Origin of the sequence: Petralouisia muris (assembly GCF_004793545.1) — a bacterium.
In the GTDB taxonomy this organism is placed as follows: domain Bacteria; phylum Bacillota; class Clostridia; order Lachnospirales; family Lachnospiraceae; genus Petralouisia; species Petralouisia muris.
This window is the reverse complement of record NZ_SRYA01000024.1, coordinates 1-81672: the sequence shown is the minus strand read 5'-3', so window position 1 is coordinate 81672 and position 81672 is coordinate 1. Positions and strand designations below refer to the sequence as shown.

The 81672-nt window shown below is 44.5% G+C and carries 62 protein-coding genes; 4 read left to right on the top strand and 58 right to left on the bottom strand.

Going from position 1 to position 81672, the window contains the following annotated elements; all coding sequences use genetic code 11:
- Positions 1-621: 621 nt before the first annotated feature.
- The 9 genes from E5329_RS13285 to E5329_RS13245 all read right to left on the bottom strand — a co-directional run bounded on the left by E5329_RS13285 (position 622) and on the right by E5329_RS13245 (position 12509).
- Positions 622-930: a hypothetical protein gene (locus E5329_RS13285; protein ID WP_330572159.1), complete on the bottom strand. Its 309-nt coding sequence runs from the start codon at positions 928-930 to the stop codon at positions 622-624.
- Between the two features lie 238 nt (positions 931-1168).
- A complete protein-coding gene (locus E5329_RS13280) occupies positions 1169-3022 on the bottom strand; it encodes a polysaccharide biosynthesis protein (protein WP_135990008.1) in 1854 nt (617 codons plus the stop codon).
- A 15-nt stretch (positions 3023-3037) separates the two neighbouring features.
- Entirely contained in the window at positions 3038-4222 is a 1185-nt protein-coding gene (locus E5329_RS13275; RefSeq protein ID WP_135990007.1) for a nucleotide sugar dehydrogenase, read from the bottom strand.
- A gap of 205 nt (positions 4223-4427) precedes the next feature.
- Positions 4428-6713: a polysaccharide pyruvyl transferase family protein gene (locus E5329_RS13270; RefSeq protein WP_168356619.1), complete on the bottom strand. Its 2286-nt coding sequence runs from the start codon at positions 6711-6713 to the stop codon at positions 4428-4430.
- A gap of 39 nt (positions 6714-6752) precedes the next feature.
- Positions 6753-7157, bottom strand: coding sequence for a type II toxin-antitoxin system VapC family toxin (locus tag E5329_RS13265; protein WP_135990005.1), 405 nt, complete (start codon positions 7155-7157; stop codon positions 6753-6755).
- Positions 7157-7411: a hypothetical protein gene (locus E5329_RS13260; protein WP_135990004.1), complete on the bottom strand. Its 255-nt coding sequence runs from the start codon at positions 7409-7411 to the stop codon at positions 7157-7159. The genes E5329_RS13265 and E5329_RS13260 overlap by 1 nt, the downstream gene beginning before the upstream one ends.
- 30 nt (positions 7412-7441) lie before the next feature.
- Positions 7442-8362: a hypothetical protein gene (locus E5329_RS13255; protein ID WP_135990003.1), complete on the bottom strand. Its 921-nt coding sequence runs from the start codon at positions 8360-8362 to the stop codon at positions 7442-7444.
- Positions 8350-10503: a hypothetical protein gene (locus E5329_RS13250; protein ID WP_168356618.1), complete on the bottom strand. Its 2154-nt coding sequence runs from the start codon at positions 10501-10503 to the stop codon at positions 8350-8352. The genes E5329_RS13255 and E5329_RS13250 overlap by 13 nt, the downstream gene beginning before the upstream one ends.
- Complete coding sequence (locus E5329_RS13245; protein WP_135990001.1) at positions 10443-12509, bottom strand: hypothetical protein; 2067 nt, start codon at positions 12507-12509, stop codon at positions 10443-10445. Before E5329_RS13245 ends, E5329_RS13250 begins: the two co-directional genes overlap by 61 nt.
- Positions 12510-12677: 168 nt before the next feature.
- Here E5329_RS13245 and E5329_RS13240 point away from each other — a divergent pair, with 168 nt between their 5' ends.
- A complete protein-coding gene (locus E5329_RS13240) occupies positions 12678-12932 on the top strand; it encodes a type II toxin-antitoxin system Phd/YefM family antitoxin (protein WP_135990000.1) in 255 nt (84 codons plus the stop codon).
- A 242-nt stretch (positions 12933-13174) separates the two neighbouring features.
- Here the strand turns inward: E5329_RS13240 and E5329_RS13235 are convergent, their stop codons facing one another.
- The 17 genes from E5329_RS13235 to E5329_RS13155 all read right to left on the bottom strand — a co-directional run bounded on the left by E5329_RS13235 (position 13175) and on the right by E5329_RS13155 (position 40309).
- Positions 13175-16234: a right-handed parallel beta-helix repeat-containing protein gene (locus tag E5329_RS13235; protein ID WP_135989999.1), complete on the bottom strand. Its 3060-nt coding sequence runs from the start codon at positions 16232-16234 to the stop codon at positions 13175-13177.
- Positions 16235-16272: 38 nt separating this feature from the next.
- Positions 16273-18138, bottom strand: a complete 1866-nt coding sequence (locus tag E5329_RS13230; protein ID WP_135989998.1) for a hypothetical protein — start codon at positions 18136-18138, stop codon at positions 16273-16275.
- Positions 18139-18159: 21 nt separating this feature from the next.
- Complete coding sequence (locus E5329_RS13225; protein ID WP_135989997.1) at positions 18160-19926, bottom strand: CDP-glycerol glycerophosphotransferase family protein; 1767 nt, start codon at positions 19924-19926, stop codon at positions 18160-18162.
- Positions 19927-19956: 30 nt separating this feature from the next.
- Positions 19957-24264, bottom strand: coding sequence for a CDP-glycerol glycerophosphotransferase family protein (locus E5329_RS13220; RefSeq protein ID WP_168356617.1), 4308 nt, complete (start codon positions 24262-24264; stop codon positions 19957-19959).
- A 94-nt stretch (positions 24265-24358) separates the two neighbouring features.
- Complete coding sequence (locus E5329_RS13215; RefSeq protein WP_135989995.1) at positions 24359-25489, bottom strand: CDP-glycerol glycerophosphotransferase family protein; 1131 nt, start codon at positions 25487-25489, stop codon at positions 24359-24361.
- A complete protein-coding gene (locus E5329_RS13210; RefSeq protein ID WP_168356616.1) occupies positions 25479-26612 on the bottom strand; it encodes a CDP-glycerol glycerophosphotransferase family protein in 1134 nt (377 codons plus the stop codon). Before E5329_RS13210 ends, E5329_RS13215 begins: the two co-directional genes overlap by 11 nt.
- Positions 26613-26726: 114 nt before the next feature.
- Entirely contained in the window at positions 26727-27746 is a 1020-nt protein-coding gene (locus tag E5329_RS13205; protein WP_135989993.1) for a ribitol-5-phosphate dehydrogenase, read from the bottom strand.
- Positions 27746-28456 carry an IspD/TarI family cytidylyltransferase gene (locus E5329_RS13200; RefSeq protein WP_135989992.1) on the bottom strand — a complete coding sequence of 237 codons (711 nt, stop codon included), beginning with the start codon at positions 28454-28456 and terminating at the stop codon, positions 27746-27748. The genes E5329_RS13205 and E5329_RS13200 overlap by 1 nt, the downstream gene beginning before the upstream one ends.
- A gap of 49 nt (positions 28457-28505) precedes the next feature.
- Positions 28506-29516: a glycosyltransferase family 2 protein gene (locus tag E5329_RS13195; RefSeq protein WP_135989991.1), complete on the bottom strand. Its 1011-nt coding sequence runs from the start codon at positions 29514-29516 to the stop codon at positions 28506-28508.
- A 142-nt stretch (positions 29517-29658) separates the two neighbouring features.
- The gene (locus tag E5329_RS13190; RefSeq protein WP_135989990.1) at positions 29659-30396 is read right to left on the bottom strand and encodes an ABC transporter ATP-binding protein; all 738 of its coding nucleotides are present in this window, start codon (positions 30394-30396) and stop codon (positions 29659-29661) included.
- Positions 30397-30414: 18 nt separating this feature from the next.
- Positions 30415-31191: an ABC transporter permease gene (locus E5329_RS13185; RefSeq protein WP_135989989.1), complete on the bottom strand. Its 777-nt coding sequence runs from the start codon at positions 31189-31191 to the stop codon at positions 30415-30417.
- Between the two features lie 65 nt (positions 31192-31256).
- A complete protein-coding gene (locus tag E5329_RS13180; protein ID WP_135989988.1) occupies positions 31257-32003 on the bottom strand; it encodes a glycosyltransferase family 2 protein in 747 nt (248 codons plus the stop codon).
- Between the two features lie 11 nt (positions 32004-32014).
- Entirely contained in the window at positions 32015-33373 is a 1359-nt protein-coding gene (locus E5329_RS13175; protein ID WP_135989987.1) for a sugar transferase, read from the bottom strand.
- Between the two features lie 33 nt (positions 33374-33406).
- Complete coding sequence (locus tag E5329_RS13170) at positions 33407-35635, bottom strand: SAM-dependent methyltransferase (protein WP_135989986.1); 2229 nt, start codon at positions 35633-35635, stop codon at positions 33407-33409.
- A 90-nt stretch (positions 35636-35725) separates the two neighbouring features.
- Entirely contained in the window at positions 35726-38185 is a 2460-nt protein-coding gene (locus E5329_RS13165) for a glycosyltransferase family 2 protein (protein ID WP_135989985.1), read from the bottom strand.
- An 11-nt stretch (positions 38186-38196) separates the two neighbouring features.
- Complete coding sequence (locus tag E5329_RS13160; protein ID WP_135989984.1) at positions 38197-39459, bottom strand: ABC transporter ATP-binding protein; 1263 nt, start codon at positions 39457-39459, stop codon at positions 38197-38199.
- A 22-nt stretch (positions 39460-39481) separates the two neighbouring features.
- Complete coding sequence (locus E5329_RS13155) at positions 39482-40309, bottom strand: ABC transporter permease (RefSeq protein ID WP_135989983.1); 828 nt, start codon at positions 40307-40309, stop codon at positions 39482-39484.
- Between the two features lie 377 nt (positions 40310-40686).
- Here E5329_RS13155 and E5329_RS13150 point away from each other — a divergent pair, with 377 nt between their 5' ends.
- Entirely contained in the window at positions 40687-41397 is a 711-nt protein-coding gene (locus E5329_RS13150) for a hypothetical protein (RefSeq protein WP_135989982.1), read from the top strand.
- 75 nt (positions 41398-41472) lie between these two features.
- Here the strand turns inward: E5329_RS13150 and E5329_RS13145 are convergent, their stop codons facing one another.
- The 4 genes from E5329_RS13145 to E5329_RS13130 form a co-directional block, all read right to left on the bottom strand.
- Positions 41473-43767, bottom strand: coding sequence for an InlB B-repeat-containing protein (locus E5329_RS13145; RefSeq protein ID WP_135989981.1), 2295 nt, complete (start codon positions 43765-43767; stop codon positions 41473-41475).
- 10 nt (positions 43768-43777) lie between these two features.
- The gene (rfbC, locus tag E5329_RS13140) at positions 43778-44359 is read right to left on the bottom strand and encodes a dTDP-4-dehydrorhamnose 3,5-epimerase (protein WP_135989980.1); all 582 of its coding nucleotides are present in this window, start codon (positions 44357-44359) and stop codon (positions 43778-43780) included.
- Positions 44360-44459: 100 nt separating this feature from the next.
- The gene (gene rfbA / locus E5329_RS13135) at positions 44460-45338 is read right to left on the bottom strand and encodes a glucose-1-phosphate thymidylyltransferase RfbA (protein WP_135989979.1); all 879 of its coding nucleotides are present in this window, start codon (positions 45336-45338) and stop codon (positions 44460-44462) included.
- A gap of 204 nt (positions 45339-45542) precedes the next feature.
- Positions 45543-48686, bottom strand: a complete 3144-nt coding sequence (locus E5329_RS13130; protein ID WP_135989978.1) for a DUF5722 domain-containing protein — start codon at positions 48684-48686, stop codon at positions 45543-45545.
- Positions 48687-48856: 170 nt separating this feature from the next.
- On the opposite strand from E5329_RS13130, the gene E5329_RS13125 reads away from it, so the two are divergent.
- Positions 48857-49789: a glycosyltransferase gene (locus E5329_RS13125; protein WP_168356615.1), complete on the top strand. Its 933-nt coding sequence runs from the start codon at positions 48857-48859 to the stop codon at positions 49787-49789.
- Positions 49790-49811: 22 nt separating this feature from the next.
- Here E5329_RS13125 and E5329_RS13120 read toward each other — a convergent pair whose 3' ends face one another.
- Positions 49812-51236 carry an MATE family efflux transporter gene (locus E5329_RS13120; RefSeq protein ID WP_135989976.1) on the bottom strand — a complete coding sequence of 475 codons (1425 nt, stop codon included), beginning with the start codon at positions 51234-51236 and terminating at the stop codon, positions 49812-49814.
- A 162-nt stretch (positions 51237-51398) separates the two neighbouring features.
- Between E5329_RS13120 and E5329_RS13115 the strand changes: the two genes are divergently transcribed.
- Positions 51399-52370: a glycosyltransferase family 2 protein gene (locus tag E5329_RS13115; protein WP_135989975.1), complete on the top strand. Its 972-nt coding sequence runs from the start codon at positions 51399-51401 to the stop codon at positions 52368-52370.
- On the opposite strand, the gene E5329_RS13110 is transcribed toward E5329_RS13115, so the two are convergent.
- From E5329_RS13110 to uvrB, 27 genes are all read right to left on the bottom strand, one after another.
- Entirely contained in the window at positions 52328-54385 is a 2058-nt protein-coding gene (locus E5329_RS13110) for a hypothetical protein (RefSeq protein ID WP_135989974.1), read from the bottom strand. The two genes, E5329_RS13115 and E5329_RS13110, sit on opposite strands and share 43 nt — an antisense overlap.
- 15 nt (positions 54386-54400) lie before the next feature.
- Positions 54401-55555 carry a glycosyltransferase family 2 protein gene (locus E5329_RS13105; protein WP_135989973.1) on the bottom strand — a complete coding sequence of 385 codons (1155 nt, stop codon included), beginning with the start codon at positions 55553-55555 and terminating at the stop codon, positions 54401-54403.
- An 11-nt stretch (positions 55556-55566) separates the two neighbouring features.
- Entirely contained in the window at positions 55567-56373 is an 807-nt protein-coding gene (locus E5329_RS13100; protein ID WP_135989972.1) for a glycosyltransferase family 2 protein, read from the bottom strand.
- Between the two features lie 14 nt (positions 56374-56387).
- The gene (gene rfbB, locus E5329_RS13095; RefSeq protein WP_135989971.1) at positions 56388-57467 is read right to left on the bottom strand and encodes a dTDP-glucose 4,6-dehydratase; all 1080 of its coding nucleotides are present in this window, start codon (positions 57465-57467) and stop codon (positions 56388-56390) included.
- Between the two features lie 54 nt (positions 57468-57521).
- Positions 57522-58394, bottom strand: coding sequence for a dTDP-4-dehydrorhamnose reductase (rfbD, locus tag E5329_RS13090; RefSeq protein ID WP_135989970.1), 873 nt, complete (start codon positions 58392-58394; stop codon positions 57522-57524).
- 13 nt (positions 58395-58407) lie between these two features.
- Positions 58408-59304 (bottom strand): glycosyltransferase family 2 protein, encoded by an 897-nt coding sequence (locus E5329_RS13085; protein WP_135989969.1) that lies wholly within the window; start codon positions 59302-59304, stop codon positions 58408-58410.
- Between the two features lie 7 nt (positions 59305-59311).
- Positions 59312-59575, bottom strand: a complete 264-nt coding sequence (locus E5329_RS13080; protein WP_135989968.1) for an HPr family phosphocarrier protein — start codon at positions 59573-59575, stop codon at positions 59312-59314.
- Between the two features lie 29 nt (positions 59576-59604).
- Positions 59605-59736, bottom strand: a complete 132-nt coding sequence (locus E5329_RS30690) for a hypothetical protein (RefSeq protein WP_275443243.1) — start codon at positions 59734-59736, stop codon at positions 59605-59607.
- Between the two features lie 6 nt (positions 59737-59742).
- A complete protein-coding gene (locus E5329_RS30685) occupies positions 59743-59868 on the bottom strand; it encodes a hypothetical protein (RefSeq protein ID WP_275443242.1) in 126 nt (41 codons plus the stop codon).
- A gap of 29 nt (positions 59869-59897) precedes the next feature.
- Positions 59898-61247, bottom strand: coding sequence for a phosphoglucosamine mutase (gene glmM, locus E5329_RS13075; RefSeq protein WP_135989967.1), 1350 nt, complete (start codon positions 61245-61247; stop codon positions 59898-59900).
- Between the two features lie 51 nt (positions 61248-61298).
- Entirely contained in the window at positions 61299-62696 is a 1398-nt protein-coding gene (locus E5329_RS13070; protein WP_135989966.1) for a CdaR family protein, read from the bottom strand.
- The gene (gene cdaA / locus E5329_RS13065; protein ID WP_135989965.1) at positions 62662-63567 is read right to left on the bottom strand and encodes a diadenylate cyclase CdaA; all 906 of its coding nucleotides are present in this window, start codon (positions 63565-63567) and stop codon (positions 62662-62664) included. Before cdaA ends, E5329_RS13070 begins: the two co-directional genes overlap by 35 nt.
- A gap of 105 nt (positions 63568-63672) precedes the next feature.
- Complete coding sequence (locus E5329_RS13060) at positions 63673-64665, bottom strand: hypothetical protein (protein WP_135989964.1); 993 nt, start codon at positions 64663-64665, stop codon at positions 63673-63675.
- A complete protein-coding gene (locus E5329_RS13055) occupies positions 64662-65081 on the bottom strand; it encodes a hypothetical protein (RefSeq protein WP_135989963.1) in 420 nt (139 codons plus the stop codon). The genes E5329_RS13060 and E5329_RS13055 overlap by 4 nt, the downstream gene beginning before the upstream one ends.
- A 162-nt stretch (positions 65082-65243) precedes the next feature.
- The gene (locus E5329_RS13050) at positions 65244-65651 is read right to left on the bottom strand and encodes a flagellar protein (protein ID WP_135989962.1); all 408 of its coding nucleotides are present in this window, start codon (positions 65649-65651) and stop codon (positions 65244-65246) included.
- A 12-nt stretch (positions 65652-65663) separates the two neighbouring features.
- Positions 65664-66371, bottom strand: a complete 708-nt coding sequence (locus E5329_RS13045) for a ComF family protein (protein ID WP_135989961.1) — start codon at positions 66369-66371, stop codon at positions 65664-65666.
- Positions 66372-66679: 308 nt separating this feature from the next.
- Positions 66680-67378, bottom strand: a complete 699-nt coding sequence (locus E5329_RS13040) for a LytR/AlgR family response regulator transcription factor (protein WP_135989960.1) — start codon at positions 67376-67378, stop codon at positions 66680-66682.
- A 199-nt stretch (positions 67379-67577) separates the two neighbouring features.
- On the bottom strand, positions 67578-68372 hold the full coding sequence (locus tag E5329_RS13035; RefSeq protein WP_135989959.1) for an ABC transporter ATP-binding protein: 795 nt from the start codon (positions 68370-68372) through the stop codon (positions 67578-67580).
- Entirely contained in the window at positions 68365-69267 is a 903-nt protein-coding gene (locus E5329_RS13030) for an ABC transporter permease (protein ID WP_135989958.1), read from the bottom strand. Before E5329_RS13030 ends, E5329_RS13035 begins: the two co-directional genes overlap by 8 nt.
- A 1-nt stretch (position 69268) precedes the next feature.
- Positions 69269-70369 carry an ABC transporter substrate-binding protein gene (locus E5329_RS13025; protein WP_135989957.1) on the bottom strand — a complete coding sequence of 367 codons (1101 nt, stop codon included), beginning with the start codon at positions 70367-70369 and terminating at the stop codon, positions 69269-69271.
- A gap of 139 nt (positions 70370-70508) precedes the next feature.
- A complete protein-coding gene (recD2, locus tag E5329_RS13020) occupies positions 70509-72716 on the bottom strand; it encodes an SF1B family DNA helicase RecD2 (RefSeq protein WP_135989956.1) in 2208 nt (735 codons plus the stop codon).
- A gap of 4 nt (positions 72717-72720) precedes the next feature.
- Positions 72721-73080 (bottom strand): rod-binding protein, encoded by a 360-nt coding sequence (locus E5329_RS13015; protein ID WP_135989955.1) that lies wholly within the window; start codon positions 73078-73080, stop codon positions 72721-72723.
- A gap of 94 nt (positions 73081-73174) precedes the next feature.
- Positions 73175-73990 (bottom strand): flagellar hook-basal body protein, encoded by an 816-nt coding sequence (locus tag E5329_RS13010; protein WP_135989954.1) that lies wholly within the window; start codon positions 73988-73990, stop codon positions 73175-73177.
- An 18-nt stretch (positions 73991-74008) separates the two neighbouring features.
- Positions 74009-74809, bottom strand: a complete 801-nt coding sequence (locus tag E5329_RS13005) for a flagellar hook-basal body protein (RefSeq protein ID WP_135989953.1) — start codon at positions 74807-74809, stop codon at positions 74009-74011.
- Positions 74810-74937: 128 nt separating this feature from the next.
- A complete protein-coding gene (mreB, locus tag E5329_RS13000; protein ID WP_135989952.1) occupies positions 74938-75930 on the bottom strand; it encodes a rod shape-determining protein in 993 nt (330 codons plus the stop codon).
- Between the two features lie 409 nt (positions 75931-76339).
- Positions 76340-79177, bottom strand: coding sequence for an excinuclease ABC subunit UvrA (gene uvrA / locus E5329_RS12995; protein ID WP_135989951.1), 2838 nt, complete (start codon positions 79175-79177; stop codon positions 76340-76342).
- 120 nt (positions 79178-79297) lie between these two features.
- Entirely contained in the window at positions 79298-81292 is a 1995-nt protein-coding gene (uvrB, locus tag E5329_RS12990) for an excinuclease ABC subunit UvrB (RefSeq protein WP_275443241.1), read from the bottom strand.
- Positions 81293-81672 lie beyond the last annotated feature (380 nt).

The following is an 81672-nucleotide window of genomic DNA, read 5'->3' as shown; positions in this document are numbered from 1 at the left end:
TACCTAAAGGTTTCGCCTAAAGGCGAGGGTTTTAACCCCATTATACAGACAATAAAAACCGTTCATTGGCAACCAGGGAAAAATGTATTGTCAAGCAGAATGGAAAAAGTTATTCACAATGGATGCCTGAAATGGAAACTGAATTCAAAATAACGCAGCAAACGTTTGCTTTACTTTGGAAAAGGTTCTCAGGGAACAGAAAAAATTTCAGCACTTTCACAACAATTTTTTATTTAGTTCAGCCAGAAGGTTAAACTGTTACCTTACCCCCTGTACAAAATGGAAATCGGAACTTCATTTGCAAATTCCTCAAAATAGAACAGAACAAACTCATAATAACTTTTTCGGAAAGGTGGAACAATGTCCCAATTATAAGCCAACGTATCTGACAGCAGTTCGTCATAGATTGATTCAACTCGCATATTAACTGGTGCAGCGCATTCTCAACTTTCTTCTGCGTGTGGTGAGCCTTAAAATGTTCCCTCTCCCCAACAGCTTCTTCATAAATCTGTTCTTCACATTGCCCCAATGCATGACGTAACCTTCCCTTCACTGTTCCCCAAGCCTCTGAATTTAAAGCAAAGCACAGATGAAAGATCTCATGCACAAAAGCATACGTTATCATCTCCACCCCAACAAAACCATATTCTCCCTCCTATTATTCCCCATTTCTAATTTCCCTCCATTTTTACAACACACTCTTTCTTGTAAAAACACAATCCATATCCCACAATATCTCATAGCCTTCCTGCCGCAGTTCCTCCCGATACCTTTTTCTTCCATCTGCCACATGGCTTCCTGGCAGCCCTTTTCCATGTCCTGGAACCTTTTTACAGCTTTCAGTTCCAGTATTATTGCCCGCCCTTTACGGATTCTGGGCATTTTCAGAATCAGAACAGCCCGGCCCAATCCGTCCTCCCGATTCGACAGGATACGGTATTTCCCATTCTTCTACAGTAATCCTGCCAGAAATCCATGATAATAGTTCTCCCCATGCAAACTAACGCTTTCCTTTTGATGCGTCTGATACAAACATTTAGACAGGAATGCGAGGCTTGGTCAGATAAGTTCTTCATGCCTGGCATATTCCCCTGCCAATGCTTTCCTCAGGCAGGCAATGGCTTCATACGCCGCTTTGCCTCCGTTTCTTTTCTTCCAATATTCCATACTACTCCTTCGGATGATACGTAGGCACAATCTCCTGCACCCATTTCCGGATATCATCCGGCTCCTGCACCACATAATCTTTCAGATTCTCCAGCTGCATCAGGAAATTGTCTTCATCCATTTTAATGGGCTTCCCGATATGAATCAGTTTATTTGCCGTCTCCTGCAGCCCCTCCTCATGCATCAGCATTTCCTCGTAGAGTTTCTCGCCTGGCCGCAGGCCGGTATAGACAATCTGAATATCCTCCCCTGGCTTATGACCGGACAAAAGAATTAGATTCCGAGCTAAATCTGCAATCTTCACAGGTTCTCCCATATCCAGTACGAAAATCTCTCCCCCCTGGGCATATGCCCCTGCCTGAAGCACCAGAGAAACTGCCTCAGGAATTGTCATAAAATACCGGATAATATCCGGATGCGTCACCGTTACAGGCCCTCCCTGTTCAATCTGCTTTTTGAACAGGGGAATCACGCTGCCGTTGCTTCCCAACACATTTCCAAAGCGCACTGCCACAAATTCTGTATGGGAACGGTTATTATAGGTCTGGATAATCATTTCGCAGATCCGCTTGGTAGCTCCCATAATATTGGTGGGATTTACCGCTTTATCTGTGGAAATCATTACAAACCGTTTTACCTTCCATTTGTCAGCGGCCTGCACTACCTTCCAGGTGCCAAGAACATTATTTTTCACCGCCTCATTAGGGCTGTCTTCCATCAGCGGCACATGCTTATGGGCAGCTGCATGATATACAATATCTGGCCGGTAAGTTTCAAAAATCATGTCCATCCGCTTCGTGTTGCGGACAGAGGCAATTAGGACTACCAGATTTAATTCCGGATACCTATTCTTCAATTCATTCTGGATATCGTAAGTGGTATTCTCATAAATATCCACCAACACCAGCATTTTTGGATGATGTTCCGCAACCTGACGGCAAATTTCGCTTCCGATGGAACCGCCGCCACCGGTTACCAATACCACCTTGCCGGACACATAATCCATAATCGTGGACAGATTGACCTTCACAGGCTCCCGTCCCAGCAAATCGTTCACATCTACTTCTTTTAATTTGCTAATACCTACCTCGCCGTTGACCAGCTGATAAACTCCGGGCAGACGTTTCAGCTCACATCCTGTCTCTTTACAGACATCCAGCACCGTCTTAATGGCTTTGGCAGGAGCAGAAGGCATGGCAATGATAATCTCATCGATTCGAAACCGTTTTACCAGCTCTGGAATATTCTGCCGGTTTCCCATAACTTTCACGCCGTGAAGATAACTGCCCTCCTTGGACTTATCATCATCTACAATACAAATGACCCGTTTGCTTACATGATTGCTGTTGTGTATCTCCTTCACCAGCAGATTGCCCGCTGCTCCAGCGCCTACAATCATCACTCTGGAAGTTGTCGCTCCGCTCGCCTGCCGCTTAATTAGGGTTCGAATTCCACGATAGGAAAAACGGCTCAGAAATACCAGAATCCACAGGGACACTCCATAAAGGAAATAATAGCTTCTGGGCATATTCACAGAAAAAAGCACAACTACCGTCATCTGAGCCATTGCAGATAATCCGCAGGCAAAGGTAATATTAATCAGCTCCGGCGCTCCTGCAAAGGTCCACAAGCTGCTGTACAGACGGAAACAGTAAAAAATAATCAGAGTTGCCGCAATCACCACCGGAACGTATTTCAGACATTGTGTAATATAACCTCTTGGAATCGAAGCATAATTTCCTTCAAAACGAATAAACAGCGCCATCAGGCTGGCGGCAACAACCGCTATAATATCGTAAAGAATCAGAAATATCCTTTTTATCAGAATCTGATTAGTATCTAATATTGTTTTCACGCTTTTGTCCTCTTTCTAATCCCTTCCCCACAAATCCCGGGTGTATACTTTTTCTTTCACATCTTCCAGCTTATCGTCCCAGCGGTTTACAATAATCACGTCACTTTTCTCTTTAAATTCCTGTAAATCCCGGTACACCTTGCTGCGGAAAAATTCTTCTTCTTTCATAGTAGGTTCATAGACGATTACCTCCACACCTTTTGCTTTCAGCCGCTTCATTACGCCCTGAATGGAGGACTGGCGAAAATTATCGGAGTCCGATTTCATAGTCAGGCGGTATACTCCCACGGTTCTGGGATTGCGCTCCATAATACGTTCCGCAATAAAATCTTTCCTGGTTCGGTTAGCATCTACAATTGCGCCGATAATGTTATTAGGCACATGATCGTAATTTGCCAGAAGCTGCTTCGTGTCTTTGGGCAGGCAGTAACCGCCGTATCCAAAAGATGGATTATTATAGTGATTTCCGATTCTCGGATCCAGGCCCACGCCTTCAATAATCTGTTTGGAATCAAGGCCCCTGATTTCTGCATAGGTGTCCAGTTCGTTAAAATATGCGACACGCAGCGCCAGATAGGTATTGGCAAACAGTTTAATGGCCTCCGCCTCGGTCAGATTGGTAAAAAGGGTGGGAATGTCTTCTTTAATCGCTCCTTCCTTTAAAAGCCCTGCAAAAGTTCTGGCTTTCTCTGCCATAGTTTCATTGCCTGCCGGAGAACCTACAATAATCCTGGATGGATACAGATTGTCATACAAAGCCCTTCCTTCCCGCAGAAATTCCGGGGAAAACAAGATATTTTTGGTCTGATGCCTGTCCTGCATGGATTTTGTAAATCCTACGGGAACGGTGGATTTTACCACCATGGTGCAGTCAGGGTTTACTTTCCACACCAGTTCTATCACCTTTTCCACGGAAGAGGTGTCAAAATAATTTTTCCTGGGGTCATAATTGGTAGGAGTGGAAATAATCACATATTCTGCCTTGCGATAGGCTTCCTCTCCTTCCAATGTTGCTGTCAGGTTCAGTTCTTTCTCTGACAGATATTTTTCTATCTCTTTGTCCACGATGGGAGATTTTTTATGATTCAGCATATCTACCTTTTCCGGCACTATATCCACAGCATACACTTCATGATGCTGTGACAGCAGAACAGCCATAGACAGACCCACGTAACCGGTTCCTGCTACTGCAATTTTCATAATCTTTCCTCCAAATTGTATTTTGTTCCTATTTTTAACTGTGCTTCTTGTATACCCGTGAGCGAAATGATTTGCCAACAAGTTTTCGCTATTTCAAGAAAACAAGCAAACCATTTGGCAAATAAGTATGCTCTTGCGTATAATATCACATTCAGATACTTTCCATATTATAGCCCAAATAATAAGGATTCGCAAGCAATCCCACCTAAAAACTCAGCAGCACCCGGATAAAGCACATATAATAATAAATGAACCAGGACGGTATTTTCTCCAGCTTCTTTGGCCTCTCCATAGAAAATTTCCGGTTCTTTTCCGCAAGGAAATAGGCTAACTTATGGTTCCATTTCCGCTTTCCTGACGTATCTGCGCAGCGGTATTTAAAGACAAGCGCGCGTTTCTGGCTTCTGACCATATCTTTTCCGCTGATATGGGAAGCCTCAAGTACGCCATCCGCTACGGACTGGTTAAAATAGTCCAATGCTTTCTGATTGCGGATCACGCAGCTGGTATGCTTAATGCTCACCTTTTTCATTTCTTTCAGCCAGATATCGCCGAAGCTGATATCCGCACTTCCTGCAAAATGGTCATGGCAGCCCATACAGCTTGCTTTTTCAAAGAAATAGGCGTTTTTATAGGCACAGACTAATTTCGTATAAGAAAATGTCTTTTCTTCTCCGGTATGATATAATACGGAGGACATCCCCCGCCAGTGGCCTCTCCGGTAATACAATCGTTTCGCGCCTTTCGGGCTGATTCCAGCTTTTTCCATAGAAAGGGTAGTAGCCCTTGGATCGTGTCCGCCGCTGCAGTACAGTCCCAGTTTTAAAACCACCTTTTCCTTTAATTCTGGCCGTTTCTCCAGAATCCTTTCCAGTCCGTGCATCATGCAGGGCGTCATCACAACTGCAGCTTTTCCCGGAAATTGCTCCAGCAAATCGATATGCTTTAACAGAGGAATAGACATGTATACACTGGAAGACGCCTCCCGGATTTCCTGTTCTGTTGTGGCAATGTACGTCTTATAGGTCAGCTCATCATTGACAAAATCTGTTCTGGTAACCCAGGCGCCGTCGATATCTCCATGCTTTAGCATATTGCACAATAATGCAGTCACCATTCCGCCGGAGGCTGCATAATCCCGAATTCTCTGATCTTTGGCATATCCCTTGCGCAGGGCAATATACTCTCCCACATAATACTCTGGATTGTTATAATCTAACAGCTTTGGCGTTCGGCAGGGCTGTTTTAAAATCTCATCGATCACTTCTCCGATATACTGAATATTCCGGCGGGAGCTTTCCATCACCTGTAGGTGATTTTTCTCCAGCTTTTTCCGAATAATGTCCTCGTCTTGCTCAAATTTCTCAAAGCTTTCTTTCAGGCTGTCCATATTCAGATTGGAAAAATCTGCCGCATACTGGCCAAGTTCAAACATGTCCAGCACTTCCTGATATTTATGGCTCCATCCAATCAAAAGCACCGGCACTTTTTTCTCCAGGGCCCCAATCATGGCATGAAACCGGGAAGCTACCAGATATTTACAGCGGCTGATATATTCCCGAATTTCCTCGGCGTCCATCTCTTCATGATACCACCGGACCTTTGTCTGATCGGAAAGGCTTCCAAAAATAGCGTCCCCAATCATCAAATCATTATTTCTGGGCTTTTCGCTGTGGATTCTTGCTGCATTGGCAATCATCAGGACGCCATAGCCCTTCTGATTCAGATACCCAATAAAATCCGCCATGATTTTCTGGTAATCAATGCCCATTTTGGTGCATTTTTTCAGCACAACGGAACTGATGGACAGACCCACCACATCTTTCTGGAAAAATGAGTCATTTTCACATCTCTCTCTGACTTTTTCCTGCCATGCCTGGTCGTCTTTCATGGTAAACGCTCCGTCTGCGCACAATGTTACATTTTCTGTAATGCCGATTTCTTTCAGGTTGTCATATGTGCCTTGGCCACGGGCGCAAATCAACTTTAACTTGGGAAGAATCCGCTTTGCCAGAAATCGGTTCCATGGATTATGGAACGTTCCCATAGCTTGGGAATATTTTACCACCGGAGTTCCCACCAGAAGCGGCACAGCCGCGCAGATAAATGCATAGGTATTCATAACAAATCCCCGGCTGTCCACAAAGGAAATCCCTGCCTCATCAATAACCAGATCCGTGTTTCGGTAGGCTTTGATGATTTTATTTTTTTCCAGCAGCTTCCGGACAGGGCCGCACCAGCGAAACATCCGATGCAGAATTGCCATAGGAAATGCAAAAAATACAAGCTGCTCCGGCTTTGCCGGGATAATTTTTACAAAATCATACGGTACCTGTTTTTTGTCCTCTCCTGGATACACTGACATTAAATGAACATTCAGCCGTTCGCCATACCTTTCCTGCAACTGGCTGATGGAGCTTTGCAGCATGGCCGCCGCTCCTTTATTTCCGCTGTAACTGGCTGCCGTTATGGCAACTACAAGATCTCTCATACGTTCCTCCATTCTTTGCGCTACGGCATATCATCTCTATTAAACGCTGATAACAAAGGATTCGTTATAATATGGAATTAAGCTATCATGTGTCATAAATTTCATCCCCTCTGATTTCGCCTGTGCAAGCAAAATTCTATCAAAAGGATCTTTATGCGGCGGAGCCTCTTTTGGACGTACCAAAGTTTCTAATTCAATTGAGTGTTTGTTAAATATTGGCAACGACACAAAACCATTCGCTTCGCACCCTTTCTCAAGATGTTTGCCACTGTATAAGAATGTTTCTGGATGAGCCATATGTTTAATCGTGATCTCCCATACAGAAGCTACACTATAATAAATTTCATTGCTCTCATCAAGTATCATTGCCCTTGCCGCATCAGATAATTCCTCCGAATCCAACACCGACCATATTGCAATATGTGTGTCTAATAAAATCTTCATCAGTCATCCACCCCAAACCATCTGGCAATTTCGTCATTGCACTCATCGATGTTGTGACCATCCGCAATAAATTTCTGCCCTTTCATGCTTCCAATCCTACGTTTCTTCTCTCCTATAACATCGTCATAATTTATGCTCATACTCTTTGACTCTGCCGGCATCACAAATCTCTGTATCATATCAAGAATAAATCTCAAACTGTCGTCTGAAAGCCCCTCCAGAGACTGCGTGATTTGATTCTGTAATGTTGACATAACAGCTCCTCCTTCCTATGATGTCAAACCCTAAACTTTTCTTATTATAAGCATAACCAAATATGCCAGAAAATCTCCTAGTATCGTTATTAATCGGTGGATGACAGATAATGTCAGAACGGTCTCCGCTCCCACTACGCTGCCCAAAAGAACCGTGATCACAAGCTCCCGGACGCCAATTCCGCCAGAGGCCCCTGGAATCACAAATCCCAGCACCCAGGCAATCACATAACCGGATACTATCAAAGAACCGTTGTTCCAGGTGATTTCACCGCCCATATAGGCATAGAGAGCTACCATAATCAGTCCCAGGGCAATCAGCACTATTCCATACAGCACCATGGTCTCTGCCAGGGTTTTTCCAAATTCCTTCAGGCTGTATTCCCGAAGCTGGGTCGTAATTTTTTTCCTCAAAAAGAAAACTGCCGCCAAAACTGTCACAATTCCAGCTGCAATGATGGCGAGAATAATCCGAACATAGGATTCTCCAAAAATCAGACGGATAGATTCTGCAAGCTGGCCTGCGGACACGCTGGCAGCCAGCAGAAATGCAACTCCCACCAGACCTATCACTTCGCATATAGTACTGACAGCCAGTTTTTTCTGACTAATGCCCAGATTTGTGGCAAAAAGATTCCGCTCCACATAATGCATCACATTTCCAGGAAGATATTTGCCGATATTTGCCTTTGCATAGACACAGACAGCCTCTCGCCTGTCAATGTTTCTGCCGGCAAAAAAGCGCAGCCAAAGAGCCCATGCCATGCCGGAACCATATACTGTTGCGCATTTTACAATCACGCAGACCAGCGATACCCCAAGAAACAAATACCAGTTATGAATGGATTGAAAGTCAAATCCCAGTTTCCATATGGCATAGATAATAAATACAATTGACAAAATTGAAATAATTTTTCCAATGATTTTTCCAGCTTTTTTTATTCGTTCCATTGATTGCTTCTGCATATCTGCTTCCCTTTCACTCTTCCTGAATCCTTCTGTCCATAATTGTGAAACCAATATCCTACGCCTGCGTAATAACAAAACCACAGAGGATGTCCGGCAGGCACATCTGCATCTGTCACAAAACAAAAGCAGAGAAAGACAGCTCCAATCATAAACACCCACATATCTTCCCTGGTTCCCTTTTTGAGCTGCTTTATTCCATTCCAGATCAAGCTGATCTGCAAAAGCAGAAAAGGAATCAGGATAAAAATGCCAGATCGGTACATCATCTGGATATAGGTATTATCAGAAGGAATACTTTCCCGGCGCAGCCGAATCTCCTGATTGCTCCCGGTAAGCCCGAACCGCCGGATATAATTTTTCCAGTACATACTATAATCTGTATCTTTCACAGATTGAACATCTTTCATCAGCCCCGGCTGCAATGCATCAAATTCTGCCATCTGTTCCGGCTGCAGGTTGCTGACAAGATGTTCCTGCTCAAAATTCCATTCTGTTCCCAATGTCTCCGGCAAATATTTTGTGGAAACATGCACCACACACACGCAAAGAAAAGCTATGATTCCTGCTTTCAAACCACTGACTGCCAAAATTTTCCATTCCCAAAGCCAGTTTTTCCGATTGTAAAAATTCCAAACCGCAAAAATCCCCAACAAAACTGCCGCCGCTGCAAAACCGCTCCTGCTGCCTGCCCGCTGTAAAAAAAACAGTGAGAGGGCTGCTCCCGTTATCGGCCAAACGCTTTTTTTGAAAAGCTTCTTTTCGCCTGTCAGGCCGCTGATTTCCACCAGAAAAACTGCCAGCATCAATGCTGCATACATAGAAAACTGCTGGGAGTCCGGAAAGATTCCGTTATAACAAACGGCCAGTTTCTTCGTGCGGTATATCATGCAAAACAGCACAGCAATCCCGAAATCCACTTCCAGAGCCCACGATATCTCGGCAATCATCTTCCTGGGATATTTCATATTATTCCACACAAAAATTAAAATTCCACAGGCCAGCAGCATGGGAATTCCATGCCATTTATAATCGGAAACCACAAATACATCGGAAAGCAGCGTTCCAATCCACAGCCACAGCCAGGCCAGGCACAAGGGATTTTTCCAGTTCAGATAGCAAAGAGGACGCTCCCAGGCCAATACCGCTATCATCAGAAAAATCATACTAAGGGACAACATATAATACCGGTGCGCCTGTCCGTCAGTACACCATCCCAGGAGGTTTGCTGCAATCATCCAAAGAAACAGGAAGCACCACAGCAATTTACGGCTGACCTCACGGCCTTTAGGTACCGTTCTATGGTGCACCCATTTGCAGACATCTTCGATTAAGATCTGATAGATTTCCTGCAGCGCCTCTAAGCAATTTCCCCTATTATTCTTCTCCGCTTGATAATCTGAGATTGCTCCGCCTTGCAGCTCCTCTAAACAAATTCCCTTATAATGCTGTTTCTGCGCCACAGTTCTGTCAATATTTCTGGGTATGTCCAAATATCGCTTCCGAATCAGCCAAAATACTGCTAAAACCACTAAAAATCCCAGATAGGAAACTGCCATCAGCTTTCCAAATCTCCGCATGGAAAACCCCAGTGCATTCTCCCGGAGCTGCATGGACTGTATGGAGAGGAACTGATCCTTCCCCCCGTAAATCCGAATGCCCATCCGGTACAACTCTTCACCGGGATACTGGAGAATGATAATATTCTCCCCTTTTGTAAGGGTATGAGGCTGTTCGATCACCTTTCCCCCCGTTTTATTATAATAAATAATGCGGATATCCATGGCCTCCTGGGACATTTCCTTTACTGTTACATAGAGAAAGCACCAGCCTGTAGCTTTCTTCTCAATTTTCCATTTCTTTAACGCGGAATTTTTCTGAATCCAATAGCCCTGTTCTTCCTCACTGTACTGCCAGTTCCGGCTGGAAGACTGCAGTTCTTCTCTGGAGAAATCATACACCCTGCCGGAGGACAGAAGTTCCCGGATATTGACAGAGCCGCCGATATGCATCATTACTGCTGCATAACAGAGCAGAAAACCTGTCAGCAAAATGGTGAAAATCTTTATTTTTTTGTATCTGGTATTTCTGCGTTTTTCTTCCTGCATTTTGTTTCCTCTGTCCATTGCTGCCCCATCATAAACACTCCCGGCAGCAGATAAAAAGCCAGGCAGCTTACCGAATAAAAAGGGCGCTCCACGTTTTCTACCAGCAGAATACACAACATCCCTACTGCAATTCCTATGGGATAAAACCGGTAAATTTGTTCTGTTCCTTTATACCGGAGATATTTCCAGGCATACCATATCGTCAAACCTATATATAATAGATACGGTACGATTGTAAATACTCCATATCGGTAAGCAATAATAATAAATCCGCTGTGTTCCAATCTTCCTTTTCCCCAAATTTCTAATTGATACGGATGTCCCCATAAATTCATATTTCGAAGATAAGCATTCCAATACAGACTTCTTCCAGATGTAAACATATCTATATCATTGTTGGGTAAGATTTTCTGCACTGTCAGGTGATCTTTCATATTCTTCAAAAGTCCGGCAGCTTCTGCATTTAATGTCAATGAAGGTAATCCCACTTCTATCCTGTATTCATCTCTTGGAAAAATCACCTGCGTTCCCAGCTTCTGCGGGATTGTCTGAATACACCAACCGCACACAAAAGAAACAGGAACCGCCAAAACGGTACATGTCACAATCGCCTTCCAACATTTTTTCCTATATTTTTTCTGTCCTGCTAATAGCAGGAATGCCCCAACAAAGAGCAGCAATATCATCGCCAGAGCCAGCAAACCTGTGCGGGATTGGGATATCCAATTCATATAAAAAACTACGATTATCATAATAAGATGAAAAATCCAGCCTTTTCCCCTTTTTTCTTTCTCAATCCACTCAAGAAGCTCTGCCAACGATGCCACACACATGGGCATCAGATATTGTATATAAATATTAGGATTCCAGGTAATCCCACAATAGCCATACCATTCCAGTTTTGGTCTGGCAATCAGGCAAAAAATGAGGTTAAACAATGAATAGTATTCAATGGATTTTATCAAATCCCGAAACAGATCCCCAGGTTCTCTCATATTCTGCCAGATAAACAATAACAATCCAACCACGAAAAGCATCAGCCATCCCCAGCCAGTAAAACGTTTTTTAACAATAAAATCTGAAATGCAGATTCCCATCCAGAGAATTGCCCAGATTCCCATATAGGGCAGCCGCCAGTTTTGTTTCTTTAGCTCTCCTTCCTTCGCCAAAGCAGCAATCCCAAAAAGAAACAGCCCAAATATAAGAATATGTCTGGGATAATAAGCCGTAACAAAATAGGTATCTTTATTATTTATCACCAACATGTAATACAGCATCCCCAGAAATAATAATCTTCGTCCTGCAGAAAGATATTTTCCAGGAACCTGACCCACGTTCGGCATTACCTTTCCGATTCGAAGATAAATATCCTGCAATTTTGATAAGAAAATATAAAAATCCCGTGCTTTTTTCTTTCGAAACTTACTATATAATTTTCCTGCTATTAGAACTATTATGAGATAAAGAAAAAAGAAAAACAGCACTGCTTGTCCATACTGACTGGCTTTCGTTAACCGTGTCCCTTCCAAAAATTGCATTTTTTGAATGGAAAATGTATTTCCTGTACTATTAAATATTAAGTATTTCATTTGGCTAAACGCCTGTCCGCTAAGTTCTACTATATTTTCTCCTGGAAGCAAAACAACCTGCTGTGTCCCAACCAAAACCCCTGTATTATCATAAAATTCCAATTGCCATTCCATACTTTCCAGGTTCATATCACCCAGTTCCAGGACAAGCGTTCTCCACTGCTGCATTGTTCCTTGTATTACAAAAGTTTTACAGGCTACATCTCCCGTAATGCTCATTTTTCGGCCTTCGCCCAGATAAGCCATCCCAAAATCTGCAGTAACCCAAGACATATATTCTATATCATATACTTTCCCGATATCATAAAAACAATCCAGGTTAAAGGATTTGCTGACCCACATCGCGCCGCAGGATAAAGAAAATACAATCCCACATAACAGAACGGTGATAACTTTCAAAGAAAACTGTTTTTTTATTATTTTTATCCAATTCATGGTATTTTCCTCACAAACATATTTTGGATTATAGCACGAAATAATATACTTGGCAACCAGTGGAAATTATGTAAAGATGAATTGGAGAAATTAAAATTGTATCTGATTGAAAGGAATGTTATAATAATTGTACAGAATAAAAGTGAATATACAAAAGGAGCTGATACCATGACGGCAATAACTGTGGCAAAGGCAAAAGAAAATATATATCAAATGCTGTCCGATGTTAACAACAGCGGACACCCCATTACGATTACAAACAATCGCGGAAAAAATGGCGTTCTCATATCGGAAGATGATTGGAATGCTATTCAGGAAACATTATTCTTAAATTCTATACCAGGTATGGCAGAAAGCATTATTGAAGCAGGAAACGAGCTGTTGGAAGAATGTTCTGTATATGATCCGGATGAGGAATGGTAAATGTATATCATCAGAATGAACCAGTAACCATTAATAAAACAGACTATGAAGGCACAATCAAGATTGTCCGCATGTGGTCACATTATGATGCTGTGAGATAAAAGCAGACAACATCTTTTGTTGAAAGCATAGTGTTGGTACAACTTAAACCACTACCTGATATAGTGATTCTTCATTCTCAAACCCAAAGCGCTTGAGAATGAAAGAATCACCGTACCAGAATAATTTTTATATTTCTAATTCTACTTCACCTTCACCTCTTTCTCCATTTGATTCTTCTGCTTATCCATCATAATCACTGTCACAACCGTACCCTTTTTCTGCTTTTTAATCTTAATACTGTAAGTTTCATCATTCTCCACGGTTCCTTTGCCAATGGTCTTACCCTTAGCTTTTACCGTAATCTTCAGATTCTTTGTTCCTTTTCCCTCTATTTGCGTTTCCTTGGAGGTAAGGCTTCCTGCCGTCAACTGCCCCATATCTTTAACCGGAGCCTTACTGCCTGCTTCAATCTGAATATTAATGTCTTTATTGTCTGCAACTATATTTTTCTTCAGAGCACTGGCTTTGGATTTACCAGAGATAAAAATACCGTTTTTCCCATTCTTCCGAACCGTATTCTCCATAATTTTAGCTTTCACGGATTTATCATACAAATCAATTCCATGCTCTTTATTGACGGAGACAATATTTCTACTGATTTCCGATTGATTCGACTTACCAGTAATAAGGATTCCATGTCCCTGATTATGACTGACCGCAACATTATCTGTAATTTTTGCTTTGCTGGAAGAACTCACCGTAATTCCATTTCCCACATTATATTTCACTGTATTTTTCTCAACCTTATTTCCACTGCATTTTCCTGCAATCAGAATCCCGCCTTTTTTGTTCTTATTCACTGTATTGCCATTCATCTGGCAGTTCACGCTCTTTTCACTGATGCTAATGCCATAGTTCTTATTACTGCCGATAACATTTCCAATGATCTGCGCTGTGGATTCCCCGCTCACGGTAAGCCCGTGGATGCCGCTGGAAGAGATTTTATTTCCTGAAATCGAAATATTTTTAGTGCTTTTTCCTGTCACGGAAATTCCTGTCCGCTTATTGCTTTTTATTTTTGCATTACTGCTGACCTGGATATCAGAGCTTTTGCTTATGGTTATCCCATTTTCTTTATTACTGCTGATATTTGCATTGGACGCCACCTTGCCTCCCATTACTCCAGTCAGGATAATCCCGCTTTCTTTATTGCTGCTGACAGAAGAATTAGACTCCACTCTTCCTCCTGTTACGCCTGACATGACAATTCCGCTTTTCTTATTGGATGTTACTTTATTTCTCACTGCTTCTACGTTAGAGCATTTGGAAAAATAGATTCCATGTTTGCCATTTTCAGAAACCTTGCTGTTATCAGCAACAGAATACCCGCTTCCTGTTCCAATGGAAATTCCGTACTTACTGTTTTTCTCCACTTTGTTTTTGCTGATTGCCATCGCCTTAGAGCTTCCGCTGGCTGAAATCCCGCTTCCTTTATTTGCACTGACCCGATTTCCACTGATATTGCATCCATTGCTTTTTGAAACGGAAATCCCGGCTCCCTGATTGCTGCCGCTCTGATTTCCGCTGACATTACACTCATTACTATCTGTAACGGTAATTCCAGCCTTTTTATTTCCGCTGCTCTGATTTCCGCTGATATTACACCCGCCACTCCCTGTAACGGTAATTCCGCTTCCTTGATTTCCGCTGCTCTGATTTCCACTGATATTGCATCCTTTACTATTCTCCGTAACGATAATGCCGCTTCCTTGATTACCCGAAACAATATTTTTCTGTATCGGGCAGTTTTGACTTTTATCAGTAACCGTTATTCCGTGATCCGACATATTTTTTACAGTGTTGCCGCTGATTGGGACATTTACGGAATCTGTAAGACGGATTCCCTTATAGGCCTTAGACAGAGCCCTCCCTCCGGTCACTGTATTGCCGCTTATCGTACAGTCCCTGATATAATTTCCAAGTATCCCGTGGCCGCCTGTAGCTGCATTGACAGTATTGCCAGATATCGTCAGGTTCCGAATGATATAATCTCCCTCATCTCCCTCTGCACGGATTCCGCATCTGTTTACCGTCTGATTCACGGCTTTCAGGGTAATGGCGTTTTTCTCTATTCTGGACTGGCAATCCGTATTAAATTTCAGCGCCGGCGTTGGCGTTACCATCCGTCCTAATGTCTGGATATTGCAAAAATAAATTCCCGCTCCTACATTTACCATAGTATTTCCTGCTATGGAGCTGTTACGGTAATTTGTAGCCAACACAGCATAATCTGCAATATTCTCAAACCGATTGTCCTGTATTTTTATATTCTCAAAATAGCTGCCCCGCACCAGGGAATGGGTTCCCACGCCCCGAAAAAGATTTTTGAACACATTGTTGGATACGGTAACATTTTTCATAGTCGTATAATCATATTTCTCATATCCCGGGAAATATTTTTCTCCGCCCAGAATATCAATCTCCAGCGCTTCCATCAACAGTTCATCGCTTTCAATGGTCTTCACGTAACCGCTGAAAGTACAGCCTGTCACAGTCAATCCATCAATTCCTGCCACCTCGATATGATGTTCATTTTTTACATCCTGAAATACTGCATTTTTAATCACCACATTCCTGGCATGGGCCATACGAATCAGAGAAGAACCATCCCGGTATTCCGCAGTCCAAGTACCGCCCTCAATGGTAATGTTCATAAATCCGCTGGCGCCGGAATATATTTCACCATTTCTTCCCAACCGAAGCAGAGAAGTGCCAACTCCTGTATTTTTCATCACTGCGCCAGAAGCAAGGGCCAGATAAGTATTACTGTAAAGATACAACGGGGAATCAATATTGTATGTACCAGCGGGAACTTCTACCGTATAAATCGTCTTGTTCCCTTTTTTATTCTGCTCCTGAATAAAATCAAACGCCTTCTGAAAGCCCTCTCTGTTCGCTTCATAGCCATCGGCGCCAATGGTAATTCTGTTTCCGGACGCACCTTTTACATTCACTTCCTCAGACTCTAAGGTATCCGAATCTTCTGTATCCGGCGCCACAACTTCTATGACGTCTGTTTCTGCACTTTCTAATATTTCCTCCGTATCATTCCTATCAGAACGTTTCTGTTCCTGTACCTCCTCTCTTTCTGATATCATCCCCTCCTCCTGCATTTCGGCCCCAACTGTGGCTAGGGATGGCTCCATGGCGCCAGTTCCCATAATAACTGCAAGTAAAAGCAGTGCCACTTTCCTTTTCATAACTTCTTCTCCTTTCGTAACTCATCGATTGCTTTTTATCAGTCAGCCTCTATTTTAAGGAGCTTATGCCCCATATTTTCAAGTTCTTCCCGCAAAGCTTCTCCCTTCACATAGATCACATAATATTCCGCATTTTCATAATCAAAATCCGCCAAACGGTAGCAGTCAGTTCTGTCGATTTTTTCATTAAAATTATCCGGCATAGAAATGATGAAATAATTGCCTGCGCTTTCTTCCGGAATATGGCTGCGCACATACACCTGGAATTCTTTAAAAATCAACTGCAGCGGCTTTAACCTTTTTGCGCTTTTATCCACATAAATATAGCGGTATTCCTCCGATACTTCCCGGATCTGCGGCGCATAATCCTGCAAATCCTGAACCTTCGCCTTTACGTTGATATCACACTCCAGACGCATTTTTTTATAATTCACCCCCAGATTCAGGGCAAACACTGCGCACATTCCCAGCAGCGCCCACTCCCGCCAGGCCAGATAGGCTGCAGACAAAAAGAGAATCAGCACAACTGCTGCAAACAGGCCTCCATAAAACAGCCCCCCTGACATATTGTCATATTTAGAAGCATCATTCCCTGCAAACCCATTGTCCACAAAAAGATTTGAGGCGATACTGTTGCGGATGGAAAATTCCTTATGATCCAGATAAATGCTGATATATTTTTTAAAGAAAAACAAAATAAACAGAGCGGCTGCAGCCAGAACAATCCGGCTCACCTTCTGAAAAATATCTTTCCGGTAAACGAAGAAATAAATTCCCATCAAAACTGCAACCCCAATGCTACCGGCCAGATATCTGTCATAAACCAGCCGATCCACCCTGGATGCAGAGCCTCCATAATAATTCTGAAAGACATGGGGAAAGAAAAAGAGCATGCCCAGCGCCATGGAACCTGCAAAAATCAGAAATCCATAGCCGCACAGAATTGCCTCTTCCGGCTTTATGTCCATTTTCCTGCGTACAAACAATAAAATAATCACAAGAGAAGCAAAAATTCCTGCCACCGCCAGGCCCATGGAACTGGTCATGAAATTAAAAATCCATCCCATTCCAAGCTTCAACATGGTCTTAATGCCATCTGCTGTGAAAATTCCTCCCAGCTTCTCAAAATCAAAGCTTTCAGCTGTGGCATGCCTTACATTGTCTCCCCAGATGTTTGATTTGAAAAACCTGGTTAATATCCGGTCAATTCCCATCAAAGCAATCAAAGAACCGCCGTATACCCAGTAATTTACCATCTTTTCTCTGGTAAAAAAATGCATTACCAGAACTACCATCGTCACAGCAATCACCCATACAATGCCTCTGCTGTGACACATGGAAATATACACCGTACACAAAACTGCCAGAAACGTAAAGACCGCCTGTCTCTTCTTATCGCCCCTGCTGTTCCAGGTTTCCATCAAAAAATACAGCACGTACACAGAAAAGGCCGCCAACGCCACATCTGCCCGGGCAAAAAGGCTGTACAGCACCGCAGCAGGAGTAATAGCGGTAATCACTGATATCAGCAGACACTGAATCCTGCTCTCCACCTTCAGATGTTTCCGAAGAATCTGATAAACGCACACTCCTTCCAAACTTAGAAAAACTGCATGTTCCGCCATAATCAGTTTATATATAAGAAAGGAATCCTTCACCAGCGCAAAAATGGGATACCAGAATATTGCCTGTCCGTATTTGTAATAATATCCTCCTGTGTGGTCAATAAACGCTGACCAGTTCATGCCTGCCAGAAAAGCAGCGTTGGCCATCGTCCCCGTCTCATCTGTAATGTATGTCACTGTCAGGGGAAGTCCCAGGATCAGAAATCCCAGCAGCAACGCCACAAACAAAATAATCCTGTTATTTTTATCGGAAGAAAAGATTTCTCTTACACGTTCCATAGTTACACATCCTCCATCGGCCTAAGACTGAATCAAGCCATAAATCAATTTTACTACTCTTTCCGTGGATTTTCCGTCTAAATCATCGAAAAACCTTGTCCGAAACTGCGCCAGCTTCTCCTCTTCAAAGTCTTCCTTACATACTGCTTCTACAAGCTCTGGAAAACTCTCCACAATCTTGCCTGGCACAAAAAATTCATAATCATAATAAAAATCCCTGCCTGCAATGTACTGCCTTAAGTCAAAGGCGTACATCAGCATGGGAATATTGAGAAGAGCCGCCTCAAATACTACAGAAGAATAATCGGTGATCAGCAGATCCGTAATGAACAGCAGATCGTTGATTTCCGATTCCCCGGACAAATCCAGAATCCTGTCCTTCCACTGTTCTCCAATTTCATATTCCATAGTCACAAAGGGATGATGCTTGATAATCAACATATACTCTTCTGGAATCTGCCCCATAAATTCTATAGGATCAAACTGGCTTCTGGGATAATCCGCACTTTGCTTTCCATACCCCCGGAAGGTAGGCGCAAATAAAATTACTTTTTTGCCTTTTATGACAGGATACTGCTGCCGCAGCTTTTCCACAATATTCGTTTTGTAAGCTTCATCAAAAAACACATCGGTACGAGGAACCCCAGTGGCTGCCACCTTTTCCATCGCAATCCCAAATCCTTCTGCGTAGAACTGCCGGATCTCGGAAGAGCTTACAATGGCGTAATCGTAATCTCTGTGATCCAGGCTGTTCTGTTTGGGGCCGCCCCGCTTGCCGGTACGGGAGAAGCCAAAGGTCTTAAAAGCGCCGCAGGCGTGCCAGAGCTGGATCAGTTTCGTATTCCTGCGCAATTTGAGCCTGGAAATCGCAGGAGTATAGTCGTCAACCAGAATCACCCTGGAAGTGGCTGCATAATAACCGATTTTTGCCATACTGCTTAAAGGCATTGCCGCAATTTCTCTGGATTCCAACACCCATTTCATATCCGCCACCGGCTCCTGCTTCATCTTTTCATATAGAAAAGAAAAATTTCCTGTCATATCATTCCGCCGGCTGGACAAAAAGAACACCCGGTTTTTCCTTATGGGCGAAAGAAGCCCCAGCAGGAAAAAGAATTTCGCAAATCCCATCTTAATCCCGGTCAGTCCGAATTCATATTTACAAAATCTGGAATGATACCAGCTGATATGAGCAAAAAAACGGCGCAGCTGGCTTCCCGTATTTCTGGGATAAGTTTTACTGATATCAAACAAAATTGAGGCTATGGCATCCACAAAAAACCAGGGCAGCAGCAGGACTGCGATGACATGGGTAAATAGCTGATGGATCGGCGCAAGGACTGCCCGGCAGCCATTCCATACTTTCATCCAAATTTCATGTCCACTCCCTTTTCCCTTCAGAACCAGTTCAGAAGTCTCTTTCCGAAATGACAATCCCTGAGCTTCCAAAGCTTCCGGCGCACGGGACAGTTCCAGAGGAATATTGCGAATATGCGTATCACCATAGATAAAATCAAAGGATATCACAATATCTTCTCTGCTTCCTCCCACAAAAATACTCTCAATATTCACAGGATATTCTGCATATACCATACAGGCGTCCATATCCTCCAGCGGAAAATAGGAATTTACACTGATGGGAAACCTGCGGTTGTCCCTTGAGTTCCTGAGCACTGCCACAACTTTGGGCGAACGGACCTTTACATCATAGGGGCCCTCCGCCGCTACGCCCAGAAACAGCATATAATCTTCTATTCTTGCTTCCTCTAACCTAAATTTCCATTCCATATCCTCTTCCTCTGTCTTATTCACTCTCTGTTAAATTTCATTCTTGTATTCCAGCACCCGTTCTGCCGCATGGCCGTCACATGCGCCTAAATATTTTTCACAGAATTGCTCCAGATATCTGTAATCATACGCTTCTATGCGCTGAAGCTGCCAGATTAATTCCTCCGCATCCCCAAGCACAGGAGCCGAAAGGATATCTTCATAGGCAAAATTATAGTCCCGCTCCTTTGTATATTCCTGATAGTCATCCGCTGTAAGGAATACCGGCTTCCTTCTTAAAAATGATTCAAAAAAGGTATTCCGATAATCTCCCACAAATACATCTCCCGCTGCAATCAGCCTGCGGATACTGATTTTATTTGTAACGTCGCAGAAAAAGTCCTGCAGATCATCCGCCATCAAATAGCTGTCCATTCCCGCCGGAACCCGGTAATCGGTCACCATCACATATTCATTCTCCAATGCTTTTTTCAATTTCCGGATATCCAGAAATTCCAGCACACGGTTTCCCTTCACCCGATGTCTGTACTGAGGCAGATATACAATAATTTTCTTACCTCTGGCTGCCGGAAACAGTTCCTCAAGACTTCTTCTGGCTTCCTTTCGGAATGTTTCGGAAAAATAAATATCCGTACAGCAGCTTCCCACCGCCTGGACCCTTCCCTTTCCCTTCAGGGAAAAAGAAGACTCATAAATCTTTTTCATTGTTTCAGAGGCAGCGCAGATCAGATCATAATCATTTCTCATTAGCCTGTTATTCCAATTTCTGGAATCTTTGAGATATCCTGGAAAATACATTCCTTTCCCAAAGCAATTTAAAGACAACGCAAATTCTCCCAACTGAACCACATAGGTTCCTTTTCGGAATTTCAAAAGGCTCATCAGTTCAATATGGCGGTTAATGAAAATATACTCTGCCGTAGCCATCTCTTTTATCACTTTTCCATAAAACGTATTTTTGGAATACCTGAGAATCTTCATATTTCCCATTTTCTTTAATTGCTGTTCCAGGCTCCAGTACTCATCCCGATCCGTGGGAGAATTATTGGTAAAAAGAATCACCTTGCCTTTTTCTACAGGATGCATGGCATGTTTTTGGTAAGTCGCCTGAAAATACAGAGATTTGTATTTATGACGCTTAATATTATAAGGCGCCAGAAGGTTTTCTTCTTTTTTAGCCAAGATTTTTGACGTTTTTTTATCTCCCTCTTTCCGAAGCTCCGGCACATCCTCTACAATATATCTCACTTTATCTGCCAGCCTCTTTTCAGTTCTTGCAAGACTCATTTTCAGGGAGCTGGTGTAATCTGACTTGGGATTTTCTCGAATTAGCCCATCTGCCATCTCAGCTGTAAAGGCTGGAGCATACTCTCTTTTGGCGTCATACATCGTATAAGAATCTATCAACGGGGCAAGGCATTCAGTATACGTCTCGTCCTCCTGATGTTCCTCGAAATATTCAACGGAGACTTTCTGCAGCATTTTCTCCAAGGCCTCCGTATCTTCCAGCCCAAGGCTATAAAAATCATCTACAAACTGAATCAGTCTATGCTCCATGGCGTGAAACAGCTCCATATCGCAGTCCGCAGGTTCTAGCACTGGCAGAATTGCGCCATTCGCATCCCGTTGATACTGCTCTATGCTTTTATAAGGAATATTGGCAAAAATTGCTTCCACAAAAATCAGAGAATTTGACGCCGTAGTAAAATTATAGCGAATCCGGTTTTCTTCATTGCTGTAAATACTTCTCATATAATAAAAGGGAACCGGGCATTGATACCCGCACGCCGCTTCCAGCAGACGAGCCATACAGTCCTGTGTATACCCTCTTCCCCAATATTCCACAAACGAATATGTCTCTTCAAAATCAATTTCCTGCCGTAAATATTTCAGCACAATTTCCCGATCACGGGCTGACTTATCCAGAATATATTGCCGATAGGGCTCTGAGTTGGAAAAAGTAATAATCAGTGACGCCCGGATTTCTTTTGTGATTTCACCAACTTCTTTCAAATAGGCCAAATCAGGGAAAATCCGCTGAAAATCTTTTTCTTCCATATTCAGGGCGTTCAGCATCTTATCATAAGATTTTATATTTACAAAATTGCCGAATTTGGAGAAAAATTCTTTATCCAGTTCTGTAATCAGCGAAGGAATCCGCCAGACTCTTCTGGAGCCATAGATATATTTTGTCCGGACCGGCAGTTTCTTCTTCTCTATGATTCTGTCTGCAATCCGCTTTAACTGATAGCCGTCCCGGGAAATAAAATAAAGGCATTCTGTTCCATGTTCTATGGCATGCTGCAATACCCAGCTAATATAGGGAACGAAGTACATGGAAATATGCCCATATGCATAATAATCTTTCCTTTTCCCGTTATTTTTCCGAAACCGTGCCAAAAGCGCTGCGGCTTTAAAAGCATCACCAGTTCCGATCTCTGTTGCAATCTTCCATTCATATTCATTAAATTCCGGACGTTCCCGCAGCACTGTGGTGATATTTAATTTCTTTGCAATGGCTCCATCCGCTTTCCGGTTATCTCCATGATGAATCCATGCACCAAACATATAGGTCTCAAAACTACGGTATACCTCCAGATACAATAGCCCTGTGCTTTTCTGCACTCCATACTCACTGGATAAAAACAATGGAAGCTCTCCCAGAACTGGTTCTGCCTTCACTAGAAGCTTCTGTACAAATTCCCGGCTCAGATACATATCGCTAATCAGGCAGACCGTTTCCCCTTTCTGCACCAAATCTTTCACATAAGAAACAGCCCCCGGAATGGGAATACTGCTATCATATTCTGCTTCCAGTTCCCACTGCATCAGGGCATTTCTCTGTTCGTCTGTCAAATGGTAAACACTTGCCATCCGTTCAAAAATTTCTTCAAAATGGATTTCTCTTCTGGCGTCCGGGCGAAGTTCCAGCGTTTTGCGATACCACTCACGAGCATTTTCTTCCGCCTCCTGCCTTTTCTGCGGATAATTCCTCATGAAAAAAGATGGAAATTCCAGTTCAGACGCTTCCATTCTCTCTTTTACCTGATAGAAAATTCCTTCCGGCTCCAATACGCTCCGGGATATTAAAGTATCAAAAATGTCAAAAGTATACAAGGTGGGCAAAGGTTCCGGCTTTGGCTCAAATTCCAGTGTATGATTGATGATTTCATCCATAGAGCCTTTATGGTCATACTCCCAGAATAATTTTTCAATCCTTTCCCGATCCTTTTTATCATCCTCTTCATAAGAATTCAGCGCTTCTAACAGGGAATCAAAATTCCTGCACATTTTTCCGCAGGTCATTTCCTCCAAATCATATACCATATCCCGAGAGGATTCTGCAAAAAAGTACCGGATAAAATATTTGGTTCCTCCAGCCAGCATATCATAAAAAATAGAGGAATAATCGATAATTCCCACTTCAATATCATCAAATATCTCATAGAAATCTTCCTGATTATTCCAAAACAGAAGCCTTGGATGATCCTGATATTTTTCTTTCAGTTTCAAATATTCATAATCTTCCTCAATCAGGGGATGCATCTTGAAAATCATCAACATATTTCGTTCTTCAAGCTTCTGTATCAAACGTTCCATATCTGGAATGGCAAGGCTCATAAATCCCTGAGGAACATCGTCTCGATACGTTGGAGCATATGCCGCGATCTTTGTATCCGCCCCCAACCCTTTCCTTGCACGTATATCATGATTAAAGGTGGTTAACTTTTCAAAATATTTCTGATACATACACCTGGGATATCCCCCGCGGATTACCTGGCTCTTACGAAGTCCGCACTGATAAATAAAATGTTTTTCCATCAAAGGAGATGTTACAAGAAATAACTGTCTGTCATAATAAAACTGATTATAGCGGATATACTTTCCTGCAACACGCTCCGTTAAAAATCCAGTGTGCGCCCTCCGCTCTATCGACTTGCATCCCACCCCATGATAAAGATTCAGATATTTTACCTCAGCCATCCGCTCCGGAATATTTTCCTTCACCTGTTCTACAACATAGACGCCGGTCTGAGCCTCTAAGCGATGCGCCTCCCCATCCACAAAGGTATAGGCTTTATAGCCCAGCTTCCGGATATATTCCACCGTTTCCTCATTGTCGCACAGCCAATAGGCGTCAATATCTTTCCGGTATTTATTGATGTAGATAAACAGATATTTGGGATTTCCCGCAAAAGTTCTCCCTGCGTTAAACGCCCACCTGTTGTTTTTCGGAAATGACTCCAGATCCTCCGCCTCTAAAGTACCCGTCCCCATTTTTTTAAGCACGGAAAGAGTTGGAATCCGGCTCAGTTTCTTCTTTACATCCTTTGACATTTTCTCCTCCTGCATTACATGCCGGCGCTGCGCGTATCAAGATGCGATGCTGCCAGGCAGCTGTTATCTTCTCCTGCATATCCTGCCGCCATCCTCATTCTTTCCGAATGCTCTCAATATAATCTGCAATCCGGCTGGTGGCGTGTCCGTCACACATCTGTAACTGATTTTTCATAAATTCCCCATATTTCTCAGATGTTGTTTTATATTCCCCCCGTTCAATCACTGCTGCCAGTTCCTCCCCGTTTGTAACCACCTTAGCCGGAAGTTCCTCCAGCTTCAGGTAAAATCCCCGTTCCTTTTCGTATTGCTCCCGGTCAGGCGCATAAACCAGAATCGGTTTTCCGGTCAGAGTAAAATCAAAAATCACGGACGAGTAATCGGTAATCAGCAAATCTGCCGCTGCGTACAACTGCTCTGTGGGAATTCTGCAGTTAGAAGCCGCCATTCTTTTCTCCAAATGAGGATGAACCTTCCGGATGACAAACCACTCCGGAGAAAGCCTCTCTTCCAGCCGGTCAATGGCTTCTGCGCCAAATAAAATTCCTTCCCCTGCATTTTGGCGGAACGTAGGGGCCCAGAGAATAATTTTCTTTCCGGCCGCCTCAGGATATTCCTTGAAAAAGCGGCTGCAGCAGTCTGCCATAAACTTTTCTGAAAAATACCGATCCGTCCTGCTAACTCCCAACGCCTGCACTTTGTCCAAAGGAAGATGAAAGGCATCAGCATATACTTTTCTGCAATGTTCGGAACTTACGGCAACCAAATCAAAATTGCGGAACATATTCTGATCCTTTACAGATATCAGATCATCCCTGGCGTCATAGCCGAATTTCTTGTATGCGCCGCAGGCGTGCCAGAGCTGAACGACCTTTGTCACTTTCCGCTTCTTCACAGAAATTACAGGAAGATAATAATCGCAAATTACGACTAAGCCTGCCTGTGCATAATATTTTAGAAAGGAAAGCATTGACTTTACGCTTGTTCCAAAACTAATTTCCGAAAAATCATGCACCAGCTCCAGAGTCCGGTATCCCCGCCGCTGCATTTCTTCTTTCAAAAGCTGCATATCTTCTGGAAATTTCTGGTGATGGGCGTCGGCAAATACTATAAGCCGTTGATCTGGACCTGAATACCGAATACAGTAAATATGGTATGCCGCAGGCAATATAAATTTTCTCAGACATTCCTTCAACGCCTGCCTGATTTTCAGTTTACCGCTCATATTTCAATATCTCCTGCCAGATTCTCTCCGTGGTGTGTCCGTCACAGGAAGACATAAATTTCTGCCGAAATTCAGTAATCTTCTCTCTGGCTTCTTCTGGATGCTGTTCTATGGTTCGGACTGCTGCCGCAAGCTCTGGGGTATCCTTTACCACAGGTCCCGGCACAAATTCCTGATACTCATAATAAAATCCCCGGTGAGCAAAATATTCTTCCAAATCATAGGCAAGAAATATCATAGGGCGTTCCATCAGCGCATATTCAAACGCCACAGAGGAATAATCTGTCACGCAGATATCTGCAATACAGAGCAATTCTGCAATTTCCAGACCGCAGTCCCCAAACACAAAATCCTTCAGTGATTCTTCTGGCTTCAGTGTCTCTTTTACAAAGGGATGGCGTTTCTCAAGGATGATATAATCCTGTCCCAGCCTTTGCTTCAGGAAAGCATAATCCAGAATCTCTGGACTGTCCGCCCTCCCGCCGGTTCCCCGGAACGTGGGCACATACAGGATGCATTTCTTCCCTTTCCCCTGGGGAACCTGCTTCAAATAGTTTTTCTTTGCCGCCCGGTGAAAGGATTCCAGGAAATAGAGATCCGTCCGGCTGACTCCCAGCGGCTGAATTGTCTCCGCCGGAACCTGAAAGGCTTCCCTGTAAGCCCAGATCACCTCCGGGCTGCTGACGGTAACCAGGGTATAATTCCTGTGGTAAGGATATTTCATAAGCTCCTTGCGGCTCTCGCCATACTCCTGATCGGCTGCGCTGAATCCCCATTTTTTAAAGGCTCCGCAGGCATGCCAGGTCTGAATCATCTGGCTTCCTCTGCGCATGTGAAAAGCTCCAAGTACATTGCAGGAATCATTGAGAAAGATATACGAAGCGTCCGACGCTTCCCACAAAAGCCCTAAGCACCTGCGGTAATAGGAAAGAGAATCCTTCCTGAAATCCAGATAATATTCCTGAATTTGAAAGCCATATTTTTGCTCCGCTTCTTCTTTTAACAGCCTGAAATTATCGCTTAACGCCCTGCCATGAAGCTCTGCGAACAGCGTCTTTCCCTTCTTAATCTTCCGAAGGGCGCCAATGTGGTACGTTCCCGGAAAAAGGATTTTGTATACCAAAAACTTAAAGATCCTCCGAATTATATTTTTGCCTGCTGTTTTACCCATATTTTCCATGCCGTTTTCTCATTCTTCCTGCTATGACATTCCTGCCATACGATTACAGGTTTTACACTAATTTTTCCAAACCATCACTGTTTTTCCAAAGGCCCGGCGGATATCCGTTTCAAAGGCTTCTTTCATATCAGCAATGGAGCCCACCTCAATGACGCTGCCAATCAGGTTCTGCAGATTGCCCACCAGTTCCCGGTTTTCTGCAAACAGCGACACCGTCCGCACAAAGTCTTCTCTGCCGCTTCGGCTGCTTCCAAACAGGCGCAGTCCCTTTTCCAACACCATTCTGGTATTGATGGGCACATGATTCTCAGACACGCCCAAAAGGGCCATAGTCCCCTCTGGCGCAATATGGTCAATCATCTGATCAATAGCCATCTGAGCTCCGTTTCCGCCTACGCATTCAAACGCATGGTCCACCACCAGATCTTTTGGAATGTCTTTGACCAGATATGTTTCCTCTGCAAAGGCAAAATCTGCCAGCTTATTCTCATCTACGCCAAAAATAGACAGCTCCACTCCCGGAAACATGGTATGAAACAAAAGAGCCGTGATATAACCCAGGTTGCCGTCTCCCCAGATTCCCACCCGCTCCCGTCTGGAATGGGCAATTCTGTCAAATCTGCTGATAGCGTGTACGCTTACCGTAATCAGCTCTGTAAAAGCCGCTACCCTCAGATCAATATCGGGCGGAAGGCATACCAGCCTGTCCCGTCCCATCTCCACATAATCCTGCATAAAACCGTCAAAACCACTGGCCCGAAACCGGCTGCTGCGCAGATAATTTTCCGCAATCACCGTATCCGGCTCCGTAGGCGTATTGGGGATCATCACCACCCGCTGGCCCGGCTGGAATTCCCCGGCTTCATCATAGACCACCTGACCGATTCCCTCATGGATTAACGCCATGGGAAGCTTCTTTGCCAGAACTTCCGCCGGACGTGTTCCCTGATAATACCTCTGATCTGCCCGGCAAATGGACAGATGCGTAGGCCGAACAATCACATTATGCAATTCTATTTCCGTAAATTCCACTTCAAATCTTCTTGGCGCCACTAAACGATACACTGCATTTAACATTATTTTCTGTCCTCTTTAATCAATGCTTCCGCCACCCGCAAATCATACGGATAGGTAATTTTAATATTGGAAACTTCCCCCTGTACCAGATAAACCTTTTCCCCCTTAATGGCAAAAATTTTGGCTGCGTCTGTTAAAATTTGCTTTTCCTCTTCTGTGAGGCTTTCGTACAGATTTTTCAATTTAACCGCGCAAAAACTCTGAGGCGTCTGTCCCTGATACATCTTCGAACGCTCCGGAATCTCGCTGATAATTTCCCCGTCATGGCTCTCCACAATGGTATCTGTGGCGGCAATCACCGTATCGCAAGCGCCATATTTTTGGGCGTACCGCACATTTTCCGAAATGATCCGGTGGGTGATAAAAGGCCTGACCGAATCATGTGTTACAATAATTGTATCCTCTGTCAAATCTCCCTGCTCTTCAATATAGGAAATAGCGTTCATGATGGTTCCGTTTCTGGTAGAGCCTCCTTTTAACACTGCAATCTCCGATGCGGGAAGCCTGTATTTGTTCAACAGAGTTTTTGTATAGGATACCCACTGTTCCGGACATAATACCAGAACTTTTTCAATCTCCGGATGAACATACATTTTTTCTACCGTATGGATGATAATCGGCTTTTCACCGATTTGGAGATACTGCTTGGGCTTTTCTGCATTTCCCATGCGGCTGCCCACGCCGCCTGCTAAAATTACGCCGTATACCATGTTCCAGCCCTCCTGACTGATTTCTGTCTGATTCTATTTATCGCTTTCTTTACATCTCTTTGCCTGATTCCGGTTTCCCCTCTTTTTCCATGTCTTTCATTTCGTTCTTTTTTTCCACATCTTTGTCAAAATCCAATTTCCGTACATGATACTGGACATCCTCTAATATCTTTCGGTTTGCCGAGATAATATCTGCCAAAAGCCCTACAATAAAGGTCTGGAAGCCCAGCAGCATCAGCGTGCTTGCCAGAATCAAAGACTGCATATGGCCTGCGCCGCTTCCGCCGATGAAATAAACCAGAAACCGTATGCCAATGGCAAGCCCCAGGGCAAAAATAATACTTCCGATAATGGAAAATACCATCAGGGGGCGGTACATCATAAACGCCCTTAAAATCGTAAGCATGGATTTCTTCACATACCCGAACATACTGCTGAACAGCCGGGAGGGCCTAAGCTCCGCATTGGTGCGGATAGGCACGGATTCCATGGCAATCTTGCTTCTTCCTGCCTGAACAATGGTCTCTAAGGTATAAGTATATTCGTTGACTACATTCAGGCGCATGGCTGCTTCCCGGCTATAGGCCCGAAAACCGCTGGGAGCGTCGGGAATATCGCTGCGGGAGGCCTTGCGCACCACCCAGCTTCCGAAATGCTGAAGCTTTTTCTTTAACGGAGACCAGTGCTCCGTGTCATCCACCGGCCTTGCACCGATGACAATATCTGTTTTCCCTTCCAGAATCGGACGGACAATTTTCTCAATATCATCTGCACAATACTGGTTGTCGGCGTCTGTGTTAACGATAATATCCGCCCCGTTCCTCAGACAGGCGTCCAGCCCTGCCATAAATCCTTTGGCAAGCCCTTTGTTCCGTTTCAAATCCACCACATAGTTGACGCCCCAGTTTCGGGCAACCTCCACCGTATTGTCTTTACTGCCGTCATTGATAATCAGATATTCAATTTCATCAATTCCTTCTATCTGCTTCGGCAGGTCATTCAATGCGATTTCCAGCGTCTCTGCTTCGTTATAGCATGGAATCTGTATGATCAGCTTCAATTTTTCTTCCTCCGTAATTGTCAATTCATAATTTTTACCAATATATCACAATTTATGCTCCATTGCAACTTTGCCAAAACCGGCAGCCCCCTTCCGTCGGCCCTGCGCCTCTGCAAAAGGGCTTCTGCACTCTGCCGCTTCTTTACTCCAGCATCTTCCGGTACACCTCCGCCACCTCTTCAATGCCGCCGAAGGCTTTGATTGTCCCATGATCCAGAATAACCGCTTTATTGCACAGCCGACAGACCTGTTCTAAGGAGTGAGACACAAACAACACCGTCACGCCCTTATCAAACATACTCATAATCTTGCCTTCGCTTTTCTTTCTGAACTTTGCGTCCCCCACAGACAGCACCTCATCCAGAATCAGAATCTCTGGCGCCACCACGGTGGCAATGGAAAATCCCAGTCTGGATTTCATCCCGGAGGAATAATTTTTCAGGGGAACGTCGATAAATTTATCCAATTCCGAAAAAGCTACGATATCATCAAATTTTTCTTCTATAAATTTCTTGCTGTATCCCAACACCGCTCCATAGAGATAAATATTTTCCGCTCCGGTGTACTGCATATCAAACCCGGCCCCAAGCTCCAGCAGCGGAGCAATCTTCCCTTTTTTGTAAACCTTGCCCTCTGTGGGCTTGAACACTCCTGCAATTACTTTCAGCAAGGTGCTTTTTCCTGCCCCGTTCAGGCCCAGAATCCCCAGACGGTCTCCCTTTTCCAATGTGAAATTAATATCTTTCAGGGCCCAGAACTCGTTGTATTCCAACTGACGTTTTAAAGATTTAATCACATATTCTTTCAGGCTGTCCACCTTTTCCTTGCTGAGATTGAATTTCATGCCTACATGTTCTACCCGAATTATTTCTTTTGCCATTTCCCTCTCCCTTTCCCGTTATATCTGCAAGATAAATTCATCCTGTTTCCTGTAAAAGACAACCAGCCCCAGGATTAAGGAAGCCACACTGAAAGCAGCGGCATACAGAAACATTTTAAAATGCATCGGTTCCCCGAATACAGCATGCCTGAAATTGGCGATAATGCAGTACAATGGATTCCATTTTAGAATCCAGCCGTAACCGCTTTTTAACAATCGATCCGGAGAATAGAAAATCGCACAGGTGTACATAACCAGCATTAGCAATACATTCCAAAGATATTCCATATCCCGAAAAAACACTCCGATGGTAGCTAAAATCATCCCCACCCCGTAAGAAAGCAGCAGCAAAAGCAGCAGGCAGGGAATCGCCCACAGGATATATAAAGTCGGAAATACCCGAAAAACCATTGCCAGGACAATCAATACCGCCAGAGAAATCAAAAATATAATATAATTAAAGAGCACGCTGGACAAAGGATAAAGGTATTTCGGCACATACACCTTCTTAATCATAGAGGCATTGGCCCGAATGGATTTCAGCGCCCCTGTTGTCCCCTGGGAAAAGAAGGAATATAGGAGACGCCCGCTTAAAATATACACCGGAAACGTAGGATCGTCGTTGCCGAACAGCGTCCCAAACACAATGGTCAGCACGCATGTGGTTAACAGCGGCTCTAACATAGACCATATGATTCCCAGATACGACCTTCTGTATTTCAGCTTAATTCCCTTTTTTACCAGTTCTCCCAACAGAAAACGGTAACGGAAAAAGTTCTTGATTCTTTCTCTCATAACTAACTGCTCCTCACCTTTCCATTTGCATATCATCTGCATACAATAATGTGAAACATATTCGTTTACAAATATTTACGGACGCCATGAAACATGTACATCAGAAAATAGTAACAGGACGCAAGCCGTCCAATTCCCATCAGACGGTATACGCCGAAATGCATTCGGGCTGATTTCAGCTTATTCCTGGATTTTCCCCCCTGGCTCATTCTGGATTTCAGCATGGGTTCATTGATTCCGCAGGCATTGCCGTACTTTTTCAGAACCTTCAGCCATAAAATATAATCCTCATGAAGCTCGTCATGGCTCATATAAAATTCTCTTGCTGCCTCTGTTTTCATCACCACAGAAGAGCAGGCAATACTGTTGGTCCGAAGCAGCATGGCATAAGTAATTATTTCTGGAGCCCCAATGCTTTTTCCTCTGGACGAACCGTCGGCGTTCATCAGTTCCCGGCCTGTGCAGCATAAAACCATGCCTGTCTCCTGCAGCTTTGTACACTGAAGCTTTAATTTGCCCTGCTGCCACCAGTCGTCCGCATCCAGAAACGCCAGATATTTTCCTCTGGCGCGGCGGATTCCTGTATTCCGGCTTTCCGCAGCCCCCTGATTCTGCTCATTGCAGATTAATGCCACTCTTTCATCCCTGGTATACTGTTTGACAACAGCAACGGTATTGTCAGAGGAACAGTCGTCAATTACCAGCAGCTCCAGCGGAACCTCCTGGCACAAAACAGACTCAATGGCCTGTCCAATATAGTTTCCGGCGTTATAAGCCGGCATAATCACGGATACGGATATTTGCTCTTCCATTCTGCTTCTCCTTATTTTACCGCCGTCCTCTGTTTCTTGTCGATTCCTTCCGTATTTTCCTTCTGAAAAATAATCTTAAAGGTCATCAGCATCAGCTTCAGATCCATCCAGAAAGAATAGTTCTCAATGTAGGTTAAATCTAATTTCAGTTTATCATAGGGTGTGGTGTTATATTTTCCATAAATCTGCGCATACCCGGTCAATCCCGCCTTGACTTTCAGGCGAAAGCTGAATTCAGGGATAACAGCCTCATATTCTCTGGCAATGCTTTCCCGTTCCGGCCTTGGCCCCACAAAAGACATTTCTCCCTTCAGGATATTAAAAATCTGGGGCAGCTCATCGAAATGGGTCTGGCGGATAATTCTCCCCACCGGCGTAATTCTGTCGTCATCTTTTCGGGCAAGCTGGGCGCCGTCCCGCTCAGAATCCATCCGCATACTGCGGAACTTAATGATCTGAAACACTTCCCCACCTCTGGTTAGACGTTCCTGGGTGTAAAATACCGGCCCTTTATCGTACAGCTTAATGCACAGTCCGATCAACAGCAGCACAGGCGACGATATTACTATCGCAACCAAAGACAGCACAATGTCCATGGCCCGCTTTATAAACCGCTGTTCTATGGTGAGCCCATGATTCCTGGACAGCATCAGCGGGGAATCAAACAGATGGATCGCCTCTGTTCCTGTCAAAATGATGTCTGAAATCTTCGGCGTAATGTATGTCCGTTTATTCTGGTCAAAACAGAATTTTAAAATGGGATTGCGCATGCTGGTGGGAAGATCGCAGAGGACAACCGCCTCATATTCCAATATTCTGGTGTACAGTTCTTCATAGCCCAGATAAACGCTGGCCGTAGCGCAGACGTTATACTTGTCCTTTCGGGAATTAATCTTCTGAATCAGGTCATCTGGGGAATGCTCCCCGTATATCACTATCATTTTCTTGGGCGGATACAGCCTGGTATAGACAAATCTTACCAGATATACACCAGGCAGTATCACCAGATATTCTGTAAATGTCAGCATAATCATGGGATGCACCGGCATGTAGTCATTTGCCACCAGGCACACTTGCAGATATCCTACCACATTTGCGCAGAAAATAGACAGAATCTGCGAAAGACATACATCGGTAATCCGCAGATACCCGATCCTGTAACCGCCGAAGGTTCTGGTGAAAAAATACATAATCAGCGCATAAATGCCAATCACCGCCCAGTTTCCTCTGTGCCAGGGACGGTTTGCTTTAGCCAGCGTCGGATAATAAATGATATACCAGGTATAGGCAAACATTGCCGCTTCCATTGCCAGCATCATAAAATTTGCAGTCAGATTCAATAAATGCTTATACTGTTCTCGTTTTCTCATATTTTATCCCTTTATCCGGTTCCGGCCTTTCCCTTACCCTTCCAGCAGCCCCCGGACCTTCTTTTTCATCCGTCCTTTGGTATTTACCCTATCCATCAGCAAGACGGCAGTTTCTTCCTCCAGAATGCTGATTCGGTAGGAAATGTCAATCTGACGTTTCCCTTCAGGGATTTCTTCTATTATAATCTTTGGATCAGAATTGTCAAATACATAACAGTTTTTTTTCATTTCATAGCCTGTGGTGGCGTAGGTTACGGGAATGGGTTCCCTTTGTCCTTCCCCGCTCCAGCGCAATGACAGATCCTTTAAAATGCAGGGAGCTAATGCAGGATCAATCCATACGGCCCTGGCCTGTTCCGGAATGGAGACAGTACATTGTATCACAGAATCATACCCATGATCCACAAACCGGGAATGCTCCTCACAAAATCCTTCCCCGAAGTCCACATACACCTGCATTCTTCTTCTGTCTTTTTCCTTTAAAACTTCTCCAAGGGGCAGAGCTTTCTTACCCATCCTGTGATAAAGTTCTCCCACAGGAACATAATTTCCCCGGATATACTGCTGAAAATTGCGTTCCATTTCTTCATATTTCAGAATCTTATCCGCTGTAATTCCAAATTCTTCATATAAATTTAAATCTTCTTTTAATATTTTACGTTTCGAAGCGGCATCCAGATAATAATGAAGGGCCCGATATGCCAAATATCCCGCGGGAACCGGAAAATCAAAGGTCCACTCATAATCCAGCACATGCCGCTTCCCGTCCTCAGTCAGCAGAATATTAGAAAAAATCAGGTCGATATCCGCCGGTTCCACCGCCGTCTCCTCCTGGGAAAAGGTTACATTTCCAAAAACCTTCTGAAATTCCGGCGTCATGGAAAATGTTCCGGTTGGCGCAGCCTCCAGAATATTCCTTACTTCCACCCTTAGAAGCTCTTTTACGCTGTTCTGTTTCCCTTCCTCTAAAAGCTGATCCAGCTTCTCCTCCAGCGTAACCCCTTTCAGATATTCAAAGAAAATCTTTTCTCCTTCCAGCCAGCACTGGTTCACCTGATACAATTTTTTCTCTTCCCAAAGCTTCTCCAGCTTTTCTTTGGCCCCTGCAATGGACTGGATATGCAAAGCTCCGGCCGGGTATTCCGGCGTTTTATACAGGAGAAACTCTTCGTTCTCTCTGGCAATACAGGTGCGGATAGCAAATTTCGGAGAACGGCCGCTGGAATATTTTGTATATACGATCCTTTTTTGGTCCGCTATCTTCTTGAATTCTTCTGTTATTTCCCCTCTCGGCTCCTTTCTGATTTCCAATTTCCCTTCGCTTTCCAGCCCTTTTCCCTCCTCCGGGTCTTTGGTAATCTCCAAAAAGAAAGAATTGGCGTACAGCGGAAACAAGCCGTCCTTTAAAATCTGGTCAAAAACCTTCCCTTCATCCATCAGCACCAGCCGATCCCTGTCAAAATTACAGATATTTTTATCCAGTTCTCCTGGTCTGGGAAGATATTCGTCCGAATAAATCACCGTGGGAAATTTGTAATCGGGATAGGGATAATAAAAGCGGTAATTTCTGTATCCGCATTCCTCTAACATCTCAACCAACTCCGGCCGGGTAAAGGTCCGGACTCCTTCCGTATTCTGATATCCCTCCAGACCTTCAAAGAAAGTTCCCACGTGATCTTCCCTGCAGCCTGCCCAATACTTTAATCCAAATTTATTTTCTATAGCAATCAGCAATCTTCCGCCTGGTTTCAAATGATTCATAATTGTCCGCAGGAATCCATGGTAAGGCTTCTCTCCACCGATATACCCCCTGCCATACTCAAACACTCCGATTAAGGTGGCATAATCAAAGTCATGTTCCAATCCTTTTTCAATATCCTGAAAATTGCCTACGCAGATCCGGACAGAATCCCGGCACTGATTCCGCAGGCCATTAATTGTACTGCGCTTCAGGGACAAATCAATGCAGGTGACAGAATCTGCTCCAGCCGCTGCTGCGCCTGTCACTGCCCCGCATCCGGAACCTATCTCCAGAACCTTTGCTCCCGTTTCAAAGGGATACCAGCTCAAAATATTCTCTCTTTCATGGGCCAGATGATACATCACCGCCCAATCCTGCTCCTGTGCAATGACCCGATTGTATTCTTCTGGCGGATAGTTCTCTGCCAGTTCTAAAATCCTGTCCTCGATCCATCCGTCACTGTACAAATCCTTTCCTGAATAGCAGGATGTGTCTAAGGTGACATTTCCGATTTTTTTCATTATGACCTCTTTCCCTACTACAATTTCTTCTATAGTGAAATGTATCTCTTTTTCCTGCAGACAATCTTTGTCTTTCGTCCTGCCAAAGCCTTACACCTGTCTCAGGGAAAAATCCGCCTTGGACAATGTCAGGTTCGGATTATAATAAGGATCTCCCTGATCCATAAAAGACTGCCATCTTGTCACAAAATACTTCATTTCTTTATAATAACGTTCCTGCTTCTGGGGAGAATCCTCCAGTCCCCGGGATTTTGACTCGTAATGATATAATTCTGCATAAGGATTATATACTATCAGCTTTCCAAATTTCTTCACTTTCATACAATAATCAATATCATTAAATGCAACCACCAGCTCTTCGGTCAGCCCGCCTACTTGCTCAAACACTGATTTTTTCGTCATCATACAGGCCGCTGTCACCGCACTGTAATTCTGGGCGCAGATAATTCTGGAAAAATATCCGTTTGCCTTGCCGTCAAATCCAATAAAGGCGTGCCCTGCAATTCCGCCAAACCCAATCACCACACCGGCATGCTGTATGGTGCCGTCCTCATAATACAGTCTGGCTCCTGTAATCCCCACATCTTCCCGCATGCAGGGACCCAGCAGCTCCCAGAGACAGTCTTTTCCAATCATCTCCGTATCATTATTCAGTAACAGCAAATACTCACCTCTGGCAAATTCTGCCCCAAAATTATTGATGGCAGCAAAATTAAATTCTTTTTCCCAATACACCACCCGGACTTTCTCATTTTCCGCTTCCAGCTTCTTATAATAATCAAAGGTTTCCGGCAGCTCGCTGTTATTCTCTATGACAATATACTCATAATTCCGATAAGAAGACTGTTCTTCCACGGAACGGATACATTTGTCCAAATCCTCCGTGTGATCTTTATTTGGAATTAAAATGGACACCAGAGGCTGTTCCTTCCATTGATAATGCACCCGGTAAAGGCCGGGATATTCTCCCATTTCCACTTTGGCAGGAATCTGCAGCCTGTCCAGATGAGCCTGCACGGCCCGTTTCCCCGCCTCAAATGCATATTTCTTGCTTTCTGGATTCTCGGAGGTGGAATTCTCATGGGCGCGCCAATGATACAGCACCCTGGGTATATGGTAAATCTCATTGGTCTGCTCACAGCAGCGCAGAACGAAATCATAATCCTGGGCGCCGTCAAATTCCCCATTTAACCACCCTGCCCGCTCCAGCAAATCCTTTTTCACCACCACCAGATGACAGAAATAATTCATACTGCAGAGCAAATCCGGATTATAATCCGATTTGAAATGCGGCTGAAAATAATGCTTTCCATTTATGGAAATCTTGTCCTCATCGGTATAAATCAATTCTGTTTCCGGCCTTTCCTGCAATACCTTTACGCACTCATACAGTGCATCCTCCGCCAGCAAATCATCATGATCCGCAAAGGCGACATAGTCCCCTTTTGCAGCTGCAAGAGCCGCATTGGTATTCTCCGAGATCCGAAGAGGCGCAGAATTGCGGATTACCTTTACCCTCTTCTCCTGTTTTTCTAACTTTTTCAGATATTTTTCCAGAGGAGAAGATTCGCCGCTGCCGTCGGACAGGCACAGTTCCCAATTGGCATAGGTCTGCTTCTGCACCGATTCCACCAGTTTTTCCAGGTATTTGATCGGAGTCTTATATAAAGGCACCACAACAGACACCAGCGGGGCATATGCAAATTGCTCATTCCGCTGCCGTTTCAGTTCCTCTTCTGTGGGCGCCACTGCCTGACGGTACTTCTCATAATCCCCCTGAGGGGTGGATTTCTGGGCAATCACCTGCATGGTACGGGCGCAGAACTGCTTCCATCCATGATGCTGAAGAAATCTTGCCCCTTTTCCAAGATAGCTGTTTCCCAGCATATTTTCAAAGAAAAAGGTAGAAACTATGGGCACTTTCACCCGGCTTGTACAAATTCCATTGGTGATTTCCAAAGTTACGGCTGACATGCCTCTGTGGGGCAGCGCCACCTCAAATCCGCTGTCAGGCATCTGTTCTGTTTCCCGGTAAATCTGGCTGACGTCCCTGCGCTCATGAAAGGACGCCTTGGCCTCTATTTCTTTTCCGCCGCCCCCTTTTACCTTGATGGTAATCGGAATGGCTGAAGCCGCCCAGCCCTTGAGATAACACTGTTCTTTTTTGAGGGTTACCTGTTCTAGGAAAAAGTCTATTTCTCCCTGAAGCTTCTTCAGGCTGGCAGCCTTTTCCTGATAAACGGAATGCTTCTTTTGTTCCACGCGGGAATTTGTAATCACCCACAGAGCCAGTTCTTTTTTCCGGTCAAAATCTTCCGGCAAGGTTACATAAAGATAATATTCTTCCTCTATTCCCAGATCGTAAATCATATAACGCTGCCGCACTTCCATGCCGTCATACGTTTCCATGACCCAGGGAAGCTTTTCCCCGTCCAAAGTTACTTCCAGTTCATCTTCTGGTTTCATGTCATGCTTCCATCCCTGAATCACCAGAATCTGTTTGTCTTCTATATGAAATCTGACTCTCACCACATTAAATTTCTCAATCATATTCTGTCCCTTTACTCTATCTCCACTGTGGATTCCATGTCAAAATATCCCACGGTGTTTTTTTGCGAAACCACAGCAATGCTGCACACGTCATACAGCCGGTGATGCACCCTGAAATCCTCCTGTTCATATCCGGTGCATCCCAAAGACAGCAGGTATTCTCCGCCCTGCAGCGTCATTTTCTGGGTAAAACTGATGATTTGCTCATCCCCTGGCTGTTTCGGCTCCACAGGCTGCTGCTCTAACATGGTATTGGTTCCCGTAAGCTCAATTCCCATCAGATTTTTCAGGGTAAAAGCAAAAATCGGCTCCGCCACAGTCTCCCGGAAAGCAACCTTCATCTTAATGGTAAACAAATCTCCTTTCTGGATGACATTTGTGATTTTTCCTGTTTTATCTGCCACTGCAAAATCTGCGATTTCCGCCTTTTTATCCCCATATTCCAGTGTTTCAGGATTTACAGACAATGCATTCTGCCATTTGTCCCCTGACATTCCTGGCTTCCACAGGGAAGAATTCTCCCTGCGCTGCTCTTCCTCCTGAGCCACCAGAGCCATTTTAAACCGATCCACGGCCTCCTTGGGCGTTCCCTCCATCACCTTTCTGCCTTTATTTAAGAGAATTGCCCGGTCGCAGTATTTGGTAATGCTGCTTAAATCATGGCTGACAAAGAGAATCGTCTTGCCCATTTCCTTGAATTCTTCAAACTTCCGGTAGCATTTTGATTGAAAAAACACATCCCCTACAGACAACGCCTCATCTACAATTAAAATCTCCGGCTCTATATTGATTGCCACCGCAAAGGCCAGGCGGACAAACATACCGCTGGAGTAGGTTTTCACCGGCTGACGGACAAAATCTCCGATATCGGCAAATTCCAGAATGGCATCCATTTTCCCATCAATTTCTTCTCTGGTAAAACCCATCATGGTTCCCTGAAGATAAACATTTTCAATTCCTGTATATTCCTGATTAAATCCAGCGCCCAGCTCTAACAAAGCAGAAATTCTTCCGTCTACTTCCACTTCTCCCCGGCTCTGGCTGATAACCCCGGTAATAATTTTAAGAAGGGTGGACTTTCCGGAACCATTCGTTCCGATAATTCCCACAGTTTCTCCTTTTTTGATTTCCAAAGTGATATCATGCAGCGCCGCATGCTCCCGATATTCCTGTTTTCGGGACAGCCCCAGCGCATCCTTCAGCCGGGCGGCAGGGGTATCGAATAACTTATAGATTTTACTGACATCTGTGACTTTAATCGCTGTTTCAGACATAACCTCTCCTTTATTCCAGGCCTTAGAGCACATCTGCAAAATGCACCTTCAGCCGTTTGAATACTTTTACTCCCAGCAGGCAGGCGATCAGGGTAAAACCCCAGAAATATGCTGTCATCCCCGGATGCTCCCAGAACCACGCCTTATCAATAAACGCCTCCCGATAGCCCAAAACAATATAATACATGGGATTGCATTTCAGCAGAATAAGAACAAAACCCGGAATTTTTTCCTTCATATCATTAATATCCCACATAATAGGCGTAGCCCAGACTCCAACTTGCAGTGCAATATTTACAATCTGGCGGACATCCGGAAAAAATACCGATACCGCACTGGTAAAATAACTCAAACCTAATGCCAGAAGCAGCGCTCCTGCGCTGTAATACAGAACCTGCAGCACATACAGATCCGGTAGGTAACCGTAAAGCAGAAACAACAGAACCGCAACAGACACAAAAAATGCATGTACAAAAATAGATGAAAATATTTTTACCACCGGCAGGATATCTATGTGAAATACCACCTTTTTTACCAGATAATTATATTCTGTCAGCACTGAGGTTCCCGCACTGAGGCAGTCGGAGAAAAAAAACCAGGGCACGATTCCCGCTACCAGCCATAGTACATAGGGCAACGGCAGTTCTCCTCTGATTTGGGCTCGTGCGCCGATTGCCATGTCAAAAACAAACCAGTAGATAAAAACGGTAATTACCGGCTGCACAAAAGCCCAAATAGTTCCCAGATACGAGCCGGAAAATTTGGTTTTAAAATCATTTTTTGCCAGAGTTTGGATGAGCCGGCGGTTTTGTATAATTTCTGAAATAATGTTTTCTGATTTCTGATTCATAGATGATTGATTTCCTTTTTTATATAGTGAATAAGGGTTTTGGTAGGAAAGACCGCCAGAGGATTCTTCAGTTTATTCTGAATGTTCTGCGGACCATCAGGGTCCCTCCTCTCTGCGAACCATCAGGGCTCCTCCCGGCATACTGCTCTGTGGGAATGGTTGGCGTTAGAGCCGGGTCCCTCCTCATGGTAAGTCTCATGGTAAATTATATCACCTTTCCCCGTAATAAGCAAATTTTGGAATATTTAGAAAAAATTATAAATTTCTTAACAATTTCATGTGAAATCTTCCATTGTTTTTTTTCTTCGATTATGGTAAGTTTATTATTAGCTTTTATTATCATTTTCAGTCAAATTAAATCATGGGAGGTCTAAGTATTGAAAAAGTCAATGAAAAAAATTTCTTCGCTGGTACTCACACTTGCCGTGCTGCTGACGGGAATTCTCTTTGTTCCCCAGGCCGGAAGCTCTGCAGAAGCTGCGTCTTACTTTTATCTGCCCAGCTCCTACAGAAATATGGTCTTTTACTGTGCACCGGATGATCTGCCGGCTACTTTTGTGACATTGAAGGTCTGCCGGAAAGGTTCTCTCAAGAAACCCCGGCCATCCTCCATTCAGTCCCTGGCCAGCAGTGATTCTTCCATTGCAAGGCCTTATATCAACAAGGACGGCGATATCCGTGTTTATTTTTTCAAAAAAGCTGGAACTGCTGATATTACCTTCCAAATTGGAAGCCAGACACTGAAATCCACGATTACAGTCAAAAATTACAGCAACCCATTGAAGAGCTTTAAGGTAGGAAAGAAAAACTTTACTTCCTGCTACCAGTCCTCCACCGAGTATAATTATTTTCATTCCTCTATTTTGAAAAACCAGACGGTTTCTGCCAAAGCTGCTAAGGGCTGGAAAATTACTTCCCTGAAAATGCAGTATGGCTCCGGCTCATACCAAATCAGCTCCTGCAGAAAAACTTCTTTTTCAAAAAAAGTGACTTTTGACGGGGATCTGGATTACATTACATTTACCATGCGAAACACAAAGACAAAGGCATATGTTACTTTAACCTGGAACTGTATTAAAGAAGACTAACAGTACACCAGCCTAAAACAGGCCAAATTATTTTGAAAACGGCATAGCTTACAGGCTATGCCGTTTTTGAATTTTCTATTTCTTTATCTTAACGCTCTTCTTCACACTCCAGGAGCCATAAATCTTTTTCCCTTTTGAATCTGTTTTATAAGCCCGAACCTGAACATAGTAGGTTTTGCCCTTTTTCAGGCTTCCTATGGTCTTGCTGGTGGATTTCCCTGTGACGCGCTTTGCCGATTTCATCTTGGAATTGGTGGCATAGCGGAACTCATATCCTGCGGCGCCAGTGATTTTCTTTAAGGTGACCTTCATTTTCTTTCCGGAAACATTTGTCACCTTCTTAATGGACGCCTTTTCTGTGGTAACCTTCTCCCACTTGGCGTACAGCGTCATATTCTTCGTAACTACTTTTGAAGAAAAAGTCCACTTTGTCTTATATTTTGTGTCAGTATACCAGCCTTGGAAGGAATAATTGCTCCGCTTAGGATTGGCTGGTTTCTTTAATTTATTGCCATAAAGAATCTTCTGGGAGGATATTGTATTGCCGCCTTTGGTATTAAATTTTACCGTGTAAGAGGATTTGGTAATCTTTGCTGATGCAGCTTTGCTGTCCCACATGGTATCACGCACCGCAATCGCCTTTACCGTGGCATTGTGAGCCACCTCAAAAGATTCTCCAGTGTAATAATAGCTTCTTGTAGCCGATGAAGACGGCTCACTGCCATCTGTAGTATAATAAATGTCTGCTCCTGAGGTAGATGTGCTTATGCTGGCCAGAAGTTTTCCACCTGACTGAACTTTCTTAATCTGCGGCGCCGCCACTGTCTTTGTGGGAGTCCCTATGGTTCCTATAGACGTAGGCGTGGCTCCGGAATCCTGGGTTGCCGGAGGCACCATCCCGGTATAGCAGCTTTCCATCTTATGATAATTATTCTGATCCAGCCTTCCGAGAAGCACTGCCGTGCTGCGGTTAAAGTACCCATACATCACTTCCAGCCCCTGCTGTCCATCCAAATCGTCCCAGGTAAGATCCATATTATACCAGGAATCATTCAGGCAAATCATATTCCAGGCATGCTCATTACTAGTCACGCTGAGGGTATCTACCCCGGCTCCATTCATCAACATGGTAAACGCCTTGGTATATCCGGCGCATACAGTATAATTATCACAAAATACGCTGTAAGCAGACTGATGATAGGGGGTCTTGGACACAGGTTTCATATAATCATGATCATACATAATTTTCCTGCAAATCAAATCATGAGCGATCCTGGCCTTCTCCACCTCTGTCTTTCCCTCTGCAATCTGGGCTTCCATGGCGTCAATTTGGGCTTTCACTTTAGCCGTCTCCGCTGCCCTTGTGGTTCCATTGGCAAATCCCTCATAAATGATAGGAAACATGGCTCCGCTGCCGGTCAAATATCCGTTTCCCACAAAATAGTACTGAGGGTTAGAGTAGGAAAACATGGTAAATAACTCTCCTATTCTTTGAGAAGACAGTCCCATATAAGCATAGCGAATCCCGCTTTGTGTTGCATAATAATATTGCCCCTGCACCGGAATTCTGGCTGCATTCTCGGTTCCATGCAGATATTCTCTTGCAATCTGATCCAATGCATCCCAGAATAACCTCTCATTTTCTGTTAAACGGTTATAAATATAATTGGTGGAATACACATCCCAGGAGGAATCATACTGCTTAGATCCCAGCACAGAAGAACGGTATTCCATTGTCCCGTCTGCAGCTTCTTCGGGATTTACAATATCCAGAGATTCTGCTGTCTCTTCCGCTATCCCTATCACCTGGGGCTGTTCCATACCGCCCATAGGAGGCGTCCAATTCTTCAGGATATCCTCATCCTGCACAGGCTGCTCTTGGGGCTGTTCCTCCTGTACCGGCTCTTCCTGAGAAAGAGTCTCCAGCGATTCCTGTTCTTCCGCTGTCATCCTGGCGCGTTGACTGTTTTCGGCAGCGCTCTGGCTGCTGTCCGCTGAATCCTTAACATTCTCTGTGTTCTGAGACTGGCTGTCCGCTGAATCCTTGACATCCTCTGTGTTCTGAGACTGGCTGTCCGCTGAATCCTTGACATCCTCTGTATTCTGAGACTGGCTGTTCTCCGGCGCCTCATTCTCTGGGCTGGAACCACTGCCTGCCTCCGTTTCTATTCCGTCCTGCTGCAAATCAGGGGATTCTTCTGTTCCATTCTGCTGCAAATCAGGAGATTCTTCTTCTGTCCCGTTCTCCTGCAGATCCACAGATACTTCCGTTCCGCTCTGCTGCATGTCAGCTGCTGCAAACGCTTCCGTGGGAGCCATGGAAAACGTCATTATTCCCGCCAGAAAAAATGCCAAAATTCTCTTCTTCATGCTGCAACTCCTACCTTTCTTTTCTGCTGCTTACATACTCCCTGATTCCTCCCCAAATCTTATCCTTATCTGACAAAATCAAATCTTCCTCTGCCATTCCCTCCGGCATAGGCCACTGAATGCCGATTTCAGGGTCCTTCCACAACAATCCGCCCTCATCGTTGGGATGATAAAAATCTGTCACTTTATAACAGAACTCCGCATATTCAGACAATACCACAAACCCATGGGCAAATCCCTTGGGAATAAAAAACTGCTTCTTATTCTCTGCTGAGAGAATGACGCCGAACCATTTTCCAAAAGTTTCAGAGCCTTCCCGCAAATCCACCGCAGCATCAAATACTTCTCCATTTACCACCCGGACCAGCTTGTCCTGGGGATAATTAATCTGAAAATGCAGGCCCCGAAGAACGCCTTTCTTGGAAGCTGACTGATTGTCCTGTACAAAAATACAGTCTATCCCTGCTTCTGCAAAATCCTGATAATTATAAGTCTCCATAAAATAGCCTCGTTCATCTCCGAACACTGCAGGCTCTATCACCTTCAAGCCCTGAATTCCATTGCAATTATCTGTTACCTGAATCTTTCCCATATTTTCCTCCATGCTGTAATTCTTCTGAATCTGTCATGCCAATTCCGCGAAGTTCTATCGCATCCGCCTGCCAATCATACACAGTTTTGCCGCATCAAGCCTACAATCCTGCTGCCACATCTATCAAATACTGTCCATACTCTGTCTTTAACAAGGGTTCTGCCAGCTTCTTAAGCTGCTCCACATCAATAAATCCCCGTTTATAGGCAATCTCTTCAATGCAGGAAATATAGAGTCCCTGACGCTTCTGAAAAGCAGACACAAAATCCGCCGCTGCCAGCAGCATATCATGATTGCCGGTATCCAGCCATGCAAATCCCCGGCCCAAAGTTTCCACTTTAAGATTTCCCCGTTTCAGATATTCATTGTTCACGCTGGTAATCTCTATTTCTCCCCGGGCAGAGGGCTTCACGTTTCTGGCAATCTCCACCACATCATTGTCATAAAAATACAATCCCGGCACTGCATAATTGGATCTGGGATGCTCCGGCTTCTCTTCAATGGAAATGGCCGTACCGTCCTCATCAAACTCCACCACGCCGTACTCTCTGGGATTCTTCACATAATATCCAAAAATCGTAGCCCCCGGCTGGCTCTCCGTCCGTTCGGCCGCTTCCTGCAATACCCTGGAAAAACTCTGTCCATAAAAAATATTATCGCCCAGCACCAGTGCAGCTGCATCTTTCCCAATAAACTCCGCTCCAATAATAAACGCATCTGCAAGTCCTCTGGGTTCTTCCTGCACTGCATAGGCAAACCTCATTCCCAACTGGCTGCCGTCTCCCAGAAGATTCTCAAACACCGGAAGATCCCTGGGGGTGGAGATAATCAATATTTCACGGATTCCTGCAAGCATCAGGGTGGACAGGGGATAATAAATCATCGGTTTGTCGTATACCGGCATAATCTGCTTTGAAATCGCTTTTGTCAATGGGTACAATCTGGTTCCGGAACCTCCGGCTAAAATAATTCCTTTCATGGCCTCCTCCAACATATACTTTTATTTATTGGATATTATTCCAATATTTTCACTTTTTCATCCTTTACAATACTTTTTCTATTCTACCATTTTTCTTTCCAGGATACAAGTCCAGGGCATCAGGATTTTAGCACATTCCCTGATGCCCCGGACATTTTCAAATATAAAGGTATTTCGCGTGAACTATATTGAAAGATTTCCCTGTCAAGTTTTCCGGTACATTCCCTTTATTCTGGAAGCCTTGTATCCTGCCACAATCTTTTTCCAGGACTTCACGCCCAGCATTCCCATATATTTCTTCGTATACTTGCTGGCCTGGGAAGTATCCATATACTTGAATGCATTGAACGCCTCTTTTCCGGCAATTCCCATCCGAAGTCCCTGCGCCGTCTCATTGGCGTTATCTGAGAAACTTCTGATTATAAATGCATCAATCATAGGATTGCAGGCTGCAATGTAATAACTGTAGACAATTGCCGCCGCTTGGTTCGCCTCTCCCCAATTGCTGGAGGTATAGCCCTGCTCAGACAGAATAATCCGCACGGAAGAGCCATAATTTTTCTTGATATAATTCGTTAACACCTTAATATTCTTCATGGTAATATAAGGCGTGCTCACATCATTGGTAATTCCGAATCCTTCCCAGAAGTTGGTATAAGTCAGCGGGAACGAATAGGCATGGTAGGCCAGATTCCATTTCAGTCCTTTCTCAATCTTATTCAGCTGCTTCAGAAACGCTGAAATTACATATTTTGCACTGTAGCCTCCGCTTTGGGTGGCATTCCAGAAATTATCAGTGCAGATGAAAATGTGCGCATTGGAATACTGGGTTCTGACTGCATAGTACAGTGCCCGGAATGCATAAGCGTAAGATTTGAAATACGCTGTCGTGGACATTCCTCCTTTGTAATGCCATCCTGCCGGATTGTTTACCTCATTTCCCAAAATCCAGTTGGATACATAGCAGCTCTTCTTCCCAAACAACCCGCCCAGATAACAGAAAATCGCCTCCATCTTCTCTCTGGAGCTGTTGGTGGTAACATTCCAGCTGTAATAGGGGGCTGCCCCTTTCACTCTGGCCTTAGCGGAAATCAAATCCGTATTTCCGGCTGTCCAGTCCAGCATCACCTGCATAGTCACATTAATATTTCTTTTGTTGCATTCCGTTACCACCTGCTGATAGTAGGTCATAGGATTAAAATAATAAGTTTTGCCATTGTAATTATACGGAACTGTCCCGTCAGTGCACACCATAGACACCGTAACATTTAAAAAATTCTGCCTTGCCCCGCAATCGATAATCTCTTCCATACTCTTGTCAAACTGCATGCCTTTTTTGGTAGAACCCGGCTTATAGCTTGACTTGTTCGAAGCCGCCTTCTCCGCATTTTTTACAAAAGACGTGGTACTGATTAGCTGATACTTGCTGCCGTTTTTAATGGCGATACCGAACATGGAAGTGGCATATCCCCGATTTTCTGCTGTTTTCAGGGTGAATGAAATATTTTTCTTCTTATAAACTTTCGCCGCCTCTTTATACATTTTTTGATTCAGCGGATTAATATACATCAGATAATAGTAATCATCTGAACTTGCCACCCTAGTCTTAATGGTAGCTTTCACACTAACCTTTCCGGTTCCTGTGGCCTTGCAGGCAGTAAGTTTTGCAGAATCTGATTTGGGCTTCTGGGTGCATTTCACCCATTTAGCGTAAAGGGTAAGATTGCCGGTATTACCCTCTGCGATTTCACCCACCCGCTTCTTGAAATTAGAGGTTTTATACCATCCGTCAAAGTCATAGCCCTTTTTGGTTGGCCGGGGCAGCACAAATGGTTTGTCTGCCGTGTAGGTTTTTTTTGCTGAAGCGGCTAGTTTTCCGCCGTTGGTATGATATGTAATTTTGTATTTGATGGCTGTCCACTTGGCGTACAATGTCGCCGTACCATTCGCTGTAGCAGTTAAATTGCTTACCTGTGCGCCGTCTTTGTAAGTGGTTCCTGTGCCGTCTGCCTTGGTGTTCCAGCCTGCAAAAGTAAAACCTTTCCTCTTGAATGTATTTTTCCGCAGGGTAAAAGGCGTTCCGTAAATCTGGCTGCTGCCGGTCATGCTTCCGCTGGTTGCTTTATTCCCGTCATATTTCACGGTATAGGAATTTCCTTGCCACATGGCATAGAGAATCACAATTTCCCCATACCCTCCCAGAGATTTTACTTTATCTTTATTCTTATAAGAAGTTCCCTTACCGTCTGAACGGGTATTCCATCCAATAAAGGTATAACCGGTGCGCTTAAATTTATTGGTAAGAAGCGTCCTGGTTTTGTTATAGGTACAGGGCATGTCATTCATTGTTCCAGTTCCGCCGTTAGCATGATACTGAATGGTATACAGCCCTACTTCCCATTTCGCCTTAAATACAAGAACCGTGCCTTCTGTGTTTGCCAGATTACTGCTGATCTCCGCTTCATCCTGAAAAGTATGTTCCACGCCTGCTATGGTAACCGTCCATCCCACAAAAGCATACCCGGTTCTCACAAAAGCATTTTCCGGAAGCTTCTGCACTTTATCGTACTCCATGGTCAGTTCCGCCATCGTTCCAGTTCCGCCATTGGGCTTAAACTGAATGCGGTATGTAATGGGCGACCAGAATGCTTTCAGGGTAAGATTTCCCTGCACTGGCTGCTCTGTAAGCTTATATTCCGTCCCGTTTTCATCGGTCCAGTACAATAACTTATATCCCTCTTTCACCGGAACTGGAATGCTTTCCGGTGCAATCAGCTCTCCTGCTTTCACCGGAACCTGTCTGATTGGCTCTCCGGTATCCGGCAGTATTCCTCCATTAAAATCAAATACCACCGTATATTCTTCTATCGGCGCCCAAAAGGCTTTCAGGGTGAGATTTCCCTGTACCGGCTGTTCCTCAAGCTTATACTCATCACCGCTTTCATCCGTCCAGTACTGTAACGTATATCCCTCTCTGACCGGAGCAGGAATATTTTCCGCTGAAATCAGTTCCCCTTTCTTCACTTTGACCTGCATATCTGTCTCTTCCGTGTCAGGCAGTTTTCCTCCGTTAAAGTCAAATACTACTGTATATTCTTCTGTTCCTTCCGGAAAATCTGAACCATCGCCGCCTGTTTCATCGCCGGAACCGTCCCCGGCGTTCCCCGAACCATCCGGCTGGCTGCCTGGATCTGTGGCCCCTGTATTATCATTATCTCCCGTCAATGCTTCTGCCTCTGTCTTAGCCGTTGACGCCCTGGGCGCAATCTCTGCGGCATAAAGTGTTTCCGCTTCCGTCTGAAACAGAAGCAGCACTGCCAGAAGCAGTGTCATTATACGTTTTCTCATCGCATGTCCCTCTTTCTGTCTTCCTTGCTTTTCGTAAAATTGGCACTTTTCAATTCCTTATGTTCCGTATATAATAATAATAAAACTATTTAATATTTTCAAGGTTCAGCTTTATTAATTTAACAAAACAATGTGATATAAATATGATAGTTTTGGAAAGGAGAATCCCCTTGCACACAACACCATCCGTTCACATCCTGCTGGCTGCTTACAACGGCAGTAAATATATCCGGGAACAGTTAGACAGCCTTTTGGCTCAGACTTATCCCAATATTTCCATTTATATCCGGGACGATGGTTCTACCGATAACACAGTTTCCATTATCCAGGATTATATTGCCTGCAATCCTTCATCCAAAAAAATTGTACTGCTGGAAAACGGCGGCGTCAACCTGGGCTGCCCTGCCTCTTTTTACCAAATTTTGAAAGAGTGCCCTCCTGCAGACTATTATGCGTTCTGCGATCAGGACGATATATGGTATCCAGACAAAATCAAATGGGCCGTGCAGACATTAGAATCCCAGGGACAGCCGGACAAACCCTGCGTCTATTTCTCCGGCTATGAATATTATACAGATAACGGAGAATTTCTGCGGCACTCCCCTGCCCAGAAAGCCCCCGTCACTCTGACGGATGTGCTTTACTATACCCCTGCCTCCGGTTTCGTTATCGTGTTTAATGAAACTGCCAGGCAGGAGCTGATTTTAAAGGTAAATCCCGGTAAGGAGCTTCACGACCGCTGGCTGCTTCGGGGAGCCGCCTGTTTTGGGCTTATCCTTTCCGATCCCCGGCGCTCAGCCACCCATATCCGCCATTTTGACGCTGTAACTGCAGAAGATTCCAGCGACTCCAATCTGCTTCGGAGTTTTCTGAAAAATGAAATCGGCGGAACCGCCATGACAGACAGTAAGAAATACCTGTCCTATTTCCAACAGGTTTTCAAAAATAAGCTTTCTCCTTCCCAGCAAAAAACACTGTCACTGTTTACCGCACCCAACAGCCTGATCCGCCAGTTTCGGAAACTGTTTTATCCCAGACGACTCCGGGCGCGGCTTGCCGGAGAAATTGCCATCCGGTTCCTGTTTCTGATTGGCAAAATCTAATACTCCATAATTCATGGGAGATTTATGCCGCTTTGCCTCTTACAATCCCAAGCAGCTTTCTGAGCTGCCGCCAAAAACACAGAAGGGAAATGCCAAAGATGGCTGCAAAATACAGGAAAAATCCCGGAATCGGATCTGCGTCCGCCAACAAATAAAATACCAGCAGGCCCGCCAGAATATACCCATACCTGCGCAGGCAGCCCGTGAGAGGAATCTGCATATGCCGGATAAATATCCTCTCCGTCACCAGATACCATATCACAAAGGACAAAAGGCTTGCCCCCGCAATATACCGGTAATCATGAAACAGCAGATAGGCTGCCCCATTCAGCAAAAATGAAATCACAATGGCAAAAATATTGTTCCAGGTATATTCTTTAATCAATTTCAACACTTTAAAATAATTGCCGCACACCAGGGTAATAATTGCACGGAACGCCACTGTGCCGAATAAAATTGCCACAATGGACAGACTGGGGATAAATTTCCCCAGCCACCGGAAAATAATAAATTCCGCTGCATAAAAAGCAAGCATGGAAAACATGGAAACAATTGCCAGCACATCACTCATCAGCCCGTAATATTCCGCATATTTTTCTTCTTCTACCCGCACAAGATAGGGATACACCAGATTAGACACAGCGCTGATGGCAGTGAAAATGACTGAAATCACTGACACCGCAAAGGAATACATGGCAAATTCCGTCTGAGAAAAAAGATTATCCACAAACATACTGTCAATTCCCAGAATTATAATTCCCACAAATTCACTGAGCATCAGAAAAAATCCGTTCTTTATCAATTCAGGAATTTCAATATCTGAGAGCTTCTCCTTATCGCCCCACAATATCATTTTATTCTGCCCCATGGTTATCACCATGCAGATCAAATTGCAGATGGTTATAATGACAAGAATCCATTGAAAATCATACCATTTCAGCAGAATCACAATAAATACCATCACCAGGTTCAAAATATTCTGCAGATAAGTCACATAGCTGTCAATGACAAACCTTTTCGTAAACTGATTGATGGAAGAGTAGAACCATTTGATATTAATCAGCGGAATATTGATGATAACAAAAGCAAAGGCGATTACCTTATCCAGTTCCATTGCAGCTCTGCCTGCAAACAGAATCAGGGACAACGCCGCCACAACTGCAGCCTGGGACAATAGCATAAAATAACTGTATGCCCGAAATACTTTCCTTGGGATCTGATCCAGGTCCATATTTCCATATTTTAGATAAATTCCGTTTACAATGCCAAAATGAAAAAAACCAGCATAGGAAATATACAGCAAATACACTCTGTAATAGGCATAATCCGGAATGCTCAATTCTTTCGGCAGGATAAAGCCGGAAAACAATGCAACCAGTATTGCAAAAATATTGCTGCTTACCACCATAATAACATTGATTAAATTTTCTTTCTTTGTTTTTTCCATTTTACTTCCCTGCTTTTCTCTGAAATTTCTGCCATTTGCTCCCAGGCATGCATTCAACTAGAAAATTAGTTGTACTTTGCGTCCTGTTGTTGTATGCTAATATAGTCTGAGCAGATGGAATGCACAGGACTAATTCTATTTTAATCAAAAGGAACAACTGATATGAAACAGACCATAGCAATTTTACTTGCTGCCTATAACGGCGAAAAATATTTAAAAGAACAACTGGACTCCATTATAAACCAGACTTTTGAGGAGTGGACCCTCTTTGTCAACGACGACGGTTCTTCCGACCGCACGCCTGACATCCTCAGGCGGTATCAGGCACAGTATCCGGATCGGATTTTCCTGTCAGAAAACACCTCAGCCCGCCACGGCGCCACTGGCAATTTTGCCGATCTGTTTGCCAAGGTATCCGGCTATGACTACTATGCCTTCTGCGACCAGGACGATCGGTGGGAACCTGAAAAATTAGCTGAAATGGTTCATTTTCTGAAAGAATGCCAAACAACATATGACGGCCCTCTTCTGACTTACTGCACGATGCGGATAACCGACCAGAATATGGAGCCTCTCTGCGCTTCTTTGGAAGAATACACCCATGCCGCTCTGGGCCGCAGACATCATTACCTGAAGCTGCTGCTGGCCAATTATGTGCCAGGCTGCGCGATGGTATTCAATGCAAAGTTAAAAGATTTGCTCTCTGCTTACCCGGAGGAAATTGCTCTTCATGACTGGTGGGTTATGCTGTTATGCGCCGCTTTCGGCCGTATCGTCCACAAAGATGATACGCCTCTCTCCAACTACCGGCAGCATTCCAGCAACACTCTGGGAGTAACCAACACCCGTTCCACGTTATTTCGGATTCTGGATAACCTGAGACCTTCCGTGTTTCAAAAACACCTGGCTTCCCTGACCAATTGCCGGAGACAGGCTGCCACGCAGGTGCAGACGCTGCTTTGCCTGTACGGAAGCCGTCTTTCTGCGGAACAAAAGGAACAGGCCCAGAAGATTCTGGATCTTCTTACTTCCAGAAATCCTCTGAAAAGTGTCATCTGCGGCTTAAAGTACCCTTATTTGGGCAATACATTTTATGAACGGTTTACCTTCTGGTGGTTTACAATCCCGCGCTGACCCAGAACAGATTTCCTCCTTCTGTTCCAAAGCCCGGTGACGCTTGCCGCACATCCCGTCAGGGACAGCATCCCAGCAAGATTGAATAATGGATAGGCTGCGCTTAAGTACATATAGCTGATAGCCGGGCATTTCTCCAGATGGGTTACTGCCACACCGGCAAATAAAATAAGCAGACTTAATCCGATACCTGTGATAATCAGCCAAAGATTCACCGAATCATACTGACGGTTTTTCCATTCCAAAACAGCTAAAACAGTAAAGACCAGATAGGCAGCTATCCCTGCCCAGGCCAGTATATTGCCAAAGAAGTGATAGATATTGTATACCAGATTACATCTGTCTGACGCTTTTTTCGCCTCCCGGCGGATAGCCTGCTGGTCTCCCTGCAGAAAGAAGCCGTCTACGGAACCGACGCATTCTTCTTCGCTGACATCTGCCAGCCCTGTTTGGGTAATTCTGGCTTTTACCACCTGCTGCTCCTTGTCATATGCTGCAAGAAAGAAGTCCGATACTTTCTTTCCGTTTCCATTCCATTCTGCAATATAACGGCATTTTTCCGCCCCTTCTGCATTAGGGTATTTCTCCTTTACATCCCGGCTTTCTTTAAATTTCAGCTGTGTAAACTGATTGCCCTCGGCGTCTTCAATATAAACTTCCAGCTGATTCAAGTCATATTGAGGAAAAGCCACCCAGCCCACACAGTAATAATCTGTATCAAACATGCCGTAATAGGCGTTATTGCGGGTCAGAATCTCAAATCTCTGGCTTCCTGCAATGTTGTCTCCCATCAGGGAACAGATATTGGAAAACAGATACTGATGACTGGCCACATACTGCCAACACTGCCCAATGGCAGACAGCAGTTCTTTTCGCTCTTTCCCGTCAGCCACATGGTAAGAATCAGCAAAAGACTGCTCCACCAGCCTAAGCTTTCCCTGCTCCACCGCTTCATTTAATTCCTCGTATACTTTTTTATAAAATTCATTCGCTGTCTTGCAGTCCTTATAACATCCAGCTCCATCAAATCCCCGAAGCAGCGCCCAGCCAATCCATCCATCTTCCACATTGCCGTCCTTTGGATGGGTGTCCGCTTTATCATACCGGTTCATGGCGTCTTCAATCTCTTCCTTTGCCGAAGCTAAGGTTGGAGAAAGTTCATACATCCTGTGAAGGGTCTCTCTGGGCAGGCTTACATTTTCAATGGGATTTTCTGATTCTATACCAGTCAAAATCCCCATGGCCGGTCCATAATAAGGAATGCCGGTATCGCCGTATGTTATCGTATTCAGTAAATCTATGGTTTTTGAAAAAAACAGAATTCCCAAAAAAGGCATACACAAAAGAATCAGTTTGGGAAATACCCTGGTTTCTTTTCTGTTTTTGACTAAAATCCCGGCTGCAACTGCCATAATGACCACCGTAAAAGGCAGAATCCAGATGGTATCGCTTTTGGTTTCCCATAAACATCCAAGGCTTACCGCTGCAAACAGGGCCCAGATGCAGTTTCTGCCAAAAGATTTTTCCCGGATTTCAAAATACAGATTTAAAAGGCTGCCAAAAAGCCAGAGCAGCAATACCACGGCAAAACTGTTCCGATATACTCGCTGTCCCGTTTCTACCGCCGTCATAATGGGATGAAACAGCGTAACGGCATAAATCACGCATAACAGCCATTTTTTCTGGACTACATGGCTGATTCCATAAAGTAAAATCATACATCCTGCGATATACAGCAGACTGGTTCCCGTAATATAAGACAGATGCAGTCGGTGAATAACCGCCAGATAAATGGCAAACCCCACTTCCTTCATAAAAATATAGTTATTAAATGGACCTGTCCATTTTCCGCCTGCAATATTCAGCGCCCAGTCTGTCATCAAAGCGTCATCGCAGGCTGCCGCCGGTATCGGATAAATCACTAATCCCTGCACCATACATATTTTTATCAAAGACAACACTGCAATCACTGCCAGAAACCAGTTTATCCTCTTTATCCCCTGTCTCGCATTCATCTGTCAATTTCCTCTCTATTTGTGCCTGATATGCAGAATGCCAATAAAAAAGCTTCCGAAAATAACTTCAATTCCTACCACAATCAACAGCATGGCTGGAATGGTAATCCGCATCATATTCTCTGGTGACAGTCCCCCAAATCCTGTGTTTCCCCAAATGCAAAAGGCAATAATTGTAATAATAATTCCTGCCAAAAACAGCAGCAGGCCGATCACCACTCCTTTTTCTGTTGATATATCCTCCAGCCACCGATCCAATTTGCTTTCCGTTGGAATAAATCCTGTCACACTTGCATAAGAACGGACAAACAGGGAGAACATCACAAGATTAAAACCCACCATCATGGCAGCGGCAGAATACATCAGGGTATGGACCCCAAGTCCCACAGAACCAATCCGGATATTTCCAAGGCTCAGAATTACAGTCAGAACCAATCCTAAAAAAAACAGGATCAATCCCGGATACATAAACAGCCAGTTGGGGCTGTGCATCAGAAGAAATTTCAAATGCCGCCATCCGTCGGACCAGCTTCTCAAATGAGGAGCATGGGAACGGCCGTCCTTCTTCAATGTAGTAGGCACTTCCGCAATTTTCAGATGATTCAGCGTAGATTTCACCACCATCTCACTGGCATATTCCATCCCGGTTGTTACCAATCCCAGCTTCAAAATAGATTCCCGGTTATATCCCCGCAGCCCGCAGTGGTAATCTCCGATTTTGCAGGGGAAAAACAGCCTTGCGATAAAAGAAAGCACCGGATTGCCCAAATATCTGTGGAGCGGCGGCATGGCTCCCGGCTCAATGCCTCCTTTGAAACGGTTCCCCATTACCAAATCATAGCCCTCCCGAAGCTTTTCTACAAAAGGCCCCAGATGCAGAAAATCATAACTGTCATCGGCGTCGCCCATAATCACATATTTTCCAAGAGCTCCGTTGCATCCGCCAATCAAGGCTGCGCCGTATCCCTTCTCCGGTACATTTACAACTCTTGCGCCGTTGTCCTCGGCAATCTGCTGAGAACCGTCGGTACTGCCGTTATCCGCAATCAGGATTTCTCCATTGACGCCGCTTTCTTCCAGATATTTCCTGGCTTTTCCAATACAGACAGCCAGCGTTTCCGCCTCGTTGAGACAGGGCATCAATATTGTAAGTTCGTACTGTTCATTCATTTTATTTCTCCTTATCGTTCCATGGTATTGGATTCTTCCCCTTTGATGTAAAAGCGCATAATAAACCTGGCCATCCATTTGGGCCAGAATTTCAGAAACATGGCATAGTCTTCCTGTGCCCGGATGTTTCCATTGTTAATGCTCACTGAGGTTTCCGATTCCAGATGAATCCTATGCCAGGTCAAAGGCCGCTTCTCATAGACAAACTCTCCCTTGTTCCTAGACAGCATCTCCCATGCCTGCCAGTCAATGTTGCTTTTAAATCCCGGAATAAATACTGTAGCCGGCAAATGTTCTCTTATGTAAGTCACAGATGGACAGGAAATGGGATTTCCCATAGACAGGATTCTCCTGCGCACAAAAATACTCCCATGAAACGCCCGGATTCTTAAAGGCAGCAGCATGAGACGTTTGATTTTTAATAATTGATTCCCGGAAACTTCCTGTCCTTCCCGCAATTCATTGTAATCTGTAAAATAAATCAAGGGATGCTTTGCCCGGTTTAGGTCATGTAACATATATTTCACGTAATCAGGGTGATACATATCATCCTGATGGGCCAGAGTAATCAGCCTAGTCCTGCAGTGATGATATGCAAAATTCCAGTCATTGGCAATTCCCGCTGCTCCGTGATTGACAAACAGCGGTATGCCATATTCCTCCGCCAGGCTGCGGATATGGCTATTCTCCGTGGAGGTAGTCATAATCAGCCTGGTGGGCACGGTCTGTTTTTTTAATGATTCGATGCATTCCCGCAAAAATGGGCTTTCTTTGTAAGCGCAAATTGCAAAGGTATGATCCTTCGGTCCATATTTCATTTTCTGTTTTCCTGCTAATTCTGATACATTTCTTCGTAATATTTCTGATAATCACCGCTGGTCACATTTTTCATCCATTCTTCATGTTCAAAGAACCAGGCAATTGTTTTTCGGATTCCCTCTTTGAACATAGTCTCCGGCTCCCAGCCGATTTCCGCCTTAATCTTGTCCGGAGCGATGGCGTATCTTCTGTCATGTCCTTTTCGATCTTCCACATAGGTAATCAAATCTGTGGTGACCAGTTCTCTCCTTGGATCGTTTTCCGGCAGCATTTCCTGCAAAGTTTCAAGAATAATATGGATAATCTCAATATTCTGTTTCTCATTATGGCCGCCGATGTTGTAAGTCTCTCCCAGTTTTCCATGTTCCTGCACCATATCAATTCCTTTTGCATGGTCATCCACATACAGCCAGTCCCTGACATTTTTGCCATCTCCATATACCGGCAGCTTCTTCCCCTGCAGCGCATTGTTGATAATCAAAGGAATCAGCTTTTCCGGGAACTGGTAGGGGCCGTAATTGTTGGAACAGTTGGTAATGTTCGCCGGGAAATGATAAGTATCAATATATGATTTTACCAAAAAGTCTGAACTTGCTTTGCTTGCAGAATAGGGGCTGTGGGGATCATAGGGGGTTGTCTCATAGAAATAAGCGCCGTCCTCCTCCAGGGAGCCATACACTTCATCCGTAGAAACATGGAGAAATTTCTTCCCTTCCTGAAAAGTTCCGTCCTCTTTCTCCCAAGCTTCCTTGGCACAGTTTAACATCACTGCCGTTCCAAGCACATTAGTCTGGATAAACACCTCCGGATTGCGGATGCTTCGGTCCACATGGCTCTCCGCCGCAAAATGCACTACCCGGTCAATGTCATTTTCCTTAAAAATCTTACGGATGGCTTCTTTGTCGCAGATATCCGCTTTCACAAAGGTATAATTATCCCTAGATTCCACATCCTTTAAATTCTCCAGATTGCCGGCATAGGTAAGCTTATCCACATTGATAATTCTGATTTCATTGTCATATTTTCGGAACATGTATTGAATATAATTTGAGCCAATAAAGCCCGCCCCGCCTGTTACCAGATAAGTTCTCATAATGATTTCTCCTCTTTCATCATATTTGCATCACATTTGCTTCTTATAATTTTCTTATCTTAAGGAATCCATATAAGTCTTTAACGCATCTTTCCAGTCTGCCATTAAATAGTCGCTGGTTAATTTTATCATATAATTTTCTAAAATAGAATAAGCAGGACGGGGCGCCTGATTGGGATTGCGGCGGCAGTATTCTTCTGTGGTTACCCGTTCCACTTTGGTGGATTTTCCTGCCAGCCGGAAGGTCTCTTCTGCCAGATCCGCCCAGCTGCAGCTTCCCTCACAGGTAGCATGGAATAATCCGTAATTTTCCGTAGGCTCCAGAAAATGAATCATCTTGGCCAATTCCACTGCACTGGTAGGACAGCCCACCTGATCCATTACCACACTGACCTGATCATGGCTCTCTGACAGCCGCAGCATCGTTTTGATAAAATTCTTTCCGTCGCCGTAAAGCCATGCCGTCCGCAGGATAAAGTAATGATTTGCAAAATCTTTTACAAAATTCTCACCCTCCAGCTTGGTTTTTCCATATGCGCTGGCAGGCCCCACCGGATCAAACTCCGTATAAGGTCTGGTTCCGTTACCATCAAACACATAATCCGTAGATACATGCACCATTTTTGCCTTTACCTCAGAAGCTGCAATGCTTAAGTTCCTGGGCCCAATGGCATTAATTCGGTAAGCGCTGTCCCACTGCTGTTCACACAAATCTACTGCAGTATGAGCAGCGCAATTGATAATCACATCCGGCCTGGTTTCCCGTACCAGTTCCATCACCTGGGAAATACTTGTGATATCCAGAGCAGTGATTCCCTCTCCTGACTGTACATCTGTATTGATAAATTCCACATCATCCTTTTCGTATTCTTTGTTGATTGCTCTTCCAAGCTGTCCGTTACAGCCTGTCACCAATATTTTCTTCATGGTTTCCTCCATTTTATAACATTCTGTTTATCAGAAATAATATTCTCATAATGATTTCATCTAATGCACTCTGCCGGTACATTTTACGGTTACAAATGATCTGAAGTCTGCCAGGAAAATGTTCCGCCGCCAATATCTGCCGCACCAGCCTGTCCTTTTTTCTGTCTCCCTGATACAGCCTGGCAAACTCACTGAGCTGTCTCTTTAATTTGCCCCGGCTTTTTTTCAGATAGGCTGCCTTGGACTGTACCTCTCCCCAGAATCCGCCTTTGGCTCCCACCACATTTCCCTCATGCTGCCGATAGAGGATATAGGGATTGGGGTCAAATATCACCTTCCCGGTATAAGAAGCTGCTAAATATGTCCACCAGTCATGGAGAATGGCGTATTCCGGCAGCCGCGCCGCCAGAATATCTGCCAATTCTCTGTTCATCACCGCCGTACAGCCGGTACAAATACACTCCACCACTGCATTTCCGAATCCAGGCTTCAGACTGGGCCGGCTCTGTTTTTTCATAGGACTAAGGCTGCGATCCACCAGAATCTTATTCCCACAGTACAAAGCAGGCCCTGTCTCCTTTGTCAGCTTCCGGACTGCCGCTTCCACCTTACGTTCCAGCCATATGTCATCCTGATCGCAAAATGCCACGTACGCTGCATCTGACTTTTTCAGCAGTTCAAAAAAACTTTGTGTTACACCAATATTTTCCCCTGGAAAATATTTTATATGTTCATATTTTGCACTGTAATCTTCCAATATTTTCCTGGTGCCATCTGTAGATCCGTCGTCGCGGATAAGTATTTCCAGATTCTTCCAGCTCTGTTTTAACAGGCTGTCCAGCTGTTCTTCCAAAAACTGCTCTCCCTGATAGGAGGACAACAGAATCTGTACCTTTTCCTTTCCCGTCATGTTCCTGTTATTCTCCCAAACCGCTTTCCACCGCTGTTACTATGGCAGAAAGAGCCTCTTCCTCATCCTCGCCTTCACAGACAAATTCAATGGAATCTCCGGACTTGATACATGCGCCCAGTACGCTTAATACGCTTTTCGCATTGGCTGTTCCGCCTTTAAAGTTAAAGGTGATCAATGATTTGAATTTTACTGCCTCTTTACACAAAATTCCTGCCGGTCTTAAATGCAGGCCCGTAGGGTTTTTAATTATCACTTTCTGACTAACCATCTTCGTTCCTCCAATACATTTTTCTCCGTTTATTGCTTACCTACTGCATTAAGTTTTCTTCCTTCGGTTGCTCCATGGATCATCAGGGTTTCTCCCTGCTTTTGAGACGCTCCATAAACCATCAGGGCTCCTCCCTGCTTTCTGCTTTGCGGCTGCTTCACGAACCATCAGGGCTCCTCCCTGCTTTCTGCTTTTTTGGAATATTCAATGATAAGCGCTGGGTCCCTCCTCATGGTAAATGCTAGGTCCCTCCTCATGGTAAATGCTGGGTCCCTCCTCATGGTAAAGCTCATGGTAAATACTGGGTCCTCCTCATGATAAATTAAAGCATATTCCTCATGATCAGGTCGGCCAGTTCCTTTGCGTCCTGATTGATCTCGCTTTGATTCTTTCCCTCAATCATAACACGAACCAAAGGCTCTGTTCCAGACGGACGGATCAGGACTCTGCCCTCTCCTGCAAATTTCTGCTCCAGCTTCTGAACTGCCTGTGCGATCTCCGGATAATCCATAAAATGTTCTTTCTTATGGTTCGGCACCTTTGCATTTACCAATGCCTGCGGAAGCACTTCCATAATCTGTGCCAGCTGGGAAAGAGGCTCTTTAGTCTCTACCATAACTTCCAGCAAATGCAATGCACTGAGCAGTCCGTCTCCCGTAGTATTTTCATCCAGGAAAATAATATGGCCTGACTGCTCCCCTCCAATATTATATCCATTTTCTCTCATATTTTCCAAAACATAGCGATCCCCCACCTTGGTCTGTTCAATATGGATTCCCCGTTCTTTTCCCATCAGGGTAAAGCCCAGATTACTCATCACAGTTCCTACAATAGTATCCTTTTTCAGCTTGCCATGCTCCTTCATGTAGTTGCCGATAATTGCCATAATCTGATCGCCGTCTACCACCTCGCCGGTTTCATCCACTGCCAGCATACGGTCCGCATCGCCGTCAAAAGCAAGGCCGATATTTGCTTTCTCATAAACCACCCTGGCCCGCAGTTCATCCATATGGGTGGACCCGCAGTTGGCATTGATATTGGTGCCGTCGGGATTGGTATGAATCGCTACCAGATTAGCCCCCAGCCCTTTTAATGTCTCTACTGCAGTATAGTGGGAAGCTCCTTCTGCACAGTCCACTACAATCTTTAAACCGCTTAAATCCAGGGGCATAGTTTTTTTCATGAAAAATACATACTCTTCCCTGGCGTCAAACCGATAGCTGATATTTCCAATCCCTGAGCCAATAGGCATGGCAACATCCCGCATGCCGTTCTTTATCAGGGCTTCAATTTCATCTTCCAGTTCATCGGAAAGCTTATACCCGTCTCCATTAAAAAATTTAATTCCGTTAAATTCCATCGGATTATGAGAAGCGGAAATCACTACCCCTGCTTCTACTTTATGCTTCCGAACCAGATATGCAATGGCCGGTGTGGGCATTACTCCCATGTACACCGCATTCGCCCCTACGGAGCAGATTCCTGCCATCAGTGCATTTGCCAGCATTCCGCCGGAAATACGGGTATCGCATCCCACAATAATTGTGGGCTGATAAGCTCTCTCCTTTGTCAGCACATAAGCTCCCGCCTGCCCCAGCTTCATAGCCAGTTCAATGGTAAGCTCTGTGCCTGCCACGCCTCTTACTCCATCTGTTCCAAACATTCTTGCCATAATTTCCTCCATTCTGCGTCTGCTTTCCTTCTATCTGCAGGCGCACCTTTTTTAATTACTGTCTCTGGTGCTCCTGTCTGCACTGTCACTATTATTTCCATTTCTGTCATTTCCATTACCATTATCTTCCTCGTCCTCAGAACCCCCGGCATTTTCCTGGGTTTCATCCTGTTCTGTTTCTGGTTCTGCATTCTTATCTTCAATGGTAATCTGAACCCTGACCGTCTCAGTCTGTTCAAACTGCTCCCCAGGCAGCGTGATCGTCAATTCTATGGTATGGCTTCCCGGTTCCAGGTCTGTTACATCCAAAGCCGCGCTGATACTGCCGATTTCCAGAGTATCCATATACTCCTTCAGCGCCCTGACAGAAACCGGCACAGAACTTCCGCTGTAGCTAAGCTCATAATCCCGGTTTAACCCGGTCACCTGAATCTTCTCCACAGGAATATTAAAAACCTTGGTTTCTTTCTGCTCAATCAATACCCGCACTGCAATCTGATTAGCGGTATCATCCACCAGGGATACGCCTGCTTCTGCCAGATAGGGCTTAATATCAATGGAAACCTCACTTTCTTCCTTTGCGCCGTCTATATTGATCACATCCTCCGGTATATTGATAGCGCCGATACTATTCAAAACCTCCGCTTCTCCCTTAATCAGCACGGAGTCCGGCGCATATTCCAGTCCCCGGTATTCATAACCCTCTGCCGGAGTTCCGCTGACCTGACACCGGATGGGCACACTCTTCGTTCCGAGTATATTGGCCCGGATTGTCACTGCGCTCTGATTCATTTCCAGAAGGTCTGATGTTATGGGTTTATTGTCTTCATCATACAGCACCGGAACTACATTATCTGAAACGTCATCGGATACACCGTCCACATTAATTGTAGCAGACACACGGCTGATTCTGGACACAACGGATTCAGGCCCCGAAATATTCAATAAATTCGGCGTCACTTCTACATCTCCAATGGCGCAGCCTTCTGCCGGAGTTCCCGTTGTCTCCGCAGTAATTACAAACTTCTGTTCAGACAAATCCTCCAGGGTAATCTGCAGATTTACTGTTCTCTGATTAATGGTAATATATCTGTCATATTTTCGGGCGCTGATTTCTATAGGAACCAACTTGGTATCCCCATCCTGCCTTAAATCCAGCTGACTTAAATCCGCAGTCACATTGAAATCATCACCATTCATTTTCTCCACATAACTTCTCGGGCCGGTGATATAGAACACTGCAATATCTGTCTCTCCCACCACATCCGGCACTTTTCCCATTTCAGCAACCACATCTTTATTGAGAATATCCACAGAAACAGAAAAAGTCTTTGTCATATCCGGATCTGCCAGCTTTACCACAACCATCCACAAAACCACGGACAAAAGAATGGACAGAACCTTCAGTCCGGCATTATTCACCAGATGTTTTATCATTTTCCTGAACATTCTTCATCCTCCTTTTCCACAGTTTGAATCTTGCCACATCCATTGCGCCTTTCCGGATGAAATTCAATTTCCCTTTCAAATATTCTGCATCCACATTCCGATACAGTTCTCCACCGATGGCAATGGAAACATTCCCGGTTTCCTCCGATACCACAATGGTCAAAGCGTCACAAACTTCACTGATTCCCACCGCCGCCCGATGCCTGGTCCCAAGCTCCTTGCTCAGTCCCATATTGTCAGAAAGGGGCAGATAGCAGGTGGCAGACACAATTCTGTCTCCCCGTACAATAATCGCTCCGTCATGCAAGGGAGTATTATGCTCAAATATATTAATCAGAAGCTGACTGGAAACCAGGGAATCCAGCGCGATTCCTGTTCTCTCGAATTCCCCAAGAACCACATCCTGTTCCACAACAATCAAAGCTCCTGTCTTAACCTTCGCCATCTCATACGTTGCTTTCACAATCTCATTGGTTACCCGTTCGCTGAACCGCTCTTGATTTTTCTGCGAATCAAAGGAAAACAGCGAGGTAATAAAATTTTTCTGTCCAAGCTGCTCCAGGGCTCTGCGCAATTCCGGCTGAAATACAATAATAATTGCAATTGCAATTACATTGATGGTCTTTCCTGCAATCCATAGAATATTGTTCATCTGGAAGATAGCGCAGACCAGCACAAAAACCAATACCACAATAATTCCTTTCAGCAGATTCCAGGCCCTTGTCTGCTTAAACCACACCAAAATATTATATATCAGGAATGAAATTATGATAATTTCTGCAATATCCGTCCTGGTAATATTATGGCTGTCTACCCAGAACAGATACTTTGATGCAAAAGAACTTAACGCTGCAAATAAATCCTGTACCATAGTTTCATCCCCTTTCTGTCTTCAAATATTCTGTCATATTTTCTTCATCTACTTTTTATTAATATTCTTATTACAATCAGCTATTTTATTTCATTTCTCTGGCTCTTACTCCAGCAAATCCTGATCAATATCCAGTTCCTCTGCAAGTTCTCTGCGTCCTACGGTCGTCCGTTTCTTCGGGGTAATCCGCTTGACCCTTTTCTCCTTTTTTGCAACAAACACTTTCGGAACTGCTTTCACAAAATAGTAATACTCATCATCTTCAAATTGTACCCGTTCTACTCTGGAATAATCCAGATTATAGAGAAAGAATTCCAAAACCAGGCAAACTCCCATGGAAATCAGAATCCCCACTGAAGCCCACAGAATCTTTTCCGTCAAATCCAGCAGAATATATCCTAACAGAAGAATAATAAGCTCCAATACGTTTCCCACAATCATGGCAGCTCTCCAGGCATGGCTGATGGCCTGCCGGCGGATCAAATATACCACCAGGGACGTAACCAGAAACGCTGCCAACGTCAGGTACATTTCTTTATTTCCGGTAAATATCTTCAAGGCTGCCGTAAATTTGGCAAGGCCCTCTGTCTCTTCTGTGGAAGTGAAATTCACCAGATTATCCTTCACCCCCCTGATATAGTAGTAAGTCACAGTCCCACACAATACAGAAAGATATGCAGAAGGTCCCCGTAACATTCCTACAGCCACAGGCATTACCTGAGGCACCTGAAAAAAACAGAGCACCGAGGTTAAAATTGTACTGTAACCGTTCTTTGGCGCAAACTTTCCATACAAAAACAGCAGCAGCAGAAACAGGCACAGCCCAATCGCGCACGCTTCCAATGATACCGCGAATAAATGCAGCAATATCAGACCGCAGGCCAGAACTGCCATGGCATTAATTGGAAAAAATGCACACACCAGGGACAGAAGCAGCGCCACCGCTGGCTGATTCATCCGTTCCATATAGCCAATGTTACCATTAATAATGGAAAAAACCACCAAGCCAAGAATAAATTTGATCCCTGCCGTTACATACAGTTCATACTTCCCATAAAAAGTTCGCAGTCTCTCCCTAAACTCCAACAAACCTGTCATTTCCAATCCTCCAAAGGCTGTAATCTTTCTTCCTTCTCCTGAAGCCTCTCTACTTTCTTCAAGGCAGCATAATATTTTCTCATGCTGGCGGTAGCCTTTTTATAACGTCTGGTATACACTATATAGGCGATCACCTGATAGGCACAGATAAATACAGCATATTTTATCAGAATGGAAATTCCCAATTCCGGCAAATCCCTGCCTTTCAGAAAGTCTGTCATTTCATCCATTTTGTATACAATCCAGCATAAAAACAAAATACCAAAAGATATTGTGGAAGTAATAAATGTCTTAATCATCTCATAGCTTACATAATCCTTCCGGTAAAACTGTCTGATGGGCATATACTCTTTGCCCTCGCCCGCCTCATAAGAAGCCATTTTCGTCATAAGGCGGATTCTTTCTTCATTTAACATATGTGCACCGTCCATTTTCCGAAATTAATCAGCCTTATTATAGCACACATTTACCGTCAAGGAAAGTCTTTCCCACCATTAATAACAAGGCAGAATACCTGCCCTGAGCAAAGATACTTTCTGATGCTTCCTGCCCGGGAACAGCATATTCTGCCCGCCGTTTTAATTATCCAAAAATCTCATTCTGTCTTTCGTGCTTGTATTTTTCTTAGTAGCAACGCTTCCAGTGGGACGCTTAATGGCGCCAGAAAACTCATTTTGAAGATTTGCCCTGCATTTATCACAGAATCTTCCAGTTAATACCTTTCCTCCGCACGCTTCGCATTCCAGGGTAATCTGGGATTCCTCCGTGAAAGTGAGACGTTCTTCTCTGACCCACTGCTTAATCTGTTTCACGGAAACTTCATTTGTCTCAGCGATTACATTCAGCGGCGCTTTTGGGTTTTCTCTTAAAAATTCTTTTACCTGCTGAAACTTATCTTCCAGCTCCGCCATACATCCCGGACACAAATGTGGTCCCTGCAGATAATTAAAAAGTCTTCCACAGCCTTTACAATTCCTTACTTCCATATCCTTTTCCTCCTAATATCCTCTGCCGATGCTGATGCTCAGGCAGTAAACCTTTTCTGCCCCGGCCCGCTTTAACTCCTTTGCCGCCTCGTTCATCGTACTTCCGGTCGTATAAATATCATCTATGAGTAAGATATGGTCTAATTGTACCTTATTTGTTCTGGTTTTAAAAGCCTTTTTCAGATTATTTTTTCGTTCTTCGTCATTTAATTCTTTCTGAGCCCTGGTATCTCTGACCCGAAGCAGCAAATTACAGAAGACAGGAATTCCCAACTCTTTTCCCACTTGCCTTGCAACCAGCTCTGCCTGATTAAAGCCTCGCTGTCTCTGCCTTCTGCTGGAAAGGGGAATCGGAATAATTGCCTGAATCTTGCAGCGGCTGATCCAGCCGCCGTATACACGTACCAGTTCCTTACTGTAATACCCTGCATATTCCCGGCGGTTATGATATTTAAACCGGTACAGAGAATTCCTCACTGCGCCCTTATAGACCCATAGGGCTTTTCCCTGAACATACTCACACTGCTTACGGCTGCAGTCATAGCAATATTCTTCCCGTTCGTTCTCCAGGGGCTTGCCGCATTTTTGACACACCGGCTCTCTGGCATACTCCTGCCTGCCCAGGCATTCACTGCATACCGGCTCGGAAGGAAGGAACACAGAATAAAACAATATCCCGTCACAAAAAGGGCATCTTGGTGGAAATAACAGATGTAACAAACTTTCTTTTTCTATTTTCAATTTTTATGTGCGAAAAAATTCTCTCAGCAGGTCTTATACTATCACACTTCCTGGCTGGTTTCCATAAATTTTTTCTTAAGAATTCCTAAAATGTATTATTTTTCCGGAAAATATTTCTTACTTCGGCAGTTAAATATAGACTTTTTATTTGCATAAATTTCGTTGGCATTTAACCGCCGGAGTGAGCGCTGCTTTTAAAATTAAAAAAACCGCATTATGTAATTTTCTCATAATACAGCTTTAATATGAGATCTAATATACTCCTCAAAAACATCCTCTTTCCCCCATTATCTATAATTTATACGATACTCCATATATGCCTTCTCAAACTCCTTCTTTTTCCGAACAGAGACTTTTATTTCACAGTCCCTCAATAAGATCTTTCCGCTTTTATAGGCTATAATTTTTTCCATATTTACAATACATTGTTTGCTGACACGGTAAAACAGCCTGCGATCCAGAACATTCTCCAGTTCTGCCAGAGAAGTTTCTTTACGGAACACCCCTTCTTCCAGCATAAATTCAGCGGCGCTGTTTACCGCTATAATATACTGAATTTTTTTCTGAGGAAAAAAATAAAGGCTTCTGCCACTGTATAATTCAATTCCCTCTGTTCCGATTCTGGTTTTCAGAACCGCCTCCAAAGCCTCTTTTATTTCTCTTTTTTGAAAAGGCTTGGAAATGAAACGTAAGGCTTCAATCTGAAATGCTTCTTTAAACCGTGCTTCCACGCCGGTTGCCATAATGATTTTACAGTCGTATCCTCTCTTTCGAATGTTCCGTCCTGTCTCAATTCCATCCATTCCAGGCATATCTATATCTAAAAAAACCGCTTCTTCGCCAGAATAACCTGTAAGCAGTTCCTGACCGGAATAAAATTCTGTGATTTTTCCCTGGATTCCTTCTTCCTCCATACATTCCTCCAGAATTTCTTTTAATGCCTTTACAATCATTTTCTTGTCATCACAGATACCAATTTTCAGCATATTTATCCTCCGTTTCCCCTATATGATATCACCTGCTTCCATTATATTCTATGTTGAAAATTCTGTCTATCAAAGAAAAAAAAGCCTGTCGGGAAATAAACTTTATTCACAAAATATAGTTTGAACTCAAAAAATTCGTACGATATATTGTGCAAGACAGTCATTTCCCGACAGCCCTTTTTCCTATTCTTTTCACTTATTAAGAAAGCATCATGCGATCATTGGAAAATTCTCCTCCGCTGGCTTCTTCAAACTTCGCCAGCAGATCCGGTACCTTCAGCCCTTTCTTTTCCTCTCCTGACACATCATAGATAATCTGCCCCTCATGCATCATAATCAGGCGGTTGCCCAGACGGATGGCGTCTTTCATGTTGTGGGTAATCATCAATGTGGTCAAATGATCTTTATTTACAATTTCCTCTGTCAAATCCAAGACTTTTTTAGCTGTTTTGGGATCCAGGGCCGCTGTATGTTCATCTAACAGCAGCAACTTTGGTTTTTCCAGAGACGCCATCAATAAGGTTAAGGCCTGTCTCTGTCCGCCGGACAAAAGTCCAACTTTGGATGACATTCTGGTTTCCAGTCCAAGCTCCAACGCTTTTAACTGCTCCTGGTAAACCTCTCTTTCTTTCCCGGTAATGCCCCATCCAAGAAAACGTTTCCTGCCCCTGCGGGCGGCAATGGCCAGATTTTCTTCAATGTTCATGTCGGCCGCTGTGCCTGTCATAGGGTCCTGGAATACCCTGCCCAGATATTTTGCCCGCTTGTGCTCTGGAAGATTTGTTACATCTATGTCATCGATAAGGATTTTCCCCTGATCCACCGGATATACTCCGGCAATCATATTCAGAATTGTGGATTTCCCTGCGCCGTTTCCTCCGATCACTGTAACAAAATCCCCTTCATTTAAGATTAGATCAATGCCGTTTAAAGCTCTTTTCTCATTGATAGTTCCCGGGTTGAAGGTTTTATATACTTTTTCAACTTTAAGCATCTGCCTTTCCTCCCTTCCTGCCTGTCTGAGCAAAATATTTGCTCTTTAAATGAGGAATTGCAAGGAACAGCGCCACGATCAAAGCGGAAAACAGTTTCAGATCATTGGTGGACAAGCCAAGCTGCAGCACAATGGCAATCACAATATAATAAGCGATAGCCCCCAGGACTGCCGCCAGCATACGGAGAGCAAAATTGTGAAAAATCTTCCCAAATACGACCTCTCCGATAATCACTGCTGCCAGGCCGATTACGATTGCTCCACGGCCCATATTGACGTCTGCGCTTCCCTGATACTGGGCATACAGCGCACCGGAAATGCCCGCCAGACCGTTGGAAATTACCAGTCCCAGTACTTTCTGAGTGCTGGTGTTGATCCCCTGGGCCCGGGCCATATTCTGGTTACAGCCTGTGGCCCTGACTGCCGCGCCAAGCTCTGTACCGAAAAACCAATACAGAATCATTGTAATAGCCAGACAGCAGATTCCTGCGGTAATGCACGCCTCCTGAATGTAACGAAGGCTTACCAAGAGTTCAAACTGATCTACGCTGACTGCCTGATTGGATTTCCCAAGAATCCGCATATTTACGGAATAAAGCCCTAACTGTGTCAAAATCCCGGACAGAATGGGGGGAATGCCGAATATGGTATGAAACAAACCAGTGGCAAGTCCCGCCAGCATTCCGGCGCCGAACGCCATTGCCATTGCCAGATAAGGATTCATTCCTCCCACAATGCACATAATCGCTACCGCCCCGCCGGTGGCAAGACTGCCGTCTACCGTCAGATCTGCATAATCCAATACTTTATAAGTGATATATACGCCAATTGCAAGAATTCCCCAAATCAACCCCTGTGCCACAGAGCCTGGGAGTGCATTTAACAGTGCTTCCATTTTATTCTTCTCCGATTACTGCCATGTCGGAAGGCATTTCCATCTTAAGGGCTTCTGCCACTTCCGCATTGTATTTTTCCACTACCTCATCTGCATACTGAATGGGCATTTCTGCAGGATTTTTACCTTCTGTCAGGATTTCATACGCCATAATTCCTGCATTATAGCCAATGTTATAGTAAGAAATACTTAAGGTTGCAAGTCCGCCTCCGGCACACATATTTTCTTCGCCGCAGATTATTGGAATTCCCGCCGGAACTGCAACATTTTTCACGCCTTCCATATTGTTTGCAATCGTGTTATCTGTGGGAATATAAATCACATCACATTCCCCTACTGCCTTGGTAATCACCTGCTGAATATCGTTGGAATCTGCCACCGTATATCTCTCATGGGAAATTCCCTTAGCATCCAGCGCCTCTTCGGCTTTTTCTGCCTGGAACACAGAATTGGCTTCTGCGGAACAATACATAATTCCTACCTTATCCGCCTCTGGAATAAGCTTTACCAAGAGTTCAATCTGCTGGTCAATCGGAGCCAGATCAGAGGTTCCTGTCACATTTCTTCCCGGAGCGTCATTGCTGTCTACCACGCCTGCTTCCACAAAATCCGTAACGGACGTCCCAACAACAGGAATGTCTGCTGTGGCTGCCGCACATGCCTGAAGGGCCGTGGTAGCGTTTGCCATAATCAAATCCACATTGTCGTTTACAAATTTTGTTGCGATGGTTGCGCAGTTGGGCTGTTCTCCCTGGGCATTCTGATAATCAAATTCCACATTTCCTTCCCCCAGTTTTTCCACCAGCGCTGCCTTGAACCCTTCTGTCGCAGCATCTAACGCCTGATGCTCCAACTGCTGGCAAATACCAATCTTGTATACTTTGCCATCTGCACTTTCGGTTCCGGCTGCATCTTCTTTTTCCTCCGAGTTATCCTCTGACTCTGCATCTTCTTTCTCTGTGTTATCTTCTTCCTGTGTGTTGTCTGCAGCTTCCTGGCTCTCCGACTTCTTGGCGGAATCGCCGCCTACGGTGCCGCAGCCTGCCAGAACGGAAGCTGTCATTGCCATGGATAATACAAGTGCCATTATTTTTCTTTTCATGAATCTTTCCTCCCTGTACTTTAGCGCATAAATGCGTTGATACCCTACAGTATAACATTGAATCAAAAAAAAGGCAAGAACTGTTTTTCGTTCCCGCCTTTTCATATTGCAAATCATTCTGTCATGTCCTGTGATGCTCTTATGCTTCTTTCCATTCCAGCCTGTCTCTTAAGCCGGTATAGCGTTTCTGTTCACTGACATTTGCTATCATTTCCTGAAAAGTCAGGTCATTTCCCACAATTGTGACACATTTCTTCGCCCGCGTCACTGCAGTGTACAAAAGATTGCGGTTCATCAGCATTCTGGGCCCTGTCAGCAGAGGAATCACAACAGCTGGATATTCACTGCCCTGAGCTTTATGTATGGTAATGGCATAGGCAAGCTCCAGCTCATCCAACTGCTTAAAGGAATATTCTACCATCCTTCCTTCATCAAATTCCACGGTAACAATTTCCTGATAAGCGCTGATGCTGCGGATAATGCCTGTATCGCCATTAAAAATTCCTGTCCCCTTGTCAATTGCCAGTCCGTATTTGCTGCGTATCTCCCATTCCAACTGGTAATTATTCTTAATCTGCATCACTTTATCGCCTTCACGGAAGGTAACGCCGCCGTGCTCTCTTTCCTCTTTGCCGCTTTCCGGCGGATTTAGGTACTGCTGTAAAATCTCATTCAGCCGTTCCACTCCTAAAAGCCCTTTACGCATAGGCGTCAGTACCTGGATTTCAAAAGGCTCTGCGTCTACAAATTTCGGAAGTTTCTGCTGAATCAACTGAATCACCACGCTGATAATCACATTTGCGTCAAACCGCTTCAGGAAAAAGAAGTCCATGCTCTTGTTATCCAGAATCACTTCCTCCCCGCGGTTTATTTTATGGGCGTTTACAATAATGTCACTCTGTGCCGCCTGACGAAAAATCTTATTCAGCCGCACCACATGAAATTGACCGGATTCAATCATATCCTTCAAAACGCTTCCCGGGCCTACGCTTGGAAGCTGATTCACATCCCCCACCAAAATCAGCCTTGTGCCTGCCGCCACTGCCTTTAACAGCGCATACATTAAAGAAATGTCCACCATAGACATCTCATCAATAATAATCACATCTGTCTCCAGCGGATTCTGTTCATTCCGCTCAAATCCTGCATTTCCTTCCATTCCGCCGTTTAATTCCAGCATTCGATGAATGGTGCGGGCTTCAAATCCTGTGGTTTCACTCATCCGCTTGGCTGCCCGGCCGGTTGGCGCCGCCAGAAAGATATCCATTCCTTCCAGTTCAAAATATCGGATAATGGTATTGATCGTAGTGGTCTTTCCGGTTCCCGGGCCTCCGGTAATCACCATAAGACCATTGGTAACCGCTTCTTTCACTGCCTCTGCCTGAAGTTCATCCAACGCCATACCAGTATCCTGCTCAATTCTGCGAATCCGTTCCCGTATTTCAATTTCGGGCACATCATAGGAAAGATCAAGCTGTTTCAGCATGGCTGCTGCATTTGCCTCCATGTAATAATAAGCAGATGCATAGATATACTGACAGTTCCCAGCCTCCTTAATCACCAGTTTTTTATCAATAGCAAGGTTCATATAATGCTTTTCTATATGTTCCGGCTCCACTCCCAGCAATTCTTCCGCCCTTTGGGTCAGAAGCTCCTTCGGGAGACAGGTATGTCCCTCTTGTGCAGACTGCATTAAAGTATACAAAATTCCGCTTCGAATGCGGAAATCAGAATCGGTGTGGATTCCAATTCTGGATGCAATCTCATCCGCAATTCGAAAACCCACACCTTGAATGTCATCTGCCAGCTGGTAAGGATTTTCCTTTAAAACCCCGTACAGCTCCTGCCCGTATGTTTTATAAATTTTTGCCGCCAACGTCTGGGAAACGCCATACTGCTGCAGGAAAATCATAGCCTGCCGCAGTTCCCGCTTTCCCTCCACCTGCTCTGCAATCTCCATTGCTTTCCGCTGGCTGATTCCTTTCACTTCCGCCAGCCGCTCTGGTTCTTCTTCTATAATCCGAAATGTGTCCTCTTTAAATTTCCGGACAATTCTTGCCGCCAGCGCAGCGCCGATTCCCTTCACGGCGCCGGAACCCAGATAGCGTTCAATGGAATCCACATCCTCCGGCGGCTTCACCTGAAAGGAATTCATCTTAAGCTGCTGTCCATAAGATGGATGCGTGGTATATTCTCCCGTCACCTCCAGAGATTCTCCTTCACTGACTCCCTGAAAAATTCCCACACACGTAACCTCTTCTCCTTCACAGGACAGATTCAGCACTGTATAACCATTCTCTGTATTCTGAAAAACGATATGCTCCACATACCCTGTCAACGTTTCCACAGCGTTACTCCATACCGTAATTACGTTTCATCTGCTCATAAAGGATCTGGGCTATGCCCAGTCCGCCGCTTTCCGAAGCCTGTTCTGCAAAAGACTGGTTCATCTGTTCTTTGTAATAATCCTGAAGCTGCTTCGTAGAGGCTGAAACGTTGTCCTCTGATTCCGGAACCATTCTCTGCATTGCTTTAAACATCTGCTCAATAAAATATGATTCAAAATCCTTGCACACCTCCATCAGTTCATCGTCTGTGGCGGTTGATAAATCGGATTTCAATGTTTCTTCCAATTTACTTGTAGAAGTGGATGCAGTATCCGTATTATAATTACTATAATTTGAGCTAATTGAATTTAAATCAAGACTCATAGCCATCCTTCTTTCTTATCGTTTCCGCTGATTTGCCGCCTCACGGCAGGATCAGCATTTCCATTGCTCTACCTGAATCACTGGATTACAGCTTTTACCGCTTCAATTGGTTTGCCTGGCCCAGCATATCGTCCGCGGCCTGAATCGCCTTGGAATTCATCTCATAGGCTCTTTGAGCCACAATCAGATTAACCATCTCATCTGCAACCTGTACGTTGGAGCCTTCCACATATTTCTGACGCACTTCACTTCGGATCAGATTAGCAGTATTGGCTTCATTCAATGCCTCTCCAGAAGCATCCGTCACTGCCAGAAGGCTGTTGGACAATTTCTCAAGACCTGCCGGGTTGCTGAACTGGTACAATCCGATGTTTGCCACATTGACAAAATTCCCGTTGCCGTCCAGATATCCAAATGCACCTTCCGTTGACACCTGTATCTTACTGCTGCTTACATCCCCTGGCATGGTAATGGGATTTCCCTCGGAATCAAGCACAGGATACCCGTCCGCTGTCACCAATGTCAGATCGCCATTGTTTCCCACGCTCAATTTAAAATCCCCGTTCCTGGTATAGTATGTATTTCCGTCAGCTCCTCTTACGGAAAAGAATCCGTCCCCGGCAATCGCCATAGAAGTAAAGCTCTCACTGGAAAGCATAGAACCCTGGGTAAAATTAGAGGTTATGGAAGCAACCCTGGTACCCAGTCCTACCTGTGCAGAGATGGGTTTGTTCTCTCCGTTTGCAGTGGTGGTTCTTGTCTGTAATGTTTGATATAAAAGGGATTTAAATTCTGTTTTCTCAGTTTTATATCCTGTTGTGTTTACGTTGGACAGGTTATGGGCAATGGTGTCCACAGCCGTCTGTTGGGAAATCATGCCGGATGCTGCCGACCACAAAGATCTCATCATAACTTATTCCGCTCCTTCCTATGCTTTGCCGATGTTATTTACAGCCTTTTCAAGTGTTTCATCTATGGACTGGATAATCTTCTGATTTGTCTCGTATGCTCTGGAAATAGTAATCATTTCCACCATTTCAGAAACTACATTCACATTGGACATCTCCAGGGTTCCCTGTATTACCTGCGCGTCAGACGCCTGCACCTGACCGCCTTCCACCAGATCATACATATTTTCACCATATTTTGCCAGATAATTATAATCTGCAAAATCAACAACTCCAACCTGCCCTACCAACTGATTATTCTGATAGAGGTTACCATTCTCATCTACTTTTAATTCTACATTGGGATCAATCTGTATGTATCCGGCCTGCCCCGGATTGCCTGCCTGAGCTGCCGCCTGATTCAGTACGAAGTCTCCATCCTTCGTCATCAGATATCCTTCTCTGTTGACGGTAAAAGCGCCATCCCTGGTATACTTTACGGAAGTCTCACCAGCTTTATTAGTGAAGGAAATCGCAAAAAAGCCATCTCCATCCAGTGCAAAATCATAGACGTTGTCTGTGACACGGAAAGATCCCTGCCCGTAATCCGTATAACATTCTCCAATCTTAACCCCCAGGCTTACATCGCCTAAACCTCTGGGAATGCTCATAGCAGAGGTATCCTTAATCTTAATTGCCAAAGTCTCATCGAAGGACTGCGAAGTCGACCCTTCTTTTTTGAATCCGTTCGTAGCAGAATTTGCCAGATTGTTAGTCAGCACATCCAACCTATTCTGCTGGTTCAACATCCCTGTATACGCAGTATATAATCCTTTTACCATATTTCCTGCTCCTTTGTTGCTAAATCACTTATGCCTTCCCTTATATATTATTATATTATTTCATGTCTTGTTCCTGAAATTCCATCTGCCCCCAACCTGAAGTATTCTTTCAGAAAGCCTGCTGCCGCCTAATCCTCCAAAGGCTTGCCGGATAAGAACTCCACATATTTACCGGTTCCGATGGCAACACAGGTCATCGGTTCTTCCGCCGTCATAGTGTTGATCCCTGTTCTGTCCTCAATCAGCTCTTCCAGCCCCCGAAGCAATGCGCCGCCGCCAGTCAGGATAATTCCCCGGTCTGCCACGTCTGCCGCCAATTCCGGCGGCGTCTTCTCCAATACGCTGTGTACGGCTTCCACAATCTGAAGCGTCGCTTCCCTCAATGCTTCTTCTGTTTCCTCGGAAGATACAGAAACTGTCTTAGGAAGTCCTGTTACAAGGTTACGTCCCCGCACATCCATGGTATCATTCTGGGCCAGCGGGAAACAGGTTCCTATCTTAATCTTAATATCCTCAGCAGTTCTCTCACCAATCAGAAGATTATGCTTCTTCCTCATATATCGGACAATTGCCTCGTCAAAATCATCCCCGGCAATCTTAATGGAAGTACTTACCACAGTTCCTCCCAAAGAAATCACTGCAATATCAGCAGTTCCTCCTCCAATATCCACTATCATATTGCCGCAGGGCTTGGATATGTCCACGCCTGCGCCGATTGCCGCCGCAATGGGTTCCTCTATAATAGAAACTTCCCTTGCTCCTGCCTGATAAGTAGCGTCCTCCACTGCCTTCTTCTCTACTTCTGTTACGCCGCTGGGTACGCATACGCTGATTCTGGGCTTACGGAAGCTTTTCTTACCCAGAGCTTTCTGAATAAAGTACTTTAACATTTTTTCGGTCACTGTGTAGTCAGAAATAACCCCTTGACGCAAAGGTCGTACTGCAACAATGTTTCCCGGCGTCCTTCCCAGCATCAAACGCGCTTCTTCACCAATTGCTTTTATCTTGTTGGTATCTCGATCAAATGCTACCACTGAGGGTTCTTTTAATACAACGCCCTTTCCTTTTATATATACAAGGATACTTGCGGTTCCCAGGTCAATTCCAATATCTGTCGCCATCGTTTGGTTCCCCTTTCATTTCTCTATCTGAATATTATGAAACATAATAACTCTATTTTTCCATATACATATACATTATATACAATCATGGCGAATTTTCAAAGCATTTTTTTCTAAAATATAAAAAAACGTCTATTATTAACCTTTTCCATGGATTTCCTTATCAAAGTTTATGAAATTTTTATACTTTTTCTAAACTTTTTCCGCTTTTTTCACATATCTGTCACATTCTATAGATATACTAATACCTGTACTAGCTAACAAGCTAATATAATTTTTCATAACTCATGCTTCCTGAATTCTTAGAATTCAGGAAGTACTCCCCGAAATTAAGGCTGTCCATCCGGGCAGCCTCCTTTTATATCTTTCGGCGACTAGCTATGCACACAGTGAAAATTACCAGATGTTCCTACTTTTCCAAATACTTTCTGATATATTGCCCGGTATAGGATTCTTCTGCCTGTGCAACCTCCTCTGGCGTCCCTTGGGCAATCACCATGCCGCCTCCATCTCCGCCTTCCGGCCCCATATCAATAATATAATCGGCAGTCTTTATTACATCCAGATTGTGCTCAATTACCACAACCGTGTTGCCTCCCTCTGCCAGACGCTGCAATATCTCCGTCAGCTTATGCACATCGGCAAAATGCAGCCCTGTCGTAGGTTCATCCAAAATGTAAATTGTTTTCCCTGTACTGCGTTTGCTCAGTTCCGTAGCCAGTTTGATTCGCTGAGCTTCCCCGCCGGATAACGTAGTGGATGGCTGTCCCAGCTTAATGTAAGAAAGCCCCACATCATACAAGGTTTCAATTTTGCGCCGGATGGCGGGAACATTTTCAAAAAATTCCAATGCCTCTTCCACCGTCATATCCAATACATCATAAATGCTTTTTCCCTTATATTTCACTTCCAGAGTTTCCCGGTTGTACCGTTTGCCGCCGCAAACTTCACAGGGCACATACACATCTGGCAAAAAGTGCATCTCTATTTTCAGGATACCATCTCCGGAACACGCCTCACAGCGGCCGCCCTTCACATTAAAGCTGAATCTCCCTTTGGCATATCCTTTCGCCTTTGCATCCGGAGTGGCTGCAAATAAATCTCTGATCTGATCAAACACTCCGGTATAAGTTGCAGGATTTGATCGGGGCGTCCGCCCGATGGGGGACTGATCAATATCAATCACTTTGTCTAACTGTTCCAGACCCTGAATGGATTTGTGCTTTCCCGGAATCGTCCTGGCCCGATTCAGATCTCTGGCCAGCCGCTTATAGAGAATCTCATTAGTTAAGGATGATTTGCCGGAACCAGAAACCCCTGTAATACAGGTCATTATCCCCAAAGGAAGATCCACATTAATATTCTGCAGATTATTCTCCTGAGCTCCCTTAATTTTCAAAAACCCGGTAGGCTTTCTTCTCGTTTTCGGAACAGGGATTTTGATTCTGCCGCTTAAATACGCTCCCGTGATGGAATTCTCACTTTTCATAATCTCTTTGGCGGTTCCCTGGGCCACCAGTTGTCCACCATGTTCTCCGGCTCCAGGTCCGATATCCACAATATGGTCTGCTGCAAACATGGTATCCTCGTCATGCTCTACCACAATCAGCGTATTACCCAGATTTCTCAGGTTCCTCAGGGTGTTCAATAACTTGTCATTATCTCTCTGGTGCAGGCCAATGCTGGGTTCATCCAGAATGTAGGCCACGCCCACCAGCCCGGAGCCTATCTGGGTAGCCAGCCGGATTCTCTGTGCTTCTCCGCCGGAAAGGGTTCCGGTGGCCCTAGACAGGGTCAGGTATTCCAGGCCTACATCCACCAAAAATCCCACTCTGGCGCAGATTTCTTTCAAAATCTGTGCGCCAATCAGCTTCTGCTGCCTGGTCAATTCCATTTCTGCAAGAAACTTCTGCAGCTTCCAAATGGACAGGGAAGTTACCTCATAGATATTTTTTCCGGATACGGTAACTGCCAACGCTTCTTTTTTCAAACGCTGGCCGCCGCAGGTTTTACAGGGCGTTACCCGCATAAAAGATTCATATTCCTGCTTCATGGTATCCGAGCCGGTTTCCCGATAACGACGCTGTACATTCCGCACAAGGCCTTCAAAGGCCACGTCGTAAACTCCTTCTCCACGCTGTCCCTTATAATGAACTTTTACTTCTTTTCCCCCTGTGCCATTAATCAGGATATTCTGAATCTTTTTCGGCAATTCTTCATAAGGAGTATTCAAATCAAACTGATACTCCTGCGCCAAAGCCTTTAAAATGGCATTGGTAAAACTGCCTTTATCTGTACTGGACTGCCATCCTGTCACCTGGATTGCCCCTTCTGCAATGCTTAAAGACTTATCCGGTATCATCAAATCCACATCAAATTCCATCTTATATCCCAACCCGAAACAATCGGGACATGCACCAAAAGGATTATTGAAAGAAAAACTTCTGGGTTCAATCTCATCAATGCTGACGCCGCAGTCTGGACAGGAAAAGCTCTGGGAAAAATTCACCGGTTCTCCCCCTATCACATCCACGGTCATCAGGCCCTCCGCCAGATCCAGCACATTCTCTACAGAATCTGTCAGGCGCTTTTCTATTCCCGGCTTTACCACCAGCCGATCCACCACAATTTCTATGTTGTGCTTGATATTTTTATCCATGGGGATCTCTTCCGTCAGGTCATAAATATTTCCATCCACCTGCACCCTTACATAACCGCTGCGCTTAGCCTGCTCAAACAATTTCTGATGAGTCCCTTTCCGCCCCCGGACTACCGGCGCCAAAAGCTGAATCCTTGTCCCTTCTTTCATGGATAAAATCTGATCCACCATTTGATCCACCGACTGCTTTTTGATTTCTTTTCCGCAAACAGGACAGTGGGGAATCCCGATTCTGGCATACAAAAGACGGAAGTAATCATATATTTCCGTCACTGTTCCCACGGTAGATCTGGGGTTGCGGTTGGTGGATTTCTGGTCAATGGAAATAGCGGGAGACAGCCCTTCAATCTTCTCCACATCCGGCTTCTCCATCTGCCCCAAAAATTGTCTTGCATAAGAGGACAGAGATTCCATATACCTGCGCTGCCCTTCGGCGTAAATGGTATCAAATGCCAGGGATGATTTTCCGGAACCGCTTAATCCGGTCAGAACCACAAATTCATTTCTGGGTATATCCACATCCAGATTTTTCAGATTATGTTCACTGGCCCCTCTTATCTTAATATACTGTTTTTCTGCTTTTGCCATTTTGCATAAACTCCTTTTCCTTTATAAAAATCGTAGCAAAGAACTGTTCAGAAATAACTTATAAATTCCTCTGGTCAGGCGGCTGGAGTGACTTTTAATCACCTGCCAGACACCTGCCTGCTACATATCACGCAGGTTCTTTTTCAGTTCTATCATCTTGTCACGCAGCTCTGCCGCTGTCTCGAAATTCAGTTCCGCCGCCGCTGCCTGCATTTTCTTCTGGATTTCTCCAATCAGCTTCTCCAATTCCTTCTTACTCATAGATTCCGGATCTTTCTGGAACTGATACTCTTCTTTTGCAACTTTCTTAGAAATGCTGATTAAATCACGGACGGATTTGCGGATGGTCTCCGGGGTAATTCCATGTTCTTCATTGTATTTCTGCTGAATGCCCCTTCTCCGATTTGTCTCATCAATGGCAACCCGCATAGAATCTGTAATACTGTCTGCATACATAATCACATGACCCTCGGAATTTCTGGCAGCACGGCCGATGGTCTGAATCAGAGAAGTCTCTGACCTTAAGAAGCCTTCCTTGTCCGCATCCAAAATTGCCACAAGAGTAATTTCAGGAATGTCCAGCCCCTCCCGCAGCAAGTTAATTCCCACCAGCACATCAAATACATCCATGCGCAAATCCCGGATAATTTCTGCTCTCTCCAGCGTATCTATATCAGAATGGAGATATTTGACACGGATACCGACTTCACGCATATAATCCGTCAAATCCTCCGCCATTCTCTTGGTAAGGGTGGTAATCAGAACTTTATTCTTTTTGGAAATTTCCTTATTCACTTCGCCAATCAAATCATCAATCTGCCCTTCTACCGGACGAACGTCAATTTCAGGGTCCAGCAAGCCTGTGGGACGGATAATCTGTTCTGTCCGAAGCAGTTCATGCTCTTTCTCATAAACATTAGGAGTGGCAGATACAAACAGCATCTGGTCTATCTTGCTTTCAAATTCCCCAAAATTCAAAGGGCGGTTATCCTTGGCAGAAGGCAGCCGGAACCCATAATCCACCAGCGTGGTTTTCCTGGACTGATCCCCTGCATACATCCCACGCACCTGAGGAATCGTAATATGGGATTCGTCCACAATAATTAAAAATTCATCCGGAAAATAATCCATCAGCGTATGGGGCGGCGCCCCCGGCTCCAGCCCGGAAAGATAGCGAGAATAATTCTCAATGCCGCTGCAGAATCCAGTTTCCTTCAGCATTTCAACATCAAAGTTAGTGCGCTCTGCAATCCGCTGAGCTTCCAACAGCTTGTCCTCTCCCTTAAAATATTTCACCCGTTCTTCCATTTCCTTTTCAATCTCTGCTGCTGCCCGCAGAATCTTCTCTGGGGCAACTACATAGTGGGAAGCTGGAAATACTGCCATATGCTCCAGCTGGCTCTTGATTTCCCCAGTCAACACGTCAATTTCCGTAATACGATCTACTTCATCTCCAAAAAATTCCACCCGAATTGCCGTTTCGCCGTAGTTGGCGGGAAAGATTTCCACCACGTCTCCCCGCACCCGAAAGGTTCCTCTGTGGAAATCCATATCATTCCTTGTGTACTGGATATCAATTAGCTTCCGAATCACATCATCCCTATCCTTTTCCATACCTGGCCGTAAGGACAACATCATATTCTTATAATCCACCGGACTTCCCAGTCCATAAATGCAGGATACACTGGAAATGATGATCACATCTTCCCGCTCTGCCAATGCCGCTGTGGCTGACAGGCGGAGTTTATCAATTTCTTCATTAATGGCAGAATCCTTGGCAATGTAAGTGTCGGTGGATGGGACGTAGGCTTCGGGCTGGTAGTAATCGTAGTAGGACACAAAGTACTCCACTGCGTTCTCTGGGAAATATTCACGGAATTCTCCATACAGCTGTGCTGCCAGCGTTTTATTATGCGCTATGATAAGGGTTGGCTTATTCAGTTCCTGTATCACATTCGCCATCGTAAAAGTCTTCCCAGACCCCGTAACCCCTAGTAAAGTCTGGCATTGGTTGCCCTCCCGGAATCCCTTCACCAGCGCCTCAATTGCCTCCGGCTGGTCTCCGGTAGGCTTATATTCTGACACTAATTTAAACTTTTTTTGCTTTGTTCCCACAGACATACCTCCTTACTATCATGCCTATTGGCCCGTAAATTCGTGTAATTTCTTCTGAAAATTCGTGTAATGGAAACTTCCCGGCGGGCGAAAAGGCCAATTACACGAATAAAGTCACTAAAACTGATTTTTCTAACTACGCAATACAAAGCAATCTATATGAGTACTACGTACCACAGAATAGCATAATTCTTTATCATGGAAAAGCCCTATCCTCAATTTTGTCATGAACATCTGTTCTGATTTATTGTAGCAGAAACACACTCTAAATGCAATAGAAACTCTCAGTCTGTCTTAAGAAATTTCTTTGCCCTTCTTTTAAGGCATAAAAAAGTGTCTTCGACACTTCAGCCCCCTAGCCCCCATTCATGGGGGAATTA

Coding starts and splice junctions, on each gene's coding strand:
- E5329_RS13275 (WP_135990007.1), bottom strand. CDS start 4,222: ATGAAAATTGCAGTAGCAGGAACCGGTTACGTGGGTCTGTCTATGGCT.
- E5329_RS13270 (WP_168356619.1), bottom strand. CDS start 6,713: ATGAGAGATCTTGTAGTTGCCATAACGGCAGCCAGTTACAGCGGAAAT.
- E5329_RS13265 (WP_135990005.1), bottom strand. CDS start 7,157: ATGAAGATTTTATTAGACACACATATTGCAATATGGTCGGTGTTGGAT.
- E5329_RS13260 (WP_135990004.1), bottom strand. CDS start 7,411: ATGTCAACATTACAGAATCAAATCACGCAGTCTCTGGAGGGGCTTTCA.
- E5329_RS13255 (WP_135990003.1), bottom strand. CDS start 8,362: ATGGAACGAATAAAAAAAGCTGGAAAAATCATTGGAAAAATTATTTCA.
- E5329_RS13250 (WP_168356618.1), bottom strand. CDS start 10,503: ATGGACAGAGGAAACAAAATGCAGGAAGAAAAACGCAGAAATACCAGA.
- E5329_RS13245 (WP_135990001.1), bottom strand. CDS start 12,509: ATGAATTGGATAAAAATAATAAAAAAACAGTTTTCTTTGAAAGTTATC.
- E5329_RS13240 (WP_135990000.1), top strand. CDS start 12,678: ATGACGGCAATAACTGTGGCAAAGGCAAAAGAAAATATATATCAAATG.
- E5329_RS13235 (WP_135989999.1), bottom strand. CDS start 16,234: ATGAAAAGGAAAGTGGCACTGCTTTTACTTGCAGTTATTATGGGAACT.
- E5329_RS13230 (WP_135989998.1), bottom strand. CDS start 18,138: ATGGAACGTGTAAGAGAAATCTTTTCTTCCGATAAAAATAACAGGATT.
- E5329_RS13225 (WP_135989997.1), bottom strand. CDS start 19,926: ATGGAATGGAAATTTAGGTTAGAGGAAGCAAGAATAGAAGATTATATG.
- E5329_RS13220 (WP_168356617.1), bottom strand. CDS start 24,264: ATGTCAAAGGATGTAAAGAAGAAACTGAGCCGGATTCCAACTCTTTCC.
- E5329_RS13215 (WP_135989995.1), bottom strand. CDS start 25,489: ATGAGCGGTAAACTGAAAATCAGGCAGGCGTTGAAGGAATGTCTGAGA.
- E5329_RS13205 (WP_135989993.1), bottom strand. CDS start 27,746: ATGTTAAATGCAGTGTATCGTTTAGTGGCGCCAAGAAGATTTGAAGTG.
- E5329_RS13200 (WP_135989992.1), bottom strand. CDS start 28,456: ATGGTATACGGCGTAATTTTAGCAGGCGGCGTGGGCAGCCGCATGGGA.
- E5329_RS13190 (WP_135989990.1), bottom strand. CDS start 30,396: ATGGCAAAAGAAATAATTCGGGTAGAACATGTAGGCATGAAATTCAAT.
- E5329_RS13185 (WP_135989989.1), bottom strand. CDS start 31,191: ATGAGAGAAAGAATCAAGAACTTTTTCCGTTACCGTTTTCTGTTGGGA.
- E5329_RS13180 (WP_135989988.1), bottom strand. CDS start 32,003: ATGGAAGAGCAAATATCCGTATCCGTGATTATGCCGGCTTATAACGCC.
- E5329_RS13175 (WP_135989987.1), bottom strand. CDS start 33,373: ATGAGAAAACGAGAACAGTATAAGCATTTATTGAATCTGACTGCAAAT.
- E5329_RS13170 (WP_135989986.1), bottom strand. CDS start 35,635: ATGAAAAAAATCGGAAATGTCACCTTAGACACATCCTGCTATTCAGGA.
- E5329_RS13165 (WP_135989985.1), bottom strand. CDS start 38,185: ATGATTGAGAAATTTAATGTGGTGAGAGTCAGATTTCATATAGAAGAC.
- E5329_RS13160 (WP_135989984.1), bottom strand. CDS start 39,459: ATGTCTGAAACAGCGATTAAAGTCACAGATGTCAGTAAAATCTATAAG.
- E5329_RS13155 (WP_135989983.1), bottom strand. CDS start 40,309: ATGAATCAGAAATCAGAAAACATTATTTCAGAAATTATACAAAACCGC.
- E5329_RS13145 (WP_135989981.1), bottom strand. CDS start 43,767: ATGAAGAAGAGAATTTTGGCATTTTTTCTGGCGGGAATAATGACGTTT.
- rfbC (WP_135989980.1), bottom strand. CDS start 44,359: ATGGGAAAGATTCAGGTAACAGATAATTGCAATGGAATTCAGGGCTTG.
- rfbA (WP_135989979.1), bottom strand. CDS start 45,338: ATGAAAGGAATTATTTTAGCCGGAGGTTCCGGAACCAGATTGTACCCA.
- E5329_RS13130 (WP_135989978.1), bottom strand. CDS start 48,686: ATGAGAAAACGTATAATGACACTGCTTCTGGCAGTGCTGCTTCTGTTT.
- E5329_RS13120 (WP_135989976.1), bottom strand. CDS start 51,236: ATGGAAAAAACAAAGAAAGAAAATTTAATCAATGTTATTATGGTGGTA.
- E5329_RS13115 (WP_135989975.1), top strand. CDS start 51,399: ATGAAACAGACCATAGCAATTTTACTTGCTGCCTATAACGGCGAAAAA.
- E5329_RS13110 (WP_135989974.1), bottom strand. CDS start 54,385: ATGAATGCGAGACAGGGGATAAAGAGGATAAACTGGTTTCTGGCAGTG.
- E5329_RS13105 (WP_135989973.1), bottom strand. CDS start 55,555: ATGAATGAACAGTACGAACTTACAATATTGATGCCCTGTCTCAACGAG.
- E5329_RS13100 (WP_135989972.1), bottom strand. CDS start 56,373: ATGAAATATGGACCGAAGGATCATACCTTTGCAATTTGCGCTTACAAA.
- rfbB (WP_135989971.1), bottom strand. CDS start 57,467: ATGAGAACTTATCTGGTAACAGGCGGGGCGGGCTTTATTGGCTCAAAT.
- rfbD (WP_135989970.1), bottom strand. CDS start 58,394: ATGAAGAAAATATTGGTGACAGGCTGTAACGGACAGCTTGGAAGAGCA.
- E5329_RS13085 (WP_135989969.1), bottom strand. CDS start 59,304: ATGACGGGAAAGGAAAAGGTACAGATTCTGTTGTCCTCCTATCAGGGA.
- E5329_RS13080 (WP_135989968.1), bottom strand. CDS start 59,575: ATGGTTAGTCAGAAAGTGATAATTAAAAACCCTACGGGCCTGCATTTA.
- E5329_RS30685 (WP_275443242.1), bottom strand. CDS start 59,868: ATGAGCTTTACCATGAGGAGGGACCCAGCATTTACCATGAGGAGGGAC.
- glmM (WP_135989967.1), bottom strand. CDS start 61,247: ATGGCAAGAATGTTTGGAACAGATGGAGTAAGAGGCGTGGCAGGCACA.
- E5329_RS13070 (WP_135989966.1), bottom strand. CDS start 62,696: ATGTTCAGGAAAATGATAAAACATCTGGTGAATAATGCCGGACTGAAG.
- cdaA (WP_135989965.1), bottom strand. CDS start 63,567: ATGGTACAGGATTTATTTGCAGCGTTAAGTTCTTTTGCATCAAAGTAT.
- E5329_RS13060 (WP_135989964.1), bottom strand. CDS start 64,665: ATGACAGGTTTGTTGGAGTTTAGGGAGAGACTGCGAACTTTTTATGGG.
- E5329_RS13055 (WP_135989963.1), bottom strand. CDS start 65,081: ATGTTAAATGAAGAAAGAATCCGCCTTATGACGAAAATGGCTTCTTAT.
- E5329_RS13050 (WP_135989962.1), bottom strand. CDS start 65,651: ATGGAAGTAAGGAATTGTAAAGGCTGTGGAAGACTTTTTAATTATCTG.
- E5329_RS13040 (WP_135989960.1), bottom strand. CDS start 67,378: ATGCTGAAAATTGGTATCTGTGATGACAAGAAAATGATTGTAAAGGCA.
- E5329_RS13035 (WP_135989959.1), bottom strand. CDS start 68,372: ATGCTTAAAGTTGAAAAAGTATATAAAACCTTCAACCCGGGAACTATC.
- E5329_RS13030 (WP_135989958.1), bottom strand. CDS start 69,267: ATGGAAGCACTGTTAAATGCACTCCCAGGCTCTGTGGCACAGGGGTTG.
- E5329_RS13025 (WP_135989957.1), bottom strand. CDS start 70,369: ATGAAAAGAAAAATAATGGCACTTGTATTATCCATGGCAATGACAGCT.
- E5329_RS13015 (WP_135989955.1), bottom strand. CDS start 73,080: ATGAGTCTTGATTTAAATTCAATTAGCTCAAATTATAGTAATTATAAT.
- E5329_RS13010 (WP_135989954.1), bottom strand. CDS start 73,990: ATGATGAGATCTTTGTGGTCGGCAGCATCCGGCATGATTTCCCAACAG.
- E5329_RS13005 (WP_135989953.1), bottom strand. CDS start 74,809: ATGGTAAAAGGATTATATACTGCGTATACAGGGATGTTGAACCAGCAG.
- mreB (WP_135989952.1), bottom strand. CDS start 75,930: ATGGCGACAGATATTGGAATTGACCTGGGAACCGCAAGTATCCTTGTA.
- uvrA (WP_135989951.1), bottom strand. CDS start 79,177: ATGGCAAAAGCAGAAAAACAGTATATTAAGATAAGAGGGGCCAGTGAA.